The following is a 115,343-nucleotide window of genomic DNA, read 5'->3' on the forward strand; positions in this document are numbered from 1 at the left end:
GAGCAGACAAAATGTATTTTAAAAAATATTGAGATTGCGTTAGAAGCAGTTGATGCAAACATTGATGATCTGTTTAAACTCACAATTTATATTGTACAAGGACAGGACGTACGGAAAGGATTTGAAGGGGCACAAGAATTTTTAAAGCGAATTAAAACACCACCGGTCATAACAGGAGTAATCGTTGCCGGACTAGCCAATCCTGATTTTCTTGTGGAAATAGAAGCATTGGCTTATAAATAACACAATCACAGTTCTATTTATTGAATTCAATTATTTTGTGTTTAATCGAAAGTTTTTGTTATGTTTGAATAGTTAATTTCAAACTATAACTATGAAAAGTCTATTGTTTTTATTGTTTATGATAATAAGTGTGCTCCTTCGTGCGAATGACACTCTAAATATTATTCCTAAAAGTGAATTCAACAGATGGTCAATTGGAGTGAATATTTCTCCTGAATATTGTTTCCGGACACTTATAAATAATTCCGGAAGTCCTATTGCAGACATAGTAATTGATTCCCGTAATGGATATGAACAGTTTAAAATTGGGTTCTCGGCAGGTGTTGTTGCAAACTATAGCATTTCCAAAAAAACCAGCTTTGAAATTGGGATGTCGTATTCTGACAAAGGATATTCAACAAAGAAAACGGAATTGACATTTGGAGATGCAATCGATCCACGGTTTGGATTTACCTATCCAACTTCACCAGCAGGAAATTCAACCGGAACACTAGCAATAAAAATTTTCTATAATCATATTTATCTTGATGTTCCGTTGAGAGCTTTATTTGCCTTTGGAAATAAGAAGACCAGGTTTATTACCGGAATTGGAATTACATCAGGTATGTTGCTCAAATCGACTTATAATATAGTATATGATAATGGAGATGGAAGTGATAAGACAACTACGGAAAATCAAGCTGAAACATTTAATAAGTTCAACCTTTTTCCTGAAGCAAGTATTGGAGTAGAACGTCAAGTAAGCAAGAAAGTATCAGTAAGAATACAAACTGTTTTCAAATATGGCATTTTAAAAATAATTGATACACCCGTCTCTGCAAATTTGTGGAGTGGAGGAGTGAACTTTGGTTGTTATTATCGTTTATAGTTTCACATGCACAACAAACTCCTTAATTATTTTTCACGCATTATGCCATTGTCTCCAGAGGAGGCCAATGCCATTACTGCTACGATGAATATTCAGCAGTATAAGAAAGGAACTGTTTTGCTGAAGGAAGGGCAAATTTCTGCAGAAGCATATTTCGTTTTAGAAGGTTGTGTCAGACAATTCAGTCTGGTTGATGGCGATGAGAAGACAACAAATTTTTTTACCGAAGAGCAATGGGTAGTTTCAATTCAAAGCATGAGCAATCAGGTTCCATCGACTCATTTTCTTGAATGTTGTATTGATTCATTTCTTGTTGTTGGGAACAGAGAGAAGGAGGAAGATCTGTACAGACAATTTCCAAAGCTTGAAACGATCTCTCGTAAAGTGATGGAAAAAATATTTGCTGAGCAACAGGAAAATATGACTTCATATACAACTGATTCTCCTGAGCAACGTTACATTAAACTTTTGAAGTCAAGGCCAGATCTGTTTCAACGACTTCCTCAATATCAGATCGCAAGTTATCTTGGGGTTAAACCGGAGTCATTAAGCAGGATCAGAAAACGTATAGTGAATAAAAAGTAGAAGGTATCAGTTCAAGGAAACTGTGATAGCAACGTTCCCTTTTTTTCTTCCTGTTTCAACATAACTATGAGCAGCAACCATTTCATTCATAGTATAGGTTCGGTCAATTACCGGCTTTAGTTTACCGGATTCAACAAGACCTTTCAGGTAATTGATGTCTGCTGCAGATTGTTTTGTTACACCTGTTACGACCTTTTTATCAGTTGTTATCGTTAACCACAAGCCTTTTATCATTTCCGTTAAACCCGCAGCACTGAGAATCATTTTTCCGTTTATGTTAAGTGACTTTGCACTTTTTGGGATTTGAATACTATTTACTGTATCAAAGATCACATCATATTTTTCATTGTTTTTGTAAAGTCTTCTTTAGTGTAGTCAATAACTTTATCAGCTCCGAGAGAGCGAACCAGTTCCAGATTTGAAGTACTGCATACAGCAGTTACTATTGCACCGAAGGCTTTAGCAATTTGTACTGCAGCTGAACCTACTGCGCCTGATGCACCAACGATGAGAACTTTTTGACCGGATTTGATTTCTGCTTTTTTAATAAAATGCAATGCTGTTGCACCACCGAAAGGAATGACAGCAGCTTGTACATGTGAAAGAGAATCAGGTTTCAATGCCAGTGTGCCGGTTTCAGGAAATGTTTTATATTCTGCATATGCACCAAAATTCATATCCGTGGATCCGAAAACCTTGTCGCCGACATTATACAATTTTACATTACTGCCGATCTCGACAACTTCTCCGGAAAGAACTCCGCCAAGGATCTTTGTCCTCGGCTTTGTAAGTCCGAAGAAAAATCTGACAGCAAAAGGATCCGCTCGCCGAATTCTGCAATCTCCTGAATTAACGGCTGTGGCCATGATTTTTACAAGAATTTCATCCTTTTTTAGGCTTGGTTTTTCAATTTCCTTCAGCGATAAGACTGAAGGGGCTCCGTATTTTGTGTTAACTACTGCTTTCATGAATTTGATTTATTTAAATTGATGGGACAAATGTATTAGGCTAAAACCGGAAATACATTGACTTGGGTTAAGAAATTGTGTTGTTAGGCTTCCAGAGGAAATTCTTTTTAAAGTGCTGTATTTTTCGGGATTTGATAACTTTAATACGTTAAGAAATTTATAGTTTCTGATTAAACATACTCGCTTTAACTTGTACTTTTGTTTCGTTAATCATTACACGTCAGCAAAAAATATGTACAAAGTTCAATCCTTCCAGATCTCCGATACGATTGACATTAAGTCGTTCAAGAATTTCTTCACTGCTAAATTATTTTATTCGGACTCGGATGAGTTGTATTTTCAGGTTAGTTCCGATCAATATATTTATGTTTTCAAATATGGAGTAGTCTGTTTCATGAACCAGGATGATGTTCGTATTTCAGACTTCATTAAACTTATTTCTCCTTACTGCAAGAATTTCTTTGAGGTAAAGTTGCAGGAAGAGTATTTAATTGAAACTTCTTCACAGGAAGATAAGATTGGGAATAATAAAATACAGCTTGTCAATTCTGACCCGGAAACTTTTCGTGTTATCATGTTGAATGTATCTCAGTCAGTAGCTCTCGATTATTATTCAGATCAAGCAACTATTTTGATGGAGGAAACTAATCAATACACTTTTAATCTGGAAAGAACGGGTCGGTTGAGTATTTCCGGAAACAAATTGAAACGATTTATTGGCAAAACATTGAATCTTATGAATCGTATCACGGAGAATCTGTACATTTTTGATTCTGCTGCAAGTACATGGGACGATGAAAAACTGGACAAGATAGATACTGAGTTGAAAAAGACATTTGATCTTCAGAGCAGATACAGAAGTATTCACGAAGTGCTTGAAATTATAAAAGAGAATCTGGGACTGTTCAAAGATATCATGCATCATCGGAAGAGCAGTTCACTCGAATGGATAATTATAATCCTGATTCTTGTGGAGGTGATCAACTTATTTATGAGTAAATTTCTCTGATAAAATGTCGCTGCTAATGAGAAAAGACCTATACAAGTTTCTGCTATTTATTTTCTCCACATTGGCTTACAACTCTTATTCGCAAACAAGTTCGTTTGATGTCGAAGGACATCGCGGTTGCCGGGGACTTTATCCTGAAAATACAATTCCTGCATTTATTAATGCTGTGCAGTTAAAGGTTAACACTCTCGAATTAGATGTTGTAATTTCACGCGACCAGCAGGTTGTTGTCTCGCATGAACCATGGATAAATAGTGAAATTTGCTTAGATAAGTCCGGAGAACAACTCACATTAGCAAGTGAGAAGCAATTGAATATTTATGCTATGGATTATTCAGCAATACGTGAGCACGATTGTGGCAGTAAATTTTACGGTCGTTTTCCTGAACAGGTAAAGATGTTCACAGTTAAACCGTTGCTCTCGGAAGTTTTTGATTCCGTTCTTGCATTTTGCAGGTTAAATTCTTTGGCCATACCTGACTTTAATATTGAAATATAAAGTGATCCTGAATATGATTCAATTTACTCGCCAACAGTAAATGAATTTTGCGAACTGGTTATTATGGAAATTAAAAGATCATCACTGCTATCAAAGTGTATGATTCAGTCATTTGATTCACGGGCTTTGAAATACATTCATCAGAAGTATCAGGAAGTAAAATTAGTTTACCTCACGGAAAGTTTAAGCAATGTGAATGACGTAAAAAAAGTACTTGGCTTTTTACCGTCTGTATTCAGCCCCGATAAAAGGTTAGTTACAAAGAAAAATATTCAATCTTTTCATGCAGTAAATGTGAAAGTGATTCCATGGACTGTCAATGAAGAAAAGCAAATAGCCCGTCTGATAGAACTGGGCGTTGATGGAATTATTTCAGACTTCCCGGATCGGGTTTTGAAATTGCTAAAAAAGCAATATTAGATTTCGAAAAAAGCCATTTTATTTGTTTTAAAACCATATTTAAAATTATTTCAATAAAAAGTTGCGCAGTCAGATAACTGCATTATATTTGCAGTCAAATAACTGCACAAAATGGAAACTCGAAGAGATATTTTTCAGGCAATTGCTGATCCTACACGGCGGGCAATAATTGGTTTGCTGGCATTTCAGGCCATGACGCCCGGAGCTATCGCTGCGAACTTTGATTCGTCGCGGCAGACAATTTCAAAGCATATTCAGATTCTTACAGAATGTCATATAGTAAAACAAGAACAAGTAGGGCGAGAGATCTATTATCAGATTAATCCTAAGAAAATAAAAGAAGTAGCAGACTGGGCCAATCAATACAGTCAATTCTGGAATGAAAAGTTCAATTCACTGGATAAGTATTTCAATATTGCTAAGACTAAAAAGGTCAAATCAAAAATAAAATAAGATGGTAAATCAAACCGAACAAAAAGAAGGACTAAAAATTGTCCGAGAATTTAATGCTCCGATTGCATTAGTCTTCGAAGCTTTTTCAAGTGCAGAAGCTTTTGCACAATGGTGGGGACCTGTTGGGATGCCAGTAACAGTAAAAAGTATGGACTTCAGAAATGGAGGTAAACTTCATTATAAAATGGAAGGCCATGGTCAGGTGATGTGGGGAATGTTCCGGTATGTCAATATTGAAGAACCACACTTGATCGAATTTGTAAATTCATTTTCCGATGAAGCCGGAAATCTTTGCAAGGCTCCATTTCCAATTGAATTCCCAATGGAGATATTAAATAAAATGAAGTTGGCTGAGAAGAATGGAATTACAACACTGACCATTCAGGGCTATCCGATAAACCCTACCGAAGAGCAAGCCGCAACATACTTCTCAATGTTTGAGAATATGTCACAAGGGTTTAATGGGACGTTTGATCAGCTTGAAAATTACTTGAAGATTAAGAATGACAAATGAATCCCGTTAGCTGTCGGATTGAAAAATAAAAATGGGCGTCCTTTAAGGAACGCCCATTTTTATTTATTGCTATTAGTTATTAATTACTTAATAACTACTGATTGGTTAAACGAACCTGAGTTATTCGTGATTTTAACCTGATAAATACCTGAAGGTTGAGAGCTAAGGTCAATTGTAGTTAAAGATGCTGTTGTAATTTTCGTAGCATAAACTGATTGTCCGATAGCATTATAAACATTCACAGAATAATCTGAATTATCATTTTTAGTATTTGAAATGTTGATAATTCCTCTAGAAGGGTTTGGATAAACTTCAAATCCTGAAAGTGTATTTAATTTATCTACACCGATTGATACATCACCGAAGTTTAGTCTTAATTGATAAACAATATCGAAACCTAGGTCACTGGCCAAAGCCCAACCATTCACTGCAGGTGGTGAAGGAGCGCCATCCCATGAAGCCCATACAGCACTGGCAGTTAAAATAGCATTGGATGTTGAAAGTGTCAATAATGAATCTGCTTCATGTACACCAACAAAATATAATCCTAGAGATAAAGAAGGAACACTTCTTACGGGTAGAGTGAACCATTGTCCACCTGTAGCGATATCGCCTGGCATTATAATCAGAGTATCAGAACTTGCCAATATTGTATTGCTTGGTTCAGAACCGACAGCTTGAGTACGGATAGTCGCCCAAACTGGAGAGCCTGCCGGGTTCGGTGTCATTACATCTGTCAGGAAGAATGAAACTGAAGTAACCTGTGAAGCAGTAACAACAGTATAATTCTGTCCTACGATACCATTTGCAGGACCAGCGCCAATTCCTAATGCTCCTGTTGAAGTACCATTGTCACGTCCAAAAATTGAGTCAGTAACCATTGTAGTTGCTGATTCGAAAATATCATTTCCTGTATTTGCATCGCCGGATAAAGTTACTGTCATACGAACGAAATACGTTGCAGCAGCAGTAGGAGTGAATGCAGTTGTAGTAAGAACACTTTCAGTTGCAAATGAACCAATCACCGGAAGATTTACTGTTTCAGTAAACGCTGCAGTATTTGTTGCTGAATCGATTACTTCGAAAAGAGCAGTTCCGCCACTAGTAGCTGTTGAACCGATATTAAAAACATCACCTGCTAAATATAAATTTGCTGCCTGAGATACAGGAAGAAAAGTATATTCAGTATTTAAAGGCATTACATTGATAGCGCTAACATCGACTGCTGACGGTTCAAAAACTTCGATGTCGTCAATTTGCCAGTAGTAGTCCCAGTTACCACGATAAGTAAACTTAAGATAAACGTTTGCCTGGTTAGCGGCAACTGAAGAGATATCAATATAAGGGTTATAAGGATTTGCTGTTGTTTCACCTTGAGCTAAACCTGTTTCAGCAGAATGGACAGCTGTCCAAGTGATACTGTCATTGCTGACATAAATTGTACCTGAACCCGTATTATATTGACGGAAATGTTCCTGTAAAGTAAGATATACAATTGTATTTGATGAACAATCGATAGCAGGAGTGATTAAGCTTGCAGATGCAACATCTGTATTGTTACCATAACCATCATCATCAAACATCATCCATCCATTTGCTGCAGAAGTAGACTTCAAAGCAAGAAGAATTGAATCGTTTAACGGACCTGTGTGAGCGTATGTCCAGACTTCTCCGGCTCCGGTACTGTCATTTTGAACCCAAGTTGCAGGTAAACCGGCTGCAAAGTCTTCACTAAAAATTGTTGCAAGCACAGTTGGAGTAACAACCTGTCCGGCGTTACGGTGACTGGCTGAGATTGTTGCCGGAACTGATTTTCCATTGGATAGATCTCTTCCGGAAATCTTCATAGAGTTTTGTGCTTCGCTGCTACTCATGGCAAGTAGTGCAAATGCTAATAAAGTAATTTTTTCATTTTTGTTATTTGATTGGTTAAGGTTAAGAGAATTATCAGAAGGAATTTTACGAGTTTCGAACTGTAAACGTAAGGAGTTTTCAAATGAATGCTTCAGTTGAAAATTGGTTGGTAAAGGTACCATTATTGAAGTAAAATACAACTACAAAATGCTCCTTTTTTAGCCAAATTAACTAACATAAACATGAATTTTCCCAATTAGACAATTGTTAAATGAGTGTTAACAATATTTGATCTGGCTAAATCATGATTTTTTTGTAAAATAGCATATAAAAAAATGGACCCATGAGAACATTCCTGGTATTAATTGCCGCAATATTTAGTATAAATTTTGCTTTTTCTCAAGAACAAGAGTATTCTGTTTTCATTAAAACTGCTGATTCTCTTTATAATGTTAAAGAATTCAAACGTTCTGCACATGAATATTCAAAGGCTTTCAAAACGTTAGGCTGGAAAGGTTATCCCGACGACAGATACAATGCAGCCTGTTCATGGGCATTGGCGAATGAAGCCGACAGTGCGTTTTATCAGATCGATATACTGGTAAAAAAAATTAACTATAAAAACCTTAATCATATTTCCAATGATGAAGATCTTATCTCTTTGCATAGCGATAAACGATGGAAAGAATATATAGATCAGATCAGAAGTAATAAGGAGAAAGCTGAAATAAATCTAGACAAGCAATTGGTTGCAAAATTAGATTCGATCTATAATGACGATCAGAATTTCAGAAGGCAGATAAAAGATATTGAAACTAAATATGGTTGGGATTCAAAGGAAATAAAAGAGCATTGGAAACTTGGAATGGAAAAGGATTCGATAAATCTTATCAAAGTCAGGAATATCCTGGATACCAGAGGTTGGTTAGGGGCTGACATTGTTGGTGAACAAGGTAATACAACACTATTTCTGGTAATTCAGCATTCAGATATAAAAACTCAGGAAATGTATTTGCCAATGATGCGCGAAGCTGTAAAAAACGGGAAAGCCAAGAGCTCCAGTCTTGCACTCATGGAAGACCGGGTCGCTTTGCGTCAGGGAAAAAAGCAGATCTATGGCAGTCAGATAAACAAAGACCTCAAGACACAATATTTTTATGTTGCACCTTTAGAAGATCCTGACAATGTAGATAAGAGAAGAGCAGAAGTCGGACTTGAACCATTAGCTCGGTACGTTTCACAATGGGATATTGTTTGGAATGTCGAGCAGTATAAAAAAGAGTTGCCGGTCATAATGGAAACGTGGAAGCAAACAAATCCATATTGAATTAATCTTTGCAGTGAACCCGAAGATCTTTCTACTTGGAGTGTTGATCTCATTTCTTTGTGTTTACATGGAATGGGGGAAGCAATCTGAATTTATGTTAGAAATGCAATTTGATATTTTGGTGAAATCAAATTCAACTTTCAATATACTAATGGTGCCAATTGTATTTATTCCTTTTTTCGGACAGCTTTGTTTTTAGTTATTTGTATTTTAAAACTGCTAAAATGGTTCAGATTAATAAATAGATCACATATAGTGTTTCATATAAACAGAATACAGATATGGCCTTTAATGAAAAAACTGCTCAGCGCATAAGAGAAATTTTGCTCAGCAAAGGTGCAGACTTTACCGAGAAAAAAATGTTTAGTGGAATCTGCTTTATGGTCGATAATAAAATGTGTTGCGGAACGCACATCGACAAAAAAACGGAAGAAGAATATCTGCTTTGCAGAATCGGAGAGAAAGCATATGATAAAGCTTTGGAAAAAGAGAATGTCATACCGATGGATTTTACCGGCAGAAGTATGAAAGGATATATTTTTGTTGTCGGCGAGGGAATTAAATCAAAAAAAGATTTGAGTTATTGGGTACAACTTTGTTTGGATTTTAATCCATTAGCTAAAGCTTCGAAGAAATGAAGAATGAATACTGATAATTATTATCAGGCCCGCTAGGCCATACGTTTTGAAAATTGCTGACTAGCTTACTAATACTTTCTGACAGATAGGTAATCGACGACCTTTTCCGAAGGCTTTAGGAGAAACCCTTAAAATCGGCGGAGTCTGATAGCGTTTGTATTCATTAGTGTTTACCATTTTCAGGATCCGGCGGACTAGTGATTCGTCGAAACCCATTGCCATCAGTTCAGAAGGACCACGGCGATTTTCTATGTATTCAATTAAAACTTTATCGAGGATATCATATTCCGGAAGGGAATCAGAATCTTTTTGGTTGGGACGTAATTCTGCAGAAGGTGGTTTGGTTAAAATGTTTTCCGGAATAATTTCTCCATTGCGATTAATATATCTGCAAAGTTCAAAGACCTGCGTTTTGTAAATGTCGCCGATCACTGATAGACCTCCGCACATATCGCCATACAATGTTCCGTATCCAACAGCTAATTCACTTTTATTAGAAGTGTTCAGTAAGATATATCCAAACTTATTTGATTCAGCCATTAATAGTCCACCTCGGATGCGTGCCTGAATATTTTCTTCTGCTACACTGAACGGCAGATCTTTAAAAAATGGTTTAAGTGAAATCAGATATTGATCGAGAAGATCTTTAATTGGAATAATGTCATGCGAAACTCTGGTGTTCTGAAGCAAGGCTAATGAATCATCAACAGAACCTTTCGATGAAAACTCCGATGGCATTAAGATCGTATGTACATTTTCAGGTCCAAGTGCAGTCGCTGCAAGAACAGTAACCAGTGCAGAGTCAATTCCGCCACTTAATCCTAAAATAGCTTTCTTGAAATTTTGTTTGCTGAAATAATCGCGGATGCCAAGAACGAGGGCTTCGTGTATGTCAGCGATCTTTATGTGTTCACGGTTTAAGACAGGTACTATTTTCGAGCAGGTAAGTGATTTGCTTCCGGCATCAAAATCAAACATAGCAAAGTCTTCACGGAAATAATTCATTTCATGAACTGTATTTCCTTCAGCATCCATACCAATACTTCCGCCATCGAAAATAATTTCCGTCTGTGCTCCGATATGATTGACATACACCAATGGCAAGTTATACTTTATTGCATTGCGTTTGAGAATAGCTTTGCGTGATTCAGCATGTGCATGATCAAAAGGTGATGCAGCAATGTTGATCATTAATTTTGGCTCTTCTTTGATAAGTACATCCATTGGAGAATTGATGTACATAGGATCATCTTCTACGTTCCACAGATCTTCGCAGATAGTTAAAGCGATCTTTATTCCTTTGAAATTAATACAGTGAAAATTCCGCTCAGGTTCGAAGTATCGGTATTCGTCAAAAATGTCGTAGGTGGGAAGTAGTGCTTTATGAATTTCGTCTGCTATTCTTCCTTCAGTCAGAAGCAATGCTGCATTAAAAAGATTTTTACCTTCTATTTTTTTATTTCTTACTGGCAGTCCGACAATTGCAGCAATCCCTTTACATTCTTTAGAAATCTCTTCAGCTGCAACGTAGCACTTTTTTATAAAATCATCGAATTCAAGAAAATCCTGAGGTGGATATGCAGAAATGCATAATTCAGAAAAAACAATTAGCTCGACACCGCTTTCTTTCGCTTTAATAATGTTCTGCTTGATGAGAGAAACATTTTTTTCGAAATCACCGACGGTGTAATTGAGTTGAGCGAGAGCGATGCGCATTTCTTTTCGGTAAGTAGTAATTGGTAATTGGTAAGTAGCAAGGGCGTTCTAATCTCAAACTAATTTCTTTTATTCGAGAGTTTGGGTGATATTAGTAACAATGTCTACTTACAACTCACCACTTGCTATCCACTAAAATAGTATTCCAACCGACAATCCCAGCATATTACTATTCATCTTCAAACCATCGGCATCAGAAACATCTAATAGACCGTTGTTGAATTGTACTCCTACAAGTAAAACTGTTGAGCCACTCAAAGTGTATTCAATTCCGCCACCAATGATCATTGAAAGATTAATGTTGTTGATATCATCCTGAATGTCTTCGTCATCCAATTCAACATTTGATGTTACAGTTGAATTTGTAGCTAATGTAGTTGTTTGAGTATTGAATTTAATGTCAGCTCTTGAACGTATATTAATTGCCGGTGCCAGACCTGCCTGTAAATAATAAGTCAGGTAACCGATCTCATTAGTTTTTAGTTTAAGAGTAATAGGAAGTTCAATATATTGAAGTGTCATTTCTGATTCAGCAATTGTGACAACTTTAGTAATGTTGTCATTTGTTTCAAATGTCGAGCGTAAATTTCCGCCACGGTAGGTCACATCTAATCCTGTAGCGAAAGAATAATTGTCTGAAAACTGGAATTCAGTGATCAATCCATAACAGAAGCCGAATTTTGAGCCATCGCTTTCTGTACCTTTTGTGTCGGTTCTTAACCAGGCAATGGAAGGAGTTATTTTTAATCCAAAGTGCAATCCTTCATTGCTTTGAGCTTGGGAAGCGAAACCTGTCAGGATAAACAAGGCAATGGCAGTTAACTTTTTCATGTTATATAATTTTTTAGTGATTAGACGTTTGATAGATGAATACTGATACTTTTGCTTTAATTTCCTACAATATTAATGAAAAAACACATATCATCTAATATAGCAGCGCTATTGGTTATTTACACGATCGTGTTGATTTCAGGCTGTAATCAGAATACGCAGAAGCCGGAGATTTCGGCTGTTTCTACTGAATTGAAATTACAGAGATTTGAAGCTGATCTTTTTGGTATGGACGTTACACAACCTGCCACGGCAATTTCAAAATTAAAGGCTGAATATGGCGACTTTTTTGATCTGTACATGTTTAGAATCACCTCATTAGGAACACCGGATAGCATAATGATGCAGGAACGAATAGTTTCGTTTGTATCAGATACAAATTTCCGTGCCGTTGCCGAAGACATCAGAAAAACATTTGGAGATTTTGAAGCGGAAAAGGAACAGTTGTCACAGGCATTCAATTATTATAAATACTATTTCCCAAAAAAATCAATACCAACAATTGTAACACTGCTGTCGGTTTTTTCTTATCCTATCGTATGCGACTCTTTTAACCTTGGTATTGGCCTCGATATGTATCTGGGAAAAGATTATCGTTATTACAATACACTTGAGCCACCTCTTCCTAATTATCTTCGGATTCAGATGGAGAAAGAAAATGTGGTGATCGATGCAATGAAAGGGTGGGCGCTGAGTGATTACCAGATCGATGAAGCTTCAGCAAAAGTGATAGATATGATGATCAGCGAAGGACGGATTGTTACGTTTTTAGAATATGTAATTCCCGATGCAGATGACTGGCGAAGATTAGGATTTACCGAATCGCAATTTGAATTGTGTGAAAAAAATGAAAAAGAGATCTGGACATTTTTTGTCGACAACAAACTTCTTTTCAGTGCCGATCCGAATATTCTTTCAAAGTATACAAACGATGGTCCAACTACCAGTGCGTTTCCAAAAGATTCACCTGGAAATATCGGAAAGTATATCGGTTGGAAAATTGTCAGCGCCTATCTCACAAAACATCCTAAAACAGAATTACAACAACTGATGGAAATGAAAGATATGATGCGGATCTATCAGGAGTCGGGGTATAAGCCGGCGAAGTAGATTCTTGAGGTCATTGGAATTTAGGTCAGAGGTCAAAGGTCAGAGGTCACGCTGCACCCTTGCAAGCAGCGTGACCTTTGACCTTTGACCTCTGACCTCTGACCTTCTTTAAATTAAGTCAAGAACTATCATTACAAGATCGGCTTTTCAATACTGCGACCAAACTCCTCTGCAAACTTCTTAATATTCTTCGCATTCACTTCATCGTTCGTTGCGCGTTGGTAGGTGTCTGCCATTGTCATGAAGTTTTCGTAGAAGAAACGTTTCATGTCGTCGACTAACATTTCTTTTGTCCAGAGATCAATGCGTAGTGTTGTATTTTCTTTCGGGTCCCAGATGCTCATCATTACAGCATTGCAAGGTTTTACTCCCGTCATGCCACTATCAGATGCTTCCCAGGCAATCGCTTCCGGTACTCTTTCTTCGTCTAATTTTACGTGGAAATTTATTTTTGAATCCATTTTTTTCTTTTTTCTTTTTTCTTTTTTTTTGGTTTTCGTTTTTCGAATCACCGCTCATTCAAGGTAGTTACTTTAATCGCGCTCATTCCGCAATCCGCAATTAAATTCACTTTTCATTTCTTCTTAAACTCCTTATTCACATTTTCAACATAGTCAAGTATCTCATCTCTTCCCACATTTTTTTCTGCAGAAGTAATAAAGATCGTTGGAAGTTGATCCCACGTTTGAAGTAGTTCTTTTTTATATGCAGCAACAGAAGAAGCGACTAATTGTTTTGAGATCTTATCTGCTTTTGTAAAAACGATTACAAATGCAATTTCTTTTTCTCCCATCCAGTTGATGAATTTCACATCTACTTTCTGAGGTTCGTGTCTGATGTCGATCAAAACAAATACTGTCATCAGATTCATTCGCTTCTCCAGATAGTCTTTGATCATTTTGTCCCATGCCGCTTTGTTGTCTTTCGATGCTTTGGCAAATCCATATCCGGGCAGATCGACTAAGTACCATTTTTCATCAATAATAAAATGGTTAATGAGTTGAGTCTTTCCCGGAGTAGAAGAAGTCTTGGCCAACGCTTTTCTGTTGGTCAGCATATTGATCAATGAAGATTTTCCAACATTCGACCTGCCGATAAATGCATACTCCGGCATATCCGGTTTAGGGCATTTTTCAAAAGTTGTATTGCTGGCAAGGAATTCGGCTTGTTTAATGTTCATTCTTTCTGATAAGTAGTAATTGGTAAGTAGTGAAAGGATTAATTTTTTTTAACACAGAGAAAAAGGAGAAAAAAAGGGAGAAAAAGGAGATCTCCTTTTTCTCCCTTTTTTTCTCCTTTTTCTCTGTGTTAAAATTATTACTTCGCATCCGGAAAAGTCCGTGCCAGCCATCCATCCAACACAGTATTAAACTCAACCGGTTGCTCCATCATCGGAGCATGTCCGCATTTGTCGATCCAGTGTAATTCGTTTTTTGGAAGAAGGCGATGAAATTCTTCGGCAACATCAGGTGGAGTGATGGTATCATTCTTTCCCCATATCAGACAAGTAGGTTGTTTCATGAACTGAAGATCGTCGCTCATGTTATGGCGAATGGCAGATTTAGCAAGAGAAAGAATTCTGATCAGTTTGCCTTTATCGTTTACAATTCCATATACTTCATCAACCAGTTCTTTTGAAGCTGAAGCGGGATCGAAAAAAGTGTACTCAACTTTTTGCTTGATGAAATTATAGTCTTCTCTTCTTGGAAAAGATCCGCCCATAGCGTTTTCATAAAGACCACTACTTCCTGTAAGTACCATTCCGCGGATATTCTGCGGATGATTTTTTACATAAACCAGTGTAACGTGTCCGCCCAGTGAGTTGCCGATTAGGATGATGTCTTTGTATTGCTTGAAATTTATGAAGTTGTGGATAAACTCAGCCAGCGCTTTCACATTCGTATTCAGAAGTGGCAGCGTATAGATCGGCATAAGAGGAATTACGATACGATAACGTTTCGAGAAATGATTTACAACATCCGACCAGTTACTCAGTGCGCCGAACAATCCATGCAGAAGTAGCAGAGTGGGTCCGCTTCCTTCTTCAATGTAATGAAAGTCATTCTCCTGTTTGATTTCGTATTGCATAAAATCTTTTTTCCAAATGTAGAGAAAAAATGAGTAGTACACAGAGGCTCATTCCTGTGCTTTATACAATAGAAATTGTTGATTTTATTTTCCCACCGGCCTCAATCTGACATCCTGAAGGGTCCGAAAACGGCCGATTGTTGAAGAAATTTTCTTCGGAATGTGCGCAGGCCATATTCTGAAAGCCGCGCCCATGGCTCGGTTCAGAAAGTTTTCAACAAAGTGGTAAAAAGTGGTAGGAAGTGGTAAAATTTGAATTACATTAGCGCAAAGAAAAAATCTTCGAATGGCGGGATTCATCGGTGAATTTCATTGTACAGTTGATGCAAAAGGACGCTTCCTTTTGCCGGGCGGCTTGAAAAAGCAAATTCCGGCGAAAGAGCAGAAGCTTTTCGTTGCCAACCGCGGAATGGAAAAGCATCTGGTGATGTATACACGTAAGGAATGGGATAAGATCAGTGATGAAGTCAATTCACTGAACATGTTCGTTCGCAAGAACCGTGAGTTCTTGCGCAAATTCAATAACGGCGCAACTTCGATGGAACTGGATACAACTAACCGATTACTGCTTCCAAAAACATTGATGGATTATGCAGGAATCGAAAAAGATATTGTGCTCTTTGCTTATGGGAACCGGATTGAAATATGGTCAGAAGCGGAGTATGCTCGGATGATGAAGGATGATTCAGAAAACTTCTCACAATTGGCGGAAGAGGTGATGGGAAAGAAGAAGAAGGAGGAAGAAGATGACGACATATCATGAGCCGGCTCTGTTGAATGAATGTATTGAAGCCTTACAAATTAAACCTGATGGGGTTTATGTCGATGTCACTTTTGGTGGCGGCGGACATTCGAAGGAAATTTTAAAACGATTGGGTGAAAAAGGTCGGCTGATCGCTTTTGATCAGGATGAAGATGCAGAACGAAATTCTATCAAAGATCCTCGTTTTGTTCTTGTCAGACAGAATTACAGATTCATTAAAAATTTTCTTCGCTATTACGATGCTATTCCAGTCGATGGAATTTTAGCTGACCTGGGCATTTCTTCTTATCAGATCGATGCTGCAGACCGCGGATTTTCTATTCGCTACGAAGCGGAACTTGATATGAGAATGAATCGTGAATCGAAAATCACTGCAGCTGATATTCTGAATACTTATTCTGAAGAAAAACTGCTGAAGATCTTCTCGCAATTTGGAGAAGTTCATAATTCTAAAACGCTTGCAAGGAAAATAGTTGACGTAAGGAAAACAGAAAAGTTGACACATATCGATCAGTTTAAAACAGCGATCATGTCATGTGTCGACAAAAAAGCAGAAAGTCAGTATTACGCTAAAGTGTTTCAGGCATTACGGATTGAAGTGAACGAAGAACTTGAATCGTTGAAAGAAATGCTGGTGCAGACAACAAATGTACTGGCACCACAAGGCAGATTGGTAGTGCTCTCGTATCATTCTCTGGAAGACCGCTTAGTGAAAAACATTATTTCAAAAGGAATATTTGAAGGAGAAGTTGAGAAGGATGTCTTCGGAAACCAGACCAATAGTCCTTTAAAAGCAGTAAACCGGAAACCCATTGAAGCGACAGAAGAAGAAGTGAAAAGGAATCCGCGTTCACGTAGCGCAAAATTAAGAATAGCTGAAAAGAATTAACTGATGGCTGAGAATAAAAGAAAACCTGCTCCTGTAGTTGAAGAAGCTGAAGAAGTAGAAGAGGAAGCTCCCAAGGTTGAGAGAAAACCAAAGAAGAAAGTTAAACCACCCATGATCCTTACCCGGTTCATGGATGTCTTCGGAATCTTTCAGCGCAATGAAATTGCCAAAGCAATGCCATTTGTATTGTTTGTCACTTTTTTGATCATCTGTTACATAGGAAATAGTTATTACGCGGAACGAGTGATCAGAGATATTGAGAAAACAAAGAATGAATTGAAAGAACGCCGTGCTGAATACATTTCTACTATGTCGCAATTAATGGCAGAGAGCAAACAATCTGAATTAGCACGTGAACTTTCAGCATCAGAATTAAAAGAGAATACTCAGCCAACGCAGAAAATTTTTGCACCGAAAAAAGAAAAAAAATAATAAGAGTACCCCGCACGAACATGGAAGTAAAAAAGGACATAATGTGGAGAATCAACATATCATTTATCATGATGTGTTTGATGGGTGTGGTCATTCTTGTCCAGATCTTCCGTATCCAGTTTGTGCAAGGCGATTACTGGACTGCACAGGCAGACAGTTTTTCAACACGATATAAGCAAGTAGAAGCAAGCAGAGGAAACATATTCTCAAGTGATGGGCGATTGTTAAGCACATCTATTCCTATATATGATATCCGTATGGATCTTCTGGCAGACGGATTGACGGAAGAAAATTTTAACAGAAATATTGACTCGCTGGCGATCAGCCTTTCATTACTATTTCCTGACCGCACAGCAGCGGATTTCAAATCTTCTCTTCGTGAAGCCAGAACTTCAAAAGAAAGATTTTTCCTTGTAAGAAGAAATGTGCGTTACGCTGAACTACAGACTTTAAAAACATTTCCACTTTTCAGAATGGGAAGATATAAAGGCGGATTAATGGTTCTTCAGAAAGAGATCCGTGAAATGCCTTTCAAAATGCTTGCTTCCCGTACGATCGGAACAATGCGTGATTTTAAACCGGTCGGAATTGAATCTGCTTACAATAATGAATTGAAAGGTGTCGGCGGACGCCGTCTTGAACAACGTATCAGTGGCGGAATGTGGAAGCCATTAAATGATAAAGAAGAAATTGAATCGAAAGATGGTCATGATATCGTTACAACAATTGATATCAATATTCAGGATGTTGCCGAAAATTCACTCGAAGAACATTTGATGATGCATAATGCTGATCATGGCTGTGCAGTGTTGATGGAAGTTGCAACAGGAGAGATCAAAGCGATTGCAAATCTGAAAAGAAATGCAGAAGGAAATTATGTAGAGGATTTTAATTATGTAATAGCGGAAGCTACTGAACCGGGCTCAACCTTTAAAATGGCTTCAATGCTTGCAGCTCTTGACGATGGTTTGATTGATCCGGAAGATTCAATTTTTGTCGGCAACGGTGAACGCAAGTATGGACAATTAACAATGGAAGATGCGCACCCGCCACACTTTCCTAAGCTTTCAATTCAACAGGCTTTTGAAACATCTTCAAATGTTGGTATTTCATCTGCGATCGTAGCACGTTATTCTAAAAATCCGCAGGCTTTCATAGATAAAATTAAGTCGTTCGGATTAGGAACACCACTTGGACTTGAAATAGAAGGTGAAGGTACTCCACGGATCAAAAATATTACTGCTGAAGACTGGTCAGGTGTTTCTTTGCCTTGGATGTCGATAGGTTACGAAACGAAATTAACTCCGCTTCAGATCCTGGCCTTCTATAATGCAATTGCAAATAATGGCCGCATGGTTCGTCCGCATTTTGTAAAAGAGATCCAGAGTCATGGCCGGACAATAAAAAAATTCGGTACAGAGATAATCCGTGATTCAATTGCATCTCCTGCTGCTCTTGCTAAAGCAAGAAAACTAATGGAAGGTGTTGTTGAAAGAGGGTCTGCTAAAGAATTAAATAAGTCTCCTTATAGAATCGCAGGTAAAACAGGTACTGCACAGATCTCTGTCAATAAATTCGGTTACGATAAAACTCATCCATCATATCAGGCATCATTCGTTGGATATTTTCCGGCTGATGCTCCGAAATATTCGTGTATGGTTGTAGTATATGCACCTTCAAGAGACGTTTATTTCGGTGGTGCCGTTTCTGCTCCGATATTCAAAGACATTGCAGACAAAGTGTACAGTAATCATGTCGATCTTCATGATGATAAACCTGTTCACAGAGATACAACTGTTTCTCCTTTACCTCTTGCAAAAGCAGGGCAGCAAAAAGATCTGAAAAAAGTTTTTGCACATTTAAATATTCCATCATCGACTAAAGATATGGATGCAAATTTAGTTGCACCTGTTATTCAATCCGATCGAATCGTAATGAGCGAAAGGAAAAATGTTGCAGGAATTACTCCGAACGTTTATGGAATGGGATTGAAAGATGCAGTTTACCTTCTTGAAAATGCAGGCTATAGAGTGAAAGTTAATGGAAGAGGTAATGTTGTTCGACAGTCGATCAACTCCGGAACCAGAATAATAAAAGGACAGTTGATCATACTTGATCTGGATATATGAGGTTACTAAAAGATATTCTTTACAAGACCGGAATTGAAGAAGTGTCAGGTAGTACTGACCTCAATGTTATCGACGTCTGTTTTGATTCACGTTCTGCAAGAGAAGGCGGATTGTTCGTTGCTGTCAGAGGATTGCAATCAGACGGTCACAATTATATTTCTTCTGTTATTGAAAGAGGTGTAGTTGCAATAGTTTGTGAGCAATTTCCTGAAGAACTGATCAATGGTATTACTTATGTTCGTGTAAACGACAGTGCACTTGCACTTGCCATCATTGCTTCAAATTATTTCGGAAATCCATCTGAGAATTTAAAACTCATAGGTGTAACCGGAACAAATGGTAAGACAACGACTGCAACATTGTTGTATCAGTTGTTTCGAAAACTCGGTTATTCAGCCGGCTTGTTGTCGACTGTAAAAAATCAGATCAACGATCAGGTAATACCTGCAACGCATACAACTCCGGATCCAATTCAGTTAAACGGAATGTTATCGGCAATGGTAGATGCCGGTTGTTCGCATGCATTCATGGAAGTGAGTTCGCATTCAGTAGTTCAGAAACGAATAGCAGGACTTGTCTTTGCAGGAGGAGTTTTTACTAATCTGACACATGATCATCTTGATTACCATAAGACATTCGAGAATTATCTGAAAGCGAAAAAAGAATTTTTCGATCATCTCCCTGCAGAAGCGTTTGCTTTGACAAATCTGGATGATAAAAACGGAGCGATCATGCTTCAGAATACGAAGGCAAAAAAATACACATACGGATTAAAATCTATAGCTGATTATCGTTGCAAGTTGATCGAGAATCATTTTTCAGGATTACTTCTGAATCTTAATGGACAGGAAGTGCTTTGCCGTTTGGTTGGAAGTTTCAATGCTTACAATCTGACAGCAGCATTTGCAACAGCAACATTACTTGAAGAAGATAAGCTGGAAGTCTTGACAGCATTAAGTACGCTGGAGCCGGTTGAAGGTAGATTTGATTTTGTGACTTCTCCTTCACAGATAATTGGTGTAGTGGATTACGCACATACTCCTGATGCTTTGCAGAATGTTCTTTCAACAATTCATGATGTTAATGATGGTCATGGAAAGATCATCACAATAGTTGGATGTGGCGGAGATCGTGATTCAGCAAAACGTCCGGTGATGGCAAAGATCGCTTGCGAAAAAAGTGATCGTGTGATTCTGACAAGCGATAATCCGCGTTCGGAAGATCCTGCTGAGATCATTCGGCAGATGGAAAAAGGTGTTCCACTTGGAGAAGCAAGAAAGACACTTTCAATAGCTGATCGCCGTGAAGCGATCAAGACTGCAGTATCATTGGCAAAACCGGGTGATGTGATTTTAGTTGCCGGAAAAGGTCATGAAAAATATCAGGAAGTGAAAGGAGTTCGGACTCCATTCGACGATAAGAAAATATTACTCGAGTTATTTCAAATAATGGCATAGCATGTTATACTATCTGTTTGCTTATTTACATGATGAATTAAAGTTCCGGGCGCAGGAGTGTTTCAATACATTTCCTTCCGTGCAGCTTTAGCTTTGATCATGTCTTTGATCATTTCATTGTTGTTTGGAAAAAAGATCATAGGCATTCTTTTGAAGAAGCAGGTTGGTGAAACAGTTCGTGATCTTGGCCTCGATGGACAGAAGGTAAAGCAAGGAACACCTACTATGGGTGGTTTGATCATAATTGCGGCAATACTGATTCCGACACTTTTATTCGCCCGCCTTGTGAATGTGTATGTCATCATCATGATCGTTACTACAATCTGGTTAGGGATCATTGGTTTTATTGACGATTATATAAAAGTTTTCAAAAAAGATAAAGAAGGATTAGCTGGAAGATTTAAAATTCTTGGTCAGGTTGGATTAGGAATTATTATCGGAATAACTCTTTACTGGAATCCGAATGTTGTAGTTAAAGAGAAGCTGGTAAGCAAATCAATCGTTATTGAACATAGCAATGAGAATGTAATTGAAGACATGCGACTTTCGGAGAATGCATTGTATTCCCCGAAAGCAGTTAAGTCTACAACCACTACAATTCCATTCATCAAGAACCACGAATTTGATTATGCTTTTCTGATCAGCTGGATGGGTAAAGGGTATGAGAAGTATGCATGGCTTGTATTTATTCCGATCGTAATTCTGATCATCACTGCTGTTTCAAACGGAGCTAATATTACAGATGGTATCGACGGACTAGCTACAGGTACCAGTGCCATTATAGGAGCAACACTTGGTGTACTTGCTTATGTTTCCGGTAACACTGTCTTCGCAAATTATCTGAACATAATGTACATCCCGCATGCCGGTGAGCTGGTGGTATTCATTGCTGCATTCGTTGGAGCATGTGTAGGATTTCTCTGGTACAATGCATATCCCGCTCAGGTTTTCATGGGCGATACAGGAAGTCTTGCCTTAGGTGGGATCATTGCCACGTTTGCAATTGCGATCAGAAAGGAATTGCTCATTCCGATTTTATGTGGAGTGTTTTTGATAGAGAATGTATCGGTTGTATTGCAAGTGGGATATTTTAAATACACTAAGAAAAAGTACGGCGAAGGTCGACGTATTTTCAAAATGTCGCCATTGCATCATCACTATCAGAAATTAGGATATCACGAATCAAAAATAGTATCAAGATTCTGGATCATAGGGATCATGCTTGCAGTTCTTACAGTAGTAACATTAAAACTTCGTTGATCAGTTGAATACTCAGACAGAAAAAAAGAAACTAGTTGTACTGGGCGCCGGCGAAAGTGGTGTTGGTACAGCTGTCCTTGCCCAAAAGCAAGGCTTCGATGTTTTTGTGTCTGATAAAGGTGAGATCAAACCTGAGTATCGTGCAGCATTGGAGAAATACAAAATTCGTTTCGAAGAGGGCAAGCACGATGAATCAGAAATACTGAGTGCCAATGAAATTGTAAAAAGTCCCGGGATTCCTGAGAAAGTAGAAATACTGAAGAAGATCCGTAACGCAGGAATTCCTGTTGTCAGTGAAATAGAATTTGCAGGAAGATATTCAAAAGCGAAGATGATCGGCATTACCGGAACCAATGGTAAGACCACTACAACAATGCTGGTGTATCATATTCTGCAAAAAGCAGGATTGAAAGTTGGTTTAGCAGGAAATGTTGGAAAGAGTTTCGCTATGCAGGTTGCTGAGCAGGACTTCGATTATTATGTGCTTGAGTTAAGCAGTTTTCAACTGGATGACATGTATCATTTCAAATGTGATATCGCCATTCTTACAAATATTACTCCTGATCATCTTGACAGATATAATTATGAATTGAAAAATTATGTCATGGCAAAGTTCAGAATAGTTCAGAATCAAACATCAGCCGATGCATTTATTTATTGTGCGGATGATGCAATTACAACAGAATATCTCCCTTCTGTTGAAGTAAAATCAAAGAAGTATCCTTTTTCACTGAAATCAAAAGTGGAACAGGGAGCGTACGTAGAAGATCAACAACTCATCATAAACACAAACAACAACCAATTTACCATGCTGATACATGAACTAGCCCTACAAGGCAAACACAATTTACACAATACAATGGCTGCAGGAATAACTGCACAACTTGTTCACATCCGTAAGGAAGTCATTCGCGAAAGCATGATTGATTTCCGCAATGTTGAACACCGCCTTGAATTTGTAAATACGATTCACGGAATCGAATTCTATAACGATTCAAAAGCAACAAATGTTAATTCAACATGGTTTGCATTGGAAAGTTTTAATAAGCCTGTAGTTCTTATCCTTGGTGGAGTAGATAAAGGAAATGATTATGAAATGCTCGAAGAGTTGATCAAGGAAAAAGTAAAAGCAATTGTTTGTCTTGGAAAAGACAACAAGAAGATCTTCAAAGCATTTTCAGGAATGGTAGAAGAGATCGTTGAAACTGATTCAGCTGAATCTGCAGTGAGAGAAAGCTATCGCTTAAGTAAAAAAGGTGATGTTGTTCTTCTTTCTCCCGCTTGCGCAAGTTTCGACCTGTTCGAGAATTACGAAGACCGCGGACGCCAGTTTAAGAAAGCTGTCAAGTCGCTTTAATGGTTTTTCGTCTTTCGTTTTTCGAAAGATGAAAAACGAAATAATAAACACCCTCCCAAATTAACCAAAAACATGCAAGCAACCTGGCTTGATAAATATTTCAAAGGCGACCGGACGATCTGGATGATTGTATTCATTTTGTCGATCTTCTCATTACTTGCTGTATATAGTAGTACGGGTACTTTAGCGTACAAGTATAAAAGCGGCAATACGGAATATTATCTGTTCAAACATTTATTCATTTTAGCATTTGGTATTGGGTTAATGTATGCGGCCCATCTGGTTCGCTATACTTATTATTCAAAGATCTCCATCATTGCTTTGTTTGTCACAGTGCCTTTATTGGGACTGACTCTTTTATTAGGAACAAATCTCAATGAAGCCAGTCGTTGGCTGACATTGCCGGGAACTAATATTACGTTTCAGACATCTGATTTTGCTAAGCTGGCATTGATCATGTTTGTAGCCCGGATGTTATCAAAGAAGCAGGACGAAATCAAAAGTTTCAAATCAGCATTCCTGCCTGTGGTAATTCCGGTATTGATCGTTTGTGCATTGATCCTTCCCGCAAATTTCTCAACTGCCGCTGTTGTCTTTTCATCAGCGATTTATCTGATGTTCATTGGAAGAATCAGCATGAAATACATTGCTGCAATGGTTGGAATCGGGATCGCAGCATTCATGTTGTTCATCGTAATTTCAATGGCGATAGGGCATACCGGCAGGATTGAAACATGGAAAGCACGTATTGAACGTTTCTCAGGTGATGAGGCAGCAGATAATTATCAGTCAGATCAGGCAAAAATTGCAATTGCCCGCGGAGGTTTGATTGGTGTGTTTCCGGGAAATAGTGTTCAACGGAATTTTCTGCCACATCCATATTCGGATTTCATATTTGCTATCATAATAGAAGAGTATGGATTTCTAGGAGCAGCATTTCTGATCTCGCTTTATTTACTTCTCTTCTTCAGAGTCATTCGGTTCATTCATCATAGTCCCATGGCCTTCGGCACGCTACTCGCCGCAGGTTGTACATTCATGCTTGTCTTTCAGGCATTGATAAATATGGCAGTAGCAGTGAATTTATTTCCTGTAACCGGACAGCCTTTGCCATTCCTGAGTATGGGCGGAACATCGATCTGGTTTACAAGTATTGCATTAGGAATAGTATTAAGCGTAAGTCGTCAGGTCGAAAAAGAAAAGAAAGAAGGAGGAGCAGAACTTGCAGCGGCCTAGTTTAAGAGTGATCATTAGCGGTGGCGGTACAGGTGGACATATTTTTCCTGCAGTAGCTATTGCAAATGCATTAAAAAAAATGAATCCGGCAACAGAGATTTTGTTTGTCGGTGCCAATGGCAGAATGGAAATGGAAAAAGTTCCGGCTGCCGGATATAAAATAGTAGGATTGAACATAAGTGGTATTCAAAGGAAATTGTCATTACAAAATCTGATGTTGCCAATCAAAATACTTCAAAGCGTTTTTAAAGCACGGATGATAGTGAAAGAATTTAAACCGGATGTTGCAGTTGGTGTAGGAGGTTATGCTTCCGGACCATTATTGTTTGCAGCAACCGGTATGAATGTTCCTGCTTTGATCCAGGAGCAGAATTCTTTTGCCGGAATCACAAATAAACTTCTGTCAAAAAGAGTTAAGCGTATATGTGTAGCATATGATGGAATGGAGAATTATTTTCCTGCAGATAAAATAAAGATCACCGGAAATCCTGTAAGGGAGAATATGGTCGATATAAAAGGTAAACGTGAAGAGGCTCTGCGCTTTTTCAGCTTATCGTCTGATAAAAAAACAGTTTTGCTTATTGGCGGAAGCTTAGGAGCAAGAACACTTAATCACAGTATTGCAGAGGGAATTCAGAAGTTAGCTGATAAAAATATTCAATTGATCTGGCAGACAGGAAAAGCATTTTATCCGAAGGCTCAGGAATTAACATCACAGTATTCGGCAAATGGAATTTCAGCGTATGATTTTATTCAACGAATGGATCTGGCCTTTGCAGCTGCAGATGTAGTGATCTCCAGAGCAGGAGCGAGTTCTGTTTCTGAACTGGCCTTAGTTGCAAAACCGGCAATACTGGTTCCATCTCCGAATGTTGCTGAGGATCATCAGACGAAGAATGCTATGTCGCTGGTGAAAAAAGATGCAGCAATTCTGATAAGTGATGCAGAAGCATCAGCAAAACTAATTACACAAGCAATAGAATTGATCAATGATCAATCGGCTCAAAATAAATTACAGCAAAATATTTCTAAGCTGGCATTGGCAAATTCTGCTGATGTTATAGCAGAGGAAGTTTATTCTATTTCAGGAAAATAAGTGTTCGACAATAAAACACATATCTATTTTGTAGGGATCGGAGGCATTGGTATGTCGGCCATAGCTCGCTATTTCAAATCCATTGGAAAAGAAGTAAGCGGCTATGATAAAACTCCAACACCTTTGACAGATGAACTTATCGACGAAGGAATATCCGTTCATTTCGAAGACAATTTGTCTCTGGCTGAAAAGATCTATTCCGATCCTGACAAAAAAGGAAATGTTCTTGTTGTTTATACACCTGCAATTCCAAAAGACCATACAGAATGGAATTTCTTCAAAGACAATCAATATGAACTGAAGAAACGGTCAGAAGTTCTGGGAATGATCACCAAGAGTAGTTATACAATCGGTATTGCCGGTACTCATGGCAAGACTACTACTTCTTCAATGGTTGCACATATATTAAAGAGTGCAGGATTGAATTGCACAGCCTTTCTTGGTGGGATCACAAAGAATTACCGGACTAATTTATTGTTGGGAAATTCAATCGGTAAAAAATATACAGTAGTTGAAGCCGACGAATATGATCGTTCATTTCTCGCTTTACATCCTGATCTGGCAGTGATCACATCGATGGATGCCGATCATCTGGATATCTACGGCGATCATAATTATATGATCGATTCGTACAGGTTGTTTGCCGGACAGGTAAAAGACGGAGGACTTTTGATTCACCGTTCAGGACTTCCTGTAACGGATCTGGATATAAATATGCAATCGTATTCGATCGATGCAGCTGCCGATTTCAAAGGTGAGAATATTCACATAAAAGATCATCGATATCATTTTAACTGGACAAGTGCAAAAGATCTGATAGAAGACCTGACCAGCGAGATGCCGGGATTGCACAATGTTGAAAATGCAGTCGCAGCTGTTGCAGTTGCAGTGCATCTGGGAATTGAAAATGATACTATAAAAAAGGCAATGGCCTCTTATAATGGTGTAAAGCGTCGTTTTGATTATCAATTGAAGACCGCAGATTGTGTTTACATTGATGATTATGCTCATCATCCGGAAGAGTTAAGGGCATGTATTTCCTCAGTTAGAGAACTCTATCCGGGAAAAAGGATCACAGGAATTTTTCAGCCGCATCTGTATTCACGAACACGTGATTTTGCAGAAGGTTTTGCGAAAAGTTTATCGATGCTTGATTGTCTTATCCTGCTCGACATCTATCCGGCACGCGAACTTCCGATTCCGGGAGTGACATCAGAAATAATTTTTAATGATGTGACCTGTGAGAAGTATCAATGTTCGAAAAATAAAGCGTTGGAAGTTTTGGAAGCGCATCCATCGGATGTTGTACTGACATTAGGAGCAGGTGATATTGATCAGTTGGTAAGACCCATTAGTGAACTATTACAAAAAGCAATTAAGTCATGAGTGAGAATCCGAACCGTAGCAAAATCTTGCGCATTACAGCGTATGGTGCAGTGATTGTAGCCTTTTTGATCACATTGGGGTTTTCTGAACATCGTCAGGATGTAATGCCTTGTAGTGATGTTGAAGTTGCTATCATCGATACTCTGGGACATAACTTTGTGGAAGAGGGCGAGATCATGGAATTGGTGAAGAATAAGTTCGGAACATTGAAGGGAAAACCGTTAAGTTCTATTAACATTAGTTTGTTGGAAAAAATCATTAATACAAACCCATTTATCGCTGACGCTGAAGTATTTTCAACCATTGATGGAAAGATCAAAATTGAAGTAAAGCAACGCATGCCGGTCGTTCGCATAGTGAATGTGAAAGATGAGAGTTTCTACATTGACGATCAAGGTGTATTCATGCCTTTGTCAGGTGATTACACAGCAAGAGTTGCAGTTGCAAATGGATATATTTTCGATACGGAATCTGAAAGAAGAGTAACAGTATACGACGGGGAAAAGAAAGATACTGCAATTAAACTTTCACGAATTGATGAAATATTTCATGTTGCAGATTACATCTACCATCATGAATTCTGGAATGCACAGATTGAACAAATTTATGTGAATGCAGAAGGGGACATTGAATTGATACCACGAGTAGGAAGTCAAAACATTGTTTTAGGAAATAGTGAAAAACTGGAAAAGAAATTGAACAAACTGTTATTGTTTTACCGTGAGGGACTGAGCAAAACAGGATGGAACAAATACAAAACTATCAATCTGAAATACGAAGGTCAGGTTGTTTGCACAAAAAAGTGATATGGAAAAAAACGAAGACATCGTAGTTGGTCTTGACATTGGTACAACGAAGATTTGTACAATTGTAGGTCGGAGAAATGAGTTCGGCAAGATCGACATTTTAGGTTATGGGAAAAGTGAGTCACTTGGCGTAACACGCGGCGTGGTCACTAACATTGTGAATACAATTGAGTCGATCAAAATGTCGGTCACTGAAGCTTCTGAGAAATCAAAGGTTGATATCGGTTCAGTGTACGTTGGTATCGCCGGACAGCATATTAAAAGTTTGCAGCACCGTGGTATGCGTACCCGTAATTCATTGGATGATGAAATCAACCAGGAAGATATAGATGCCATTGTTGACGACATGTATAAACTAGCAATGCCTCCGGGAGAAAAGATCATTCACGTTATTCCGCAGGAGTATATCATTGATAACGAGCAGGGAATTAAGAATCCGATCGGTATGTCAGGTGTTCGTCTTGAAGCAAATTGTCACATCATCACCGGCCAGATCACAGCTGCAAAAAATATTTACAAATGCGTTGACAGAGCATCTCTGGAAACAAAAGGTTTATATCTGGAGCCACTTGCATCATCAGAAGCAGTTTTAACTGAAGAAGAAAAAGAAGCAGGAGTTGTATTGGTTGATATCGGTGGTGGTACTACTGATGTTGCAATATTCCAGGACGGAATCATTCGTCATACTGCCGTTATTCCTTTCGGTGGAAATGTTATCACAGAAGATATTAAAATGGGATGTTCAATCATCCGCAATCAGGCCGAACTTTTGAAGATCAAATTTGGTTCTGCATTGGCAAGTGAAAATCTGGAGAATGAAATTGTTTCAATTCCCGGATTAAGAGGAAGAGAGCCACGTGAGATCTCTGTTAAAAATCTTTCACACATCATTCAGGCTCGTATGGAAGAGATCATCGAGCATGTTCATTTTGAAATCCGCAATTCAGGATTTGAAAAGAAACTGATCGCAGGTATTGTTATCACCGGTGGTGGAGCACAGTTACGTCACATCGTTCAGCTTGTAGAATTTATTACAGGAATGGATACACGTGTCGGATATCCGAATGAACATTTAGGAAAAGGTGCAGATGATCTTAAGAGTCCAATGTATGCAACAGGTGTTGGACTTGTAATAAAAGGTTTCCACGATCTTGACAAGACAAGAAAAAGTTTACTTACAAAAGTTCTTGAAGAAGCACCAAAAGCAACTCGTGCAGGGAAGCTGAAAGAAGATAAAGTAAAACAAGGAACACCACGTCCGTCATTATTTGAGATCATCGCAGATATTTTCAAAGAGGAAAAGGACAAAGAACTATAATCAATAACGAAGATTATAGACATTAAAAGAATAAACAAACGGAACAATCAACAATACTTAACACAAAAAAACATTTTCAACATGGAATTCGATCTTAATAAGGACAAGGGGTCTATCATCAAAGTAATCGGCGTAGGTGGTGGTGGCAGCAATGCTGTAAATCATATGTATCGTCAGGGAATCAAAGGCGTGGAGTTCGTGGTATGTAATACCGATGCTCAGGCTTTAGAAATGTCGCCGGTCCCGACAAAAATTCAACTGGGAAGTAGTCTGACAGAAGGCCGTGGAGCCGGGTCAATTCCTGAAGTTGGTAGAAATGCTGCAATCGAGAACATCGAAGACATTCGCAAATTTTTATTGGCGGATACTCGTATGGTTTTCATTACAGCAGGAATGGGCGGAGGTACCGGAACCGGTGCTGCTCCGATCATTGCACAAACGGCAAGAGAAATGGGGATTCTTACAGTCGGTATCGTTACTATTCCTTTCGAATTCGAAGGAAAGAAAAGAAAGCAACAAGCCGACGATGGAATTGAAGCATTGAAGAATAGTGTAGATACTATTCTGATCATCAGAAATCAAAAGCTGCGTGAAATGTTTGGCAATCTTAATTTGTCAGATGCATTCTCGCATGCAGATAATATTTTAACAACTGCTGCAAGAGGAATTGCAGAGATCATCACTGTAACAGGTTATATCAACGTCGATTTTGAAGATGTGAAAACAGCCGTTCAGAATAGTGGAGTAGCGATAATGGGTTCAGCGATTTCTGAAGGTGAACACCGTGCAACGAAAGCAGTTGAACAAGCTCTTGCATCGCCTTTATTGAACGATAACAATATCAAAGGAGCGCGTTACATATTAATGAATGTAGCATCAGGATCAAAAGAAGTTACAATGGACGAGATCGGTGTTATCACTGATTTCATTCAGGAGCAAGCAGGTCTTACTGCAGATATCATCTGGGGAAATTGTACAGATGAAAGTCTTGGCGAGAAATTGTTGGTGACGATCATTGCAACAGGATTCAAGACTCGTGAAGAGATCGGAAGTGAGCAGATCAAAGCAAAAGAAAATGTAAAGACAGTTCATAAATTAGATGATGCAGTTGCGCCTGTAGCTCCATCACCTGCTTTACCTGAATTGAATTTCAATGAACCGATTCTGAAAAAAGATATTCCTGCAGATACGAATGTTCCGGCAAACGAATCGCGTGAAGTTACTTTTGAATTTGGTCAGAATACACTTCGCGAAAGTCCGATCACAACTCCCGTAGCAGAAAGACAAGATGCAAATCCGACAAAGAACGAGCAGGTTGTTTATGATCTTTATGATCACACGGTAGAAGATGAAACAGATGAGCAACTTCGTAAAGCACGTGAGCGTGTAACGAAATTGAAGCAACTTAGCTATAGAATCGGAAATGCAAACATTTCTGATATGGAAAAAGAGCCTGCTTTCAAAAGAAGAAATATTAAACTTGATTCAGTACCACATTCAAGCGAATCAAGTGTTTCAAGATATACATTAAGCAACGAAGAAGATAAGAAAACAGAATTGCGTCAGAACAATTCATTTCTTCACGACAACGTCGACTAATAAAAATCTCGTGTAAGCCGTTTTAACATGCGGTCCAAAATAGTTTCCATGTTAAGTTTCGTTTTGTTCCGAAAAACCTCCTCCCCGGGAGGTTTTTTTTTGACTTAAAACTAAAAACGTACACTTAAACTTAAACTTAAAAAAAACGAAAAGAGTCATTACCGGACAGAGGCCCGGTGACCGTTCACACTCACACCCACACTCACACACTTTGAGTTTGAGTTTGAGTGTGAAGTGTGTCGGAATTCAACCTCACACCCACACCCACACTTCACACCCACACCCACACCCTGTGAGTTTGAGTTTGAGTGTGAAGTGTGTCGGAATTCAACAGGGGCTTTGAACTTTAACCTCAGCAGAGTATCTTTACACAAAATACCACACAATGACTTTAGAAGAAAAAATAAACACCGACCTCAAAGCAGCCATGCTTTCGAAAAATGAAGCAGCATTGCGCGGATTGCGTGCTGTGAAATCGGCATTACTGCTGGCAAAAACTTCCGGAGCAAATGGGGTTTCTGCTGAAGATGAATTTAAAATTTTGCAGAAATTAGTGAAGCAGCGGAAAGAATCTGTTGATATTTATAAGCAACAGAACAGAGAAGACCTAGCGAAAAGTGAAGTTGAGGAGATAGAAGTGATCGAGAAATACCTTCCACAAATGATGGGTGAGGAGGAAATTAAAAACGGAATTCAGGCAATTATTGCACAAGTAGGCGCAAAAGGCCCCGGAGATCTGGGTAAGGTAATGGGCGCTGCATCGAAAAATTTTGCCGGAAAAGCCGATAATAAGTTGGTTTCGCAATTGGTGAAGGACCTTTTGGCAGCTATGTAAATCGCTAATTTGGTGGATATTAATATTATCCTACCTTTGACTCGCTAATAAACGCCCGCTATTTAAACAATCAATTATTCGTTAGAACAATCGAGTTGCGGGCCCGGTTGCTTCTGACGAGAGATTAATATTTATTACCAAATGAAAACCGGTAAAGTAAAATTCTTCAACGAATCTAAAGGATATGGATTCGTTGTTGTAGACGACAACAACTCTGAAGTTTTTGTTCATCACAGTGGATTAATCGACAAAATTCGTGAAAACGATTCTGTTGAATTTGAAATCGTAGATGGAAAAAAAGGACAGAACGCTGTAAACGCTCGCAAGCTACCATAACAGCACACCTCTTATGTGAAAGGCTACCCAAAAGGTAGCCTTTTTTTTGTTTTTAAATGTGTAATTAGAATTTGCTTTGTTAATTTGCATTTATTTCTCTCTCATATCGAATGTCGAAATTATATATTTACAATTTGGGTCAATATTTTTTATGGCAATAAGATTAACTTGTATAGCTTTTTTTATTTCAGCACTGACTGGTTATAGTCAACTAAATAACTTGTGGTTGTTTGGATATGCTAATGGCTCTGGCGCACCTTTGGGTGGAAGTAGAATAGATTTTATTTCAGGGAGCATAGATACTATGCTTGATCCCCGGCAATTAAATTTCAATGCTACCAATGCAGTTATTTCAGATAATGCAGGACAACTTTTGTTTGCAACAAATGGAATTGAAGTAATTAATGCGCAGCAACTAACCATGTTGAATGGCGGAGGATTAAACCCTGGTCAAATTGCTACAACATGGGCGACTAGAGGACTTCCAATTAGTCAAGGTGCTTTGATAATTCCGGTTCCATCAGATTCAAATTCATACTACTTATTCCATATGAGTGCTGAATTTTTTGGCCCTACTATGTCGTGGATTCAGCCTTTCAATCTTTTTTATTCTAAAATAAATATGACATTGGATAATGGCTTAGGAGCTGTAGTTCAAAAAAACATTTCTGCCATTCACGATACAATAACTTTAGGTGAAATGACAGCTGTCAAACATGCAAATGGAAGAGATTGGTGGATAGTTACACATAAGTTTGATTCAGATCAGTTTTTAACTGTGCTCGTAACTCCACAAGGATTAACAGGCCCATTTAGACAAGCGATAGGACCGAATTATGTTACAGGAGCTAATGGACAAGTTGTGTTTTCTCAGGATGGAAAAAGATTTGCAAGATATGATCCTACTCGCGGTGAGGATCTGGACCTTTTTAATTTTGATCGTTGCACAGGACTATTTTCATTGGTGAAGCATGTTTCTATACCTGACAGCTCAGGAGCTGGTGGAGTTGCATTTAATAGATCAGGTCGATTTTTGTATGTTACTTCAATTACTCAGATATATCAATTTGATCTGGATGATCCTGATTGGGATTTGAATTATGATACAGTTGCAGTTTATGATGGATTTTATTCACCTTCTTATCCTTTTGCCACAACATTTCTCGCTTCGTATCTCGCGCCGGACAATAAAATATATGTAACTGCCAGTAATGGAGTACAAGCAATTGCTACTATAGATTATCCTGATTCACTAGGAATGTCATGTTCTGTTTGCCAACATTGCGTTGCATTACCTACAGTAATGGCATATACAGTCCCAAACTATCCGAATTATAATTTAGGCACTGATTCAACTTCTGTTTGTGATACACTACTTAATATAGCCTTCCTTCCGGAGTTTTATGAAATATCTGTTTTTCCAAACCCAGCGACATCAACAATTTATATTGATTGTAATTCTGAATATTCAATTAAGATTTATAATATGCTGGGATATGCGGTTCTAATAAAGCCAGATATTACAACAGATCATGCACTAGATATAAGCGGACTCGTTCCGGGATTTTATATAGTTGAAATTTCAGTAAAAGGAGAATATAAGAAATCTGTAAAAATATTGAAACTATAAATGCAGTTTATAGAAAAAAGAGTGCCAATAGCTCAAAGTATTTTAGTAATAAAAGCTAAATTAATTACTGAGTATCACTTTAAATTGTTTTGATGTATTGCCATTTGAAACTTTAAATACATAAACACCAGATTGAAAATTATTCTTACTCAAGAATATTTCCCGAAAAAACGTTACTTTGTAAATACTTTTTCCCGCGAGATCAAAAATCTCCAAAGTTGAACTTATATTTAATTCTGCTTTTATATGCCATTCATAATTATCACTCAAGAGTTGAATTTTTTCATTCAGAGTATTAACGATGATTTCATTCGGCAGAAAAGTGCCACAAAAGCAGATCATGCCCGAATCTGTTGTAACTTAGCATCGCAAGGAAAATCACATAATTCGAAAACAAAGTATCTCCAACTATACTTCCGGAAGTTATATTTGTACATCCAAAAGGATATCATTTTGCACTAAAAAGTCCCTGACAAATAAGTTGAAAATTTTCCAAAGCCCAAACACCGTTACATCCTGAAGTTGGTGGAATAACGTAATACGTATTAATAATGGTTTGGGAATAGGACGACTTAGTGAAAATCGCACTGCTGAAGAATATAAATAGTATTAATATTCTTAAAAAATTAATTGATTTTAAACTCATATTTTTGACAACGATTTAGAAAATAGGAATTTATTATTTGTATCGTTATATGAAAGTTTCAATAAAGATATAAAATTCTCTGAATTATGAATGCCAAAGCACCGTTTTTTACATTCATCCTAAAATTAGAAAAAAATAAAACAAATCTCTACATTCGTCCTTACAAATCAACCTATGGATCAGTCTATATGCGCCGGAATTGACATCGGCGGAACCAATACTAAATATTCTTTTGTGGATAGATCCGGTAAGATCATTTTTAAGAGTGAAGTACCAACAGGGAATTCTGCTGATCCGAATGAACTGATCGAACGTGTTTGTGATGAGTTGAAGCATTCTGCAAATAGGCTAGGGATTCAAGAACATCTTGCAGGAATTGGCATTGGAGCTCCGAATGGAAATTATTTTTCAGGGACTGTTGAATTTGCGCCCAATTTAAATTGGTATGGAATCATCCCTGTTGCCAATATGTTCGAAGATAGAATGAACGTTAAAACATTTCTTACCAATGATGCCAATGCTGCTGCAATGGGAGAAATGTATTTCGGGTCCGCAAAAGGAATGAAGGATTTTGTTTTCATCACACTAGGCACTGGACTGGGAAGCGGAATTGTTGTGAATGGCGATCTGGTTTATGGACATGATGGATTTGCAGGTGAAATGGGGCATGTAATCGTTATTCAGAACGGTCGACTTTGTGGTTGTGGAAGAAAAGGTTGTCTGGAACAATATTGCAGTGCAACGGGATTAGTGAAAACATATCTTGAATTTCTTGCAAACGAAGACCCTGAAAAATTTTCTGCAATTGATAAAACAACAGTTAATTCAAAATCCATTTATGAAATGGCATTGTCAGGAGACAAGGTAGCGATCAATTCCTTTAATTATACAGGAGAAATACTTGGATTTGCTTTGGCCAATACTGTAGCCTATACCAGTCCGGAAGCATTTTTTCTTTTTGGTGGTCTTGCCGAAGCAGGGGAATTACTTCTTGTACCAACAAAAATAAGCTTCGAGAAAAATCTACTTAGTATTTATAAAAACAAAATTTCCATTTCTGTTTCAGGATTGCCGGAGAGTGATGCAGCATTACTCGGAGCATCTTCTTTAGCATGGAATGAATTAAATAAAATCTCACAGTAATCTTATAATTTAAAATGAAAATATTATCCATTGCAATTCTCCTTTGCTTAATATCACAAGATTCAATAATGGCTCAGAAGCAAAACAATTTACCTCTCATTCCGCTTCCTGAAAAACTGATAATCGGAAATGGAAATTTTGAGATCAATGAATCGACAGTTTTATTCAGTCATGATGAAAATGCATTGAAGGATTTGAATTTTCTGCAGTCATATATTGTCGATCGTTACAATATTACTCTAAAAGCTACAATCGGTTCATCGCAGAAAAGATCGGTTTTTGTGAAACGTAATTCATCAATGAAGCCTGATGAATATACTTTGAATGTCGATTCGATGAATATAAAAATCGAAGGCGGAACGGGTGCCGGAGTGTTCTATGGAATTCAGACATTGATCCAGCTTTTACCTGCCGGTCGTACAACAAAACTTTCAGTTGCTGCTGTTGAGATTTCTGATCAGCCACGTTTTTCATGGCGCGGAATGCATCTGGATGTTTGTCGTCATTTTTTTACTGTTAAAGAAGTTAAAAAGTATCTCGACTATCTGGCAATGTATAAAATGAATGTTTTTCACTGGCATCTCACAGATGATCAAGGCTGGCGAATTGAAATAAAAAAATATCCGAAGCTCACAGAAATAGGGGGATACAGAAATGGAACTTTGATCGGACACTACAGTGAAACTCCGGAACGGTATGATACTATTCGGTACGGTGGATTTTACACTCAGGATGAGATCAAAGATGTAATTGAATACGCAGGAACAAGACATATTCAGATCGTTCCCGAAATTGAAATGCCGGGACATGCTCTGGCTGCACTTGCTGCATATCCGATGCTTGCATGTACTCCGGGACCATTTGAAGTTGGTAAAAGCTGGGGCGTCTTCAAGGATGTATTTTGTCCGAGCGAACTTACATTTAATTTTTTGCAGGATGTATTAACAGAAGTAAGTGAACTGTTTCCCGGAAAATATATTCACATTGGCGGTGATGAATGTCCGAAAGATCGCTGGAAGGAAAGTTCATTTTGTCAGGAGTTAATGAAGAAAGAAGGTTTGAAAGATGAACATGAACTTCAAAGTTATTTTGTTCAGCGAATGGGAAAATTCCTTCAGACAAAAAATAAAAAACTTATCGGTTGGGATGAAATTCTGGAAGGTGGAATAGCAGAAGATGCAACGATCATGTCATGGCGTGGATATGCCGGTGGTGTAACTGCTGCAAAACAAAAGCATGATGTTGTAATGACGCCAACGGCATATTGTTACTTCGACTATTACCAGTCAGCAAGCCCGAATGAGCCTTTAGCAATCGGTGGATATTTACCATTGAATATGGTCTATCGTTTCGAACCTGTTGCAGATGTTCTTACTGCGGATGAATCAAAATATATTCTCGGAACACAAGGAAATATCTGGACAGAATACATTGACACTTGGAAAAAACTTGAATACATGGCAATGCCACGCATGGCAGCGTTAGCAGAAGTTGCATGGACAAAAAAGGAATTAAAAGACTACGATGGTTTTGCAAGACGATTATCTTCTCATACTAAACTACTGTCATTTCTGAATGTAAATTATTCCAAAGCATTTTATGATATCAGTACACGTGTTACTCCAAATGGAAGTCGTGGTATAAATGTAGAACTACTTTGCAATTATCCGAACGGGCAAATTCATTACACAACAAATATGTCAGAGCCGAATGCAACATCTCCTGTTTATACTTCGAAGTTTAATTTCGATCAGTCGATGATGTTAAAAGCAGCATTGTTTGAAGGTCGTCAGATGAAAGGAAATGTTTTTTCGCAGAAGTATCTTGTTAATTATGCAACCGGAAAAGAAGTGACATTGAAAGATCAACCCGATCCTGAATACAGCAAAGGGGGAGCATTTACGCTTGTAAATGGAATCGTTGGAAATTTACCATGGAATGGAAATGACTGGCTTGGTTTTCAGAAAACCGGAATGGATGCAACGATTGATCTAGAGATAGTACGCGAGATCACGCAGGTAAATGTCGATGTATTGAATGATTCAGTAAGCTGGATCTATCCGCCGGCATCAATAGAAGTTTTGGTCAGTGAAGATAATATTGAATTCGCAAGTGTCGGAAAACTTAATTCGGATGAAATAAAAAAATCCGGAAGACTAACTTCATTAAAATTCGCTAAACGCTCAGCACGTTACGTAAAAGTAATTGCAACGACAAAAGGTAAAATAGAAGCAGGAGCACCAGGTGCGGGAAATGATGCGTGGATTATGGTTGATGAAATTCAGGTCAATTAAATAAAGTAAATTTTAGAAATTGAAAAACCAGCTCTATTTTTTATCAGCAATTTATTTCTATGTTTAGGAATGTCTGATAGTTTGTATTGTCAGGATGATGAACATTCTGGTTATGATAAAACCCAAGTTTTGTCGGGCCCCCGAGAGAAATTCCTGAAAAGGATTCATTCGACTTCTTTTTCTGTAAAGACCAAACCATTTTTACTTTGAAAAGTTTGGAGTTGGCTACTAAAAAGTTCAGAGTAGATAGTTTGGCTCATTTTTATGATTCAATAAAAATGTATCTGATCAGTGGGTCTTTCGAACGAATCAATATTTTATCGTTCAAGTTTCGAACCCACGCCGTTTTAAAGAAAAAATTACATTCTATAAGGGATTTATTTGATTTACTTTAAATCACCTTAAACCTTCCCATAAAAAAAAAGTCCAAAACCTGCCTAATCCTTACTATTAACAATCAACCTAACTACATCTATTATCCAGAATTGAACTATACATTGCCTAAGTCTTAACAAAACTACCACATGGACAGACGAGAATTTTTAACTCTGGAAACGGAGCAGTCATCTATTAGCAAACATCAGGATTTTTCAAACATTTACAGGACTCAATCCGGTCTTTCGCCTTATACAGGAACCTGGTCGATCAGTGAAGTGAAGCATCTTTTGAGGAGAACTCAATTCGGAGCTAAAAAGTCAGATATTGATTATTTTCTGACCATGTCAATGAGTGATGCCGTAGATACCTTACTGGAATTGATCAACCATCCGCCGTTCAGTTCACCGGCACCTCCGGTAAATAATTATAGTTTGCTGATTACCGATCCAAACTGTGCTGCAGGTTTACCATGGCCGGGAACAGCTGATACAAATAGCGGAACAGTTTATACATATAGTCACAGAAGGAAAAGTCTGAAGTCATGGTGGGTTTCTCAAATGTTGAATCAGCCGCGAAGTATCCGAGAAAAAATGGTTTTGTTTTATTCCAATCATTTTGTGATCGAATTTGACATGGTTACCGTTTCAACCTACGTTTACAAATACAACGAACTATTAAGAAACTTTGCACTTGGGAATTTTAAAGCACTTACAAAAGAAATTACCATCAATTCAGCAATGTTGAAATATCTGAATGGTGATAAAAATACCAATACAGCACCAAACGAAAATTACGGTCGTGAATTGCAGGAGTTGTTTACCGTTGGAAAAGATTCTTTTGGCAATCCACCATACACTGAAGATGATGTAAGAGCAGCAGCAAGGGTATTAACAGGTTGGAAGAATGATCTTGTCGGCGGACTAACATCTGCGAATGGATTCAATTCATATTTTGAACCATTGAAACATGATTCTACTGATAAGTTGTTCTCAGCATTTTATGGCAACACAATAATTACAGGTCAAGCCGGAGCAAATGGCGCTAACGAAACAGATGATCTTCTTAACATGATCTTTGCAAAAGACGAAGTAGCTCTGAATATCTGCCGTCGTCTTTATCGTTTCTTTGTATACTATGATATTGATGCTGCAACAGAAGCAAATGTGATCGTGCCTCTTGCGCAAATTTTCAGAACAAATAATTATGAAATAGTACCGACACTTTCTGCACTCTTTAAAAGCGAACATTTCTTTGATGTACTCAACAGAGGTTGTGTAATAAAAAGTCCGATCGATTTTACAGTTGGTCTGTGTCGCGATTTCGATATTGCATTTCCGGATGCAACTAATCTTCCGGGACAATATGCAGCATGGGACAGAGTAAGAAGCACATCTTCTTTAATGTCGCAGGATGCAGGTGATCCTCCAAGCGTAGCAGGATGGCAGGCCTACTACCAGCAGCCATTATATCATGAGATCTGGATCAACTCCGATTCACTTCCAAGACGAAATCAGTTTTCAGACCGTATGGCATCAAATGGTTATACCTCAAACGGTGCAACTTTGAAATTTGATCCTGTTTTATTTACTACTACTCTTACCAATCCCGCAGATCCGGTTCTCCTGATCGATGAAGTATTAAGTTTGTTGTATTCAATTGATGTTTCACAAGCTGTGAAAGATTATCTCCTTACAATATTATTGTCAGGACAGACAGCGCATTATTACTGGACAAATGCCTGGGACGATTACATGGGTGATCCGACTGATGCCGGGTTTCTGATGATCGTACAAACCAGGTTACAATCATTCTATCGTTATATTATGGACTTGTCAGAATATCAACTTTCTTAATCTTGCAAAAATGAAAAGAAGAGATTTTTTTAAAAAAGCAGCGCCGATCGTAACACTTCCGGCATTGATCAATGGATTTTCTTTCAGAGCATTTGCAGGATCTCCGATGATGCAGGCATTATCGAATTCCGTTCTGACTGACCATGTACTTGTACTCATTCAACTTAATGGTGGAAATGATGGATTGAATACTGTTATCCCTTTGGATCAATACAGTAATCTTTCTGCAGCACGTTCTAATATTTTAATTCCGGATACGCAGGTGCTTCCTTTATCAGGTATAACAGGAACAGGTTTACATCCTGCAATGACAGGTATGAAACAATTGTTTGATGATGGAAAAGTTAACATCATTCAAGCTGTAGGATATCCGTCGCCAAATTATTCACATTTCCGTTCAACTGATATCTGGCTTACTGCTTCTGATGCAAATCAGGTTCTGGATAGCGGATGGGCAGGTCGGTATTTGAATTATGAATACCCGAATTTTCCAATTGGTTATCCGAATACTACAATGCCTGATCCGTTAGCGATACAAATCGGTTCAAGTGTTTCACTTGCTATGCAAGGTCCTGCAGCAAGTATGGGAATGGCAATTTCAGATCCAACAAGTTTTTACAATCTGATAAATGGTATTCAGGATCCCGCACCAAATACTCCGGCCGGAAAAGAATTGACTTATATTCGTCAGGTAGCTCAACAATCTACTGCATATGCAACAGTAATTTCCACTGCAGCAAGTAATATTACCACACAAAGTCCCAATTATCCTACTGCCGGAACAAACTCTCTTGCTGATCAATTGAAAATAGTTGCGCGTTTAGTTGCTGGTGGTTTGCAGACAAAAGTTTACATGGTTAGTTTAGGTGGTTTTGATAATCACTCTGCACAAGTAGATGCAGCTAATACTACAACAGGTACACACGCTGATCTGTTAAGTAAAGTTTCTGTTGCTGTCAAAGCATTCATGGATGACCTTGCATTCCTTGGTGTCGATGAACGCGTTGTCGGACTTACATTTTCTGAATTCGGTCGCCGCATAAAATCAAACTCTTCAGATGGTACAGATCATGGAGCAGCAGCACCGATGTTTGTTTTTGGAAATGCTGTTCAAAGTGGAATGCTTGGAGTAAATCCTACCATTCCTGCAACTGTTGCAACAAGCGATAACATTCCAATGCAATATGATTTCCGGTCAGTGTATGCTTCTATACTTCAGGATTGGTTATGCGTACCGAGTGCAGATCTGAATTCGATCATGCTTCAGAATTTCCAGAATCTGCCAATCATTCAAAGCACAGCTTGCTTATCAACAAATGAGCATGAAGCAAATAATGCTGCAGGTGAGAATCTGATCAGTAATTATCCAAATCCTTTTGTTGAAAGTACATACATAACTTTTAAAAGTAAAGGCGGACATACCTGTGTTCAGATCTTCGACAACGAAGGTCGCTTGATCAAAACTCCGGTCGATGGCGATTATCCTGAAGGAGAATATAAAGTCTGGCTGGAGAATGAAAATTACGCAGCAGGTTTATACTATGCACGTCTCCAGAATGGTGCAGTGCAGCAGGTGAGGAATATGGTTATTGCAGAGTAAGCATAGCTATTTCGTGGTCTTTTAGTGAACTTAGTGTCCTTTGTGTTTAAAAAAATCAGAGGATACACTTTCATTTCCACATCAGCGAACGCACTTTTTTTCTACCTTTCGCCAAATCACCCGATATGGCATCCCGCAGGAATTTTATAAAATACACTTCCTTTGCTACAGCATTTTTGTCCATGCGTTCAGCATTTGGAATTAGAGTTGTAGATGGACCAATCCGTAAACCCGTAGTTATTTCAACATGGCGTCACGGTATTCCGGCAAATGAAGCAGCATGGAAAATTTTATCTGAAGGCGGCACTGCACTTGATGCAGTCGAAGCAGGCGTAAGAGTTCCGGAAGCTGATCCTGAAGTAACATCTGTTGGTTACGGTGGCTTGCCGGATCGCGATGGCAGAGTAACTCTTGATGCCTGCATCATGGATGATAAATTCAATTGTGGATCGGTCGCTTATCTTGAAAATATTAAGCATCCTATTTCTGTTGCTCGAATGGTTATGGAAAAAACACCACACGTTATGCTTGCAGGTGAAGGTGCTTTTCGTTTTGCATTAGCTAATGGTTTCAAAAAAGAAGATCTGCTTACTGAAAAATCGAAGCAAGCGTGGAAGGATTGGTTAAAGACATCTGAATACAAACCGGTGATCAATAGAGAGAATCACGATACAATAGGTATGCTTGCTCTCGATCAGAATGGAAATTTATCAGGCGCATGTACAACAAGCGGAATGGCTTTTAAACTAAATGGAAGGATAGGAGATTCGCCGATCATCGGAGCAGGATTGTATGTTGACAATGAAGTTGGAGCAGCTACTGCAACAGGTGTTGGTGAAGAAGTAATTCGAATTTGCGGATCTCATTTGGTGGTAGAATTAATGCGACAGAATTATTCACCACAGCAGGCATGTGAAGAGGCTGTGAAAAGAATTATCAGACGAAGAGGAGAAAGTGTTGCGAAGAAAACTCAGATCGGCTTTATCGCATTGGATAAGAAAGGTGAAATTGGTTCTTATTGCATTCATTCCGAATTTCAGTATGCGCTTTATACTAAATCGATCGGAAGTAAACTTCTGGATTCTCAAAGTTACTATTGATGAAAGTTGAAATTGCATGTGCTAATTTTGAATCGGTACAAAATGCACACTCTGCAGGAGCAGATAGAATTGAATTGTGTGCAGCATTGGAAGTTGGTGGAATTTCACCATCGTTTGGCTTGATCCGGAAATCAATTGAAATTTTTCAGAAAAATGTTTTTGTTTTGATTCGCCCACGCGAAGGTGACTTTGTTTATTCTGATGATGAATTGGAGATCATGCTGAGCGATATCCATCTTGCAAGAGAAATGGGAGCAGGCGGAATTGTTTCAGGTGCATTGCTTCAGAATAATAAAATTGATATTGAAAAAACTCAATTATTAATTGAAGCTTCAGGAAATCTACCATTCACGTTTCACAGAGCTTTTGATCTGGTCCCTGATCCGATTTCAGGATTACTTTTATTGGAACAATTAGGAGTAAAGCGAATTTTAACTTCCGGACAAAAGGAAAATGCACTGGCGGGCAAAGAACTGCTGAAAACTTTGAATGAAAGAGCAACTTCGATTTCTATATTAGCTGGGGCTGGAATCAATCCTTTAAATGTCTGCGAAATTGTTTCATATACAAAGGTCAGTGAAGTTCATCTTTCAGCAAAGCATAAAACCGGAAATAGTTCATTGGTGTCCATGGGAAATTCTGATTCCGGTTTGTATGACGTTTCTGATGAAAGAACGATACGGTTAGTTATTTCTGAATTAAATAAATTGCTATGAGATATTGTTTTTCTTTGCTTCTGATCCTTATTTTAAATTCGTCGTTTGCCGGTATTTCCAATGATACACTTCTATTGTTTCAGTCAGCGCATTTGTTGCGTGTTGATTCGTCTGAAATATTTATTGCCAAAGTTCCCGGATCTATTTACGCAGATCTCTTAAGGAATAAAAAAATTCCGGATCCTTTTTTTGGTGATAATGAAAAAAAACTGAAATGGATTGAAAAGGAGAATTGGCTCTATATAGATACTTTTTTTCTTTCTGAGCAAAATCTTTCTTCCGCAAAAATCTATTTACTCCTCGAAGGAATTGATACATATGCTGATATCTATTTGAATGGAGAAAAAATAATATCCTGTAACAATATGTTTGTTGCAAACAAAGTTGACGTAAAACAATATTGTCGGAAACGAAATATTTTGAAAATACATATCAAACCAATTGATCGACTTGCCGACTCACTCGCCACAAATAATAATCTGAAATTACCGGGAGGTAACAGAGTGTTTGTTCGTAAAGCAGCATTTAATTTCGGCTGGGATTTCGCGCCTGACCTGCGTGCAGGAGGAATCTGTAAACCTGTAAAATTAATTTTTGAAAATTCTATTGCTATTGAAAGTGTTAAATTTGCTCAGGTGCAATTAACTGCAGCTTTTGCAAAAGCGAGCTTTGAGTTAATTGTAAATTCTTTAAGCAAACGGACTGCAATAATTAAATTGAATAGTCCGGATGCTAAAATTGACGATATTAAATTCTTTGATTTGAATGTGGGTGGAAACAAAATTATTTTTGATGTTAAAGTGTTAAAACCGGAATTATGGACAATAGGAGAGAATGGTAATTCGAAATTGTATGATTTCAAATTTACAATTCTTTCAGGCGACACTGTTTTCACTTCAGAAAATTTAAGTATAGGTTTCAGGGATTTGAAATTAATTCAGGAAAAGGATTCAATCGGAGAATCATTTTATTTTTTTCTGAATGGTAAAAAAGTATTTTGTAAAGGAGCAAATGTTGTTCCACCGGAATATTTTACAGGAACTGCTACTGATAGTTCGTGGACTTCCCTGGTAGAGAAAGCTGCAAGTCTTAATATGAATATGCTCAGGATCTGGGGTGGCGGAGTTTATCCCCCGGAATCGTTTTATGAAGCATGCGATAAAAAAGGAATTCTGGTATGGCAGGATTTCATGTTTGCCTGCGCCATGTATCCCGGTGATACTTCTTTCTTGAATTCTGTAGCACTTGAAGCAGAGCAGGCGATTATAAAGTATAGAAATCATCCGTCACTCGCTTTATGGTGTGGAAATAATGAGAATATCGAAGGCTGGAATAACTGGGGCTGGCAAAAAGAATTTAATTATTCAAAAGACGATTCAACAAAGATAATTTCTGACTACCAAAAATTGTTTGTGCAGTTGTTGAAAGATCAAGTTGAAAAATTTGATGGCTCAACTATGTATTGGCCATCATCTCCTTCGATCGGTTGGGGTAGGAAAGAGAGTATGTTCAGAGGTGATTCGCATTACTGGGGTGTGTGGTGGGGAATGGAACCTTTTGATGTCTACAAGACGAAAGTACCGCGCTTCATGAGTGAATATGGGTTTCAGTCGCTGCCTTCACATAGATCAGTTGTAAAGTTTGCCGGATCCTCTGCCAATAGTTTTTCAAGTCCTGCTTTAAGAAACCATCAGAAACATCCAAAAGGTTTTGAAACGATTGATATTTATTCTAACGAACATTTTAATCCGGCAAAAGATTTCCGGTCGAGAATATATCTTTCAAATTTACTGCAAGCAAAAGCAATGAACATTGCAATACTTGCCCATCGAAGCCACATGCCTCGTTGTATGGGTTCATTGCTATGGCAATTGAATGATTGCTGGCCCGGAATATCCTGGAGCTTGTTTGATTATTACGGAACTGAGAAAGCTGCAGCATATCAGGTTAAAAGAGATTTTAGAAAAGTGGTTGTTGATGGTGAATTCAATGATGATTTACTTTCTATAAAAATAATTTCAGATAGTTCAATAACATTTTCTGCAGATCTTACGATTAGTTTAATTGACTTTGATGGAAATGTCAGGTGGACAGAAAGATCAGATGTAATAGTAAACTCAAATGCTGTAGTCGATGCTTATAAGAAGAAATTAAAATTTTTAAAGAGTTTGTATAAGAGTGAAAGCGCATTTATTGCAGCTGACATAAGCTATGAAGGGAAATCAATTTATACTGATATTATTTGTTTTGAAAAAGGCAAAAACCTAAGTTTAAAAAGGCCATCGGTTTCAATGAAGCGCAGTGAATTGCCGGGCAATAAGCTTCTTTTCGAAATTTCAGTAAATACTTTTGCAAAGAATGTTGAATTATCTATTAAGGACGATGTAAGTAGTTTTAGTGACAATTATTTTGACATGATTCCCGACAAGAAATATTTTATTGAATTCTCACCGACTTATGAATTGGTGCCCGGCGATGGATTAAATTTACGTTCTCTGGTTGATACCTTCTGATCATAATTGAATTATTTTCTTGAATAAAAATAATTACCTTGCCTTTATAAATTCTCAGAAGGTGAAGTTTAAGATCATTACATTGTTATTCATAATTGCGAATTCGGTTCTCGCTCAGCCGGGTCCTGCGTCATTTGTAAATCCTTTCGTCGGTACCGGTGGTCATGGCCATACATATCCGGGTGCTACAGTTCCTTTCGGAATGGTTCAGCTGAGTCCTGATACCCGGATTGATGCAAGCTGGGACGCATGTGGAGGTTACCATTATGATGATAGTCTCATATATGGTTTTTCACATACTCATTTAAGTGGAACAGGAGTGAACGATTATGGTGATATTCTCTTATTTCCATTGAACTCGAAATTTGACCCTGTAAAAAAAATATCTTCCCGCTTTTCACATACTCAGGAGAAAGCAAGTGTAGGTTATTACTCTGTTTATTTGCAGGATCCGAAAGTTGATGTTGAATTAACAGCCACAGAAAGAACAGGATTTCATTCCTATTCTTATAGAAGTTCAGAAGATAGCGCAGGAATTTTTATTGACCTTCGTCATCGCGACAAAGTAATTGATGCACAACTTTATCAGATCGATGCAACTCATCTTGCCGGTTTCCGAAGAAGTTCTGCATGGGCAAATGATCAGTTGATCTATTTTTACATGGAATTTTCTGAACCAATTGTTCCTGAAATTATAAAGTATGATTCATTGGTTACAGCAATTGATGAAAAAAAACTTTCTGCATATTCAGGAAATGTGTATGGTTCATTTCGTTTTAAACTCAATAGCGATAAGAAATTGCTGGTGAAAGTTGCTTTATCTTCTGTTAGTGTTGATGGTGCGAAGAAAAACTTGAAAGATGAAAATAAGAATTGGGATTTTTCTTTAATGAAACAAGCTGCCGTATCTTTGTGGAATAAAGAATTGGGGAAGATTGAAGTGATCAGTGAAGACACTGAAAAAATGAAGATCTTTTATACTGCACTCTATCATTGTATGGTAGTTCCGAATATTTTCAATGATGTCGATGGAAGATATCGGGGAAGAGATGGGAAAATTCATAAAACAGCAACAAATTATTATACAGTTTTTTCATTATGGGATACATTCAGAGCATGGCATCCTTTGATGACAATTATAGATCAAAAAAGATCGCTGGATTTTATTCGCGGGTTTTTAGCACAGTATGAACATGCCGGTATGTTACCTGTCTGGGAACTTGCATCCAACGAAACTGAATGTATGATCGGTTACCATTCTGTAAGTGTGATTGCTGATGCCTATGCAAAGGGAATTAAGGAATTCGATACAGAGTATGCTCTTGCTGCAATGGTAAAGAGTGCAACTACAAAAAGTCGTTTCGGTTTGGATGCATACATGGATCATGGCTATCTTGATGTTTTAGATGAATCGGAATCTGTTTCGAAGACTCTCGAATATGCTTACGACGATCATTGCATTGCAACATTTGCAAAAGCAATTAACAATGAAGAGAAGTATGCAATATTTGAACAGAGAAGTAATAACTGGAAAAATTTATTCGATCATGAAACCGGTTTCATCAGACCCCGGAGGAATGGTCGGTTTCTGACTCCTTTCGATCCGAAGGAAGTTAACAATCATTTTACAGAAGCAAATGCATGGCAGTATACTTTTTTTGTTCCACATGATATTGCCGGCCTTATCAGTAAGTTCGGTGGACAGGAAAAATTCAAAGATAAATTGAATCTGCTTTTTTCTGAAAGCACTAAAACCTCCGGACGAGAGCAAGCTGACATCACAGGCTTGGTTGGTCAATATGCACAGGGAAATGAACCAAGTCATCACATGGCCTACTTATATAATTTTACGAATGAAAAATGGAAGTCCCAATACATGGTAAATAAACTCCGGAATGAAATGTATTCAAATTCACCTGCAGGATTGATTGGCAATGAAGATTGCGGACAAATGAGTGCATGGTTAGTGATGAGTGCTATGGGCATTTATCAGGTTTGTCCGGGAGATCCTGTTTATGAATTAACTTCACCCATGTTCCGTGAAGTGATCCTTCATCTTGAAAATGGAAATACACTTCGGATTTTATCTGAGCGCTTTGGTGAGTCTAATCCATTTTTATCTGATGTTATTCTGAACGAAGTATCAATAGAACGATTAAATCATTCTGACCTGATGGCCGGTGGAGAATTAAAATTTATGATGTCGAATTCAAGAGAAGGTTGGTCAGGTAAGGCTCAGGTTGTGAAAGAAAATAAACGCGATTATATTTCTGTTCCAACAATAAATTATTCATCCGATAATTTTAAAGACTCAGTTGTTGTAAGTCTTACATCAGATTCTGCAACAACCATCTGGTATTCTATTAAAGAGAATGATAAAGAAAGTACTTTGCAAAAATACGTGCAACCATTGCTGATCACAAATTCATGTTTCATCAAGGCTAAAGCAATGGACAGTTCTAATCGTTCAGGAAATTTTGTTGGCGCTGCATTACATAAACATTTGCATCCTGACTGGAAAATTGCTATCAAATCGGAATACAATAAACAATACACAGCAGGTGGAGATGATGGTATCATCGATGGACTTTATGGAGACGAGGAATGGCGTAAAGGCGGATGGCAAGGTTATCAGGGGCAGGATTTCGAAGCGGTGATTGATATGGGTGCGGAGAAAGACATTTCTGAACTCACCACTGGATTTTTGCAGGATACACGTTCATGGATCTTAATGCCATTAAGCATTTCTTATGAAATTTCAACCGACAATATTACTTTCAAAAAAGTTGGTGAAGCGATAAATGATCTCCGGGATACAGTACTGACCAATACAGTAAAAAGATTTGTAACGAATTTCCCTTCTGAAAAGGCAAGGTACATCAAAGTAAAAGCAAAAAATTACGGCGAACTACCAACGTGGCATCAAGGTGCAGGTGGAATGGCTTTTATTTTTGTGGATGAGATTGAAGTTAAATAAATTAACGAAAATTTGGTTTAATCGAATGAAAAAAATAATATTATTTTGGAGTATAGCTTTGTTGACTTCCTGCTCAGGTAATTTGAATGAGAAAAAGGATGGGAATAATGAAAATCCTCAAATGCAAGGTGATTCTGTTGGTAGCAATGTTCAATCTCTGGTAATTGTTCAGGAACTGATTGCTAAAATTGAAAGCGATACACCTAACTTTACGATCAAAACTCTGGAGAACGAAGAATTCATGGATCATGCAACGGATGGTGGTGGGTCTTTGACAGGGTATTTTAAGTCCGGAGAGTTGAGGAAAATTGTTAGCTGGGCCGGACTTTCCAGTTGTTATACTATTAATACATTTTATCTGGAGAAGCAATCATTGATCGCCGTTGTAGGTCTTGAAATGGATTATAATTATGATCATGCGACTACAGCTATTGATTACAGTTCATCCTCTAAAGCTTACGATTTCGCTTTCTATTGTCGGAATCAGCCCACTGAATTGTCGTTAATAAGCATTGCAAATAATGAGATTAGCTGCTAATTTTGTATCATAAAAATCTTAATCTATGAAAAAGCAAATATTCGTAAACCTTCCTGTTAAGGATCTGAAAAAATCTGTAGAGTTTTTCACTTCACTTGGGTATTCATTCAACCCTCAATTCACCGATGAAAATGCAACATGTATGATCATCAGCGATGAGATATATGTAATGTTACTGGTCGAAAAATTCTTTCAGACATTTACCACTAAGCAAATTGCAGATGCAAAGAAGCAAGTGGAAGCAATTATTTGTTTGTCAATGGACAGCAGAGAAGAAGTAGACGAAATTGTAAAGAAAGGAGTCAGTGGTGGAGCAAAGGTTACAAAAACAAATGATCATGGTTGGATGTACCAAAGCGGATTCGAAGATCTTGATGGTCACTTGTGGGAATTTGCTTATATGGATACTGCAGCACTTGAAAAAATGACAGCAGCTGACGGTAAGCTTGCTTAATTTTGTAAAATGTTCAACACTAAGTTCACTAAAAATCGTCACAAGAACACATAATTGAGATTTCACTTGTGATCTTGTGCTGAAAACTAAGTGATCTTAGTGTTTTATTTTTAGATGCTAATTTCATTCTCCTTGCTACCAGTTATAATACTTACTCTCCCAATTCAAACTACTAAACGTTTTCTCATACGACATAGCCAACCAGAAAGTAATTCCCATAAAGGCAATGAAACAATGTACTGTTAGCCATAGCCGCAAGAACATTTCGCTGTCTTTGCTAAGTACATGCATAACCGATGCAGGAATGGAAAAAGCAAGAGCGGCTGCAAAGAACCACAAGGAAACAAAATAGGTTGTAAAATTCTGCAGCGGCCAGGTAAGGATCTTTCGATACCATTTCAGATCTTTTCCCCAATGATGAATAAGAAAAAATCTGCCGTCTTCTAGCTGAGCGAAGAGGAGTGGATCCTGATTTATATTTTCCAGATCAAATGCCTTAGATGGAGCAATGATTCTGAAATCGTCAATTTTTCGGTTTAACTTTTTTTCAAGTTCATTGATTCTTGAAATGGCCTCGTAAGGAAAAGTGGCTTTGAATAAACTTGTTGATAAAAACCGAAGCCGATAGCGAATGCAAATTTTGCGGATCTGATCGAGAGTGTAAATTCTGTTTTCATCTGCTGCAATGACTGATATTGCAGAACTGCTACCGGAAATCTTTAGTCGGTTCAATACATCTTTATCCCTTTCTAATGACTCATTCAGAATTCCCGTCACATCATTCATCAGACGTTGCTGTCTGCTGCGTTCTTTGACAAGTTCCGATTTTATATTAAGACGGTTGAAGATCATTGTTTGTTCTCCTTTTTATTGACAACAATTCCTGTCACTAAATGGTTTTCCGGGATTGTAGATTAAAATTAGGAAATATTTTGATTAGAAGGAAGCTGTTTTTCTCCGCAGATCTCGCAGAACTCGCAGATTCGCCGCAGATTTGCTGAATAAATAAATATTTCAATCTTTTTCCTGTTGAATTGATTTTAACAATTTTTTTTTAGCAAATCTGCGGCGAATCTGCGAGTTCTGCGGGATCTGCGGGAAATAAATCAACAAAAAAAGCCCTTCCGCCGGGGGGAAAATATGCAATTTGACTCTTTTCCAATTCTATTTGAGTGAAGATCAATAATCCATTCCACCACCCATACCATGAGGCATAGCCGGAGCAGAAGCTTTATCTTCTTTCACTTCTGAAAGTACACACTCAGTAGTCAATAACAATCCTGCAATTGAAGCAGCATTCTCAAGAGCTACACGTGTAACTTTAGTAGGGTCAATTACACCGGCAGCATAAAGATTTTCATATTTATCTGTACGTGCATTGTAACCGTAATCTTCTTTTCCTTCACGCACTTTGTTTACAATGATTGAACCCTCAAGTCCTGCATTGGCAACGATCTGGCGAAGAGGTTCTTCAAGAGCACGTTTAACAATTGCAATACCTGTTGTTTCATCTTCGTTGTCACCAACCATTTTCTCAAGAGCCGGAATTGTACGGATGTAAGCAACGCCACCACCCGGTACTATACCTTCTTCAACCGCAGCGCGAGTAGCATGTAATGCATCGTCAACACGGTCTTTCTTCTCTTTCATTTCAGTTTCAGTAGAAGCACCTACATAAAGAACTGCAACACCACCTGCTAATTTAGCAAGACGCTCCTGAAGTTTTTCTTTATCATAATCTGAAGTTGTGCTTTCGATCTGAGCTTTGATCTGATTTACACGAGCAGTGATGTCAGCTTTTTTACCTGCACCATTTACGATCGTTGTATTGTCTTTGTCGATTGTGATCTTCTCAGCTTTTCCAAGATAAGTAAGGTCAGCGTTCTCAAGTTTGAATCCTCTTTCTTCACTGATCATTGTTCCACCTGTAAGGATAGCGATATCTTCAAGCATAGCTTTACGACGATCACCAAATCCCGGAGCTTTCACAGCAGCAACTTTCAATGAACCACGGATCTTGTTCACTACTAAAGTAGCCAACGCTTCTCCATCGATATCTTCGCTGATGATCAATAGTGGATTTCCTGTCTGAACTTGCTTCTCAAGTAATGGAAGAAGTTCTTTCATGTTACTGATCTTCTTGTCGTAGATCAGAATGTGCGGCTGCTCAAGAACAGTCTGCATCTTGTCTGCATTCGTTACGAAGTATGGAGAAATATAACCACGGTCGAATTGCATACCTTCAACGATCTCAACCGTTGTCTCAGTACCTTTAGCTTCTTCAACTGTAATTACACCTTCTTTTTTTACTTTCTCCATAGCATCTGCGATCAACTTACCGATTTCGTTATCGTTGTTTGCAGAGATGGAAGCAACTTGCATTATTTTTTTGTAGTCGTCACCAACTTTTTTACTCATTTTCTGAAGAGTCTCAACAACTTTAGCTACTGCTTTGTCGATTCCTCTTTTAAGATCCATTGGGTTTGCACCTGCAGTTACGTTTTTCAAACCTGCAGTTACGATTGCCTGAGCAAGAACAGTAGCAGTTGTTGTTCCATCACCTGCAACATCTGCAGTTTTAGAAGCAACTTCTTTTACCATTTGCGCGCCCATGTTTTCAACGCTGTCTTTTAATTCGATTTCTTTTGCAACGGTTACACCGTCTTTAGTGATTGCAGGTGATCCGAATTTTTTATCGATGATCACATTACGTCCTTTTGGACCCAGCGTAACTTTTACTGCATTTGCTAAAGCGTCAACACCTTTTTTCAGGCGGTCACGAGCTTCAACGTTAAAGTTGATATCTTTTGCCATTGTATTTGTTTGTTTAGTTTTTGAATGATTGATGAAAAATTGTGTTCAATTACAGAATAGCGAAAATGTCGCTTTCACGCATGATAAGGTATTCTTTACCTTCAATTGTGATCTCAGTACCGGCGTATTTACCATAAAGTACACTATCGCCAACCTTTACTGTTATAGGCTCATCTTTTTTACCCGTTCCAACAGCTACAACTTTTCCACGTTGTGGTTTTTCTTTTGCTGTGTCAGGAATGATGATACCGCCTGCTGTCTTCTCTTCTGCAGCAGCTGCTTCCACTAATACGCGATCCGCAAGTGGTTGTAGTGAAACTGACTTTGTGTTTTTGCTCATTTTAGTTAGTCTGATTTTATTGTGAATTGAAATAATTTTAGTGACTATGAATTGTCATGAATAGTGCCACCAGCCTGATTTGTGGCATTGTCTGCCATCTTTACTATTAGAGGGAAAATGTGTCTTAAAGTGGACAAATTTTCGGTGACATCATGACATAAAAAAACCTCTTTGCAGAGGTCTTTTTAAATATTATTTAGCTGGTGCCGGTTCAGCGGGTTGCTGATTCGGTTGTGCTTGTTGCTGTTGTCCCGGAGGTGGAGTTCCAGGATTCGTATTGACTGGAGCATTTTCGATCTGCTCTTCTAATCTTGAACCTGCGCCTCTGTTGTCTTTATTCGGTAAGGCCATTCCGGCAACCAGACAAAGTCCGATTAACGTTAAAACTAATCCCCAGGTAAGTTTTTCAATGAAGTCTGTCGTTTTTTTAACGCCCATAACTTGATTTGAACCAATGATACCGGAAGAAATTCCACCACCTTTTGGATTTTGAACTAATACCACTAATACTAAAAGTACGCTGGTTAAAATAATTAGAACGGTAACTGCTGTATACATTATAGATCTTGTTTGTCCGGATTGTTGTACGAATTGTCGATTTCTTCAATAAGGGCCGCAAAGTAAGCCTTTTTTTCGGGATGAAGCAACATTAATTTTTGATATGCTGACCGGGCTTTAAGGTGTGCCCCCTGGAGACTGTAAATTTTCGCAAGTGTCTCAGAAACAAGGTCTTCATGCTCAATCAGACTCTTTTGGGCTTGTTTGGCCGGAGAATAAAATTCCGTTTTAGATGGAACTATTCTTGGCTCTGTAGCAATAAATTTGTCGATGAGAGTTTCGGCTTCAGCAATTTTCACGGGCGCCACAGGTGTTTTTGGTTGCTCAGTTTCCGCTTCCGGTTGTTGAATCTGCCCGCTATTTTGCCCGATTTCAGAATTCTGTTTTATAATTAAAGTGTCAGGAGTTTTTTCATAAGCGTGAACTTCTTCGATCTTCCCAAACTCACCAACTTGTTTTTGTTTTAACCAGTCCATGAAGGTTCTGGGTTCAACTGATTCTTCTTTTGAAACTTTTTCTTTTGAAACTTCCTCTTTCTGTTTCTTCGCACCTTCCAGCAATGGTAGATTTTCGAGCGAATGAATAATAGTGGATTCTAAAGCATACTCAAGTTCGCCGAGATCAACTTCATCATTTCTGTTTTCAGATTCTTTAGCAATTCGCTGAATGATCTCTTCAGGATCTTCACCTGTTATATGTGATGCATTAATTCCTGTATTCTTTTCTTCCGGCTCTTCAATTTTTGCATTGACAATTGGTGTACCGGTAACTTCTATGGTATCCTGAATCTTTTCCTGGATATCTTCCGTCACATCCGAATCATTTCCGGAAAGATCATTATTGAGAACTTCTGTATTCCTTTCTTCTGAAAGTTCAACTTTTTCTTTCTCATGATTGTCTATTAATGCCTCAACAACATTTTCACCGAAAGAAGGAATAGATTCTTCCTTTTCTGTTTCGATAACAGGTGTAGAAGTACTATCTTTTCTTTCAATGATTATATTTTCCGGTTCACTTTTCTCGTTCTTCCTGAGAATTTCTTTCAGACGTTCCCTGATAATATCATGCGGGTCTCCTGATGCAGGTGTTGATGCGGAAGCAGGAATCCAGCCGGAAATAGTTGGATCTTCTTCTTCTGCATGAATAGAATCGAAATTATTTTCTTTGGTATTTGAAAAAACAGGTTCGAAGATTGGAATCGGTTTTTCATCGACTTCCTGAAAAGTTGAATTGTCTATTTCAAATATTGGTTTTTCAATAAAAGGACTCTCATCTGAAACGACTTCTATTGCAGAAGGAGATATGAATGGCGATTCTGGATTTGATTCTACAAATATTGATTTCGGTTTGTGATTGATCAGTGCATACAATGATTTTCTATCGCCACAATATGCTGCTGCAATTTTCAATTGCTTATCAAAACGAACATGTTCCTGTTCACGCATTGCTTTGGCTAATAATGCCTGCGCTGTCTGGAAGTAAGGGAATTCCTGCACATAACTCTGTAATCCGGAGATCGCATCTTTTTGAGATGTTCCGGACACGTCCATGTACGATATGAATTCTTTGTAATCCATTACCAGTTAATTACCGCTTTATTAAAAATATCATCTGCTAGTTGTTCATTGATCTCTGTGATCAATTGCTCTTCGATTGAGTTGATATTTATATTGCTCTGAAAATCGGCGTACCTTGAAAAAGTAGTTTCGAAATTTTGTTTTTCGTCTTTCAGATTGGTGAATTTCACATTGACTGAAATCGTTAACCTGTTTTGAGCAGCTACTTCATTCGATTGAATCGCCTGCGGACTTACGTTATACGATGTTATAGAACCTTCAAGTGTGAGGTCGCCGGATGAATTGGTGAGTGAAAGACTTGTTCCTGTTAAAAATTTATCTTTTAATTTTTCCGTGAAAGTCTGACTTAAGTTAGAAGGCCCGAGCGCAGCAGTCTTTTGAAAATAACGGATGTCAATTGTCTTTACATCAGGAGAAATTGACGCGCCGGTCATAGAATAATTAACCTTACATGCATTGCTTAACAATATCAGAATTGACATGGTCAAACAGATTGCTGTTGATCGAAGGTTAAAAATAGTATGTTGTCCGGTTTTCAAATCTGTTACAATATTATTCCTTTTTATTTAAGAATTAAAACACTAAGACCACTAAGTTTTTGTCACAAGAACACAAGTGGATGTATTTGAAATAAATTCGTGTGATCTTGTGCTATTTTTTAGTGAACTTAGTGTTTATTTTTATTCAACTTGGGATCAATGAATCCCGTATTCATTCATCTTCCTATAAAGCGTTCTCTCAGAAATACCCAGTTCTTTAGCTGCAAGTTTTCTTCTGCCTTTATGTTTTGATAAAGCTTTTTGAATAAATTCTTTTTCTTTGTCAGTCAATGACAATGACTCATCTACAATTACATGTTTCTGAATTGGAGAAACAGTAATTGAAGGTTGTCCGGCCGATGGTTGAATTGTAAAATGAGTTTCGTTGTTATTATTATTATTGTTCGCCTCGCTTGTTTCAAGTTCATGAATCATAGGACTTGATTTTTCCTGCCATGTGCGATCATTCGGAGTATGTTGTATGATCTGATTGACTAACGATCGCAAGTCATTCATTTCCTTTTTCATTTCAAAGATCAGTTTGTACAAAACTTCTCTCTCATTGAATTCCTTGCTGTTGTTCATCTCATCGCGCATCAGCACGGGTAAATTGTTCAGTGGAGCAGGAGGGAGGTAATTCAATAATGTATCGGCAGAAACCTCTCTTGATTTCTCAAGGATAGACATCTGCTCAGTAATATTTTTCAACTGACGAATATTTCCCGGCCAGCGATAGTCTGTTAGGATCTGCATCGCTTCCGCTTGCAATGAAAGCGCAGGAATTCTATATCTCTCCGCAAAATCATGAGCAAATTTCCGGAAGATAAGATGAATGTCTTCTTTGCGGTCACGAAGCGGTGGAATGCGGATAGGAACAGTATTCAAACGATAATAAAGATCCTCCCTGAATTTCCCATTCTCAATTGCACGAAGCATGTCAACATTCGTTGCAGCAACTACACGTACATTTGTCTTTTGCGATTTTGATGAACCGACTTTGATGAACTCACCTGTCTCAAGTACACGTAGTAAACGAACCTGAGTGTTTAGTGGCAATTCACCGACTTCATCTAAAAAAATTGTTCCGCCATTGCTGACTTCAAAATATCCTTTGCGTGCTTCATGCGCTCCGGTGAACGATCCTTTTTCATGACCGAATAATTCTGAGTCAATCGTGCCTTCCGGAATCGCACCACAGTTTACGGCAATATAAGGTCCATGTTTCCGCGGACTCAACTGATGAATGATCTGCGGAAAAACTTCTTTACCCACACCGCTTTCACCCGAGATCAATACAGAGATCTCCGTCGTTGCTACCTGTTTTGCAACATTGATAGCATGCTCCAGCAACGGCGAGTTTCCGATGATTCCAAAGCGGGCTTTTATTTCGTTGATGGTCATTTGTTCGTTGTTGGTTTTTTGTCTTACGTCTTACGTCTTACGTTTTACGTTTTTCGTGAATCGTAAATCGAATGCCCCTGTAGGTCACTAATTCCGCAATCCGCAATCCGCAATCCGAATTTCACTATTCACTATTCACTATTCACTGTCCACTATTCACTATTCACTATTCACTCGTCGTTACATCTATTCTCCTATCAAAGTCGCCGGCGTACAATCCACAATCGTCACCTCGACATAATCTCCGGGTTGATGATTTTTGCGTGGAAGGATGACAACTTTATTCTCAGAATTTCTTCCTGATAAATGTTCTTTCGAACGTTTGGAGAAATTTTCTACCAGCACAATACTTTTTTTGCCGATATCTTTTTTATTGCTTTCGTGAGAAAGTCTGCTTTGTAATTCAATGATCTCTGTTAAGCGCCGTGACTTAATTGATTCGTCGATGTCATCCGGATATTTTCTTGCGGCCAATGTTCCAGGACGTTCGGAGTATTTGAACATATAAGAAAAATCGAATTGCGACCATTCCATCAGACTTAATGTTTCCTGATGTTCTTCTTCTGTCTCCGAACAGAAACCTGTGATGATATCAGTCGATAATCCTGCGCCTGGTAATATTCTCCTTATAGCTTCAATGCGATCCATGTATTGTTCGCGTGTATATCCGCGATTCATTTTATCAAGCACTCTTGAATTTCCCGATTGAACCGGCAAGTGAACATATTTGCAAATGTTATCATATTTTGCCATAACATGCAAGACAGCATCTGTCATGTCACGCGGATTGCTTGTAGAAAAACGAACGCGTAAGCCACTGTTCGCCTGAGCAACTTTTTCCATCAGATCGGCAAACGTTGTAAATCCTTTTTGTTCTTCTTCAGGTAATTTATGATCCATTGCTAATTTTACAACTTCAGGATCAAGATCTTTTTTCTGTCCGCCGCCCCAGAACAAATACGAATCGACATTTTGTCCAAGCAACGTTACTTCACGATAGCCCGCTTCGTACATTTGCTTCGCTTCATTGACAATCGATTCCGGGTCACGACTACGTTCACGTCCGCGGGTAAATGGAACAACACAGAACGAACACATATTATCACAACCGCGCGTGATGGAAATAAATCCGTTGATGCCATTACTTCCCAATCGAACCGGACTGATCTCTGCATAGGTTTCTTCGCGTGAAAGAAGAACGTTGACAGCCTTTTGCCCCGACTCAGCAGTAGCAAGTAAGTTAGGAAGATCACGGTATGAATCCGGACCGACCACGATATCGACCAGTTTCTCTTTTTCAAGAAGTTGATCTTTTAATCGTTCAGCCATGCAACCAAGCACACCGACGATTAGTTCATCATTCCGTTTTTTATTTTTTTTGATCTCGCGCAAACGAGCCCATACTCTTAATTCAGCATTATCGCGGATGGCGCAAGTGTTCAGGAAGATGACATTTGCTTCTTCGATTACCTTAGTAGTTTCATAACCCATTCCGGTCATGATGGAAGCTACGATCTCGCTGTCCGAGAAATTCATCGCACATCCATAACTTTCCAGGTACATTTTCTTTCCATTAGGAATCACCGGAACTTCAGCCATAACAGCCTCGCCCTGACGGTCCTCATCGATCACTTTTATTCCTTCCAGATGCATATTTCAAAAATTGGAATGCAAATATAGGCTATAAAACGGAGGGTGACAAGTTGGCAGAAGGTTAAATTTAGGGCTTTTCGGAAGACAATCCAATTAGGCTGTCCGGATCAGAATTCAAAAGTCGAAAAACGAGGAAAATTGGAAGGACAGGGGATAAAAGGTCAAATTCGATAATTGCAATTAAAATTGAATACAGGAAATTTGATTCAATTATTTTCCGGAAAATTATTTTTAAAGCAATCCATTTATTAAGTGACCAAAGTTCTTTCATTGATTTTTTTATATTTGAAAAAAATCTGAAAAACATGAAAAATAAATTTTATTTCTTAGTCATTTTGTTTGTTTCACTTTTTTTCAAAAGCTTTTCACAAGGATATGAAATTGGAGAACGAATTGGTTCTAAAGAAACAACTCAAATAATTATGATAGGGAGCGATGAAGAAAATTTTTATACAATAAAATTAGAGCAGGAGAGTAAAAAGCAGAAATCAGGGAGTTTAGAAGCTTATTCACTTGACGACATGAAAAAAGTTTATTCAATTGGATTTGGTTCTGATCAACTTGATGAAAATTTAGAATCAATCGTTGGATTCTATATCAGTAAAGTAGGTATAGTTTGTGCATATACCCGGATAACTAAGTCACCCAAAAGTTTTTCGCTTATGTTTGGAGTTATGAGCTTTGATGGCAAATCCGGCTGGGAAAGTAAACCGGTAATTGAAATCATGAATGAAGGTTCGTCAGATAATTATTATTTTGTTATCAAACAAAGAGATGACTTATCGTTTATCTGTTATTCAAGGAAACAAATGAGTCAAACTAACTATTATTTTAATTTAGTTCCTGTCGCATATTTGAATCCTCAACTTGAAGAAAAATTTAATAAGGTCTGTACATTGGAATGCACAAGAGCAGTAGTGAACGATATTTATCTCAGTAAATCAAACATGATCTATTTGTTTTATTCGGAGCATCTGATGAAATCACCTACTTTTATTCCTAAAGTTCTTACTATAAATAGTAGTACAGGTGAAATTAGAAATAAGGAAATTTGGGATTATGACAAAGCTTTGAGAACTAAAAATTATACTTTACTTTATAAAGACAAGGTTGCTTTTGCAGACGAAGAGAATGGAAATGTCATCGCATGTATTCCTTTTTATTGGAATAAAGTCAAAGATGAAGATAAGGAAGGATTTGCACTAATTAAGTTTGACAGTAATGGATTTCTTATTGAAAAAAAATCAATAACATGGGATGAAAAAATTCTATCAAAGGATGCTTATGGAAAATTGTTCGATATAAAATCAATTGTTCCTCTAGGTGAAAATAAATATTCTATAAATATGTGTTCTGTGTATACTTATTCTAATGGTTACACTTCCTCAACGATCAATTATAATTTTGTAAATTCTGTTATTGAAAATGAAAAGTTTCTGAGTACAAATCATATTTCAAGATATGTAGAAACGGGAGATAATGCTAAAGACTATAATTTTCAATTTATGTACCAGAAACGTGAGAAAACATTTTATCTTTATAATCAAATGGTAAAATATTTGAAAAATGATGAAAGTACCCGCACCTCAGACTTTTGGACAGAAGTTCGTGCAGCAGGTTGTTTATTTGACGGAAACGGTTATCAGACGCAAAAAGATTTGAATATTGTAATAGACAACCACAAAGACTGTCAGATACAACCAACTCAATCAGTCATGGAGGGTAAAAGTAAAGTCATAACTGTCGCCAGGGCTGGTGACTTTTTATACTTTGTGAAAATTAATCTTGATGTGATTTAAAGTTATTAAACAGCATGATAAATTCACAAGAATCTCTGCGTACTTTCTGAGGATTTCTGCGAAACTCTGCGGAAATAATTTTAACGAAAATAAATCTTTCACCCAAACAAATCCAACTGCCCATTCCTCGCCGGTCTTTTAAACAATGAAAAATCATATTCAGGAAAACTCCGCCCCGAGAAAAACCGCTTCACAGAATTTTTAAATAACTGATGAATACTTTCTGCTTCAACTCCATCACCTTTCATTCTTCTTCCAAAGTGCGAGTCATTCAGATTTCCGCCATGTGCTGCACGGATTTTATTCAATACTTTCTCAGCTTTGTCAGGATATGCTTTGTGGATCCAGTCGGTGAAGATTTCTCCTATATCACCATTGAGTCGTACCATCGTCATTCCGGCACGTAACGCACCTGCGTCTGCAGCAGCTTCAACAATTGCCGGGATCTCATGACTGTTTAGTCCGGGAATAATAGGAGCAACCAGAACACCCGCAGGAATTCCATTAGCATTCAAAGTCCGCACAACTTCCAGCCGGTTTTTTGCAGTGGCAGTTCGCGGTTCAAGATTCAATCGCAGATCTTCATCGAGTGAGGTAATACTGATCATCACATGCACCAGATTTAATTCAGCAAGTTGTTTCAACAGATCCATATCGCGTAAAATAAGTTTATTCTTCGTGATCATCCCAACCGGATTACGAAACTTCAGTGCAACTTCCAGAAGTTGTCGTGTGATCTTAAATTTCCGTTCAGCAGGCTGATAACAATCCGTATTTCCCGACAACATGATAGGAGCAGGCTGCCAGCTTTTTTTCATCAACTCTGCTTCAAGTAATTTCGGCGCTTCCGGTTTGATCAGAATTTTTGTTTCAAAATCAATACCCGGACTCAAGCCCCAGTATGCATGCGTGTTTCTTGCATAACAATAGATACATCCATGCTCACAGCCTTGATATGGATTCATAGAGAAACCGAAATTCAGATCCGGACTTTTTACTTCATTAATAATTTTCCTCGTAAACTCTTTCAGGTATTGAGTAGTCTTGTTCAACTGCAACTCTTCATCCAAGCCTTCAATGTGTTCAGTAACCAATTCATGTTTCAAAAAGCGGTTGGCAGTATTGAGCTGCGCTCCACGTCCTTTGATCATTTCGGTTCTATTGCGATCATTACTCATTCAAGTAATATAAAGGAAAAATCTATTCTCAATTATTAATGCAGTAAATTCAAAAGTTAAAGTTTCCTTTCAATCTATTCATGTTACATAAAAGTTCCATCATTTTCGCGGTAACGAATGTGAAATGAAAAAGAGTCCTTTGATTATTTAAAAAAAGCTGTGCGCCGCGGCGTATAGTCATACCGGAGGGGAAAAGCAGGGGCTTCCGGTAGGGCGTCAGCCATTTTTTTTAAACCAATCATTGATCATTTTGTTTCAGGTACAACAGAAAACCAGAAGCGCTCGTTTTATTTCGCGCCCCCGGGGTTTAATATGCGTTATAAAAATTTATACAATTCTCTTTTGATCTCAATTTTGAATTGAACTCAAGAATTATTTTCTGTGATTCAAACTCAAAACGAATCAAGAACTTAATTAATTCAATTTTACAATCCTTGCATTTCCTCTTTGTTGGCCATCACTTGAACTAGCATAAATAAAATAGATCCCTTCTGAAATATCTGAAATATCAATGGTAATTTTTCTCTCAGAAGTAGATATGGACTTTACGATCTGATTTTGCAGATTAACAATTCTTATCAGAGCATTTTTTCCGAAATCTTCAGGGAGTTTCAAATTAAAATACTGGCTTGAAGGATTTGGATATACAACAAGCGATCCCATTTTTAAATCGAGTGTTTGAATTCCAACAGGCAATTGATCAGTGAGTGTATTCACGGTTGTATTCGTTATTACTGGCTGATTCAGATCAAAATAAATTCCGGCCACGTTTTCAATGGTTGTGCCAACAGTACTATTGCTGAATGGCTTGATCCTGTATTTCACAAATCCGTGACTTGCCGGCTCGTTTACAAAACTATCTGCCAATAAAATGTTGTTACATCTGAATTCAACAACATTGCCATAAATATGTGTTTCGGTGGCATGACTTTGTGCAACGACACTGAAAGTTGACATGTCGAGTGATTCAGAAATTGTATCGAGTACCATTACAGTAAAGGCAGTATCATTCCCTGTATTCTGGAATCGAATAAGATATTCAAGATAACCATTGATGAGTACATAATTTGCAGAGCCAACTCCAATCGGCTCTACACTTTTGTCATTGGGATCGTAGGAACATCTGATCACAGATGTATTGGAATTCGTAAATGCTGCAACTTCACTTGTTCCTGAAATTGCATGAATACCAACATTGGTTATAATTGTATCACCAGCAATAGATGGGATTACAACAGTCAGAATTATTGTAGCAGAATTATTTACTCCTAACCCTGAGTAATTCCAATACATGGTATCATTACTCAGTATATCGTAAGGCGGCACTGAGTTGATATAGGTTAAAGCAGTATCGATCACCGCATAGACCTGACCATTAACTGAAGTAGTACTGTTATTTGTATAGGTAATGGTATAGTTCATGTTTGTTCCGCAACGAGGGATACCGGGAGTTACCGTTGCATAAACACTATATTCATCGACCAATGGCTGTAATCCGAAATCGAGTAGTGAAATATCGCTTGTGTCAACTGTCAGTGAATATTGTTGTGGTGAAGTAGTGACAAACCAATTCGTGTCAGCGAACATTTCAATGGTATATTGTCCAGGGTCTACACTGAAAAAATAATTTCCATCGGCATCTGTAATTGAGATCACCGAATCCGGAAGTAATAAAACTTTCCTTCCTGGTAAAGGCGTGTCGCCTACATTGCTGGTTCCACTTGAATCGATATCAAAAGTTACTGTTCCGGAAAGAACAGTTCCCAATATTTCAAATCCGGGTTGTAACGACCAACGGTCACCTGCATAATTTTCTGATGTAACAGTATACCAGCCCGTATGCATATTTATTGGAATAGTAAAATCTAAAACAGCATGATTGGTATCAAGAACTGTTATGTCAGGGTGATTAACAGTAAATTGATAGTTGCCCGGCATTTGCCCTGTGAAGTCAACTTTTCTTATTCCACCTTGAGGTGTACCGCTCATGAAATAGGTATTCGATCCGGTCATAACAGCAGACAAGGTTTGTCCACGATAACCGGAATTCGGATTTACCGATAAGATCTCTCTTGGTTGTCCTCCCGAAATTTGAAGTGCTTGAGAAATCGAATAACAACCTGCACCTGATGAAACGTCAAGATCATAATTTGCATTCTCTGCATAGATAGGAATCTGAAAATCCAGCGTAGCAGAAGTTGAAGTAGCATTTATATTAGATGCTGCTATTCTGAATCCTGTATTGGTTTTTATCTCTGCTGTAACAGGTGTTGAATTAAAGATATGATCAACGCCGGAACCTGTTATCACAGCATTCAATGTCGTTCCTGCGGAAGCACTATTAGGAGAAAATGTAAGCAGGTCAAGATCAAAACCACTGACCACTTCAAGGGAAGTTGGTAAAAGATAGGTAGTATTCATTTCCGTTTTCAGGAAAACATCGTAAAACCCATTTCTTGTATCTGCAGGAATTGAAAAATTGACATTGGCAGTTGTGTCATTTTGTAAAGACGTGACAATCCCATCGATCACATTGCAATGCTGATCTTCGAGCTGAATTTTATTAATACCCTGAGGACTTCCTGTCATGAAAAAAGTATTTCTTGCAGTTACAACTGCAGACAAAGTTGATCCTGCAGGAGTTTGTGAAGGTGAAATTGACACAAGTTGCTTTGGATAACTTCCGGTTACATGCAATGCTGCCGGTAATAAATAACAACCATAGGAACTGCCAATAATTTCAACATCATAAAGACCGGTATCGCAATAAGCCGGTATATATGATTGGGCATGTAATGTTGAACTGTTTATTACTGATGTAGAAACAGGAGAAAAAGTTTTTCCGTTTTTTCTGAAACGAATCTGTCCTCCTGAATTTCTTACGAGGTCAAGATTCTGTCCTGTTAAAACAATATTGATGATCTGATTTTCATTCACAGTAGTTGGAGAAACAGCGTTCAATTCCACTGTTGCTCCACCGGTAATTGTAAAAGCATTTGTTAACCGCAATGCAGGTCCCGTCCAGTTTACAAGTTCAAGATCATAAATTCCATTTGGTTTGTTGGCTGGAATATTAAAATCAATTGAAATATTTTCGTTGTCGATCACATTCATGTTAGTAGCCTGTAAAGTTCTGCATTGATTATCTTTCAGATTGATCTCACGAACTCCTTGCGGACTACTTATCTGAAAAAAAGTGTTCTGGCAGGTAATTACTGCTGATATGGTATTTCCGGCTGCTCCCGAATTTGGAGTAATAGAAGTAACAGTTTGCGCATTTGAAATTGTTAATGTAAAAAGAAGCGGTAGAAGTAAAAAATAATTTTTCATAGCTTTGAAATTTAAGGTTAATACTTGACAATAATTTTTTTAATCACAAAATACTTATTTCTTTGCAAGCAATGAATGCAAGGGAAGACTCGGATAAATTAATGTGGGCAAAACGCTCATGGACATTTTCTGTTTTTTTCTTTTTGATTTTCCCTTTTATTTTCCTGCCATACTTGCAAGACCAGGATTTTATTCCAAAGAATATCGTACTTGCTGTAAATGTAATTCTAATTTCAATAATTCTGCTTTTTAAAAAAAAGAAAAATTTTATTTTCAAAACGCAGGCAACGTTTCTTATTCTTTCCGTAATCTTCTTAATGTCAACTCTGCTTTCTGTTAGCAGAGTTTTAAATTTCGATGAAGCGTTGAGTGCATTTCTAATAAATGCTTCACCTTTTTGTTGTTATTTGTTCTGCTAACTGAAAAGACCTTGATTGACATTCATAAATTTTCTTTACTATCATGTATTACAATTCTTGTCATAACAGTCATTGTGTTACTGCAAATACTATTTGCTTATATCTCTGATGAAAATTTTGTAATCAATTATGCAATTCGCGCAACATTAAGTAATAAGAATTTCGTTTCGGAATCGTTGGTGATGCTTTTGCCTTTTGCACTGTCCGGAACAGTCGTTTTGAATTCCGGAAAGAAAAAACTCGCCATTGCAGCATCAATTGTGGCAGTGATTATGATCGTAGTGCTGCAAACTGTCAGTGCATGGTTAGCATTGATTGTATTAGGCGCTATTCTATTAATTGGATTCAGAAAGTTGTATTCAAAGAACAAAACTGTTCTGAGAATGACAAATCGAAAATTACTTTCCGGTATTTCTCTTTTGATTCTTGGGTTTATTCTGGTACTAACTACAGGCTTTTTAAATCCCTTAAAAACAAAATTGACGTCTGCATCTAATTATATTACATCTGATTTCAGTGAACTAATTCAAAATGACGATTCCACAAATGTCAATAGTGTTTTTGAAAGATTATTATTATGGAGAAATTCATTTAAGTTAAGTGAGGAAAATCCTTTAACAGGAATAGGTCTTTCGAACTGGCGAATGATGTATCCGAAATATGGAATTGGCGGAGCTTATCATCTTAATGCAGGGGTCATGCATTTTGAACATCCGCATAATGAATTTCTGCTCTTATTATCTGAGACAGGTATATTATCACTACTGACTTTTAGCGCATTAATTGTTTACATACTTCTTGTCGCAAGGAAAAATTTCAAAGATCCGGAAAACGGAAAAATTTTGTATTTAATGTTTAGTGGAATTGTTTGCATTCTGATTCTTTCATTCTTTGGTTACCCATTGCATCGGCCCTTTACAGTTTCGTTATTGATATTAATGTTTGGAATTATACTCAGTTTAAATAAAGATGTAAAAGTTGTTAATCTGACACGTCTTCCGGTACTTATAGTATTGGTTTTATCTTTGATCAATTTTCGTGTTCTGATAGCCAGAGAATCCGGAGCGGCTCACATGTCAAAAGCATTGCATGAACAATCTAAAGGACGATTTCCAAATATGCTTAAGGAATTGAGAATGATCGATACAGATTATTACTCGATTGATAATACCGGAACTCCTGTAAACTGGTACAAAGGCTTTGCTCATCACTATAGTGGAATGGATAGCTCCCTTTATTATTTTGAACTTGCAGAACATCAGAATCCGTTTCATATTCAAGTCTTAAGTGATATAGGTGCATCGTTTGAAAACAATGGTGAGCATGGAAAAGCGATTGAGTATTTTTTACGGGTATTGAAAATTACTCCGGGGTTTGATGATGCAAGATTGAATCTTGCAGTTGCATATTTCAATTCCGGTAAAGTAGAAGATGCACTCAGGAATATTAATCTGGTCCGTAGGAATTCCGATTATAAGGACAAAGTCTTAGAAGCTATTTTGAATTCAAATCAACGTAAATAATTTTTTAAATATGTACTATAAACCCCCAATCGACAAAAAACATCTTTTATATCATCAAACAGTTTTAGAAATTCTTCCTTTCTTAAGGTTTCTTAAAAGGTTCAGATTGTTCTTTGTTTTATCCGTTCTGATTGTTATGATCGCCTCATTTTATATTTATCGTTCATTCCAATTTTATGAAAGCCGAATTGAATTGTTTATTAATTCTGCTCAAGCCGGTAATTCAATTTCTGATAGTGACGATGATGTCAAATTTGCAATCAAGCAATCTGCATCTTTAAAAAGGGTCTATCAGATAATTTATTCTGATAGGATGTTTGATAAATTGAATTTCAGATATAATTTGAATGACATTTATCATATACCCCAGTCCGCATTTTCAAAAAATGCATTAGTAGAAAAAGTTAAAGAGAAGGTCAAATTAAAAACGGATCAATTTGATATTATAACGATCTCTGTTGTTGATGAAGAAGATGGTAAGCGTGCGGCTGATATGGCAAATTTCATAGCACAGGAGGCATTGATAATGAACCGGGAATGGTATACGGAACAATTAGTTCAGAGAATGGCTGTGGATAGTATCTTAAATTCTGAACTGGAAGGTACTGTGGCCGGTGAGAAAATATTTTTTGAGAAGAATTTAGCGGAAGTAAGTCGGTTACTTAAAAATACTGCTTCGAGGGATAATTCACAGCTGGAACTTTTGTACAGGAATCTTTATTCAACATTGAATAGATTGGATATTCATAATGAAGATTATTTTGAAAAATTCCGTTCGAATGGATCAATTTTGAAAACATTGGATGCTAAAAATTTTAGCGAAATGATTGTTATCAAGAAAGCAATTCCGGCGAATCGTAGTAATCGTGTTAGTACTTCTGTTTTTTGGCCTTTAATAACATTGATTTCTGTTGTATTAAATGTTCTTCTATTCTTTATTATATATCGTGTGAGAACTTTTGTGGAAATCTTAAAAGCGGAGATAAACTAGTTCTTTCTGTTGTTTGGTCTCTTCAGTTTTAACTAAAATCTCAAAATGCAGTGTTTATTTATATTATATATGTATAATAGCCTCATTTTGGAATTTGTTCTTCAAGGAAATTAACTCGCTTAGCAGGAGCACTAATTTGATTTTCATGGACTACATTCTCCTATGAGAAGTTCGTTTTTATAATTTGTTATTTCTAATTTTATGTTCGGGTTTTTTGAAATCGTTTTTCAAAATAAAACTGATCAGGTTTCCGGTTTTCACCTCTTTCAATTTCTAAAGTCAGAAATTTTGACCGAAATTTTTTTTCAGATTTTTTTCGAAAACTTTTTAACACAACTAATCAATTAGTTTTGAAATCATTGAATCCCTTTTTCTGCGCTTGTTTTAAGGTTAAATAATTGAGAGAAAACATGTTCACCCATTTTGTTAAAAAATAAATTCTTTTATTTGCGCACATTGTAAACAGAAACATGGCAAAAAATTTAGTAATAGTTGAGTCACCGGCCAAAGCAAAAACGATCGAAGGATATCTTGGAAAAGATTTCGTCGTTCGTTCAAGTTATGGTCACGTTCGGGATCTGGTGAAGAGCGGAATGGGAATACAGGTCGAAAATAATTTCGAGCCTGTATATGAGATCAGTCCTGATAAAGAGAAGGTTATCGATGAACTAAAGAAATTATGTAAGAGTGCCGAAATGATCTGGCTCGCAACCGATGAGGACCGTGAAGGAGAAGCAATTTCCTGGCACTTATATGAGACGCTGAAATTAAATAAGGATAATACAAAGAGAATAGTATTCCACGAGATCACTAAAAAAGCGATCACCGAAGCTATCAAGAATCCAAGAATGATCGATAAAAATCTTGTGGATGCTCAACAGGCCCGGAGAATTCTCGATCGTTTGGTTGGATTTGAATTGTCACCAGTTCTCTGGAAAAAAATCCGTCCGCAATTATCTGCCGGACGTGTTCAGTCTGTTGCAGTTCGTCTGATCGTTGAGCGTGAAAGAGAGATCGATGAATTTACGATCACCGCTTCTTATCGTGTCACTGCAATATTTGAAGTGAATGGTAAAACATTCAAAGCAGAATTGCCGAAGAAATTTAAAACGAAAGAAGAAGCGGAGAAATTTTTGCAGGATTGTATCGGTGCTGATTTCAGTGTGAAAAATCTGGAAGTCAAACCGGGTAAACGTACTGCATCTGCTCCATTTACAACTTCTACACTTCAACAGGAGGCTGCAAGAAAATTAGGATATAGTGTTTCTCAAACAATGGTTCTTGCTCAGAAACTGTACGAAGCCGGAAAAATAACTTATATGAGAACGGATTCAGTGAATCTTTCTCAGGACGCTCTGGATTTTACAAAAGCTGCCATAATAAAAAATTACGGTGAAAAATATCACGAAGGTCGTCAGTATAAAACTAAAACAGCCTCTGCACAGGAAGCCCATGAGGCCATTCGTCCAACTGATTTCACAGTAGAAACAGCCGGCAACGATCCTCGTGAGGAAAAGCTATACAGTCTGATCTGGAAAAGAACAGTTGCTTCGCAAATGGCAGATGCAATTCTGGAAAAAACTGTAATTACAATTTCATCCAAAAAAACTGCTGAAGATTTTGTTGCCAACGGTGAAGTGATCAAGTTCGACGGATTCCTTAAAGTATATATGGAAGGAACCGATGATGAAAACAGCACGGATGAACAGGAAGGATTACTTCCAGCTATGTCTGTAGGTGATAAACTGATCTTACAGGAAGCAAAAGCGACAGAAAGATTCACTTATCCGCCGAGCAGATTTACGGAAGCTGCATTAGTAAAAAAACTCGAAGAGCTTGGTATTGGCCGGCCTTCAACATATGCACCAACCATCAGTACCGTTCAGAAACGTGGTTATGTATCGAAAGAGGAAAGAATGGGTAAGGAACGTTCTTATTCTGTTCTGACTTTAATTGACAACAAAGTCGTACATGAAACAAAGACTGAGATCACCGGCGCAGAAAAAAATAAATTATATCCGACCGACATCGGAATGGTTGTAAACGATTTTCTTGTTGTCAATTTCAAACAGATCCTCGATTACAATTTCACAGCTTATGTGGAGAAGGAATTTGATGATATTGCCAATGGCGAATTGAAGTGGCAAAAAATGATCACTGAATTCTATGGACCTTTCCATGGTACTGTTCAGACTACTGAAAAAGAATCTGAACGTGCGTCAGGTGAACGGATCTTAGGTAAAGATCCTGTTTCAGGATTAACATTGCTTGTTCGCATCGGTCGTTTCGGACCTATGGCACAGATCGGTACTCCTGATGAAACTGATAAGCCGAAGTTTGCAAAATTAAGAGCTGAACAGCGTCTGGATCAGATCACTTTCGATGAAGCTATCGAACTTTTCAAGCTTCCAAGAAATCTCGGTCCATATGAAGATCACGATGTAAATGTTGCGATCGGAAGATTCGGACCATATGTTCGTTTGAATGACTTTTTCGTTTCAATGAAAAAAGAAGACGACCCTTACACAGTTACTTATGAACGTGCTGTGGAGTTGATCGAAGAGAAACGAAAACAAAATGCTGAACGATTGATCATGTCGTTCCCCGACGAACCGGAAATTCAGGTTTTGAATGGCCGCTGGGGACCATACATTAAATACAAAGACAGAAATATCAGGATTGCAAAAGATCGCGATCCTAAAACATTTACGCTGGAAGAAATTCATGCTTTAGCTGAAAGTACGCCGGTTTCCAAAAAAGGACGTTTCGGATTTGGAGCTAAAAAAGGTGGCTTTGCTGCCAAGAAAGCATTTGTTCCGAAAAAAGCAGCAGCTTCTAAAAAAGCAGCAGCAACTCCGGCCCCAGCTGTCAAAGCTGCCCCTGCAACTAAAAAAGCAGCAGCTGTGAAAAAGGCTGCCCCTGCTAAGAAGGCTGCCCCTGCTAAGAAGAAAGTTGCTGTGAAAAAGAAAGCGGCTGCGAAAAAGAAATAATCAATTAGTTCAAAGTTCAAAGTTCGAAGTTCAAAGTTTGCGATGTGTCAATCACTAGAAGATTACCCAGGAAACTTTGAGCTTTGAACTTTGAACCTTGAACTTTGAACCTTGAACTTATTTTAACTATACAAATGGACATCAGCATCTTCTTCGACCCTCTGGATCAAATCCGTTTCGGGAATTACGAAGACCAAAAATCATCGATAGGAAATGTGGTGACACGATTTCTTGAAGTGGATTCATTTCCATCTTTTGAAGGAGTGAATATTGCAATTTTTGGAGTAGAAGAAGACCGTGGTTCTGTTCGTAACGATGGTTGTGCGCAGGCGCCTGATATGATCAGGGAAAAATTGTATGCACTGAAAGTTGCGGATTATCCGTACTCCATTGTTGATCTTGGAAATTTAAGAGTTGGGGAAAGTCTTTCTGATACATATGCGGCCGTAACAAGTATCATGGTTGAATTATTAAAAGGAGGTGTGTTACCGGTACTTTTAGGCGGTAGTCAGGATCTTACTTTTGCACAATATGTAGCTTATCAGAAATTAGAAGAAACAGTAAATATTGCATCTGTAGATGCATCATTTGATCTGGGTTCAACAGAAGAAAAAATCAATTCAAATTCTTATTTAGGAAAGATCGTTTTACACGAGCCGAATTTTCTTTTCAATTTCAGTAACATCGGTTACCAGACTTACTTCGTCGGTAACGATCAGATCGAATTGATGGAGCGTTTGTATTTTGATGCATATCGTCTTGGACAAGTTCGTTCAGATATGGAAGAAGTTGAACCCATCGTTCGGAATGCCGACATACTTTCATTCGATATTACAGCCATTCGTCAGAGTGATGCGCCGGGAAATTGCAATGCAACTCCGAATGGATTTTATGGAGAAGAAGCATGTCGTATTGTAAGATATGCAGGTATGAGCGACAAGCTAACGTCGTTTGGAATTTATGAGATCAATCCGCTTTTCGATAATCATGACCAGACTTCACATCTTGCTGCGCAAATGATCTGGTATCTGATCGATGGTTATTACAATCGTAAAAAAGATGTACCGTTAAAAAGCAAAACAGGTTTTGTAAAGTATAGAGTTCCGTTAAAGAAAGATGATCAGGAAATAGTTTTTTATAAAAGCACTAAGAGTGAAAGATGGTGGATGGAAGTTCCGTATCCTGCCAACAAAGTCCGCTATTCCCGTCATCATCTTGTTCCATGTTCGTACAAAGATTACGAGACCGCCCTCCGCGAAGAAATGCCGGAACGGTGGTGGCAGGCGTTTCAGAAGATTTCTGTTTCGTAAGGTGCAAGACTGAAAAATATTTCCCGCAGATCTCACAGATCCCGCAGATTTTGCGCAGAAATTTTATTACTAGTTGATTTGTTGATCTGCGTGATTTGCGAGATCTTCGGGAGAAAAAATTATCATCAGGCTTGCTGAAAATTTGCATTTCAGGTTCTTAGAATACGCTGAATAGCCGCAGATTTTTTGTCGTTTACGCAATTCTGATTTTGAAATAAATATTAATCGATCCCGAAGAGATCTCTGCGGATTTTCTGCGTCTTCAGCGCAAGTCTGCGGGAAATAAAAGTTGGTGATAAAAGTAACCGGTATCGACAAGTCTCGCTTTACCCTTAACCTTTGACCCTTGACCTCATTTAACGGTAACAATTCCCCACTTTCCCCGTTAAACCTCCAAAATGAAAGAAATTAACAATTGGGCCTTCAAAATAATTTTGTTTTTAGATTTAATTTTTCATTACTTTACCCGCTCCAATAGTTGTAAAACTAACCCAAAAGCCAAAAACACTGTTCTCCACGATGCGTAAAAATTTTACGATTGCTTTTTTTTGCCTCTCCTTACTTGTTTTGAAGGTGTCCGCTCAGCAGGATCCTCAATTCAGTCAGAACATGTTTACAAAACTTTGTGTCAACCCCGGATTTGCCGGTGCTAACGATGCCATTTGTGGTACGTTACTTTATAGGAACCAGTGGACAGGTTTCGGTGGTGAACCCAAGACGATGTTATTAACTGCTGATATGCCTGTAGAATTGTTACATGGCGGGATCGGACTTACAGTTTATGCAGCAGATGGATTAGGCGTAGAAAAAAATCTGAATGTCCGCGCAGCATATGCTTACCGTGCAGATCTTGGCTCAGGAAGAATCGGTCTGGGAGTTGATTTCGGAATGCATCAGAAATCGATGGACGGATCAAAATTTGTTTTTAACGATGCGAATGACAATAACATACCCACAGGTAACGTTAGTGGATCAACATTCGATCTTGGATTTGGAGTTTATTACAATACAGATAAGTTATATGTAGGTTTATCTTCCGGACATTTAACAGAAGGAAGTATAAAATACGATAACATCACGACTAACTTAGCAAGACATTATTATCTCATGGCCGGTTATAGTTTAGATCTTACATCTTCCCTTACACTGAAACCAATGGTTCAGTTGAAGTCCGATGCTGTCTCTACACAAGCCGATATCAATGCAAACTTATTTATTAATAGCCGTTACTGGGTTGGAGCATCATATCGTTTACAGGATGCAATAGTGTTGATGGCAGGAATAGAACTCATTCCTAATCTGAAACTCGGTTACGCTTACGATTTGACTACTTCAGAAATAAAAACATATAGCAGCGGAACACACGAGATCATGCTGGGGTATTGTTATAAGCCTGTAAAGGTAGTAAACCGCAAATTCCACAGGAATGTAAGATTCTTGTAGAGATTGCACAAAGAGGGGTCTGATCTTAGTTTAAATTTGATGCAACCTATGGTGTATCCGGTCGTTCAAGACGGTTATATCATAATGGATCGATATTTACACTTAGATCTGAGGTAAAAACGAAACAAGTATTATTCATAAACAACGATGAATATCAAGAACTTAGGGAACAAAAAAGTCGGTTTTCTGTTTGTAATCGCTTTGATGACGCTTGCCGGATGCGGTGGCGGAGGAAAAGGTGAATTAACAGGCGTCCTAAACCGCGAAAAATGGTACCAGGCCGATCCTTTTGGAATGGTCTACATTCCTGCAGGTGCCTTTAACATGGGACCTAGTGATCAGGATGTACCATATGCAGTGACTGCTCAGGCGAAGACAGTTACAATTCCTGCATTTTACATGGATAATACTGAGATCACAAACAACGAATATCGTCAGTTTGTGTACTGGGTGCGGGATTCATTAGCACACCGCCTGATTGGTGGTGAGCATTTGATCGACGAAGGTGAATACGGTGAGCGTATCAACTGGAGAGAAAAGATCAAATGGGATGATGAGCAAAATGAAGAAACTCTTGCTGAACTTTTCTTACCTGAAACAGAGCGTTTCTATCGTCGTAAAGAAATAGACACTCGTAAATTAAATTTCGAATATTACTGGATCGATCTCAGATTAGCTGCTCAACGCGAAAGCCGTGACCAGGGTATGAGAGACCGTTCTGTATTTATAAAGAAAGATGTGATCAATGTTTATCCTGATACTTTAGCATGGATTCATGATTACACATATTCATTCCATGATCCATTAACTCAAATGTATTTCTGGCATCCGGCTTATGACGATTATCCTGTCGTAGGTGTGAACTGGAAACAGGCTCGTGCATTCTCTATCTGGAGAACACAGCTGATGAACAGTTATATGGAAGAGAATGGAAATGCATTTGTTCAGGATTTCCGTTTACCATCGGAAGCTGAGTGGGAATATGCCGCTCGTGGTGGTCTGGATCTTTCTCCATATCCTTGGGGAGGTCCGTATATCCGTAACAGTCGCGGATGTTTCTTAGGAAACTTCAAACCGATGCGTGGTAATTACATGGACGACGGTGGTGTTTATACTGTTAAAGCTACTTCATACTGGCCGAATGATTATGGTCTGTATTGTATGGCAGGTAACGTCAGCGAGTGGACAAGCAATGCTTTTGATGAATCTTCATATAGTTTTTCTCATGATATCAGTACAAACTATGAGTATGAAGCAAAAGAAAGCGATCTGCCTGCTTTGAAACGTAAGGTTATCCGTGGAGGATCCTGGAAAGATGTAGGTTATTACCTTCAGACAGGAACACGTACTTATGAATATCAGGATACATCGAAATGTTACATCGGTTTCCGTTGTGTACAGAGTTTCCTTGGTCGTGATAAGGCGGATTATTAAAATTAATCTTTCGCTTTTCCGTTTACGAATTAATTCTCTCTCAATCATAATTCAATTATTGTCTAACTAACCAACTCATCTAAACAACACTATGGGACTTGCCGAAATAACACAAGGGAAGAAGTTTAAGAATTTTATGGCGAAGCTTTACGGTATCGGGGCTGCCATTGTAATCGTCGGTGCACTATTCAAAATTCAGCACTGGCCGGCATCAGGATTTTTCCTGGTACTGGGTTTGGGTACCGAAGCAGTCATCTTTATCTTTTCAGCTTTTGAACCACCGCATGAAGATGTGGATTGGACATTAGTATATCCGGAATTAGCAGGAATGGAAGACGAAGATAGTCATGGTAAAAAAGAGCGTCGTAAGAAAACAGATCCTGTTGTTCAGCAATTGGATCGTTTAATGGTTGATGCAAAGATTGGTCCTGAACTGATCGAAAGCTTAGGACATGGACTACGTACATTAGGAGAAAACACTGGCAAATTAGCTGACATGAGCGATGCCGGTGCAGCAACCGAAAATTATGTGAAGAATGTAACGCAGGCAGCGAAATCTGCAGGTGAAATGTCTTCATCATATACGAAAGCAGCTCAGGCTGTAGAAAATTTATCAAACTCAACTGAAGAAGTTCGTGTATATAAAGATCAGGTAGTTTCAGCAGGTAAAAACCTTGCAGCCTTGAATGCAGTTTATGAATTGCAATTACAAGACAGCAGTGAAAACCTTAAACAAACTGCTCGTTTCTATGAAGGTATTAACGAATTGATGTCGAATCTTAATTCTTCTCTTGACGATACTAAAAAATATCGCGAAGAAGTTGCAACATTAGCTAAAAACCTATCACAGCTTAATACTGTGTACGGAAATATGCTTTCTGCAATGACCGTTCGTGGTTAATATCCGGTTCTCTATTTTTATCTAACCTAAACTGAAAACCAGAACCTAAACCATGGCAGGCGGAAAACTCTCCCCAAGGCAGAAGATGATTAACATGATGTATCTCGTGTTAACAGCCCTTCTAGCCCTCAACGTTACAAAGGAAGTCATCAATGCCTTTGTGACTATCAACGAAAGTGTGGAATTATCGAAAGACAATATCGATAAGAAGAATCAGACTACTTATGAATATTTCAAAAAGCAAATGGAATTGGATGCAGCAAAATATACTGCAGTAAATAACCAGGCACAAAATATTCGCAAAGGAGCAACTGACCTAAACAAATTTATAGACGACCTTAAAGTTAAACTTATTCGTACTGCTGAGAAGTTAGATGAAGGTGTTCCGACACCGAAACTTCCGGACATGGAAAATAAGGAAGACTACGATTCACCTACTCATATTATGATCGGCGACGATGATGCTCAGGGTAAAAAAGGTGAGGCTGTTGTTCTTCGAAATAAACTGGAAGCGTATAAGAAATTGATCATTGCAAATGCACCTAAAGGTTCAGAAGCGGATTATCAAAAACGGATGGACAACTTGTTAAGCACAAAGGATCCTGTTAAAAAAGAAGACGGAAAAGGTACATGGGAGTTAGTGAGTTTCTATCACAATCCTGTTGTAGCAACTGTTGCTCTATTAACAAAATTCCAGTCTGACGTACGTAATGCGGAATCACAGGTGATCGATGATCTATTAGGATCAGTAGATCGTAATATCGTTAAACTTGACAAGCTTGCTGCTAAAGTTATTGCAAATAGTACTGTAGTAACAATTGGTAGTGATTATCAGGCTGACGTATTCTTATCAGCAACTTCTTCTACAATGGTACCTGAAGTGTTTATCGGTGCTACGTGGGATTCAGTAAAGCACGATAAAATAGGAGGAAGCCCAACTGCCCTACCGGTGGAAGGTGGATATGCAAAATTTTCAGAACGTCCGAGTTCGGAAGGTGAAAAGAAATGGAACGGAGTTATCCGTGTTCAGAAACCTGACGGAAGCTATGAAGGTTACAATTTCTCTGCGTCTTACGTAGCTCAGAAACCAAGTTCAGTAGTTGCTGCTGAGAAAATGAACGTTCTTTATATCGGTGTTGATAATCCAATGGCCATTTCAGTACCCGGTGTTTCCAATAATCAGGTATTCCCAAGTATTGCCGGAGCCGGCGGTTCTTTGAAACCGAATTCAGCAGCAGGTGGTGGTCACTTCATTGCAACAGTAACAACAGTTGGTGAAGCAAAGATCAACGTAACTGCAGAGATCGGTGGAAAGAAAATGCCAATGGGAGAATTCAAGTATCGTGTAAAGCGTGTACCTGATCCTGTTGCAACTATTTCAAACAGCAAAGGCGGTCCGATCAATAAGAGCATGCTTGCAGCGGGAACATTAATTCCTCAACTTGAGAATTTCGATTTCGAATTATTCTTTAAGATAACAGGATTCAAAATGTCAATTTTCGCTAAAGGAAAAGATCTTATTGAATACGAATCTACAGGTAATCAATTGACACCACAAATGCGTAATGCAATTGCTAAATTACGTGCAGGTGATAAAGTGTTCATCGAATACATCAAGGCAAAAATGGCTACAGGTGCCGATCAGTCGACACGTAGTCTTTCGCCGATGGCATTTACTATACAATAATAAAATAAATCAGGAGTCATGAAAGCCAGAATCTTATTTGTGATCATGTTTGCAATGCTTAGCACTGCAGCCTTCTCACAAGATGTGCTTGATGCGGTTTACGTAAAAGAAACTGCAATCACGCGTCAGGTGATCCCTTATCCGTTTTTACGTGAGGCCGATGTTATGTGGTCAAAGCGTATCTGGAGAGTGATCGATCTGCAGGAAAAGATCAATCTTCCTTTGAAATATCCTTCAAGTAAACAGACAAAGGATCGTAAGAACCTAATGGATGTTGTGATGGACGCTATTTCAGAAGGCTCATTGACTCCATACAGTTTTGAAGACGATGAATTCACAAAACCATTGACTGTAAAAGAAATTGAAGGTCGTGGTGGTTCCCGTTCAGATACTGTAAAGATGCAACGACCGGATCCTCCTTACGATGAATACGACACTATCATTGCACGTGAGTTCTCACGTGACAAAGTTATCGGATTCCGCGTAAAAGAAGATTGGTTCTTTGATAAGCAACGTTCAGTGATCGATGTCCGCATTATCGGACTGGCTCCATTGATCTACGCTGTGGATGAAACGGGTGCAGTACGTGAAGGGAATATCAAGATCCCATTGTTCTGGGTCTATTATCCGGAAGCACGTCGTCTGTTTGCTAACAGCGAAGTCTTCAACAGAGAGAATGATGCCGAACGTCGTACATTCGATGATATCTTCCAGAAGCGTTTATTCGGAAGCTACGTCTACAAAGAATCTAATGTATACGATCGTCGTATTGAAGATTACAAACAAGGCTTAAGTGCTCTCCTTGAATCTGAAAAGATAAAATTAGAGATCACCAACTTTGAACATGATATGTGGGAGTTTTAAACTTCCTCTAATGAGAATACAAAAGCTCTGCTTCGGCAGGGCTTTTTTTATATGCGGAAGTTTTAAATAGGTCAAAGGTCAGAGGTCAAAGGTCACACTGGCTTTCTTATTTGCAAAAGTTGTGTTTCAATTTTTAGTTTTAACATTAGTCGTCAACAATCCCGGTAAAAAATCCCGGTAAACTTTCCCGCATCCATTTTTCTTTTTTCTTTTTTCTTTTATTTCATTCATCATACTCCCTACCGGTATTCTGACGTTTTAAAATATCGCCAGCCAATAAATCGTTCATGCTTTTCTAAACCAACATCGCTATGAAACCAACCATTTTATTGCTATCGTTTTGCGCATTGATAAGTATCAATGTGTTTTCACAGGGAATGCCTGATCCATCCGAGAGGGATTCTCCTCCAAATCCCTATTTAAAGTACGCAGTTCTACGCGAATCAGATGCTATGTGGTCAAAACGTGTCTGGAGAGTGATCGATCTGAATGAAAAAATGAATCTTGCATTCAAGTTTCCGCCAAGCAAACAAACTTCTGACAGAAAGAATCTGATCGATGTGATAATGGATGCTATCGAGGAAGATTCACTGATTGCATATGGTTATGAAGATGATGAATTCACAAGAACGATTTCTTTGAAAGAAATACTGAGCAGAGGTGGGGCGAGAATTGATACTGTGATGATGCCGAATCCTGAACCACCATATGATGAATCTCCTGCTGTAGTACAAACAGAATTTTCGCGTGACAAAGTAATTGCATATAGAGTAAAGGAAGACTGGTTCTTCGACAAACAACGTTCTGTGATGGATGTCCGCATTGTTGGAATTGCTCCTTTGATTTATGCAGTCGATGAAACAGGTGCCATCAGAGAAGGAAATATAAAAATCCCGCTCTTCTGGATCTATTATCCTGAAGCCCGAAATCTGTTTTCCAATAGTGAAATTTTCAATACAGGCAATAATGCACAACGATTGTCTTATGAAGATGTATTTCAAAAGCGGTTATTCGGAAGTTATATTTACAAAGAATCAAATGTCTACGACAGAAGAATATCAGATTACTCTCAAGGCGTAAGTGCTTTACTTGAATCAGAACGAGTAAAAGAAGAAATAATAAATTTCGAACATGATATGTGGGAGTTTTAAGTTTCCGCTGATGAGAATGCAAGCTCTGCTACGGCAGGGCTTTTTTTTATAGTAAACTTTAAAAGAATGAAGTAAAATGAAGTGAAATGAAGTAGAATGAAGTGAAATTTTGGTGCGAAGGAATACTTATAAATGGTGTTGACTGTAAAGGCTATTTTAATTTTATTCTATTATTATTCTATTTTTTTTTTTTCGTTCACTTCACTTCACTTCACTTCACTTCACTTCACTTCATTCCACTTCACTTCATTCCACTTCATTCCACTTCATTCCACTTCATTCCACTTCATTCCACTTCATTCTACTTCATTCCACTTCATTCCACTTCATTTAATTTCCTTCCCTTTTCCCTCAAAAACCCACTGTAAGCATCCCCCTCATTTTCAATCAACTTCGTTTTTCAAAAACCGTTTTAAGAGTAGCACCTAAAAAGTGCCTACACCTTTTTCACACACGGAAAAACAATGAAAAAAACGTTTTTAAAGCGATTTTTTGAGGTTTTCATCAAACGAATGATCTTTGTAAGATTGTTTGCATTTATGATGCTCAATCCATTCGCTTCTTTGGCCACCCATATCAGCGGAGCAGATATTACCTATAAATGGGTGAGTGGAAACACTTATCAGCTATCTCTTACTCTGTACAGAGATTGCGCCGGAATCGCTGCCCCAAATACTGCTGCAGTGACTTACTCATCTGTAAGTTGTGCGCGGAATTTGTCAGTAAATCTGACCCGTGTACCCGGAACCGGGCAGGAAATTTCCCATACCTGTAGTACAGCCGTTACAACATGTCGTGGGGGAACTCTTTCAGGAATTCAGAAATATGAATATACAGGAAACGTTACTTTACCGGCCAATTGTACAGACTGGGTTTTTGGTTATGCTATCTGTTGCAGAAATTGTGCGATCACAACTTTATCATACACACCAAATAATTGTAGCGGTGTTCCCGGAACTTATGTTGAAGCTACACTCAACAATTTAGTAGTACCTAATAATTCAGCTCCAACATTTACAAATATTCCTGTTGCGTTTTTCTGTGTTGGTCAGACGTTTCATTACAACCATGGTGCGTACGATGTCGATGGTGATTCATTGGTTTATTCATTTGTAACTCCACGCTCAGCTGCGAATACCTATGTAACTTTCAAGCCTGGTTATTCTGCATCCAACCCATTGACATCTTCACCGGCAATTACATTAGATAATTCCGGAGATATTGCAATTACGCCTACAGCTCTTGAAGTTGGAGTAATGACAATTCTGGTAAAAGAATATCGTAATGGTGTTTTGATTGGATCTGTACTGAGAGATATGGAAGTTTACACTCAGTCATGTAGTAATGTTTTACCAACGGCATCCGGTGTAAATGGAACTACCAATTATGATATCATTGCTTGTCCGGGAAAACCACTGAGTTTTAATATTACAACCGGCGATGGAAATACATCTCAGAACGTAACAATGACTTGTATAAGTCCAATACCCGGATCTGCCTTTACAAGCACAACAGGTCAGCATCCTGTAGGAACTTATACATGGACGCCCACAGTTGCACAAGCCCGGTCACAACCTTATTCATTTATTATTACTGTTCAGGATGATAATTGTCCTTTTACAGGATTTCAAACATATTCTTTTACCATCAGAGTTCCTCCACTTGCTGCAACATTACAGACAGTGAACGCTACATGTGCAGTTCCCGGAAATGGATCTGCTACATTAAATGTTACAGGGTCTTCTCCGTACCAGTATTTATGGACACCTGGCGGAAATACAACAGCTTCAATTTCCGGATTGGGTTCCGGCAATTATTCTGCAGTAGTGACCGACCGATATGGATGTACTACAACTGCCTCAGGAAATTTACTGGCACCGCCGCCCATTATAGCTTCGCCTGTCGTTACAAATGTAAATTGCTTTGGCAGAAATAATGGTTCTATCTCTGTCACCAGAAGTGGAGGAGTGGCTCCTTATAGTTATGCATGGACACCTTCTTTGGGAAACACCGCTACTATAAATAACCTTTCACCTGGAAATTATCAGTGTGTCATTACAGATGCAAATGGTTGCACGATCTCAACCTCTTCAACCATTACCCAGCCACCGATATTAAATTCTGTGATCAGCTCTTCAACAAACTTATTATGTAATTCAATTAATACAGGAAGTGCTACAGTTAATCAGACCGGTGGAACAGGACCATTTATTTATAACTGGATTCCCGGAAATTTAACTTCTCAGACGATCAGTAATGTTTCAGCCGGAACATATCAGGCTACTGTTACGGATTCAAAAGGATGTTCGTCGTCGGTTTCAATCACACTTACACAACCAACACCTGTGAATGTAAACGTTTCATCAATTGCAACATCATGTGGAAATAACAATGGAACATCAACAGCATTGGCTTCCGGTGGTACAGGACCGTATACATATTTGTGGTCACCGGGAAATCAGACAACTGCTACTGCTACTAATTTATCAGTCGGAAATTATTCTGTTTTAGTTACAGATGCTTTCGGATGTACAAGAACAAATACTGTAGCTGTAACAGCAAATCCATTACCTGTTGCAACAATTTCTTCTACAACAAATGTTTCTTGTTTTGGCGGAAGTAATGGATCATCAGTGGTGAATGCAGCAAATGGATTATCGCCTTATACATATCAATGGCTGGGAACTTCTGATGTTGATAATAATCTGAGCAATGTAAGTGCAGGAAACTATTCTGTTGTCATTACCGATGCAAGAGGATGTACTGCGATTGCAAATACTATAATTTCTCAACCTGCGCTTCTGGTAGTCAATAATTCATCAACTTCTTCAACATGTGGAAACGCTAATGGTACGATTGATCTGAGCGTAAGTGGTGGAGTAAGCCCTTACAATTATAACTGGCAAACTTTCGGCGGCGTGAATTCTTCGCATTTAGGAAGTCTTCCGGCAGCAACATATAATGCAACTATAACAGATGGAAATGGATGTACACAAAGTGTTTCTGTTCCTGTTTCAAATATTCCCGGACCTGTTGCAGCACTTACTTCAACTCAAAATGTAACATGTTTCGGAAACTCAGATGGAAGTGCTATCGTAACTCAAACAGGAGGTACTGCGCCATTTAATTATTCATGGTCTGTTGCAGGGCCAAATGCTCCTTCGATTTCTAATCTTTCGTCAGGAATATATAGTGTGACAATCACTGATGCAAACAATTGTACAAGTACAATTCCGTTTTCAATTTCTCAACCTACAGCTCTCAATTCATCTGTTACTTCTTCAAATGTAAATTGCTTCAACGGTTCTACCGGAACTGCTTCAGCAATAGTTACAGGTGGTACAGGACCTTATCAATATCTCTGGTCGCAAACCGGTTCAACCAGTTCATCTATTACAAATTTACAAGCAGGAACCTATCAGGCAACTATAACTGATGCAAACGGCTGTACTACCTCATCGTCAACTTCAATATCACAGCCGCCGGCTTTAAGTATGACAACCGGGTCAACTCCTACGACATGCGGAAATAATAATGGTAGTGTTCAGGCTTCAGTTTCAGGAGGAGTTTCTCCTTATAGCTATCGTTGGGTTCCGGGAAATTATTTATCATTTGAATATACTAATATAGGAACAGGAACATACTCAGTTACAATAACAGATGCAAATGGATGTACAGCATCAATGAATGCAACAGTCAATGCAACTCCATTGCCAACTGCATCTATTTCATCAGTGAATAATGTTTCTTGTTTTGGTGGTACCAATGGTGCCGCTACAGCTCTTGCATCAAGCGGAGTTGCTCCTTATTATTACCAGTGGTCACCTTCAGGTGGAACCAGCGCTATAGCAAATAATTTAAGTGCCGGTAATTATTCAGTTCGAATTACAGATGCTAATGGCTGTACTACAACTGTTCCGGTTTCTATCTCTCAGCCCTCGGATCTTGCAGTTGTTCCGTCAATTACAATGGGAACATGTGCCAGCAGTAATGGAAGTGCTTCTGTAAGTGTGAGCGGAGGAACATCTCCTTATAGTTACTCATGGTCAAATGGAGTGAATGGAACAAATACTATCAGCAGTTTGTCTGCAGGTGTTTATAGAGTAGTGGTGAATGACATGAATGGATGTACGATTTCTTCATCTATCAATGTTGAGAATTCCGGGGGAATGAGTGCAACAGTTTCTGCTCTTGCAATGCCGAATTGTTTTGGTGAAGCCAATGCTACTGCAACTGTTGCAGTCAGCGGTGGAACCGGTCCGTTTTCATTTGCATGGTCGCCAGGAGTTTCTACATCATCCACTGCAACAGGATTGACAAATGGTCATTATGATGTTACTGTAACAGATGCAAATAATTGTATTGCTATTACAAATGTTGTCGTCAATCAGCCTCCGCAAATTCTTGTGAGTACTTCAGCTACACAGCCTGCAGTTTGTTATGGATCAAATACAGGACAAGCAGTAGTTACTGTGAATGGTGGAATTCCTCCATACTCATATCAATGGCTTGGACAAAGCGATACAGATGATGTATTACAAAATGTTTCAGCAGGTATCTACAGTGCAATTGTCACAGACGCTCACGGTTGTACTTCGGTAGCTGATGCAATTGTTGCTGAACCTTCGCCGATTCAGATAAACTCTTCTTCAACTTCTACAACATGCGGAAATTCTAATGGATCTGCTGCTGTAATTGTAAATGGAGGAACAGGTCCTTATACTTATTCATGGTCGTCAAGTGTAACTAATCATACAAATACTATTGGTAATGTACCTGCGGGCAATTATCAGGTCATTGTAACAGATGCTAATTCCTGTACTATGACGCAGAATATAAATGTTGCTGATATTTCAGGTCCTGTGGCTTCTGTTAATTCAGTGCAGAATGTAAATTGTTTTGGTGGATCAAACGGTAGTGCAGCTTTATCTTTGACAGGCGGAACAACGCCGTTTTCATATTCGTGGACATGCTCGACAGATAATTCGCCTTCAGTTTCAAATTTATCGGCAGGAAGTTATTCTGTAATTGTAACTGATGGAAATAATTGTACATCGCTTGTGCCATTTACAATTTCACAACCTGCAGAATTACTATCATCTGCAACTTCAACAAATGTAAATTGTTTTAGTGGATCCACCGGATCAGCATCTGTTGTTGCAAATGGCGGAACTATTCCGTATCAATATTTATGGACGCACGATTTGTCTACGAACTCTGTTGCAAATAATTTGTCAGCAGGAAATTATAGTGCTGTCATCACAGATGGAAATGGTTGTACTACATCATCTTCTGTTTCTGTTAATCAACCCGCAGCAATAATTGTTTCCACTACTTCGTCTCCATCTTTTTGCGGAATCAATAATGGTAGTATCGACGCAGGAGTAATAGGAGGTATAGCACCCTATAATTATCAGTGGGCTCCTGGCAACGGGAATACTTCGAGTTATAACAGTTTATCGGCCGGAACTTATACAGTTACAGTAACGGATGCCAATGGTTGTACTTCAACTATGAATTCAACAGTGATTGGTAATCCTTCTCCGGTAGCAACTGTAGCTTCTACTTCGGATGTAACGTGTAATGGTGGAAACAACGGCGAAGCATTGATCAATGTTAGCAGTGGTACAGGTCCATTTAATTATGCATGGACTCCAAATGTAGGAAGCGCAAGTTCACTTACTCAATTAAGTGCGGGAGTATATTCTGTTCGAATCGCTGATGCTAATGGTTGTACTTCCAATGCTTCACTTCTGATTTCAGAGCCGGCACCGGTGACAGTTGTTCCCACAGCGATTGATGGTACGTGCTCAATTTCAAACGGTAGTGCTTCAGTAAATGTGAATGGTGGAGTAGGTCCATATTCTTATAACTGGTCGAATGGAATTAGCGGAGCAAATCAGATTTCAGGTTTGGCTGCAGGAAATTATTCAGTGATAATTTCAGATGCTAACGGATGTTCACAGAGTACATCAATTGTAATACAAAATTCGGGTGCATTGAATTCATCGGTGTCTTCAATTATTTCACCTAATTGTTTTGGCGACTCAAACGCTTCTGCAACAATATCTCTTGTCGGTGGAACTGCGCCATTTAATTATACATGGACACCTAATGTGTCGTCATCTGCAACAGCAGCAGGACTTTCTAATGGTCAATATTCAGTCACGATCACAGATGCAAATCAATGTTCGTCTTCAACCTCGATTGTGATCAACGAGCCATCACAGTTAATTTTAAATGCTGCCTCAACAAATGTAAATTGTTATGGAGATAACACAGGGCAGGCACAGGTTGTTGCAACAGGAGGAGTTACGCCTTATACATATCACTGGATTGGAAGTACGGATACTGATGATATTCTTGAAAATAGTTATGCAGGAAATTATTCAGTCGTTGTGACTGATGCACATGGTTGTACTTCAGTTGTGACAACGACAGTTACAGAGCCAACACAAATTAATGTTTCTCCTACAGCAACTTCTGCTACTTGCGGAAATTTGAATGGTTCAATTGATGTTGTAGTTAACGGCGGAGTTGGACCATATAATTATTCATGGTCAATTCCAAACAGAGGAAATGTTTCTAGTGTTGGAAATATCGGAGCAGGATCTTATCATGTTACGGTTACTGACGCTAATGGCTGCTCACGGACCTCAACTACCGGTGTATCTAATATTGGCGGACCGATTGTTTCTTTGGGTGCTCTACAAAATGTCAGATGTTTTGGAAGCTCAGATGGAAGCGCAGCAGTAACATTGTCCGGAGGAACTCCACCATTCAATTATTCATGGACTTGTTCAACTGTGAATTCTTCTTCGGTTTCTAATATTCCGGCCGGTTCTCATACCGTAGTCATATCCGATGGGAATAACTGTTTCACAGCAATACCTTTTAATATTACTCAGCCTGCAATACTTCTCTCTTCAGCAACTTCAAGCAATGTGAATTGCTATGGAGAAAATAATGGTTCTGCTATTGTTGTTGCAAGTGGCGGAGCTGGAAATTATTCTTATGTGTGGTCGAACGGACAAACAGGTACATCAGCAACTTCTTTGAATAGTGGAAATTATTCCGTTATAGTTACTGATAATAATGGCTGTACATCTTCTTCAGCCGTTGTAATTAATCAACCTTCTCCAATTTCAACAACAGCTTCATCAACTGACATAAGTTGTCATGGTGGTGATGATGGAACATTGTATGTAAATGCAACCGGTGGCATTGCACCATATTCATATTCTTGGTCTAATGGTCAAAGCGATCAGCAGATCACGGATCTGATAGCAGGCGATTATACTTTGACGATAACAGATGGTAACGGATGTGTCAATTCCGGTACTTACACTATCAATCAACCGGGAATTCTCGAATCAGCAGCATCGATTACTGCAGTGTCTTGCTATGGAGGAAATGATGGCCGAATTAATCTGGAAGTAAACGGAGGTGTTCCGCCATATAATTTCCAATGGAATCCTGCGAATATAAATACTCCCGGTATAGCAAATCTTACTGCCGGCAATTATCAAATTACAATTACAGATGTGAATGGTTGTAGTATCAGTTCTGCAATTACTATCGATAGCCCTTCTGAATTAATTGCACAGCCATTCTCTCAAAATTTACTTTGTTATAATGATGGTAGCGGGCGGGCATTGGTAAATGTAACCGGGGGTACGAATCCGGTATCATATCTTTGGTCTAATGGTTCTGTAAATTCTGCTGTTACATCTTTGCAAGCCGGAAATTATTATGTTCAGATTACCGATGCAAATGGTTGTTCACAGACGAAACAGATAGTAATCGCACAACCTGATCTGTTAGTTGCAACAGCTACAACACCGGCATTAATTTGTATTGGACAAAGTGTTTCAGTTACTGCTTCTGCAACAGGTGGAACACCATCTTATAATTATTTCTGGAGTACAAATGCAACAGGCGAAACAATTGATCTCTCTCCTGCATCTACAACATATTATTCAGTGTATGCAGTTGATTCCAATGGATGTCAATCAGGTCTTGTGAATGTACAAGTACCTGTAAGTCCGCCGTTGTTAGCTTCATCGGCATCTTCTGATACAATCTGTGCCGGGGAGTTTGCAACGGTTTTTGTAAATGTTTCAGGAGGAAATGGTGGTCCATATCATTATCAATGGAACAATGGATCGAATGACAATTATTTATATGTCTCACCGGGCACAACTCAAACTTATACTGTTCAGATCACAGATAATTGTGGAACTCCTCCTGTAACGAATCAGGTGTTGGTATATGTAAACCCAAAGCCGAATGCAGCATTTGCACCATTCCCTGTTGAAGGTTGTCCTGATCTGTCTGTGAATTTCACATTGCCACAAGCTTTAGTACCAATTGTATCGCAATCATGGAATTTTGGCGATGGAAGTTCAAGTACACTTGGTGCACAAACCCATATTTATACTGATCCGGGAACATATTCAGTAACCCATGCTGTAGTTTCTGATCAAGGATGTACAGCAGTGCAGATTGCTCCGGCATCAGTTCATGTTTTTGACGAACCCATAGCAGACTTTTTAATATCAACAGAGAATCCAACGATGATAAATCCAAATGTGTCATTCACAGATTTAAGTATTGATCCTGTTTTCTGGAGTTGGAATTTTGGTGATGGAGAAATAAGTATGGATCAGAATCCGAATCACATGTATAGTGATACAGGAACCTATATCGTGCAACTGATCGTTCATAATTCAAAAATGTGTTACGATACAATTTACAAGCCGATCCGCATCAAAGACGAATTCGCAATTTATTTTCCAAATACATTTACACCAAACGATGACGGAGTTAACGAACAGTTCAAACCGCTTGCTGTTGGAGTAGCTGAATTCAAAATGCTGATCTTCGATAGATGGGGACTTGTAATTTATTCAACTTCCGAATTAGAAAAAGGCTGGAATGGAAATATGGCAGGAACAGGAAAAGAGTGTCAGATGGATACGTATGTTTATATGGCTATTGCTACGGGTGAGAATGGGAAGAAGAAAGAGTTTATCGGACATGTGAACCTGGTAAGGTAACCAGGACGATCTCACCAACCCATCAACCTCACCTTAGCCTCCTCCATCAACCACATCGGTGTTGAAGTAGCTCCACAAATCCCAACTGTTTCAAGAGCATTGAACCATGAAGGATCGATCTCCGAAGTTGAACTTACAAAATATGTTCTGGGGTTATATTGCTTGCATGCTTCAAACAACACTTTTCCATTCGATGATTTTAATCCGGATACAAAAACAATTACGTCTGCAGATTGAGCAAAACTCCGGATCTGAATATCTCTGTTTGAAACCTGACGGCAGGTAGTATCATTCAGATCGATTTCAATTCCTTGTTCGAGCAGTTGATTGTAAATGCTATAGAATTTCTCCGTACTTTTTGTTGTCTGACTGTATAATGAAATTTTCTTTGGCATTTTTTCAAAATCCAGTTCTTTTATATCCTGAAAAACGACGACTTCATTGTTCGATTGCCCGATTAAACCTTCAACTTCTGCATGCCCACGTTTGCCATAGATGAAAATTTTCTTGTCTGCATCGGCTGATTGTTTGACTCTGTTTTGTAATTTCAGAACTACCGGGCAACTGGCATCAACCAGAGTTAAATTATTTTCAATTGCAATCTGATAGGTTGAAGGTGGTTCGCCATGAGCCCGTAAGAGGACAGTTTCGTTTTTTACATTTTGCAATTGATCATGCGAGATTGTGATCAAACCTTTTTTACGGAGCCTTTGAATTTCTTCATCGTTATGCACGATGTCTCCCAGGCAGTACAATATACCTTTTTCATTAAGAATTTCCTCTGCAAGCTGGATTGCATATACTACACCGAAACAAAATCCGGAATTGTTGTCAATATGTACTTTGAGGTTTAACATCTTTTTTCAACCGATTCTTGAAATACTCATAAAGACAGATGTTCATCAATAACAGAAGCAATGTATACACGGTGTCTTCCACAGGAATTGTTCCTATTCGGATACCAAGGTTCTCTGAATCATTATAAGTTACAACCGGTAATGCAGTTAGTATACCATTCACAATGAAAAATGGTATCAGACTAACAAAATATGCCCTGTAAAATTTCCCCATGAAATCAAAGTTTTCAATGAGTACATATACCAGCATAAAAACCGTCAATGTTAACTTGATAGCAGTATATAATTTTTCTGTATTGAAAAGAACAACAATCATCAGGATAACAGATAAGGTCCCGGAAATGTTTTTAGAATATTTCAATAAACTATCCTTTTTTATCAAAAAATTCAATGATTCATATATAAAAACGCAGGAATAGGGTATTGTGAAAAAAAATAACCACTCTTCAATCGGCAGATCCCAAAGGTAGTAGCCAATCAGATATTCTCTGTTGAAACCCCAGACATTCCATACCGTCATAAGGTGATCCCAGATTATGAAGAATGCTCCGGTTATAATTAAAGCTGGAAGTAGTGCTCTCATTTTTTTGAAAAAGAAGATGCGCCTCTCAAATGAAAAAAGAAACGGAATTAAAATGGAAAAAAAATTGATCAATAAGTAAGTATATTGTTTCATATCTACTTTGAAGCTAGCATTTTTTTCTCTTTGTCAGTACAAATATTGCTATTTAATAAAAACGAAGAGATGATTTGTTTCAGATTGATGTCTTGTTCTGAGCCAATATTGTTTAAAATAATCTGTTTATCGTCTTTCACATTGTAATTCATTCCCAAAAAGGCGGGAATATTAGATTCTATAAGCAATCTGAGATATCTTAGTTCCAGATCATAAGGAGAGGTTTCAATTGCCTTGGAAATCATACTCAATCCATCTTTGCAATAATTGTATTTTTTTAATGGGTTAGCACTATACTTTGCTTTCAAAGCTAACACCGCTCCCCGATAACCTTGTTCAATATCTTTTGAGGAATTTGATTTTAAAATCCGATTGTGAAAAGACTCTGTTATTGCGGCTGTAGAACACGCTTGAAAAGTATTGCGCATTTCTATCCGACCCATTGCCTGTGAAAGAGATTGCAATGATTGAAATGTCAGAACTAAAATGAATAGTGCAAATTTCATTCAGACTAATTTTAATTTATATCGAAACCATGTTTGTACCAATAGAGCAATTTTATGCAGATTGTTTACTCTGATTCGTTCTTCTTTAATTCTTGCTGCAGGAATGAGTTTTATTTTCTTGAACAAAGTCAGGTAATAAATGTACGCTACCATAACTCCAAGTTTACTGCCTTTCGGAAGTTGTATTACTCCATTCCAAGCTTGCTTAAATTCATTTTCAATATCATTTTCAATTTCTGTTTTTTGCTCATTGGTGAAATTGGTGAAATCAATTCCCGGGAAATAGATTCTTCCTCTATCTGCAAAATCGCTTTTGAAATCGCGTAAGAAATTTATTTTTTGAAATGCTGATCCTAGTTGTCTGGCCGGAGTTGTGAGTTTTCATAAGAATGAATTTCATCCTGACAAAATACTTTCAGGCACATTAGTCCGACAACTTCAGCTGAGCCGTAAATATATTCCTTGTAAGTATTCTCGTTGCAATCGGAAAGCGACAAGTCCATTCTCATGCTTTTCAGAAAGGCGTCAATTAAATTTCTGTCTATATCGAATCTGTTAACAGTGTCCTGAAATGCATTAAGGATAGGATTGGTACTTATTTTTTGATCAAGAGCAAGATATGTGTCGTCGCAAAATCTATTGAAAAGTTTTTCTTTATCATGTTCATGAAATGTGTCTACGATCTCATCAGCAATTCTCACAAATCCATAAATTGCGTAAATAGATTTATGAAATTTTGAATCAAGCATGTGAATTCCCAACGAGAAGGAAGTGCTGTATCTTCTCGTAAGCGACCTGCTGAATTCATAACTTATCTGATCATATAGTTCCATGTTCCTCCAATATTCTTTCTGTTACGAGTTTCGAAGAAATAACTACCATTGGTAACCCTGTTCCTGGTGTAGTTGATGCACCTACATAGTATAGGTTTTTGAATATTTCATCTTTATTGGAAGGTCTGAATCCGCCAACTTGCGAAAGTCCATGTGCCAGACCTAAACCACTTCCGCGATATAAGTTAAATTTTTCTTCCCAGTCAATAGGGTTCAGAATAATTCTTGCAAGAGTATTTGCTTTCAGGTCAATATTAATCCGTGTAGAAAGATCTGAAATTATTGTATCAGCCAAAGCCTCACTGTCCGACCAGTCTGATTTATGTCTCAGATCGGGAACAGGGCAGAGTATGAATAAATTCTCACATCCTTCCGGCGCTGATGCAGGATTACTTTTGCTGCTCACATTAACGTAATAGTACGGTTTTTCAGGACTTGTTGATGCGGTGAAAATATTGTCAGCGTAATCTTTGAAATTACTTCCAAGAAAATAGTTGTGATGGATCAGGTTTTCAGTTTTTCCTTTTATACCAAGATAAATTGTAAATGGCGCTAATGTCCACTTCATATCATCTAGCTTTTTTGCCGTATATTTTTCCCGCTTCAGGATCTTGCCCCGAAATGAAGCTGCATCACTATTGCAGATGTACAGATCTGCAGACCACGATTTATTATTGTTATCCTTGAATGACTGAATTTTATTTTCTGAAATTTCTACACCTGTAATTTCAGTGTTATAGTGAAAGCGTACATTTCTCTTCTTCAGAATCTCAACAATGGTTTCAGTGATCTGATACATGCCGCCTTTCACATTCCAGTAGCCATCGTGCTCGAGTTCGGTATAATTTAACAAACTATATACAGCAGGAGTTTTGAATGGTGTATCGCCAAGAAAAAATGCAACGAGAGAAAAGATCACTTTAGCTTCCTGAGATGTAAATGTTTTGTCAAGTTCATCCCACATCGACCTGAACATTTTCGGACTATGTTTTAACGGAACGCGTGTTAACTGCATTAAATAGTCAAGCTTTGATTTAAAATTACGGCGGATAACAATGTTCTCTGTATCATGAAACATTGTTTTTGCTGATCCAATATACGCCTTAAGTTTATTTGAGAAGTCTGTTTCTAATCCGTCAAATTCTTTCGCTAACTTTTCAATGTCCTTATAAATTAAAAATGGTTTTTGTCTGTGAGAAAAATTTACTGAATAAACAGGATTCAGTTCTTCGATTTCAAAAGGCATTTTTATGCCTATAGAATCAAAGAGTTCTTTGAATTCATAGCTCATGCTGAAAAAAGATGGGCCCATGTCGAATGTAAATCCGTCTTTTTCTAAAGTATTTAATCGTCCACCGGCCTGATGATATTTCTCTACTATGTCTATATCGTAACCTTGATATGACAAGCGGAGAGCAGTAGCCAGACTTCCCAACCCTGAACCGATCAATAATACTTTTTTCCCCATAATTAATTGATAAGAAGTGATAACAAATCAGGTAGATAAAAGTTCAGGAATACTTCTAAAATAAATGATTCAATATTAAAGTTTTGGAAATTAATAACGAGTTAGTCGACCTGTTTTCTAAAGTGCTTTTTATTGAATAAAAGCAATCCGAATTCTTCGCCTTCTTCTTTACCCATTTTTTTATGATGAACCTTATGGGCTTTTCTCATTGCCTGAAAATAAGAGTTGTCGATCTTGTCTAAAAATTTACCACGGCGATGAATAAAAACATCATGTAGTAAAAAGTACGTAAAGCCATAAGCAGTCACTCCAACACCCATCCAGAAACGGTAGTCAAGATTTTCGAATCCAAAGTACATAAGTACCATAGCTATGCTGGCATAGAAAAGGAAAAAGAAGTCGTTCAGTTCAAAAGGTCCTTTATGAGGTTTGTGATGGGATTCATGTAAAACCCACAAAAAACCATGCATAACATATTTATGAGTAGTCCAGGCAACACCTTCCATTGCTAAAAAAGTCCCAATAAAGGCAAGTATGTTAATTATAGTACCGGATTCCATTTTGCGAAATTAATCAATTAATGCATTAATAGTGAATTGTATATAAATCTTTAACAAATGAATTCCTTGTTTGTTTTGTAAAGAAGTTCTGGAAGAAAAGGGAATTCAGATATCAGGACTCTGAAACCTGATTTTTGTGTTGTTGATTAGTTAGATTTTATCAGGAGAAAGTTGGATTTTCCCGCAAAATGCATACTTTTAAAAACTATTCGCTCCTCTAAATGTTTGGGTTTCATTGTGTTTTTTGTTGAGATTGTTTAGAAGCACAAGTATTGTCAAACTTAACAGGCGGCAATAAATAATTCAGCGTTTTGAATAAGAAATATGTCACAGTTAAAAAGCAAATTTGAAAAGGATGGTTTCCTTGTAATGAAGGATTTTTACTCTGCAGATCAGTGCAATGCTTTGATCAGACGAGCGAATGAAATTTCAAATCATTATGAATTCAATGGAGGAGGTTCTGTCTTTCAAACAACAGATCAATCTAGAACAACAGATGAATATTTTTTAGAAAGCGGAAATAATATTTCTTTCTTTTTTGAAAAGGATGCATTTGATAAAAGCGGAAAATTAATAAACAGTGTTGAAAAATCTTTCAATAAGATCGGACATGCCTTGCATGATCTTGATGATACCTTCAATGAGTTTTCAAGGTCAACAAAACTAAAAGATCTTTCAACTGAATTGGGTTATGGCAATCACCATTTGATTCAGTCGATGTTCATATTCAAACATGCAAAGATCGGTGGAGTAGTAGATGTCCACCAGGATTCAACTTTCTTATATACAGTACCGGATTCATGTATTGGTTATTGGTTTGCATTGGAGGATGCAACGATCGATAATGGATGCTTGTGGGCAAAACCCGGCGGACATAATACAACATTACGCTCCAGATTTAAACGTAAACCCGGCGGCGGAACAGAAATGGAAATTTTAAATGATGCACCTTTTTCACTCGAAGGTATGATTCCACTTGAAGTAAAAAAAGGAACGTGCATTGTCCTGCATGGTTTGCTACCACACTATAGTCTACCCAACACAAGTGGTAAAGCCCGGCCTGCATACTCGATCCACACAATCGACCCTAATATGTACTACCCTGAAGATAATTGGTTACAAAGGAATGGAACAGATCTTCGAGGATTTTGAGTTGCCGGCATCCAATCTTAAAATGATATTTATTTATATAGCAAGAGAATACTTCGCCTAGAAAAATAATTTCGAAAACTGTACTGTACACTCTCTGCTCACTCTCTCGCACTGTTCACTCTCTGTTCACTCAAACTCTCACTCTCTCGCACTGTTCACTCTCTGCTCTCTCACACTGCTCACTCTCTCGCACTATTCACTCTCTGTTCACTCACACTCTCACTCTCTCGCACTGTTCACTCTCTGCTCTCTCACACTGCTCACTCTCTCGCACTGCTCACTCTCTGCTCACTCACACTGCTCACTCACACTGAATAGCGTGGTCTCACCAGGAATCGAACCTGGATCTGAGGTTTCGGAAACCTATATATTATCCGTTATACTATGAGACCAGTTATACTAATATAATTTAAAGGAAGTGTTTTACTTCGCCCGGAAATAAATATTTACCGGCGCACCGATGAAATCGAATCTTTCACGTAATTTGTTTTCCAGAAAACGGGCATACGATTCATTTACATACTGCGGCAGGTTACAGAAAAATGCAAACTGCGGCGTATGTGTTGGGAGCTGTGTTACGTATTTTATTTTTACATACTTACCTTTTACAGTTCCCGGCGGGTAACGTTCTATCAATGGTAAAAAGAAGTCGTTCAATTCTGAAGTCTTGATTTTTTTTGCACGATTTTCATATACCTGAACTGCAACTTCCAAGGCTCTGTGTACACGCTGCTTTTCATGAACAGATGTAAACAGGATTGGAATGTCAGTCCATGGCGCAGTCTTCGCAAGAATTTTATCTGTATATTCTTTTGTCGACAAACTTGTTTTCTCTTCAACAAGATCCCATTTATTGATAATGAAAACAACTCCTTTATTATTTTTTTCAATCAACCTGAAGATTGCAAGATCTTGCGCATTCAGTCCTTGTGTAGCATCGATCATGAGCAGACATACATCAGCTTCTTCAATTGCACGGATAGAACGAAGAACAGAATAAAATTCAAGATCTTCTTTCACTCTGGCTTTTCTTCTTACTCCTGCAGTATCAACAAGAACGAAATCATGTCCGTATTTGGAATAACGTTGATGTACCGGATCACGTGTTGTTCCTGCCATCGGAGTAACGATACTTCTGTTCTCACCGATAAGCATATTGAGCAACGACGACTTTCCAACATTTGGTTGTCCTATGATAGCGAAACGAGGCAAGCCTTCTGTTTCATCAACGAATTCTTTTGGTAATACCTCAACTAATGCATCAAGCAATTCACCGGTACCGCTTCCGTTAATAGAAGAGATACAATAAGGATCACCCAATCCGAATTTATAGAACACTGCTGACTGAGCAATCCGTTGTGGATTGTCAACTTTGTTTGCAACGACAAAACATTTCTTTCCACTCTTGCGAATCATTTTTGCAACAGCATCATCAAGATCAGTAATTCCCGATTCAACATCAACGACGAATAAAAGAATATCAGCTTCTTCCACAGCAAACATTACCTGCTCGCGGATCATATCTTCAAATTCATCGTCAGATCCACGGACATATCCGCCGGTGTCGATCACAGAAAACTGTTTACCGATCCACTCCGCATGGCCATAATGACGGTCACGGGTAACACCACTTTGTTCGTCTACAATGGCAGACCGGGTTTCGGTCAAACGATTAAATAACGTCGATTTTCCGACATTTGGCCTTCCTACTATTCCTACAATTGTTGACATTTTCGTAATTCTTTATTCAGCCAATCGCTAAAACACTCTAAACTAAACACTTAGCTGAACGGTATGCTTTTACTGATTTAGGCGCGAAGGTAACCTATTTAGGGATATGACTCAAGTCAAATCTTGAATGGAAAAAATGCTGAAATTTTGATGTAAGGAGTAAGATTTAAAAGCAAATGTGAAAATTGTAGTGAATCAGAAAATCAATCCGATGATTGGTAAAAACAAAAAAGGGCCGCAATTGCAGCCCTTTAATTTGCGATTCCTTTGTGTGGGTTATCGCAGTACCAAATCCCCAATGAAGGTATTCAGTATTACATTGAATGTGTATGTGAAGACTGTGGGTCAGCCACAATTACGAATGCAATATAAAATTAAAGTGTGAATGTTTTTTATTTCGAAAAAAAAATCTATTCAAAAAATATTTAGTGTGTAAAAATTTCAACAACATTATAGTTGTCAAAAATTAGTTATGGCTTAAACATGATTACTTCTGAGTTTGCGATCAGATAAAAAATTTCTGCTTCATATTTTGTCATATTGAAACCGCCGGTAAAAACTCCAAAGCCCGGCAAGATCATCTGATCAGATCTGTATACAAAGCATGGAAGACGTAGCGATTGACGTGCTGATTCAAGTGTGAATACCGGATGAACATGACCACAGAAAGAAAATACACTGTGATCCGGTTCTTCATTCGGAAAATGACAAAACCTGAAATCTCCTTCTTTCATTTCTCCTGAAACAGGATTGATTCCATGATCAATAAATTCCTGTTTAGATATAAGGTCATGATTACCCAGTATAAGTATCATTTCTACACGTGAGTGCGTCTTTCTCCAGGAAGTAAATAAATGCCATTCAATATTCATTCGGTGATGAAAAAGATCGCCAAGGAAAATAATTCTTTCACAATTAAATTTCTCGATCAGGTGATCAAGTCGAATGAAATTTTCATTAATAGCTCCTGTCGGAATTGCAATTCCTTCTTTCCTGAAATGAGAAATTTTCCCCAGATGAACATCGCTTATCAGCAGAGTGTTTTTTTCTTTCCACCAGATTGCTTTTTCCGGCAGCAAATGAAATTTATTATTTTTTATTTCAACTATCTCCACCATACTGCCTGATCATTTTTTTAACTCTGTCTTCAAGTTTTTCCGAAGTAAGTTGTTCTCTTAATCGGTCTACTAAGATCGGAAAAGCAAATGGACTTGGCTTTTCGGGATTTTGAAAAATATAATTTTGCGAGCTTATACGTTCTAATGCGCGTCTGAGTCGTTGTTCTTCAAGCTGAAAATCTAAAACCTCCTGATATGCCTGTCTTATAAAAAGATTATTCTTTTCATAATCACGGAGTACTTCATACAATAGGGAAGAAGATGCCTGCAAGTGTTTTGTCTTTACCTGCTTTCCCGGAAATCCATTAAATACCATTCCGGAGATAGAAGCGATCTCACGAAACTTTCGTTTTGCCATCTCTGTTGAGTTCATACTTTTTTGAATATCATCAAGCAATCCCAACGTTGTAAAAAGATCATTTTCTTCAAGTAATTCCTTTATGTCAATAAATGTATCACTAAGCAATTCAAATCCGTAATCATTCATAGCAATGGAAAAACTGATCTTGTGAAAAAGGCTTATTCGATAGGCAAGCAATGCTGCCATTCCTTCATGTACAAGTCTTCCTTCAAAAGGAAAAAAGAAAATGTGGTATCCTTCTCTTGATTTGATCATTTCAATCAGAAATTCTGATTCGGAAGGAATGGAAGAGCGTTCTTGCTGAACTTTAAGAAGTGGTTCTATCTTTAAAATTTCCGGCTCGTTTCTTTTGTTCTCTTTTACGTCTGAAAGAATTTCTCTGATATATGCAGATAGTTGTGACGATAATGGCATTCTTCCTCCCAACCATTGAGGTACAATTCCTTTTTTGTTTTCAGATTTTCTTACAGTAACGGTCATCTCTCTGATCCGGAGAAATTCTACGCTGATTCCCGAAAACCAAAAAATATCTTCGGGCTTTAATCGGCTGATAAAGGATTCTTCTATGGATCCAAGATATTTGCCATGCTGAAATTTCACTCTTAAACTTGCATCTGATACAATTGTTCCCATGCTTAACCGATGCCTCATAGCAATTTTTCTTTCCTTGACTTTAAAAATCCCATCTTCAATTTCGACTTTTTTGAATTCATCATATGCAAGTAAAGATGCGCTTCCTCTTGTAATATATCCTAAGATCCATTCCCATTCTGTTCGTTCAAGAAACTGGAAAGAATAAACATTTTTAATTTCGTCAAACAGTTCAGCTTCTTTGAAGCCGTCGCCGGTTGCCAAAGTAACAAGCCACTGTGCTAATACATCAAAAGCATTCATGACCGGCACGCGCGATTCAATTAATTTATGAATGACTCCTTCACGCAAGGCTACAGCTTCGATCAGTTCCAGTGAGTGTGTTGGAGTGAAATAAATAATACTCGGTTGTCCGGGCTGATGACCGCTTCTGCCTGCACGCTGAATGAAACGTGATACACTCTTCGGACTTCCGACTTGTATCACACATTCGACCGGACGAAAATCTACACCGAGATCAAGACTGGAAGTACAGATCACCAGTTGCAATTTACCTGTATGCAAAGCTTCTTCAACCCAGTTTCTCATTTCTCTGTCAATGGATCCATGATGTAAAGCCATGATACCTGCGAAGTCCGGATATTTTTCAAGAATGGTACGATACCAGATCTCTGTCTGCGAACGGGTATTTGTAAAAAGCAGAGTAGTCTTGTAATTTTTTACAACAGCAACAACTTTGTCGATTAAATTAATCCCAAGATGTCCGGCCCATGGTAATGTTTCTACTTTATCAGGAAGAATACTGACAATAGAAATTTTCTTTTCTTCATTCGCTCTAATGATTATTTTATTAGATACAGGATAATTCATTCCTAACAAAACATCCGATGCTTGTTCCAGATTTCCGATGGTTGCGGAAATCCCCCAGATCTGGAACTGAAGTTTTTTAAGTCGTGAAAGCGCAAGTTCAGTTTGTGTCCCTCGTTTACTTCCCAGAAGTTCATGCCATTCATCAGCAACAACAACTTTCAGGTTTGCAAATATTTTTTGCGTTTCTTTTTGCGTAAACAGCAAATGCAGACTTTCGGGAGTAATGATCAACGCTTCAGGCATCAGTTTTTTCTGACTCGCTTTTTCTTTTTGTGCAGTGTCGCCGGTTCGGATTCCGATTTTCCATGGCATCCCAATCTGATCGCATGCATCCTGTAAATTTCTCTGAATGTCTTTTGCTAATGCTCTCAATGGAGTAATCCAGATAACTTGTAATCCTTTTTGTTCTGCCTTGGGAAGTTTTTGCCATTCATCAAAATATTTAACCATGATCGGAAACCACAGTGCATAGGTTTTCCCGCTTCCGGTTGGTGCATTGAGGATTCCACTTTTACCTTCTATGAATGCATCAAGAGTTTCTTTCTGGAAGTTTGCCATCTTCCATTTTTTCTCCCGAAGCCACTTTTTTATTCTTTCTTCTCCGGTGAGATTCATAAAATTTCTGCTTGCTTCAAAAGTGTCTGTAGATTTTCAAGGGTGTCCGCTTCTTCAGCAGGCTTATCTTTTCTCCATCTTAAGATTCTGGGAAATCGAACTGCTATTCCTGATTTATGTCGTGACGATGCATTGATTCCTTCAAATCCGATTTCAAAAACCAGTTCAGCCTTTACTGTTCTGACCGGACCAAATTTCTCTAAAGTATTTTGTTTAATAAATCTGTCGACCTGAGTGATCTCTTCATCTGTTAATCCTGAATAAGCTTTAGCAAAGGGCACAAGTTTATTTTCTGACCACACAGCAAAGGTGTAATCGGTGTAAAGTTCAGCTCGGCGGCCATGACCTTTTTGTGCATAGATTAAAACTGCATCGACAGACAATGGATCGATCTTCCATTTCCACCAATCGCCTTTTTTTCTGCCTGTCTGATAAGTTGCGGATTTTCGTTTGATCATGAATCCTTCCGCTGCATTCAGTCGTGATTGGCTATGTAATTCTTTTAATTCATTCCAATGTGAAAATTGCAGTAACGGTGAAAGATGAAAATACTTTGCATCTTTTTTATCTGTATGTAATTGCTCTAACAATTGTCTTCTCTCAGATTGCGGCAATGTTCTGACATCTTTATGTTCTGATTCAAGGATGTCGTAAACAATAAAAGCAACCGGAGCATCAGCCATGATTTTCTTTGTAATATTTTTTCTTCCGATCCTCGTTTGAAGTAAATTGAAAGGAAGTGGACGATCATCAGCATATGAAACAATTTCTCCATCTAAGACTGTTCCATTTTCAAGAGTGTCTTTGAGAAAATGCAACTCCGGAAATTTGTCTGTTGCAAGTTCTTCACCTCTTGTCCAGATAAATAATTCGTCATTTCTTTTAATGATCTGTGATCGTATCCCATCCCATTTCCATTCTGCAGTCCATTCATTGGCATTTCCTAATTCTTCCGGACCATTTTCAATTGGGTATGCTAAATAATATGGATATGGTCGTGAAAAATCAATCATGGTCTCATCACCTGTTAATTCTGAAAATGTGACAGACTGCGGATCCCAGTTTCCCATAAGTTTATGAGAGATCATTCCGGGCTCTACATTTGCCAGGTCAGCCAAGGCACGAACGATCAATGTTTGTGAAACACCGATCCTGAAACTTCCCATGATCACTTTGTTAAAAACAAAAATTTCGTATCGGGTAAGTTCTTTCCAGCTTTGTTTAATGAACTCTTTCTTTTCTTCGTCTGATTTATTTTTGATTGATAAAAGCAATTCAAACCAATATGCTAATGAGTTTGAATTTTTTGTTTCTGTGTATTGCGGGATTATCAATGAAACCGTTTCACCCAGATCACCGACTGAATTATAACTTTCTGCAAAAAGCCATTCCGGAATTCCGGATTCTTCTTTTGCACATTCTCTTAAAAGCGCACTTTTGATTTTGAAAGAAGGTCTTCTGCCGGTGAATAGAGCTAATGCCCAGATCTTATCTTTTTCATCTGCTGTTTCGAAATAACTTTTTATTGCAACAAGTTTTTCAATCGTCTTATTGGTGCGGTCTAAGGAAAGGAATAAATTTGCAAAATCTCTCATACGTTTTCCTGAAACTGTTCCTGATCTTTTTCTTCTGTTGAACCATACATTGTTGACACTTCTGCAGCAGTGATTCCATTTTCATTCAGCCATTTTGAAAAAACGTCTGTTGACCCATGGGTAACGAAAACACTTTCAGCACCACATTCTTTTACTGCTTTGTTTAATTCATTCCAGTCTGCATGATCACTTAAAATAAATCCTCTGTCGATTGCTCTTCTGTTCTTTGCGCCTCTTACTGCCATCCATCCTGAACAGTATCCGATACTATAAGGTGTAAATTTTTTCAGCCATGGTGTATTATCTGCCGAAGGTGGAGCAACTACAAGGGACTTTTGAAAAAGTTTTTTGTCCATTTCTTTTGTTACAAGAGTGAGTTCAGGTAAATTGTATCCGGCTTTGCGCAAAGTTTCATTTACAGTATAAATAGCACCGTGTGCATAGATTGGTTCATCGGGTAAATTCAGATTGTGAAGAATTCGTTGCATTTTGCCTAGTGAGTATCCCATCAGAATACTTGTCTTGCCATTGGATTTATTCAAAGAAATCCATTCTTCTATTTCACTGAATACCTCTTGTTGTGGCTTCCATTTATAAATTGGTAAGCCAAACGTTGACTCGGTGATGAAAGTATTGCAACGAACACTTTCAAATGGCATGCAGAATTTGTCGTCTTCAAGTTTATAATCGCCCGAAGCAACCCATACATCACCTTTGTGTTCAACGCGGATCTGTGCGGACCCGATGATATGTCCTGCCGGATGTAGTGTGATCTTGACTCCATTGATAAAAATCGGTTCATTATATTCAACAGTTTGCAGGGAAATATCTGCACCCAGCCGTAATCGGAGAATTGGTTCACTTTCTCTATGGGCTAAGTAATGTTTGCATCCACTCCGTGCATGGTCACTATGCGCATGTGTAATGATTGCCCTGTCGACAGGTTGCCATGGATCAATGTGAATGTCGGCTGCTGCACAGTAAATACTTTTTCCTGTAAATTGTAATAAAGACATGATCTGAGTAATGCAAATAGTGTAGCATTATTAAAGTGTCATAGAATTAACAATTGAAAGTGAAAAAAGTTGTTTTTTGGGGGAATTAATTACTCAAGGTTTCTGGATTTTTGTAGATTTGCATTTCTAATTTATATTTGAGAGGTTATTGTAAAATCGTTAAGCATGATAAAAATTCCTGTAAGAAAAACAATTCCGATTTTCTTTTTGATTTTGTTGATCGCTTTTTCGAATCAACTGATTGGTTCTGAAAAATCAAAAACAATAATAATAAAGACTGCAATTTATTGTGATCATTGCAAAGAGTGTGAAAGTTGTGGTGGAAAGATTCAACGCGATCTGTCATTTGACAAAGGAATATTACAAGTAGATCTTGATGAAAAAGAGATGACAATTACTGTGAAATACAATCCTTCTAAAACAAATCCTGATGAAATCCGAAAAAGGATTTCAATGTATGGCTTCGATGCAGATTCAGTAAAGGCAGACGCCGGTGCAGTGGCTAAACTGGATGATTGTTGTTTAAAGAAGTAGAATTCTCTATCATAGTATTTAGCTTGAACTTTCCCTGATAATTTCATGATCCTTAAAGATGTTTTAGTTATGCAAATGAATAGATTTATCTTTTTATTTTTTGGACTGGCTATACCTGTCCTGATTAATTTTAATATTTGCTTTTCGCAGACACCTGGTTGGGAATGGGCAAAATCTCTTGATGTTCCGCAAGGAGTAAATTATTCTTCTTCCGGCAGAGTAATTAAATCAGATGCAATGGATAATTTATATGTGTCCGGTAATTTTTATGGAACCATTGACTTTGATCCGGGACCTGATACATCATATCTCACATCAATTGGAGAGTTTGATGTTTTTATTGCTAAATATGATCAGTCAGGAAATTTTGTCTGGGTAAAATCAATCGCTTATTCAGGAATTAACTATATCGATTGTTTGTCATTTGATTTCGATGCTTCTGATAATATTTATCTCACTGGTTATTTTCGCGGCAGAATTGACTTTGATCCTGACACGACTACCTATACAATGTTTTCCGCTATTCAGGATATGTATATTTTAAAAATGGATTCGTCCGGTAGTTATAAATGGGCAAAACAAATAAGTGGCAATGGTCAATTTAGTGAAGCAAAATCAATTGCAATTGACGCTGCAAGTAACATTTATTTAACAGGGAATTTTGAAGGAACATGTGATTTTGATCCCGGGACAGGAATTTATAATTTAACTTCATCTTCAAGTTATAATTCATTCATTTTGAAAATCGATTCATCCGGATCGTTTATCTGGGCAAAGTCTTTCGATGGTACTGCTAGTGTCAGTTCAGGCAAATCTGTTTCTATTGATGATTCGGGTAACGTATATACCTCTGGAGTATTTTTTAATACTATAGATTTCGACCCTGGTCAGCTATCATTTCCTTTAACATCATTAGGAAATTCTGATATTTTTATTTCAAAGTTAGATTCTGCCGGAAATTTTATCTGGGCAAAATCAGTTGGTGGTACTAACCTTGATGAGAATACAGATATGGTCACAGATGCATATGGGAATATTTATCTGACTGGTTATTTTATGGGAGTTTCTGATTTTGATCCCGGACCAGTCGTGTATAATCTTACCTCTGCAGGTAGTCAGGATCTTTTTGTCCTGAAATTAAATGCACTTGGAAATTTTCAATGGGCAAATGGGATTGGCGGCACTTTTCCGGACAAAGGAATGTCGATAGAAGTTGACAATATCGGTTGTGTTTATACTACCGGATTTTTTATAGGTTCTGTAGATTTTGATTATGGTCCTGGCAATTATGTTATTTCAGGTTCTCCTTCTGCACCTGATTTTTTTGTATTAAAACTTCTTCCCGGAGGAAATTTTGATTGGGTAAAATCATCTTCAGGTAGTGCAGCAGCAGTTGGGAATGATTTAAATTTAAATTCTTCAAACCTTATAAATTTACTTGCTGAGTTTTCCGGTACTTCATTAATTTTAGATGCCTATACGCTGAATAATGCATTTGCAAATGGAAATATAATGTTTCTTGCACAACTTAATAACACTACCGGAGTTGACTTTATTTCAGAAAATAAATCTGTTCTGATTTATCCAAATCCTGCTGACAAATTTATAAACATCAATGTCCCCGATAGTAATAAACCTTCTGTTGTTAGAATTTATAATTTGACAGGAAAAATAATTTTCGAATCAATATGCAATTCCGGCTCTTTTAATTTAGAAATTTCTGATCTTACTTCAGGTATTTACATCATTGAAATAGAAGTCGATTTTAAGAAAATACAAAAGAAACTTGTTGTTAATTAATAGTCGTTTATTATTTGAAGTTTTAATTTTCGGAGCAATTGAACTGAAATTGTAGCTAATTAGTGTCAGTTTTTTTTATGCATGTTATATCAATCATTAGAATATCAATATTTTTCTTAATAATTTGTTAAAAGCTCTTAAGTTCTATTGAAAATCGGAAAAGAGTAATTACTTTACCGTTATAAAATTCAACACGATGAACAGAAAACTACTACTGGTCGGGATTGCTTCATTAGCAATTGCTATACCTGTAACCTTAAATTCTATGACAACTGATTCGGAACTATCGTCACCTGTCGAAGAAACTGCGAAGACAGAAAATATTCTCACACCAAAATGGACGGGAAATTATGGTGGTATTCCGCCACTCGATAAAGTAAAAGTTGCCGACTTCAAGCCGGCACTTGAAATGGCAATGAATGAAAAATTAGCTGAGATAGAAAAGATCGCTAACAATCCTGAGCCAGCTTCATTTGAAAACACTATTGCTGCATTAGAACGTAGCGGACAAATGTACGACCGGGTTATAACGATGTTTGGTATCTGGAGTACTTCTATGAACGATGAAGATTTTCAAAAAGTAGATACAGAAATGGCTCCTAAGCTTTCTGAATTTGATGATAAGATCGTTCAGAATGAAAAATTATTTAAACGAATTGAACAGGTTTACAATACAAGAGAAACCGGTAATCTGACTCCTGAGCAACAACGTTTAGTATGGAGCGATTATACATACTTTGTTAGTGCAGGAGCTAAACTTTCCGGTGATGCGAAACAAAAAATGTCGAAGATCAATCAGGATCTTGCATCATTGTTTACAAAGTTCGGACAAAATCTTTTAGCTGATGAGTCGAATGGAATGGTAGAAATAAAATCAGAAGCAGATCTTGCAGGATTATCTCCTTCAATGAAAAACGGATATGCTAATGCAGCCAAAGACAGAAAACTGGATGGATCATGGGTGATCTCAAATACACGTTCATCTGTTGAACCATTTTTAACTTATTCAGAAAATCGTGCTTTGCGTGAAAAGGTATGGCAGATGTTTGTTAACCGTGGTGACAATGGAGATGATCATGATAACAATAAAATTATCACACAGATATTAAACCTGAGAAAAGAACGCGCAAAACTTCTGGGATTTAAAAATCACGCAGAGTGGAGATTGCAGAACTCAATGGCAAAAACACCGCAGAAGGCTATGGAACTGATGGAGTCAGTATGGCCTGCAGCTATTGCAAGAGTGAAAGAAGAAGTAGCAGATATGCAGGCAATGGCTGATAAAGAAGGAGCGAAGATAAAGATCGAGCCATGGGATTATCGTTTTTATGCAGAGAAAGTCCGTAAAGAAAAATACGATCTCGATCAGAATGAAGTAAAGGAATATTTGCAATTAGAAAAATTACGCGAAGGAATGTTCTGGGTAGCGGGAGAGTTGTTTAATTTTTCATTCACACCATTAAGTAACATTCCTGTATATCATGCTGACGTAAAAGTCTGGGAAGTAAAAGACAAAACATCAGGAAAACATATCGGTCTATGGTACTTTGATCCGTATGCAAGAAAAGGAAAACGCTCAGGTGCATGGATGAATGCATACAGAAATCAGAAGCGAATGGAAGGAAATATTACAACGATCGTTTCCAATAATTCTAATTTCATAAAAGGAAATGCAAACGAACCTGTATTGATCTCTTGGGATGATGCAAGTACTTTGTTCCATGAATTCGGTCATGCATTACACGGTCTTGCATCGAATGTAACCTACCCGACATTGTCAGGAACAAATGTAGTTCGTGATTACGTTGAGTTTCCATCGCAATTACTGGAGCATTGGTTAGGTACTCCGGAAGTTCTGAACAAATTCGCTATCCATTACAAAACCGGAACACCAATTCCGAAAGCACTTGTTGATCGCATTGAAAAAGCATCGACATTCAACGAAGGTTTTGCAACAACAGAATTTTTATCAAGTGCGTTGGTCGATATGAAACTTCACACAAGTGATCAGGACAATATCGATCCCGATAAATTTGAAAAAGACATGCTGAAAGAACTGAACATGCCGTCAGAAATTGTAATGCGTCACCGCACACCACAATTTGCGCACATCTTCAGTTCAGATTCATACTCTGCAGGATATTACAGTTACCTATGGGCTGATGTATTAACAGCAGATGCCTACAGTGCATTCACCGAAGCCGGCGGACCGTACGACAAAGCAGTTGCAGCAAGTCTGAACAAAAACATTTTCTCAGTTGGAAATACAATTGATCCTGAAATAGGGTTCAAAACTTTCAGAGGAAGAAATGCGGATACGAAGGCATTGATGAAGAAGAGAGGGTTTCCTGTGAAATAATTTTGTCAATTTTGATCTTATGGTTTTAAATAAAAACGCGCTTCAAATTGGAGCGCGTTTTTTTTGGCGAGATTGATATTCATGTCTGTCTTCTCATAAGATACGTAAAAAAAGAAGTTTGAGAAAAGGCCTGAATAGTCTTATAGAAATAACTGCAAATATTTTCTTTAGTTAACTTTACCTGACTCCAGACATCAATCACCACCGTTAATTCTGCATTGGCGGAAATTTGATAGTTATGAATTAATTTAATATTTAGTTTTCCAATTGTTAAGTGAGAAATTTTATCTATTGTCATTGTAAGTTTAATTGAATTCCGGCTCTAACTTCACCTATGAAAAAAAGATACTATCTTTTAAAAACTTCCATTGGTATATTCTTTCTCATAAGTTTAGTGAGTTTAACTAATCCGGTATTGCCGCCGGTTCCTTATGATTATGAGAGTCTGAATCTGCCTTCTCATATGAGCGCATTTGATGTTACATCGCAAGATAATACACCCTCAAACAACCCGATATCGGATGACGGCGCTACACTGGGAAGAGTATTATTCTATGATAAAAATTTAAGTCGTAACAATACAGTCTCCTGCGGGTCATGTCATCAACAGGAACATGCTTTTTCCGATACATCATCGATGAGTGTTGGATTTCATGGTGACTTTACCCGCAGAAATTCCATGTCATTGGTGAATAGCAGATGGTTTTCCGGAGGACAAATGTTCTGGGATACCAGAGGAAACACATTAGAACAAGCAGTGTTAATGCCAATTCAGGATACAATTGAAATGGGGTTAACTCTTTTGCAACTTGTGCAGGTCGTTCAGCAACAACCATATTATTCGCAATTATTTTCTAATGCATTTGGCGACACTGCGGTCACGACATTAAGAATCGGACAGGCTTTAGCACAATTTGTCCGTAGTATTATCAGTTATTCAAGTAAGTATGATATTGGAAGGGCTCAGGAGTTTTCCCCAACTAATCCTTTTTCGAATTTCACACCAGGTGAAAATGAAGGGAAGCAAATTTTCTTTTCGACTTCTGATTTTGGCGGCGGTGATTGTTTTGTTTGCCATAGAACAGATGCGTTTACAGGGGGACCGTTATTGACAAACAATGGACTTGATGCTATTTCTACAATTGATTCAGGAGCATTTGAAGTAACTGGAAGTCTGGGAGACATTGGTAAATTCAAAACACCAACTTTACGCAATATAGCATTGACCGCTCCATATATGCACGACGGTCGATTTAATTCACTTTTTCAGGTTATCGATTTTTATAGCACAAATATTCAATTGCACAGGAATTTGACTGCGGGTTTAATAGTTGCGGACAGCATAACCGGTGCATTAAGTCCAAAACGTTTTGACTTTACTCCGTCGCAAATTATGGCTCTGGTGGATTTTTTAAATACACTTTCTGATTATTCTATCCTGACAGAAGTAAAATGGAGTGATCCTTTTATAATTCCAACCTCAGTTCCTGACGTGAATGAACTTCAACTCGCAATCTATCCGAATCCATGTGCAAATTATTTTTCTGTGTATGCTGACGGAATACTCCAGGACAGAATTGTTGATTTAGAAATAACTGATGTAAAAGGGAAAACGCTGTTTTCTCAAAAAGTTTTTTTAACCGAAAAGAAATTAATTTCTATTTCAGATTTTCCTGACGGGGTTTATTTTGTAATAATAAAAATAGATGGAAAAAGGGTTACAAAGAAACTAGTGAAAGGATTTTAATCCGAAAAATGCAAATTGATCTGGTCAGGTCGTAAAAACTTTATCTTCTAAACAGATCACACCAACAAATAACAAACAACTAGATTCTCTTTTCGTAAATTTCAGGATTATTTAGTGTTATTAAGAAAATCAATTCATTTAAAAAAATCATTTCATAGTTTTATGAAAATTTCTTTTGTAAGTTTATAGGTGGGAATGTAAAAGTCCGGAAAGTAATTTCAAGTAAAACTTTATATGAAGAAGGATTTTAACTATTATGGTGGCATTTTGATTGTATCAAAATAATTTTTTATATTGATCAAATGTTAGTTGCTTGCAAATATTTAAATCATGAAAAAAAATCTGTTGTTGCTCATTTTATTTTTTGTTATTAAATCAAACCTCTATTCACAGTGGAGTGGTTTAACCCGTCAATCCGACTCTGTTTTTGAAATTGTCTTCTCAAAATATGGTGAATATGGTACTAGTGATTACCAAATGAGTGCTGAAAAAAGGTTGATGCCAAATTTTGATATAGATCGAATAAGTAAAATCTCCACTATTACAAGCGAGATGACTTTCGAGGATAGTATTTATTATTGGAAATGGGATTCTACTGCTTCATTTATATATGATCAAAAAACTGTTGACATTATTGTCGATACAATTAATTACAATATAACCGCTGTAAAGAAATTATGGAATGGTGTTTCATGGGACAATTCTTCTAGATCGAATTATAATTACGATTCACTTTGGAGAGTAACCCGTGTCCAAATCGATATATGGAGTAACGGAACATGGATTGAAAATTCGCTCGAACTTAAAACCTACGATACTTTTGGAAATAGAGTTTCTTTAATAACACAAAATTGGGATGGTACTTCTTGGGTAAGTGCTACCAAACGCAATAGTTATTTTGACTCTGTAAACGTACCTCTTGGTGACTTATATCAAGTGTGGCAAAACAATGCCTGGGAAAACGACACAAGGACAAGTAGAGGCTATGATGCAAATGGTAATATGATTAGTTTTCTTTCTGAGGTATGGGATAATACAACTTGGATCAATCGATTTTTAGATTCCCTGACTTATTCTCCTACTGATAAATTGTTAACTAGAACCACTTCCGTATGGTCAACTAACGTATGGGAATATTCATGGAGCAATAATTTTTCTTATGATATAAATGGAATTTTGATGAGCGAGACCAGTGATACCTGGTGGAATGGTTCATGGTTTGATAATTGGCGTAAATACTATGTCTTTGATTCGAGGGGTAATTTGACGGATGATTTAATGCAGTATTGGCAGAATAATGCATGGGAAAATTTTAGACGTTCAAGAATGGAATATGATTCTTTGAATAATCGAACCTATTTAGCAGCAGAACGATGGGATACAACTACTTGGGTAAATTCTTATGAATCGAAGCAGTATTTTGACGGTAACGATTTTCTTTATTCAGGCCGTCAAACACAATGGAATTTAGCGGGTAATCAAATTATCTCAAGCGATAGTAGCTATTCCTATACTCATTCTTTAGTTTCTGTTAATGATATTGATTCAAAAAAATCATTTGCAAACATATTTCCGAATCCATGTAATGAACAACTATATATTGAAAGTGAGATTCCAATTGAAAGGATTGAATTTTTTAGTATTCAAGGTGAAAATATTATGACCTTTCAGTCAATAGATACGGCTAAGATCTCACTTGACTTCTCGCATTATCCTTCTGGTCTATATTTGATAAGAATTAGCTCAAAGGATAGGATTATGTGGAAAAAAATTATTATTCAATAAGAGACCGGACTCGATCCGATGTCCGCCGCGGCGGATATGAGCCGATCAATGTGGTAGTTGTTTAATAAAGTCTCTACCGACACCAGTCTTCAACCATTTTTCTAATTTCATGGCGTCAGATTTATTCGTGAACTCTTTTGTGAAAATTACTTTCCACGGTCTGTACTTTGTAGTCCAGTCTTTATTTCCAAGTTCCTGGTGAGACAACAATCTTTTCTGGAAGTCTGAAGTAGATCCAGTGTAGTGTTTATTGAATTTTTCAGAATAGAGGACGTAAGTTGTAAATAAATTGTTTTCCATATCTTCAACAAAGGAAGTGGATTCTTTTTAATCTGTAGCTAAGTGATGCCTGCCGAATATGCAATTACATACATTCATTAAGGTTGTTTTATTAAAGAAAAATTTATGCTAAAAAAAAGTCCTTGAATTTCTTCAAGGACTTTTTTTTTGTTACTAAGGACTGGACTTTAATTGAAGCTTGTTGCAGATACCTCTATCTTCAAAAAAAGAAAGCCGATTCAACTGAATCGGCTTTTCCTTTAGGTAGCGGGGGCCGGACTCGAACCGATGTCCGCCGTGGCGGATATGAGACCATCAATCTGAATTGTAGAAGTAAATTTTTTAAAAAAATATTTAAGCGTTTTTCATTTCTTTCATAAAATAAGAAAGCCGACTCCCTCGAATCGGCTTTACATCTAGGTAGCGGGGGCCGGACTCGAACCGATGTCCGCCTCTTCGGCGGATAAGAGCAATATATCAATGCTATGAATTTATAACCCCGACCCGAGCCGCCCTTGGGGAAGAGCACATCAACATTTATTTTAGCAAAAAATCCTTGAATTTCTTCAAGGACTTTCTCTAGGTAGTCCGCCACTTCGGCGGAGACTCGAACCGATGTCCGCCTCTTCGGCGGATATGAGCAACATATCAATGCTATGATATTTTAGGTAAAAAAAATCCTTGAATTTCTTCAAGGACTTTCTCTAGGTAGTCCGCCACTTCGGCGGAGACTCGAACCGATGTCCGCCTCTTCGGCGGATAAGAGCAACATATCAATGCTATGATATTTTAGGCAAAAAAATCCTTGAATTTCTTCAAGGACTTTCTCTAGGTAGTCCGCCACTTCGGCGGAGACTCGAACCGATGTCCGCCTCTTCGGCGGATATGAGCAACATATCAATGCTATGATATTTTAGGCAAAAAAATCCTTGAATTTCTTCAAGGACTTTCTCTAGGTAGTCCGCCACTTCGGCGGAGACTCGAACCGATGTCCGCCTCTTCGGCGGATAAGAGCAATATATCAATGCTATGAAATTTTAGGTAAAAAAAATCCTTGAATTTCTTCAAGGACTTTCTCTAGGTAGTCCGCCACTTCGGCGGAGACTCGAACCGATGTCCGCCTCTTCGGCGGATACGAGCAACATATCAATGCTATGAAATTTTAGGTAAAAAAAATCCTTGAATTTCTTCAAGGACTTTCTCTAGGTAGTCCGCCACTTCGGCGGAGACTCGAACCGATGTCCGCCTCTTCGGCGGATATGAGCAACATATCAATGCTATGATATTTTAGGCAAAAAAATCCTTGAATTTCTTCAAGGACTTTCTCTTGGTCGTCCGCCACTTCCGCGGAGACTCGAACCGATGTCCGCCTCTTCGGCGGCTATGAGCAACATATCAATGCTATGATATTTTAGGCAAAAAAATCCTTGAATTTCTTCAGGACTTTCTCTAGGTAGTCCGCCACTTCGGCGGAGACTCGAACCGATGTCCGCCTCTTCGGCGGATATGAGCAACATATCAATGCTATGATATTTTAGGCAAAAAAAAATCCTTGAATTTCTTCAAGGACTTTCTCTAGGTAGTCCGCCACTTCGGCGGAGACTCGAACCGATGTCCGCCTCTTCGGCGGATATGAGCAACATATCAATGCTATGATATTTTAGGCAAAAAAAAATCCTTGAATTTCTTCAAGGACTTTCTCTAGGTAGTCCGCCACTTCGGCGGAGACTCGAACCGATGTCCGCGGGGAGAGCGGTTTGTAGTGCCTCTTCGGCGGATACGAGCAACATATCAATGCTATGAAATTTTAGGTAAAAAAAATCCTTGAATTTCTTCAAGGACTTTCTCTAGGTAGTCCGCCACTTCGGCGGAGACTCGAACCGATGTCCGCCTCTTCGGCGGATATGAGCAACATATCAATGCTATGATATTTTAGGCAAAAAAATCCTTGAATTTCTTCAAGGACTTTCTCTAGGTACTCCGCCACTTCGGCGGAGACTCGAACCGATGTCCGCCTCTTCGGCGGATATGAGCAACATATCAATGCTATGATATTTTAGGCAAAAAAAATCCTTGAATTTCTTCAAGGACTTTCTCTAGGTAGTCCGCCACTTCGGCGGAGACTCGAACCGATGTCCGCCTCTTCGGCGGATATGAGCAACATATCAATGCTATGATATTTTAGGCAAAAAAATCCTTGAATTTCTTCAAGGACTTTCTCTAGGTAGTCCGCCACTTCGGCGGAGACTCGAACCGATGTCCGCCTCTTCGGCGGATATGAGCAACATATCAATGCTATGATATTTTAGGCAAAAAAAAATCCTTGAATTTCTTCAAGGACTTTCTCTAGGTAGCGGGGACCGGACTCGAACCGATGACCTTTGGGTTATGAGCCCAACGAGCTACCAACTGCTCCACCCCGCACTATATTTTTAATTTGTCAATTTCACTTTTACTACAACTCTCGAACCGAAGTCCGCCGCGGCGGATATGAGCCCAACGAGCTACTCCCGAACTTTCGGGACTCCACCCCGCACTGTATTTTGAAATAGCATGATTTTTATAAACTATTAAAAATCAATAAATAAGCTATTTTTTTCTCTTATTTGGACTGCAAAGATATAATTCGTTCTTTTACTAAACTAATAAGTACAGAAATAAATATTAAATGGGGCATAAAGCAGGATTTGTGGGGATTATTGGAAAACCCAATGTTGGTAAATCGACATTAATGAACAGTCTGATCGGTGAACAATTATCGATCGTTTCACATAAAGTACAAACTACCAGACATCGCATAAAAGGTATTCTGAATGGCGATGAATATCAGATCATATTTTCTGATACTCCCGGAATTCTCGAACCGCATTATCTTCTTCAAGAGAAGATGATGGAATTTGTCAATGCTTCTTTGGAAGATGCTGATGCTGTTCTGTTCATTACCGATAACAGTGAAGCATACATGGAAGACGACATCGTTGCGCGATTGTCGGCGATAAAAGTTCCTGTAGTGATCGTGATAAATAAAATGGATCTTTCATCTACTGAAGAAATAAATAAACTTGTTCACGGCTGGAAGAAAAAAGTAAATCCGCATGCTATCATTCCTGTATCTGCTACACTAAAGTTCAATGTAGAGAAGATCACTGAAATGCTTTTGACATTAATGCCTGAAGCTCCTGCATATTTTCCGAAAGATCAATTGAGTGATTCAAATGAACGTTTTTTCATCAGTGAAATTATTCGCGAAAAGATCTTCATGCATTATCAGCAGGAGATTCCTTATTCAACGCAGGTAGAAGTAGAAGCATTCAAAGACGAAGGAAAGATCGCTCGTATTTCTGCTGTGATTTATGTTGAACGTGATTCGCAAAAAGGTATTATCATTGGAAGTAAAGGTGAAGGCATCAAACGTATTGGTTCTGAAGCACGACGTGATATTGAAAAGTCGTTGGGAAAACAAGTATTCCTTGAACTATTCGTGAAAGTTGAAAAGGAATGGCGCAAAAACGAAAATAAATTGCGTAGATTCGGATATTCAAATTAAGAGTATCTGTATGAAAATTCTTAAGCGTATTTTTTGGTTCGCTTTTCTGGCAATCGTCGCTTCGGTTGCTTTGCTCATTGTATTTCTTTTTTTTCAGAAGCCGAAATATTCCGGAACAGTTCGGATGCCGGATCTTGATTCTACGATTACAACTTATTTTGATCCTTACGGTGTGCCTCACATTTACGCGAAGAATGAAGAAGATGCTTTTCGTGCATTAGGATATATTCATGCGCAGGAAAGACTTTTTCAGATGGAATTGATCCGCCGTGTAAGTGCAGGAAGATTGTCGGAAATTTTTGGTAGCAAAACTCTTGAGGCTGATAAATTTTTCAGAATGCTTGGAATAACTCAACATGCAGAAAAATCTGCTGAAGTTTTTTTAAGCAGCCCTGATTCGCAAATGAAAAAAGATGTTCTTTCATATCTGCAAGGTGTAAATCAGTACATCCTGAAAGGAAAAAAGAGAATGGAATTTCTGATGCTTGGGATTCCACGCGAGCCTTACACTGTTAAAG

General features: G+C 38.0%; 84 protein-coding genes, 2 tRNA genes and 3 pseudogenes (2 of these 89 cut by a window edge). 57 read left to right on the forward strand and 32 right to left on the reverse strand.

Annotated features, from left to right (window positions below):
• From IPL24_03855 to IPL24_03865, 3 genes are all read left to right on the forward strand, one after another.
• Positions 1 to 243: the 3' portion of a RidA family protein gene (locus IPL24_03855; protein ID MBK8362826.1), read on the forward strand. The gene continues 159 nt to the left of window position 1, outside the view; only the last 243 of its 402 coding nucleotides appear in the window; the start codon falls outside the window, past its left edge; its stop codon occupies positions 241 to 243.
• Between the two features lie 91 nt (positions 244 to 334).
• Entirely contained in the window at positions 335 to 1,111 is a 777-nt protein-coding gene (locus tag IPL24_03860) for a PorT family protein (GenBank protein MBK8362827.1), read from the forward strand.
• A 6-nt stretch (positions 1,112 to 1,117) separates the two neighbouring features.
• Positions 1,118 to 1,696, forward strand: coding sequence for a Crp/Fnr family transcriptional regulator (locus tag IPL24_03865; GenBank protein MBK8362828.1), 579 nt, complete (start codon positions 1,118 to 1,120; stop codon positions 1,694 to 1,696).
• 6 nt (positions 1,697 to 1,702) lie between these two features.
• Here IPL24_03865 and IPL24_03870 read toward each other — a convergent pair.
• Positions 1,703 to 2,664: pseudogene (locus tag IPL24_03870) on the reverse strand (NAD(P)-dependent alcohol dehydrogenase).
• Positions 2,665 to 2,896: 232 nt separating this feature from the next.
• On the opposite strand from IPL24_03870, the gene IPL24_03875 reads away from it, so the two are divergent.
• The 5 genes from IPL24_03875 to IPL24_03895 all read left to right on the forward strand — a co-directional run bounded on the left by IPL24_03875 (position 2,897) and on the right by IPL24_03895 (position 5,559).
• The gene (locus IPL24_03875; protein ID MBK8362829.1) at positions 2,897 to 3,673 is read left to right on the forward strand and encodes an RMD1 family protein; all 777 of its coding nucleotides are present in this window, start codon (positions 2,897 to 2,899) and stop codon (positions 3,671 to 3,673) included.
• 16 nt (positions 3,674 to 3,689) lie between these two features.
• Positions 3,690 to 4,172, forward strand: coding sequence for a hypothetical protein (locus IPL24_03880; GenBank protein MBK8362830.1), 483 nt, complete (start codon positions 3,690 to 3,692; stop codon positions 4,170 to 4,172).
• A 63-nt stretch (positions 4,173 to 4,235) separates the two neighbouring features.
• On the forward strand, positions 4,236 to 4,592 hold the full coding sequence (locus tag IPL24_03885; protein ID MBK8362831.1) for a hypothetical protein: 357 nt from the start codon (positions 4,236 to 4,238) through the stop codon (positions 4,590 to 4,592).
• A 111-nt stretch (positions 4,593 to 4,703) separates the two neighbouring features.
• On the forward strand, positions 4,704 to 5,045 hold the full coding sequence (locus tag IPL24_03890) for a winged helix-turn-helix transcriptional regulator (protein MBK8362832.1): 342 nt from the start codon (positions 4,704 to 4,706) through the stop codon (positions 5,043 to 5,045).
• Between the two features lies 1 nt (position 5,046).
• Positions 5,047 to 5,559: an SRPBCC domain-containing protein gene (locus IPL24_03895; protein MBK8362833.1), complete on the forward strand. Its 513-nt coding sequence runs from the start codon at positions 5,047 to 5,049 to the stop codon at positions 5,557 to 5,559.
• 83 nt (positions 5,560 to 5,642) lie between these two features.
• Here IPL24_03895 and IPL24_03900 read toward each other — a convergent pair whose 3' ends face one another.
• Positions 5,643 to 7,595: a T9SS type A sorting domain-containing protein gene (locus IPL24_03900; GenBank protein ID MBK8362834.1), complete on the reverse strand. Its 1,953-nt coding sequence runs from the start codon at positions 7,593 to 7,595 to the stop codon at positions 5,643 to 5,645.
• Between the two features lie 161 nt (positions 7,596 to 7,756).
• Here IPL24_03900 and IPL24_03905 point away from each other — a divergent pair, with 161 nt between their 5' ends.
• Positions 7,757 to 8,740 (forward strand): hypothetical protein, encoded by a 984-nt coding sequence (locus IPL24_03905; protein MBK8362835.1) that lies wholly within the window; start codon positions 7,757 to 7,759, stop codon positions 8,738 to 8,740.
• Positions 8,741 to 9,021: 281 nt separating this feature from the next.
• Positions 9,022 to 9,378, forward strand: coding sequence for a TfoX/Sxy family protein (locus IPL24_03910; protein MBK8362836.1), 357 nt, complete (start codon positions 9,022 to 9,024; stop codon positions 9,376 to 9,378).
• Positions 9,379 to 9,438: 60 nt separating this feature from the next.
• Here IPL24_03910 and IPL24_03915 read toward each other — a convergent pair whose 3' ends face one another.
• Positions 9,439 to 11,094, reverse strand: coding sequence for an NAD+ synthase (locus tag IPL24_03915; GenBank protein MBK8362837.1), 1,656 nt, complete (start codon positions 11,092 to 11,094; stop codon positions 9,439 to 9,441).
• Positions 11,095 to 11,226: 132 nt separating this feature from the next.
• Positions 11,227 to 11,925: a PorT family protein gene (locus tag IPL24_03920; GenBank protein ID MBK8362838.1), complete on the reverse strand. Its 699-nt coding sequence runs from the start codon at positions 11,923 to 11,925 to the stop codon at positions 11,227 to 11,229.
• Positions 11,926 to 12,000: 75 nt separating this feature from the next.
• On the opposite strand from IPL24_03920, the gene IPL24_03925 reads away from it, so the two are divergent.
• Complete coding sequence (locus tag IPL24_03925; GenBank protein MBK8362839.1) at positions 12,001 to 13,035, forward strand: hypothetical protein; 1,035 nt, start codon at positions 12,001 to 12,003, stop codon at positions 13,033 to 13,035.
• Between the two features lie 131 nt (positions 13,036 to 13,166).
• Here the strand turns inward: IPL24_03925 and gldC are convergent, their stop codons facing one another.
• From gldC to IPL24_03940, 3 genes are all read right to left on the reverse strand, one after another.
• Positions 13,167 to 13,496 carry a gliding motility protein GldC gene (gene gldC, locus IPL24_03930; GenBank protein MBK8362840.1) on the reverse strand — a complete coding sequence of 110 codons (330 nt, stop codon included), beginning with the start codon at positions 13,494 to 13,496 and terminating at the stop codon, positions 13,167 to 13,169.
• Between the two features lie 113 nt (positions 13,497 to 13,609).
• Positions 13,610 to 14,215, reverse strand: a complete 606-nt coding sequence (locus IPL24_03935) for a YihA family ribosome biogenesis GTP-binding protein (GenBank protein MBK8362841.1) — start codon at positions 14,213 to 14,215, stop codon at positions 13,610 to 13,612.
• A gap of 137 nt (positions 14,216 to 14,352) precedes the next feature.
• On the reverse strand, positions 14,353 to 15,123 hold the full coding sequence (locus IPL24_03940) for an alpha/beta hydrolase (protein ID MBK8362842.1): 771 nt from the start codon (positions 15,121 to 15,123) through the stop codon (positions 14,353 to 14,355).
• Between the two features lie 286 nt (positions 15,124 to 15,409).
• On the opposite strand from IPL24_03940, the gene mraZ reads away from it, so the two are divergent.
• The 16 genes and pseudogenes from mraZ to IPL24_04020 all read left to right on the forward strand — a co-directional run bounded on the left by mraZ (position 15,410) and on the right by IPL24_04020 (position 33,652).
• Entirely contained in the window at positions 15,410 to 15,886 is a 477-nt protein-coding gene (mraZ, locus tag IPL24_03945) for a division/cell wall cluster transcriptional repressor MraZ (protein MBK8362843.1), read from the forward strand.
• Entirely contained in the window at positions 15,870 to 16,775 is a 906-nt protein-coding gene (gene rsmH / locus IPL24_03950) for a 16S rRNA (cytosine(1402)-N(4))-methyltransferase RsmH (protein MBK8362844.1), read from the forward strand. The genes mraZ and rsmH overlap by 17 nt, the downstream gene beginning before the upstream one ends.
• A gap of 3 nt (positions 16,776 to 16,778) precedes the next feature.
• Complete coding sequence (locus IPL24_03955; GenBank protein ID MBK8362845.1) at positions 16,779 to 17,207, forward strand: hypothetical protein; 429 nt, start codon at positions 16,779 to 16,781, stop codon at positions 17,205 to 17,207.
• A gap of 20 nt (positions 17,208 to 17,227) precedes the next feature.
• Entirely contained in the window at positions 17,228 to 19,336 is a 2,109-nt protein-coding gene (locus IPL24_03960) for a transpeptidase family protein (GenBank protein MBK8362846.1), read from the forward strand.
• Complete coding sequence (locus tag IPL24_03965) at positions 19,333 to 20,793, forward strand: UDP-N-acetylmuramoyl-L-alanyl-D-glutamate--2,6-diaminopimelate ligase (GenBank protein ID MBK8362847.1); 1,461 nt, start codon at positions 19,333 to 19,335, stop codon at positions 20,791 to 20,793. The genes IPL24_03960 and IPL24_03965 overlap by 4 nt, the downstream gene beginning before the upstream one ends.
• Before the next feature lies 1 nt (position 20,794).
• Positions 20,795 to 22,053, forward strand: a pseudogene (locus tag IPL24_03970) (phospho-N-acetylmuramoyl-pentapeptide-transferase).
• Between the two features lie 4 nt (positions 22,054 to 22,057).
• Positions 22,058 to 23,410 (forward strand): UDP-N-acetylmuramoyl-L-alanine--D-glutamate ligase, encoded by a 1,353-nt coding sequence (gene murD, locus IPL24_03975; protein MBK8362848.1) that lies wholly within the window; start codon positions 22,058 to 22,060, stop codon positions 23,408 to 23,410.
• A gap of 72 nt (positions 23,411 to 23,482) precedes the next feature.
• Positions 23,483 to 24,646 (forward strand): FtsW/RodA/SpoVE family cell cycle protein, encoded by a 1,164-nt coding sequence (locus IPL24_03980; GenBank protein MBK8362849.1) that lies wholly within the window; start codon positions 23,483 to 23,485, stop codon positions 24,644 to 24,646.
• Positions 24,633 to 25,742 carry an undecaprenyldiphospho-muramoylpentapeptide beta-N-acetylglucosaminyltransferase gene (gene murG / locus IPL24_03985; protein MBK8362850.1) on the forward strand — a complete coding sequence of 370 codons (1,110 nt, stop codon included), beginning with the start codon at positions 24,633 to 24,635 and terminating at the stop codon, positions 25,740 to 25,742. The genes IPL24_03980 and murG overlap by 14 nt, the downstream gene beginning before the upstream one ends.
• Positions 25,743 to 25,793: 51 nt before the next feature.
• Positions 25,794 to 27,128 carry a UDP-N-acetylmuramate--L-alanine ligase gene (locus IPL24_03990; GenBank protein MBK8362851.1) on the forward strand — a complete coding sequence of 445 codons (1,335 nt, stop codon included), beginning with the start codon at positions 25,794 to 25,796 and terminating at the stop codon, positions 27,126 to 27,128.
• The gene (locus tag IPL24_03995) at positions 27,125 to 27,934 is read left to right on the forward strand and encodes a hypothetical protein (GenBank protein ID MBK8362852.1); all 810 of its coding nucleotides are present in this window, start codon (positions 27,125 to 27,127) and stop codon (positions 27,932 to 27,934) included. The genes IPL24_03990 and IPL24_03995 overlap by 4 nt, the downstream gene beginning before the upstream one ends.
• 1 nt (position 27,935) lies before the next feature.
• Entirely contained in the window at positions 27,936 to 29,252 is a 1,317-nt protein-coding gene (gene ftsA, locus IPL24_04000; protein MBK8362853.1) for a cell division protein FtsA, read from the forward strand.
• Positions 29,253 to 29,333: 81 nt separating this feature from the next.
• Positions 29,334 to 30,851 carry a cell division protein FtsZ gene (gene ftsZ, locus IPL24_04005; GenBank protein MBK8362854.1) on the forward strand — a complete coding sequence of 506 codons (1,518 nt, stop codon included), beginning with the start codon at positions 29,334 to 29,336 and terminating at the stop codon, positions 30,849 to 30,851.
• Between the two features lie 385 nt (positions 30,852 to 31,236).
• The gene (locus tag IPL24_04010) at positions 31,237 to 31,686 is read left to right on the forward strand and encodes a GatB/YqeY domain-containing protein (GenBank protein MBK8362855.1); all 450 of its coding nucleotides are present in this window, start codon (positions 31,237 to 31,239) and stop codon (positions 31,684 to 31,686) included.
• A gap of 141 nt (positions 31,687 to 31,827) precedes the next feature.
• Complete coding sequence (locus tag IPL24_04015; protein MBK8362856.1) at positions 31,828 to 32,022, forward strand: cold shock domain-containing protein; 195 nt, start codon at positions 31,828 to 31,830, stop codon at positions 32,020 to 32,022.
• 151 nt (positions 32,023 to 32,173) lie between these two features.
• Positions 32,174 to 33,652, forward strand: coding sequence for a T9SS type A sorting domain-containing protein (locus IPL24_04020; GenBank protein ID MBK8362857.1), 1,479 nt, complete (start codon positions 32,174 to 32,176; stop codon positions 33,650 to 33,652).
• A 60-nt stretch (positions 33,653 to 33,712) separates the two neighbouring features.
• On the opposite strand, the gene IPL24_04025 is transcribed toward IPL24_04020, so the two are convergent.
• Positions 33,713 to 33,994 carry a T9SS type A sorting domain-containing protein gene (locus IPL24_04025; protein MBK8362858.1) on the reverse strand — a complete coding sequence of 94 codons (282 nt, stop codon included), beginning with the start codon at positions 33,992 to 33,994 and terminating at the stop codon, positions 33,713 to 33,715.
• 478 nt (positions 33,995 to 34,472) lie between these two features.
• Here IPL24_04025 and IPL24_04030 point away from each other — a divergent pair, with 478 nt between their 5' ends.
• From IPL24_04030 to IPL24_04075, 10 genes are all read left to right on the forward strand, one after another.
• Positions 34,473 to 35,441: an ROK family protein gene (locus IPL24_04030; protein ID MBK8362859.1), complete on the forward strand. Its 969-nt coding sequence runs from the start codon at positions 34,473 to 34,475 to the stop codon at positions 35,439 to 35,441.
• A 65-nt stretch (positions 35,442 to 35,506) separates the two neighbouring features.
• Positions 35,507 to 37,735 (forward strand): family 20 glycosylhydrolase, encoded by a 2,229-nt coding sequence (locus IPL24_04035; protein ID MBK8362860.1) that lies wholly within the window; start codon positions 35,507 to 35,509, stop codon positions 37,733 to 37,735.
• 524 nt (positions 37,736 to 38,259) lie between these two features.
• Positions 38,260 to 39,966: a DUF1800 domain-containing protein gene (locus tag IPL24_04040; GenBank protein ID MBK8362861.1), complete on the forward strand. Its 1,707-nt coding sequence runs from the start codon at positions 38,260 to 38,262 to the stop codon at positions 39,964 to 39,966.
• A 10-nt stretch (positions 39,967 to 39,976) separates the two neighbouring features.
• Complete coding sequence (locus IPL24_04045) at positions 39,977 to 41,566, forward strand: DUF1501 domain-containing protein (protein ID MBK8362862.1); 1,590 nt, start codon at positions 39,977 to 39,979, stop codon at positions 41,564 to 41,566.
• A gap of 125 nt (positions 41,567 to 41,691) precedes the next feature.
• Positions 41,692 to 42,666: a N(4)-(beta-N-acetylglucosaminyl)-L-asparaginase gene (locus tag IPL24_04050; protein ID MBK8362863.1), complete on the forward strand. Its 975-nt coding sequence runs from the start codon at positions 41,692 to 41,694 to the stop codon at positions 42,664 to 42,666.
• Positions 42,666 to 43,382: a copper homeostasis protein CutC gene (locus tag IPL24_04055; protein MBK8362864.1), complete on the forward strand. Its 717-nt coding sequence runs from the start codon at positions 42,666 to 42,668 to the stop codon at positions 43,380 to 43,382. The genes IPL24_04050 and IPL24_04055 overlap by 1 nt, the downstream gene beginning before the upstream one ends.
• Positions 43,379 to 45,895 carry a glycoside hydrolase family 2 protein gene (locus IPL24_04060; GenBank protein MBK8362865.1) on the forward strand — a complete coding sequence of 839 codons (2,517 nt, stop codon included), beginning with the start codon at positions 43,379 to 43,381 and terminating at the stop codon, positions 45,893 to 45,895. The genes IPL24_04055 and IPL24_04060 overlap by 4 nt, the downstream gene beginning before the upstream one ends.
• Before the next feature lie 19 nt (positions 45,896 to 45,914).
• Positions 45,915 to 48,872 (forward strand): GH92 family glycosyl hydrolase, encoded by a 2,958-nt coding sequence (locus IPL24_04065; protein MBK8362866.1) that lies wholly within the window; start codon positions 45,915 to 45,917, stop codon positions 48,870 to 48,872.
• A gap of 25 nt (positions 48,873 to 48,897) precedes the next feature.
• Positions 48,898 to 49,410 (forward strand): hypothetical protein, encoded by a 513-nt coding sequence (locus tag IPL24_04070; GenBank protein ID MBK8362867.1) that lies wholly within the window; start codon positions 48,898 to 48,900, stop codon positions 49,408 to 49,410.
• Positions 49,411 to 49,435: 25 nt separating this feature from the next.
• Positions 49,436 to 49,864, forward strand: coding sequence for a VOC family protein (locus IPL24_04075; GenBank protein MBK8362868.1), 429 nt, complete (start codon positions 49,436 to 49,438; stop codon positions 49,862 to 49,864).
• A gap of 135 nt (positions 49,865 to 49,999) precedes the next feature.
• On the opposite strand, the gene IPL24_04080 is transcribed toward IPL24_04075, so the two are convergent.
• From IPL24_04080 to miaB, 8 genes are all read right to left on the reverse strand, one after another.
• Positions 50,000 to 50,716 carry a hypothetical protein gene (locus tag IPL24_04080; protein MBK8362869.1) on the reverse strand — a complete coding sequence of 239 codons (717 nt, stop codon included), beginning with the start codon at positions 50,714 to 50,716 and terminating at the stop codon, positions 50,000 to 50,002.
• A gap of 327 nt (positions 50,717 to 51,043) precedes the next feature.
• Positions 51,044 to 52,678 (reverse strand): chaperonin GroEL, encoded by a 1,635-nt coding sequence (gene groL, locus IPL24_04085; protein MBK8362870.1) that lies wholly within the window; start codon positions 52,676 to 52,678, stop codon positions 51,044 to 51,046.
• A gap of 49 nt (positions 52,679 to 52,727) precedes the next feature.
• Positions 52,728 to 53,018, reverse strand: a complete 291-nt coding sequence (locus IPL24_04090) for a co-chaperone GroES (protein ID MBK8362871.1) — start codon at positions 53,016 to 53,018, stop codon at positions 52,728 to 52,730.
• 192 nt (positions 53,019 to 53,210) lie between these two features.
• Positions 53,211 to 53,576 carry a preprotein translocase subunit SecG gene (gene secG, locus IPL24_04095; GenBank protein MBK8362872.1) on the reverse strand — a complete coding sequence of 122 codons (366 nt, stop codon included), beginning with the start codon at positions 53,574 to 53,576 and terminating at the stop codon, positions 53,211 to 53,213.
• Positions 53,576 to 55,153 carry a hypothetical protein gene (locus IPL24_04100; protein MBK8362873.1) on the reverse strand — a complete coding sequence of 526 codons (1,578 nt, stop codon included), beginning with the start codon at positions 55,151 to 55,153 and terminating at the stop codon, positions 53,576 to 53,578. Before IPL24_04100 ends, secG begins: the two co-directional genes overlap by 1 nt.
• The gene (locus IPL24_04105) at positions 55,153 to 55,635 is read right to left on the reverse strand and encodes an LptE family protein (protein MBK8362874.1); all 483 of its coding nucleotides are present in this window, start codon (positions 55,633 to 55,635) and stop codon (positions 55,153 to 55,155) included. The genes IPL24_04100 and IPL24_04105 overlap by 1 nt, the downstream gene beginning before the upstream one ends.
• Positions 55,636 to 55,848: 213 nt before the next feature.
• A complete protein-coding gene (locus IPL24_04110; GenBank protein MBK8362875.1) occupies positions 55,849 to 57,093 on the reverse strand; it encodes a sigma-54-dependent Fis family transcriptional regulator in 1,245 nt (414 codons plus the stop codon).
• Positions 57,094 to 57,279: 186 nt separating this feature from the next.
• A complete protein-coding gene (miaB, locus tag IPL24_04115) occupies positions 57,280 to 58,746 on the reverse strand; it encodes a tRNA (N6-isopentenyl adenosine(37)-C2)-methylthiotransferase MiaB (GenBank protein ID MBK8362876.1) in 1,467 nt (488 codons plus the stop codon).
• Positions 58,747 to 59,051: 305 nt separating this feature from the next.
• Here miaB and IPL24_04120 point away from each other — a divergent pair, with 305 nt between their 5' ends.
• The gene (locus IPL24_04120) at positions 59,052 to 60,545 is read left to right on the forward strand and encodes a hypothetical protein (protein ID MBK8362877.1); all 1,494 of its coding nucleotides are present in this window, start codon (positions 59,052 to 59,054) and stop codon (positions 60,543 to 60,545) included.
• A gap of 98 nt (positions 60,546 to 60,643) precedes the next feature.
• On the opposite strand, the gene IPL24_04125 is transcribed toward IPL24_04120, so the two are convergent.
• Together IPL24_04125 and IPL24_04130 are read right to left on the reverse strand one after the other, a co-directional pair.
• Positions 60,644 to 61,723 carry a PA0069 family radical SAM protein gene (locus tag IPL24_04125; protein ID MBK8362878.1) on the reverse strand — a complete coding sequence of 360 codons (1,080 nt, stop codon included), beginning with the start codon at positions 61,721 to 61,723 and terminating at the stop codon, positions 60,644 to 60,646.
• A 414-nt stretch (positions 61,724 to 62,137) separates the two neighbouring features.
• Positions 62,138 to 65,053, reverse strand: coding sequence for a T9SS type A sorting domain-containing protein (locus tag IPL24_04130; protein MBK8362879.1), 2,916 nt, complete (start codon positions 65,051 to 65,053; stop codon positions 62,138 to 62,140).
• 493 nt (positions 65,054 to 65,546) lie between these two features.
• Between IPL24_04130 and IPL24_04135 the strand changes: the two genes are divergently transcribed.
• From IPL24_04135 to IPL24_04185, 11 genes are all read left to right on the forward strand, one after another.
• A complete protein-coding gene (locus IPL24_04135) occupies positions 65,547 to 66,995 on the forward strand; it encodes an O-antigen ligase family protein (protein MBK8362880.1) in 1,449 nt (482 codons plus the stop codon).
• Between the two features lie 106 nt (positions 66,996 to 67,101).
• Complete coding sequence (locus IPL24_04140) at positions 67,102 to 67,986, forward strand: hypothetical protein (GenBank protein ID MBK8362881.1); 885 nt, start codon at positions 67,102 to 67,104, stop codon at positions 67,984 to 67,986.
• Between the two features lie 470 nt (positions 67,987 to 68,456).
• Positions 68,457 to 70,976 (forward strand): type I DNA topoisomerase, encoded by a 2,520-nt coding sequence (gene topA, locus IPL24_04145; protein MBK8362882.1) that lies wholly within the window; start codon positions 68,457 to 68,459, stop codon positions 70,974 to 70,976.
• Between the two features lie 134 nt (positions 70,977 to 71,110).
• On the forward strand, positions 71,111 to 72,286 hold the full coding sequence (locus IPL24_04150; protein ID MBK8362883.1) for a formimidoylglutamase: 1,176 nt from the start codon (positions 71,111 to 71,113) through the stop codon (positions 72,284 to 72,286).
• Positions 72,287 to 72,805: 519 nt separating this feature from the next.
• On the forward strand, positions 72,806 to 73,729 hold the full coding sequence (locus IPL24_04155; protein ID MBK8362884.1) for a type IX secretion system membrane protein PorP/SprF: 924 nt from the start codon (positions 72,806 to 72,808) through the stop codon (positions 73,727 to 73,729).
• Positions 73,730 to 73,876: 147 nt separating this feature from the next.
• The gene (locus IPL24_04160; GenBank protein MBK8362885.1) at positions 73,877 to 75,163 is read left to right on the forward strand and encodes an SUMF1/EgtB/PvdO family nonheme iron enzyme; all 1,287 of its coding nucleotides are present in this window, start codon (positions 73,877 to 73,879) and stop codon (positions 75,161 to 75,163) included.
• A gap of 136 nt (positions 75,164 to 75,299) precedes the next feature.
• A complete protein-coding gene (gene gldL / locus IPL24_04165; GenBank protein ID MBK8362886.1) occupies positions 75,300 to 76,064 on the forward strand; it encodes a gliding motility protein GldL in 765 nt (254 codons plus the stop codon).
• Positions 76,065 to 76,116: 52 nt separating this feature from the next.
• Entirely contained in the window at positions 76,117 to 77,751 is a 1,635-nt protein-coding gene (gene gldM, locus IPL24_04170) for a gliding motility protein GldM (protein MBK8362887.1), read from the forward strand.
• Positions 77,752 to 77,769: 18 nt separating this feature from the next.
• Positions 77,770 to 78,615, forward strand: a complete 846-nt coding sequence (gldN, locus tag IPL24_04175) for a gliding motility protein GldN (GenBank protein MBK8362888.1) — start codon at positions 77,770 to 77,772, stop codon at positions 78,613 to 78,615.
• 311 nt (positions 78,616 to 78,926) lie between these two features.
• Positions 78,927 to 79,766, forward strand: a complete 840-nt coding sequence (gene gldN, locus IPL24_04180) for a gliding motility protein GldN (protein MBK8362889.1) — start codon at positions 78,927 to 78,929, stop codon at positions 79,764 to 79,766.
• Between the two features lie 512 nt (positions 79,767 to 80,278).
• Entirely contained in the window at positions 80,279 to 88,825 is an 8,547-nt protein-coding gene (locus tag IPL24_04185) for a gliding motility-associated C-terminal domain-containing protein (GenBank protein ID MBK8362890.1), read from the forward strand.
• Between the two features lie 11 nt (positions 88,826 to 88,836).
• Here IPL24_04185 and IPL24_04190 read toward each other — a convergent pair whose 3' ends face one another.
• The 6 genes and pseudogenes from IPL24_04190 to IPL24_04215 all read right to left on the reverse strand — a co-directional run bounded on the left by IPL24_04190 (position 88,837) and on the right by IPL24_04215 (position 93,725).
• Positions 88,837 to 89,682: a 4-hydroxy-3-methylbut-2-enyl diphosphate reductase gene (locus IPL24_04190; GenBank protein ID MBK8362891.1), complete on the reverse strand. Its 846-nt coding sequence runs from the start codon at positions 89,680 to 89,682 to the stop codon at positions 88,837 to 88,839.
• Positions 89,657 to 90,358 (reverse strand): lycopene cyclase domain-containing protein, encoded by a 702-nt coding sequence (locus IPL24_04195; protein ID MBK8362892.1) that lies wholly within the window; start codon positions 90,356 to 90,358, stop codon positions 89,657 to 89,659. Before IPL24_04195 ends, IPL24_04190 begins: the two co-directional genes overlap by 26 nt.
• 2 nt (positions 90,359 to 90,360) lie before the next feature.
• The gene (locus IPL24_04200; protein MBK8362893.1) at positions 90,361 to 90,786 is read right to left on the reverse strand and encodes a hypothetical protein; all 426 of its coding nucleotides are present in this window, start codon (positions 90,784 to 90,786) and stop codon (positions 90,361 to 90,363) included.
• Between the two features lie 78 nt (positions 90,787 to 90,864).
• Positions 90,865 to 91,697: pseudogene (locus IPL24_04205) on the reverse strand (phytoene/squalene synthase family protein).
• The gene (crtI, locus tag IPL24_04210; protein ID MBK8362894.1) at positions 91,684 to 93,165 is read right to left on the reverse strand and encodes a phytoene desaturase; all 1,482 of its coding nucleotides are present in this window, start codon (positions 93,163 to 93,165) and stop codon (positions 91,684 to 91,686) included. Before crtI ends, IPL24_04205 begins: the two are co-directional and overlap by 14 nt.
• Positions 93,166 to 93,266: 101 nt before the next feature.
• A complete protein-coding gene (locus tag IPL24_04215) occupies positions 93,267 to 93,725 on the reverse strand; it encodes a sterol desaturase family protein (GenBank protein ID MBK8362895.1) in 459 nt (152 codons plus the stop codon).
• A 324-nt stretch (positions 93,726 to 94,049) separates the two neighbouring features.
• On the opposite strand from IPL24_04215, the gene IPL24_04220 reads away from it, so the two are divergent.
• Entirely contained in the window at positions 94,050 to 94,877 is an 828-nt protein-coding gene (locus tag IPL24_04220; GenBank protein MBK8362896.1) for a phytanoyl-CoA dioxygenase family protein, read from the forward strand.
• A 320-nt stretch (positions 94,878 to 95,197) separates the two neighbouring features.
• On the opposite strand, the gene IPL24_04225 is transcribed toward IPL24_04220, so the two are convergent.
• From IPL24_04225 to IPL24_04250, 6 genes are all read right to left on the reverse strand, one after another.
• A tRNA-Arg gene (locus IPL24_04225) sits at positions 95,198 to 95,269 on the reverse strand.
• A gap of 31 nt (positions 95,270 to 95,300) precedes the next feature.
• On the reverse strand, positions 95,301 to 96,608 hold the full coding sequence (gene der / locus IPL24_04230) for a ribosome biogenesis GTPase Der (GenBank protein ID MBK8362897.1): 1,308 nt from the start codon (positions 96,606 to 96,608) through the stop codon (positions 95,301 to 95,303).
• A gap of 470 nt (positions 96,609 to 97,078) precedes the next feature.
• Positions 97,079 to 97,726: a ligase-associated DNA damage response endonuclease PdeM gene (gene pdeM, locus IPL24_04235; GenBank protein ID MBK8362898.1), complete on the reverse strand. Its 648-nt coding sequence runs from the start codon at positions 97,724 to 97,726 to the stop codon at positions 97,079 to 97,081.
• Positions 97,710 to 100,163 carry a ligase-associated DNA damage response DEXH box helicase gene (locus IPL24_04240; GenBank protein MBK8362899.1) on the reverse strand — a complete coding sequence of 818 codons (2,454 nt, stop codon included), beginning with the start codon at positions 100,161 to 100,163 and terminating at the stop codon, positions 97,710 to 97,712. The genes pdeM and IPL24_04240 overlap by 17 nt, the downstream gene beginning before the upstream one ends.
• Entirely contained in the window at positions 100,160 to 101,758 is a 1,599-nt protein-coding gene (locus IPL24_04245; protein MBK8362900.1) for an ATP-dependent DNA ligase, read from the reverse strand. Before IPL24_04245 ends, IPL24_04240 begins: the two co-directional genes overlap by 4 nt.
• Complete coding sequence (locus IPL24_04250) at positions 101,755 to 102,774, reverse strand: ligase-associated DNA damage response exonuclease (GenBank protein MBK8362901.1); 1,020 nt, start codon at positions 102,772 to 102,774, stop codon at positions 101,755 to 101,757. Before IPL24_04250 ends, IPL24_04245 begins: the two co-directional genes overlap by 4 nt.
• Before the next feature lie 165 nt (positions 102,775 to 102,939).
• Here IPL24_04250 and IPL24_04255 point away from each other — a divergent pair, with 165 nt between their 5' ends.
• From IPL24_04255 to IPL24_04275, 5 genes are all read left to right on the forward strand, one after another.
• Positions 102,940 to 103,308: a cation transporter gene (locus IPL24_04255; GenBank protein ID MBK8362902.1), complete on the forward strand. Its 369-nt coding sequence runs from the start codon at positions 102,940 to 102,942 to the stop codon at positions 103,306 to 103,308.
• A gap of 75 nt (positions 103,309 to 103,383) precedes the next feature.
• Positions 103,384 to 105,108 carry a T9SS type A sorting domain-containing protein gene (locus IPL24_04260; protein ID MBK8362903.1) on the forward strand — a complete coding sequence of 575 codons (1,725 nt, stop codon included), beginning with the start codon at positions 103,384 to 103,386 and terminating at the stop codon, positions 105,106 to 105,108.
• A gap of 196 nt (positions 105,109 to 105,304) precedes the next feature.
• On the forward strand, positions 105,305 to 107,467 hold the full coding sequence (locus tag IPL24_04265; GenBank protein ID MBK8362904.1) for a M3 family metallopeptidase: 2,163 nt from the start codon (positions 105,305 to 105,307) through the stop codon (positions 107,465 to 107,467).
• Positions 107,468 to 107,801: 334 nt separating this feature from the next.
• Positions 107,802 to 109,214, forward strand: a complete 1,413-nt coding sequence (locus tag IPL24_04270; GenBank protein ID MBK8362905.1) for a T9SS type A sorting domain-containing protein — start codon at positions 107,802 to 107,804, stop codon at positions 109,212 to 109,214.
• 330 nt (positions 109,215 to 109,544) lie between these two features.
• Complete coding sequence (locus IPL24_04275) at positions 109,545 to 110,999, forward strand: T9SS type A sorting domain-containing protein (protein ID MBK8362906.1); 1,455 nt, start codon at positions 109,545 to 109,547, stop codon at positions 110,997 to 110,999.
• Between the two features lie 45 nt (positions 111,000 to 111,044).
• Here IPL24_04275 and IPL24_04280 read toward each other — a convergent pair whose 3' ends face one another.
• Positions 111,045 to 111,299 (reverse strand): GIY-YIG nuclease family protein, encoded by a 255-nt coding sequence (locus IPL24_04280; protein ID MBK8362907.1) that lies wholly within the window; start codon positions 111,297 to 111,299, stop codon positions 111,045 to 111,047.
• Positions 111,300 to 113,629: 2,330 nt separating this feature from the next.
• A tRNA-Met gene (locus IPL24_04285) sits at positions 113,630 to 113,702 on the reverse strand.
• A 244-nt stretch (positions 113,703 to 113,946) separates the two neighbouring features.
• On the opposite strand from IPL24_04285, the gene era reads away from it, so the two are divergent.
• Both era and IPL24_04295 read left to right on the forward strand, forming a co-directional pair.
• Positions 113,947 to 114,825, forward strand: coding sequence for a GTPase Era (gene era, locus IPL24_04290; protein MBK8362908.1), 879 nt, complete (start codon positions 113,947 to 113,949; stop codon positions 114,823 to 114,825).
• A gap of 10 nt (positions 114,826 to 114,835) precedes the next feature.
• Positions 114,836 to 115,343 carry the start of a penicillin acylase family protein gene (locus tag IPL24_04295; protein MBK8362909.1) on the forward strand. Its footprint extends 1,343 nt past the window's final position, so 508 of the gene's 1,851 nt are visible here — the first part of the coding sequence; the start codon lies at positions 114,836 to 114,838; its stop codon lies beyond the right edge, outside the window.

The sequence above is a fragment of the Bacteroidota bacterium genome (assembly GCA_016711505.1).
Lineage (GTDB): Bacteria > Bacteroidota > Bacteroidia > AKYH767-A > 2013-40CM-41-45 > JADKIH01.

What these genes read in the sequence shown, in the direction of transcription:
- IPL24_03860 (MBK8362827.1), top strand. Translation starts at nt 335, where the DNA reads ATGAAAAGTCTATTGTTTTTATTGTTTATGATAATAAGTGTGCTCCTT.
- IPL24_03865 (MBK8362828.1), top strand. Translation starts at nt 1,118, where the DNA reads ATGCACAACAAACTCCTTAATTATTTTTCACGCATTATGCCATTGTCT.
- IPL24_03875 (MBK8362829.1), top strand. Translation starts at nt 2,897, where the DNA reads ATGTACAAAGTTCAATCCTTCCAGATCTCCGATACGATTGACATTAAG.
- IPL24_03880 (MBK8362830.1), top strand. Translation starts at nt 3,690, where the DNA reads ATGAGAAAAGACCTATACAAGTTTCTGCTATTTATTTTCTCCACATTG.
- IPL24_03885 (MBK8362831.1), top strand. Translation starts at nt 4,236, where the DNA reads ATGGAAATTAAAAGATCATCACTGCTATCAAAGTGTATGATTCAGTCA.
- IPL24_03890 (MBK8362832.1), top strand. Translation starts at nt 4,704, where the DNA reads ATGGAAACTCGAAGAGATATTTTTCAGGCAATTGCTGATCCTACACGG.
- IPL24_03895 (MBK8362833.1), top strand. Translation starts at nt 5,047, where the DNA reads ATGGTAAATCAAACCGAACAAAAAGAAGGACTAAAAATTGTCCGAGAA.
- IPL24_03900 (MBK8362834.1), bottom strand. Translation starts at nt 7,595, where the DNA reads ATGGTACCTTTACCAACCAATTTTCAACTGAAGCATTCATTTGAAAAC.
- IPL24_03905 (MBK8362835.1), top strand. Translation starts at nt 7,757, where the DNA reads ATGAGAACATTCCTGGTATTAATTGCCGCAATATTTAGTATAAATTTT.
- IPL24_03910 (MBK8362836.1), top strand. Translation starts at nt 9,022, where the DNA reads ATGGCCTTTAATGAAAAAACTGCTCAGCGCATAAGAGAAATTTTGCTC.
- IPL24_03915 (MBK8362837.1), bottom strand. Translation starts at nt 11,094, where the DNA reads ATGCGCATCGCTCTCGCTCAACTCAATTACACCGTCGGTGATTTCGAA.
- IPL24_03920 (MBK8362838.1), bottom strand. Translation starts at nt 11,925, where the DNA reads ATGAAAAAGTTAACTGCCATTGCCTTGTTTATCCTGACAGGTTTCGCT.
- IPL24_03925 (MBK8362839.1), top strand. Translation starts at nt 12,001, where the DNA reads ATGAAAAAACACATATCATCTAATATAGCAGCGCTATTGGTTATTTAC.
- gldC (MBK8362840.1), bottom strand. Translation starts at nt 13,496, where the DNA reads ATGGATTCAAAAATAAATTTCCACGTAAAATTAGACGAAGAAAGAGTA.
- IPL24_03935 (MBK8362841.1), bottom strand. Translation starts at nt 14,215, where the DNA reads ATGAACATTAAACAAGCCGAATTCCTTGCCAGCAATACAACTTTTGAA.
- IPL24_03940 (MBK8362842.1), bottom strand. Translation starts at nt 15,123, where the DNA reads ATGCAATACGAAATCAAACAGGAGAATGACTTTCATTACATTGAAGAA.
- mraZ (MBK8362843.1), top strand. Translation starts at nt 15,410, where the DNA reads ATGGCGGGATTCATCGGTGAATTTCATTGTACAGTTGATGCAAAAGGA.
- rsmH (MBK8362844.1), top strand. Translation starts at nt 15,870, where the DNA reads ATGACGACATATCATGAGCCGGCTCTGTTGAATGAATGTATTGAAGCC.
- IPL24_03955 (MBK8362845.1), top strand. Translation starts at nt 16,779, where the DNA reads ATGGCTGAGAATAAAAGAAAACCTGCTCCTGTAGTTGAAGAAGCTGAA.
- IPL24_03960 (MBK8362846.1), top strand. Translation starts at nt 17,228, where the DNA reads ATGGAAGTAAAAAAGGACATAATGTGGAGAATCAACATATCATTTATC.
- IPL24_03965 (MBK8362847.1), top strand. Translation starts at nt 19,333, where the DNA reads ATGAGGTTACTAAAAGATATTCTTTACAAGACCGGAATTGAAGAAGTG.
- IPL24_03980 (MBK8362849.1), top strand. Translation starts at nt 23,483, where the DNA reads ATGCAAGCAACCTGGCTTGATAAATATTTCAAAGGCGACCGGACGATC.
- IPL24_03990 (MBK8362851.1), top strand. Translation starts at nt 25,794, where the DNA reads ATGTCGGCCATAGCTCGCTATTTCAAATCCATTGGAAAAGAAGTAAGC.
- IPL24_03995 (MBK8362852.1), top strand. Translation starts at nt 27,125, where the DNA reads ATGAGTGAGAATCCGAACCGTAGCAAAATCTTGCGCATTACAGCGTAT.
- ftsA (MBK8362853.1), top strand. Translation starts at nt 27,936, where the DNA reads ATGGAAAAAAACGAAGACATCGTAGTTGGTCTTGACATTGGTACAACG.
- ftsZ (MBK8362854.1), top strand. Translation starts at nt 29,334, where the DNA reads ATGGAATTCGATCTTAATAAGGACAAGGGGTCTATCATCAAAGTAATC.
- IPL24_04010 (MBK8362855.1), top strand. Translation starts at nt 31,237, where the DNA reads ATGACTTTAGAAGAAAAAATAAACACCGACCTCAAAGCAGCCATGCTT.
- IPL24_04015 (MBK8362856.1), top strand. Translation starts at nt 31,828, where the DNA reads ATGAAAACCGGTAAAGTAAAATTCTTCAACGAATCTAAAGGATATGGA.
- IPL24_04020 (MBK8362857.1), top strand. Translation starts at nt 32,174, where the DNA reads ATGGCAATAAGATTAACTTGTATAGCTTTTTTTATTTCAGCACTGACT.
- IPL24_04025 (MBK8362858.1), bottom strand. Translation starts at nt 33,994, where the DNA reads ATGATCTGCTTTTGTGGCACTTTTCTGCCGAATGAAATCATCGTTAAT.
- IPL24_04030 (MBK8362859.1), top strand. Translation starts at nt 34,473, where the DNA reads ATGGATCAGTCTATATGCGCCGGAATTGACATCGGCGGAACCAATACT.
- IPL24_04040 (MBK8362861.1), top strand. Translation starts at nt 38,260, where the DNA reads ATGGACAGACGAGAATTTTTAACTCTGGAAACGGAGCAGTCATCTATT.
- IPL24_04045 (MBK8362862.1), top strand. Translation starts at nt 39,977, where the DNA reads ATGAAAAGAAGAGATTTTTTTAAAAAAGCAGCGCCGATCGTAACACTT.
- IPL24_04050 (MBK8362863.1), top strand. Translation starts at nt 41,692, where the DNA reads ATGGCATCCCGCAGGAATTTTATAAAATACACTTCCTTTGCTACAGCA.
- IPL24_04055 (MBK8362864.1), top strand. Translation starts at nt 42,666, where the DNA reads ATGAAAGTTGAAATTGCATGTGCTAATTTTGAATCGGTACAAAATGCA.
- IPL24_04060 (MBK8362865.1), top strand. Translation starts at nt 43,379, where the DNA reads ATGAGATATTGTTTTTCTTTGCTTCTGATCCTTATTTTAAATTCGTCG.
- IPL24_04070 (MBK8362867.1), top strand. Translation starts at nt 48,898, where the DNA reads ATGAAAAAAATAATATTATTTTGGAGTATAGCTTTGTTGACTTCCTGC.
- IPL24_04075 (MBK8362868.1), top strand. Translation starts at nt 49,436, where the DNA reads ATGAAAAAGCAAATATTCGTAAACCTTCCTGTTAAGGATCTGAAAAAA.
- IPL24_04080 (MBK8362869.1), bottom strand. Translation starts at nt 50,716, where the DNA reads ATGATCTTCAACCGTCTTAATATAAAATCGGAACTTGTCAAAGAACGC.
- groL (MBK8362870.1), bottom strand. Translation starts at nt 52,678, where the DNA reads ATGGCAAAAGATATCAACTTTAACGTTGAAGCTCGTGACCGCCTGAAA.
- IPL24_04090 (MBK8362871.1), bottom strand. Translation starts at nt 53,018, where the DNA reads ATGAGCAAAAACACAAAGTCAGTTTCACTACAACCACTTGCGGATCGC.
- secG (MBK8362872.1), bottom strand. Translation starts at nt 53,576, where the DNA reads ATGTATACAGCAGTTACCGTTCTAATTATTTTAACCAGCGTACTTTTA.
- IPL24_04100 (MBK8362873.1), bottom strand. Translation starts at nt 55,153, where the DNA reads ATGGATTACAAAGAATTCATATCGTACATGGACGTGTCCGGAACATCT.
- IPL24_04105 (MBK8362874.1), bottom strand. Translation starts at nt 55,635, where the DNA reads ATGTCAATTCTGATATTGTTAAGCAATGCATGTAAGGTTAATTATTCT.
- IPL24_04110 (MBK8362875.1), bottom strand. Translation starts at nt 57,093, where the DNA reads ATGACCATCAACGAAATAAAAGCCCGCTTTGGAATCATCGGAAACTCG.
- miaB (MBK8362876.1), bottom strand. Translation starts at nt 58,746, where the DNA reads ATGCATCTGGAAGGAATAAAAGTGATCGATGAGGACCGTCAGGGCGAG.
- IPL24_04120 (MBK8362877.1), top strand. Translation starts at nt 59,052, where the DNA reads ATGAAAAATAAATTTTATTTCTTAGTCATTTTGTTTGTTTCACTTTTT.
- IPL24_04125 (MBK8362878.1), bottom strand. Translation starts at nt 61,723, where the DNA reads ATGAGTAATGATCGCAATAGAACCGAAATGATCAAAGGACGTGGAGCG.
- IPL24_04130 (MBK8362879.1), bottom strand. Translation starts at nt 65,053, where the DNA reads ATGAAAAATTATTTTTTACTTCTACCGCTTCTTTTTACATTAACAATT.
- topA (MBK8362882.1), top strand. Translation starts at nt 68,457, where the DNA reads ATGGCAAAAAATTTAGTAATAGTTGAGTCACCGGCCAAAGCAAAAACG.
- IPL24_04150 (MBK8362883.1), top strand. Translation starts at nt 71,111, where the DNA reads ATGGACATCAGCATCTTCTTCGACCCTCTGGATCAAATCCGTTTCGGG.
- IPL24_04155 (MBK8362884.1), top strand. Translation starts at nt 72,806, where the DNA reads ATGCGTAAAAATTTTACGATTGCTTTTTTTTGCCTCTCCTTACTTGTT.
- IPL24_04160 (MBK8362885.1), top strand. Translation starts at nt 73,877, where the DNA reads ATGAATATCAAGAACTTAGGGAACAAAAAAGTCGGTTTTCTGTTTGTA.
- gldL (MBK8362886.1), top strand. Translation starts at nt 75,300, where the DNA reads ATGGCGAAGCTTTACGGTATCGGGGCTGCCATTGTAATCGTCGGTGCA.
- gldM (MBK8362887.1), top strand. Translation starts at nt 76,117, where the DNA reads ATGGCAGGCGGAAAACTCTCCCCAAGGCAGAAGATGATTAACATGATG.
- gldN (MBK8362888.1), top strand. Translation starts at nt 77,770, where the DNA reads ATGAAAGCCAGAATCTTATTTGTGATCATGTTTGCAATGCTTAGCACT.
- gldN (MBK8362889.1), top strand. Translation starts at nt 78,927, where the DNA reads ATGAAACCAACCATTTTATTGCTATCGTTTTGCGCATTGATAAGTATC.
- IPL24_04185 (MBK8362890.1), top strand. Translation starts at nt 80,279, where the DNA reads ATGATCTTTGTAAGATTGTTTGCATTTATGATGCTCAATCCATTCGCT.
- IPL24_04190 (MBK8362891.1), bottom strand. Translation starts at nt 89,682, where the DNA reads ATGTTAAACCTCAAAGTACATATTGACAACAATTCCGGATTTTGTTTC.
- IPL24_04195 (MBK8362892.1), bottom strand. Translation starts at nt 90,358, where the DNA reads ATGAAACAATATACTTACTTATTGATCAATTTTTTTTCCATTTTAATT.
- IPL24_04200 (MBK8362893.1), bottom strand. Translation starts at nt 90,786, where the DNA reads ATGCGCAATACTTTTCAAGCGTGTTCTACAGCCGCAATAACAGAGTCT.
- crtI (MBK8362894.1), bottom strand. Translation starts at nt 93,165, where the DNA reads ATGGGGAAAAAAGTATTATTGATCGGTTCAGGGTTGGGAAGTCTGGCT.
- IPL24_04215 (MBK8362895.1), bottom strand. Translation starts at nt 93,725, where the DNA reads ATGGAATCCGGTACTATAATTAACATACTTGCCTTTATTGGGACTTTT.
- IPL24_04220 (MBK8362896.1), top strand. Translation starts at nt 94,050, where the DNA reads ATGTCACAGTTAAAAAGCAAATTTGAAAAGGATGGTTTCCTTGTAATG.
- der (MBK8362897.1), bottom strand. Translation starts at nt 96,608, where the DNA reads ATGTCAACAATTGTAGGAATAGTAGGAAGGCCAAATGTCGGAAAATCG.
- pdeM (MBK8362898.1), bottom strand. Translation starts at nt 97,726, where the DNA reads ATGGTGGAGATAGTTGAAATAAAAAATAATAAATTTCATTTGCTGCCG.
- IPL24_04240 (MBK8362899.1), bottom strand. Translation starts at nt 100,163, where the DNA reads ATGAATCTCACCGGAGAAGAAAGAATAAAAAAGTGGCTTCGGGAGAAA.
- IPL24_04245 (MBK8362900.1), bottom strand. Translation starts at nt 101,758, where the DNA reads ATGAGAGATTTTGCAAATTTATTCCTTTCCTTAGACCGCACCAATAAG.
- IPL24_04250 (MBK8362901.1), bottom strand. Translation starts at nt 102,774, where the DNA reads ATGTCTTTATTACAATTTACAGGAAAAAGTATTTACTGTGCAGCAGCC.
- IPL24_04255 (MBK8362902.1), top strand. Translation starts at nt 102,940, where the DNA reads ATGATAAAAATTCCTGTAAGAAAAACAATTCCGATTTTCTTTTTGATT.
- IPL24_04260 (MBK8362903.1), top strand. Translation starts at nt 103,384, where the DNA reads ATGAATAGATTTATCTTTTTATTTTTTGGACTGGCTATACCTGTCCTG.
- IPL24_04265 (MBK8362904.1), top strand. Translation starts at nt 105,305, where the DNA reads ATGAACAGAAAACTACTACTGGTCGGGATTGCTTCATTAGCAATTGCT.
- IPL24_04270 (MBK8362905.1), top strand. Translation starts at nt 107,802, where the DNA reads ATGAAAAAAAGATACTATCTTTTAAAAACTTCCATTGGTATATTCTTT.
- IPL24_04275 (MBK8362906.1), top strand. Translation starts at nt 109,545, where the DNA reads ATGAAAAAAAATCTGTTGTTGCTCATTTTATTTTTTGTTATTAAATCA.
- IPL24_04280 (MBK8362907.1), bottom strand. Translation starts at nt 111,299, where the DNA reads ATGGAAAACAATTTATTTACAACTTACGTCCTCTATTCTGAAAAATTC.
- era (MBK8362908.1), top strand. Translation starts at nt 113,947, where the DNA reads ATGGGGCATAAAGCAGGATTTGTGGGGATTATTGGAAAACCCAATGTT.